Source organism: Kitasatospora sp. NPDC089913, assembly GCF_044748625.1.
GTDB lineage: Bacteria > Actinomycetota > Actinomycetes > Streptomycetales > Streptomycetaceae > Kitasatospora.
This window is the reverse complement of the sequence record NZ_JBIVGI010000012.1, coordinates 112,864-228,206: the sequence shown is the minus strand read 5'-3', so window position 1 is coordinate 228,206 and position 115,343 is coordinate 112,864. Positions and strand designations below refer to the sequence as shown.

Sequence of the window (115,343 nt, the reverse complement as noted above, 5' to 3'; positions counted from 1 at the left end):
AGGCCGCCGACGTGGTCGGCGACCTGTGGACGGTGCCCGCCTACCTGCGGCTGTGCGCTCCCTGGCTCGCCCCCGAGGAGGTCCGCCGGCTGCAGCGCGCCGAGCCGCAGGCCTGGACGCTGTCGGACCTGCCGATCCTGGACGCGGCCCGGCAGCGGCTCGGCGACCCGGCGGACGCCCGCCGCAGGCGCCGGGAGCAGGTCGCCCTGGCCGCCGAACGCGACCGGATGGCCGAGGTCATCAGCGACATCCTCGAGGCCGACCACGACGGCGAGGGTGCCGTCGCCATGCTGCGCGGCCAGGACCTCAAGGACACCCTGGTCGACGGCAGCTCCCTGCCCGCCGCCGACCCGGACCGGCTGGCCGGACCGTTCGCGCACATCGTGGTGGACGAGGCGCAGGAACTGACCGACGCCGAGTGGCAGATGCTGCTGCTGCGCTGCCCGTCCCGGAGCTTCACCATCGTCGGCGACCGGGCCCAGGCCCGGGAGGGCTTCACCGAGTCCTGGCCGGAGCGGCTGGCCCGGATCGGTCTCGACCGCGCCCGGGTGGCCTCGCTGAGCGTCAACTACCGCACGCCGGAGGAGGTCATGGCGGAGGCCGAGCCGGTGATCCGGGCCGCTCTGCCGGACGCCAACGTCCCCACCTCGGTGCGCCGCAGCGGGGTGCCGGTCACCCACGGCCCGGTCTCCGGTCTCGACGGTGTGCTGGCCGACTGGCTGGCGACGCACGCCGAGGGCACCGCCTGCGTCATCGGCGACGCGGCCTTCGCCGCGGAGTTCGGTGCCACCTGCCGCGAGGAGTTCCGGGCGAGCGGCCGGATCCGGGCGCTCACGCCGCGGCTGGCCAAGGGGCTGGAGTTCGACCTGGTCGTCCTGGTCGACCCGGCGGGCTTCGGCGAGGGCGTCGGCGGCGCCGTGGACCGCTATGTCGCGATGACCCGGGCGACCCGGCAGCTGGTCGTGCTCACGGGAGCCTGACCGGGGCGCGCCCCGGCGGCGGGGCGACGGCCGTCCGTCGTGCCACCGCCGCCGGGGTGTCCGGGGCCGCCGCGTCGCCGCCGGACGTCCGGGGCCGCCGCGGCCGCGCTCAGGCCACCCAGCCGGCCGTGATCCCCTGGACGGCGGACCCGTCCAGGTCCGCGAGCTTGGCCCCGACGAAGGCCCGGGCCCGGTCCGAGGTCTGGACGCGGAACGGCGGCCGCTCGGCGGTGAGCGCGGTGACGATGCTCGCCGCGGCCGCCTCCACGCTCTGCGCCTGGTCGAAGGCGGTCCGGGTACGGGCCACGTAGGCGTCCAGGGCGGGCGCGTAGGGTCCGGCGGCGGCGAGCAGGGCGGGCAGGTCGATGCCCTGACTGGCGACGAACTCGCTCGCCACGGCGCCCGGTTCGACGACCGTGACGGTGACGCCGACGGTCGCGGCGACCGGGGCGAGCGACTCCATGAAGCCCTCGACCGCGAACTTGGCCGCGCAGTAGGCCTCGTTGAAGGGCTGGCCGACCACGCCGCCGACGCTGGTGACGGTGACGACCCGGCCGCCGCTCGCGCGCAGGTGCGGCAGCGCGGCGCGGGTCACCTCGACCACACCGAAGAAGTTGACCTCCATCACCTCGCGGACGGGGGCGAGACCGTCCTGCTCGACGGTGCCGACCCGGCCGGACCCCGCGTTGTTGACCACGGCGTCCAGCCGGCCGTGCCGGGCGGCGACGTCCGCCAGGCACGCGGCCACGGAGGCGGCGTCGGTGACGTCGAGCCTGGCGATCTCGATCCGGTCCGCGACGCCGGCCGCCTCCGCGGCCTCGGTCAGCGGGCCGGAGCGGCCGGTGTCGCGCATGGTGGCGACGACCCGGAAGCCGGCGCCGGCCGCGGCGATCGCGGCGGCCAGGCCGATGCCGCTGGAGGTGCCGGTGATGAGAACGATCCGGTCGGTGGTGGTCACGGGGACTCCTTGCCTTGCCGGAGCCGCGGCCGTCGGGCGGCCGTGCCCCGGAGCGGGGACTGGCGTGCGGTGGTCCGCACGCGGTGATTCGCGTGTCGTCGTTCGCGTGTCGTGGCTCGTGTGCCGTCGTTCGCGTGCCGTGGTTCGCACCCGGCAATTTGTGTGCGTGCACACACACCCTAGAGGATGTGTGCACGCACACGCAAACAGGTAGGCTTCCGGTATGTCGCAGCGCACCGACCTCACCCTGGGCGACCTCACCGCCCGCGACCACGCCTTCTACGGCCTGGTCTGGGCGGGCACGACCCTGAGCGCCCGGGTCGACCAGGCCCTCGCCCGGGCCCACGACCTGCCGCTCTCCTGGTTCGAGGTGATGCTCTGGCTGCGGGGCCAGGCGGAACCGGTCGCCGCCTCCGACCTGGGCGCCAAGACCCTGCTCAGCCGCAGCCAGGTCTCCCGGGTCACCGACGCGCTGCAGGCCCGCGGCCTGGTCGAGCGCGCACCCTCCCCCACCGACGCCCGCTCCGTGCGGATCGCACTCACCGAGGAGGGACGACGGCTGTTCACCGAGGCCGACGCCACCCGCCGGGCGGCACTCGCCGAGGTCTTCGACGACCGCCTCGACGACGGCGACATCGCCGCTCTGGAGGCCGTCTGGGCCAAGCTCAAGCGCCCCGCCGGGGCCTGACCCGCCGGGGCCTGACCCGCCGACCCGCGCGCGCCAGCGGGCCAACCGCCCCCGCGGCCCGCCGCCCCGATACCGGAATCCCACCGGGCGGTCAAGAATGCGCGACTCCCTGGGCGAGCCGCGCCGCGGAGCGTGATCATGGACCTATGCGGTTCCGGCACGACGACGGAGGAGACGGCGGCACCCCCACGAACGCGGACACCCCCGCGCTCGCGGCGGCGGCCGCGGCGCTCTCCGGGAGCGCGCCGGACACTACCGACAGCGACGACCCCGACCTCCTGCGTCAGCTGCTCGACGTCCTGCCGACCGGGGTCGCCCTGCTCGACCCCGAACTGCGCTGGTCGTACCTGAACGCCGCCTTCACCACCGTCACCGGTCTGCCCCGGGCCGACCTGCTGGGCCGGCCGGCCCCGGACACCGCCTTCGCCGACGCCGTCGGCACCGTGCGCCGGGTCCTGGACGACGGCCGCGACCGCGAGCGCGTCGCCGGCGGCCCGGACGGCCCGGGCCTCCCCGTCCCGGCGGGCCTGCGGATCCGCTACCGGCCGCTCACCGCCGGAGGCCGCGTCATCGGCGTGATCGTGGCCGTCCTGGACGATCCCGACCCGGTCCAGGAACTGCGCCGCGAGCTCACCCGGGCCCGGACCAGGCTCGCCCTCCTGGAAGCCGCCGCCGAGCTGATCGGCACCACCCTCGACATCGACACCACCGGCGCCGAACTCGCCGCGTTCGCCGTGCCCCGGCTGGCCGAGCTCGCCACCGTCGACGTCCTGCCGCCGGCCACCGCCGCCAGGCCCGGCGGGACACCGGGCCTGCGGTTCCACCGGGCCGGGCTGGCCGCCGCGCCCGCGCTGCGCGCGGACCTCGGCCCACTGGCCCGCCCGGGCGAGTCGCTGCGCCACCGGGAGGGGTCGGTGGCGGCCCGCGCCCTGGCCTCCGGCGTCGCCGTGCTGCTCGCCCCGCGCGGCGCCGAGGAACTCGCCGCGGCCGCGCCCGATCCGCACGCCGAGGCCGTCTTCCGCACCCTCGGGGTGACCTCGCTGCTGGTGCTGCCGCTCACCGCGCGCGGTCAGCTGGTCGGCCTGCTGACCCTGGCCCGCACCGACGCCTCCCCCGGCTTCGGCCCGGACGACGCGGTGCTGGTCGGCGACCTCGCCGCCCGGGCGGCGACCGGCATCGACAACGCCCGCCGCTACAGCCGTTCCCAGGGCATCGCCCTCGACCTCCAGCGCGCCCTGCTCAGCGAACCGGGCAACCCGCACCAGAACCTCGAACTCGCCTCCCGCTACCTGCCGTCCGGCAGCAGCTCGGTGGTCGGCGGCGACTGGTACGAGACCGTCCGGCTGCCGTTCGGGCGGACCCTGCTGGTCATGGGCGACGTGATGGGCCACGGCGTCGAGGCGGCCGTCGACATGAGCAACTACCGCTCCACCCTGCGCGACGTCGCGGGCATGGACCTTCCTCCGCACCGGATCCTGCGGCAGCTGGACACCGTCATCGCCGCCAACGAGTCCGCCCGCCCCGCGACCTGCCTGCTCGCGCTCGCCGACCCCGGCCGGGGCCGGTGGACCTTCTCCGGCGCCGGACACCTCCCGCCCGCGCTGATCGCGCCCGGGCGGCCCACCGAACTGCTGCGGATCCCGACCGGCCCGCCGCTCGGCACCGGGGTCGGCGGCTACGAACTCTCCACCCGGCCCCTCCTGCCCGGCGAGACCCTGTTGCTGTACACGGACGGTCTGGTCGAACGGCGCGGCGAGGACATCGACGTCTCGCTGGCCCGGCTGGCCGCCCTGCGCCTGCCCGTCACCGGTCCGCTGGACGACCTGCTCGACGCCGCCCTGCACGCCCTCGGCCCGGCCCCCGGGCACCCGGCGGAGGACGACGTCGCCGTGCTGGCTGCCCGGCCCCGGCTCCGGCCGCCGCCCCGGGCATAGCGGGCCCGGGGCCGCGGGGACGAGTCGGCGGGGAGGCGGCGGGGAGGGGGCGGCGGGGAGGGGGCGGCGTCCGCTCAGAGCTTGCCCAGGGCCTGCTCCAGGTCGGCCCAGAGGTCCTCGGGGTGCTCGATGCCGACGGCGAGCCGCACGGTGCCGGGGCCGATCCCGGCGGCGGCCAGCTCCTCGTCCGAGAGCTGGCGGTGCGAAGTGCTGGCCGGGTGCATCACCAGGGTGTGCACCCCGCCGAGCGAGGGCGCGAGCGAGGCGAGGCGGAGCGCACCGACGAACGCGGCCGCGGCCTCCCGCCCGCCGGCCAGGTCGACGGCGAACACCCCGCCCTGGCCCTCCGGCAGCAGCCGGCGGGCCAGCTCGTGGTCCGGGTGGCCCGGCAGACCCGGGTGGTGCACGGTGGTGACCGCCGGGTGGGCGGCCAGCCGTCCGGCGAGGTCGAGCGCGGACTCGCTGTGCCGGCGCATCCGCAGCCCGAGGGTCTGCATCCCCCGCAGGGTCAGCCAGGCGGCGAACGGGTCCAGGGAGGCGCCGAGTTCGACGCCGTGCTCCCAGACCCGGTGGTGCAGCGCGGCGTCGGCGAAGACGGCGACCCCGGCCAGCACGTCGGAGTGACCGCCCAGGTACTTGGTGGCCGAGTGGACCACGATGTCCGCCCCGTGCTCGATCGGGCGGCAGAGCAGCGGGGTGGTGAAGGTGTTGTCCACCACGCTCAGCACTCCGGCCTCGCGGGCGACGCCGATCAGGGCGGGCAGGTCGGTGACCCGTGCGGTCGGGTTGGAGACCGTCTCCAGGTACAGCAGCCGGGTGGCGGGCCGCAGCGCGGCGCGGACCTCCTCCGGATCGTCGCCCCGGACATGGGTGACCGTCACACCCCAGCGCGCGGCCAGGTCGGCCAGGGCCGCGAAGGTGCCGCCGTAGAGGCTCTCCTGGGCGATCACGTGGTCCCCGGAGCGGAGCAGGGCGAGCAGCACCGTGTTGATCGCGCCCATCCCGGAGGAGGCGGCCAGCGCACCGCTGCCGCCCTCCAGCCCGGCCACCGCCTGCTCCAGCGAACGGACCGTCGGATTGCCCATCCGGTTGTAGAGGAAGGCGCGGCCCGGCCCTCCGAAGGCCTCCGCCAGCGCGTCGCCGTCGGGGAACGCGAAGACGTGGCCCTGGTGGATCGGCACGCCCAGCGGCCGGCTTCCGACCACCTCCTGCACGGGCGGGTGGACGATCCGGCTCTCGGGCCGCAGCCCGTCGTGGAAGTCGCTCATCCCCCCATCCTGTCCGCGTCCACCGCGACCGGACCAGGGCCAATCCCGTCCCGGTGGCCCCGGATTCCCGGTCGCCGGGTGCCCGTCGGGTGCCCACTGCGTGCCCGTCGCGTTCCTGTCGGCCGTCCGTCCTTCCGCACCCCTGTCGCGGAAGGACGGACGGGTCCCGGGGTGGCCGGGGGCGGGGGCCGGGGTGACCGGGGCCGGGGTGACCGGGGCCGGGGTGACCGGGGCCGGGGTGACCGGGGGCCGGGCCGCCGCCCGGCCCCCGGGGTCAGAGGTGACGGCCGAGGAAGTCCCGGACCAGTGCGGCGATCTCCGGGCCGTGCGTCTCCAGGGCGAAGTGCCCGGCGTCGAGCAGGTGGATCTCGGCGTCCGGGAGGTCGCGGGCGAAGGCCCTGGCCCCCGCGGGGCCGAAGATCTCGTCGTTGCGGCCCCAGGCGACCAGGGTCGGCGGCCGGTGCGTCCGGAAGTACTCCTGGAAGTCCGGGTAGCCCTCCAGGTTGAACTGGTAGTCCCAGAACAGCTGGAGCTGGATCTCCCGGTTGCCCGGGCGGTCCAGTCCGGCCTGGTCGAGCGTCCAGCTGTCCGGGGAGAGCCGGTCCAGCCGGTCGGCGGGCACCCCGTGGGTGTACTGCCAGCGGGTGGCGGACGCGGTGAGCAGCTCGCGCACGGCGGGCTCGTGGGCGGGGCGGTCCACGGCGTGGGCGAACAGCACGTCCCAGAACGGGGTGAACCCCTCCGGGTAGGCGTTGCCGCTCTGGCTGATCAGGGCGGTGACCCGTTCCGGGTGCCGGGAGGCGATCCGCAGTCCGATCGGGGCGCCGTAGTCCTGGATGTAGAGGGCGAACCGGTCGAGGCCGAGCGTGTCCAGCAGGGCGAGGGTGTACTCGGTGAGCTTCTCGAAGCTGTACTCGAACTCACCGACGGGCGGGGTGGCGGACTGCCCGAAGCCCACGTGGTCGGGGGCGACGAGGTGGTAGGAGTCGGCGAGGTCCCGCAGCAGACCGCGGAACATCGCCGAGCTGGTGGGGAAGCCGTGCAGCAGGACCAGGGTCGGCCGGGCCGGGTCCCCCGCCTCGCGGTAGAAGACCGGCAGGCCGTCGATCTCGACCGTGCGGTGGCGCACCTCGGTGTGCGGGGCGGAACCGCCCGCGGTGGAGTCCTGGTCGGTGGTGGCGTGGTCTGCGTCGGTGGTCGTGCGGCCTGCGCCGGTGGCGGTGTGGATCGCGCCGGTGGTGGTGCGGCCTGCGGCTTCGGTACGGGCGGCGGCGGACACGGGAGTGCTCCTCGGCTGGGTCCGGTGCTGGCGTTCGGTCGGGCGGGAGTCGGCGGTCGCGGCCCCCGGGCGTTCGGGGCCGCTCACAGCGACTCGGGAACGCCGGGGGTCAGCAGCCGCAGCCGGCCGGTCAGGTCGGGGGCCGAGAAGGCCCCGGTGATGGCGTCCGGGTCCTCGCCGAGGTGCTCCCAGGACTCGTAGTGGACCGGGACCACCGTGCGGGCGCCCAGGAGCCGGGCGAGTTCGGCCCCCTCGCGGGCGCTCATCGAGAACGCCCGGTCGCCGGTGGACGGGAAGTGGGCGTCACCCAGGTGCAGGAAGGCGGTGTCCACGGTGAAGCGTTCGGCGATGCCCGCCAGTTCGTCGTGGCGGACGGTGTCCCCGGAGAGGTAGAGGGTGCCGCCGTCGTACTCGACGACGAAGCCGGTGACCGGGCCGGTGGCCTCCTCGGTGCCGGGCGGTCCGTGCCGGGCGGGGGTGGCCGTCACGGTGACGGTCGTGGCGCCGGCCGTGATCCGGCGGCTCTCCCAGGTCGCCAGCCCCTCGGCCGCTCCGCCGAGCCGTTCGGCGGCCTCGGGCGTGGTGAGCACGGTGGTGGCGCCGGCCAGCACGGTCCGGCCGGTCGGGTCGAGGTTGTCGGCATGCTGGTCGTGGGAGAGCAGGACGAGGTCGATCGGCGGCAGGCGGTCGGCGGTGAGCGCCGGGCCGGCGGTACGGCGCAGCGGGCGGGCCGCCGGGTAGTCGGCCGGGCCGGGGTCGAGGGCCGGGTCGGTGAGGACGGTCAGGTCGCCGATCCGCAGCAGGACGGTGGCGGTGCCCAGGTGGGCGGCGGTGACGGTGACCGGGGTGGTGGGCGTCGGCGTGGTGGTGGGCGTGTTCCGTGCTGCTGTCGGTGCTGGTGTGCGGTGGTCGGACATCTCTCTGTTCCCCCCGTCGTACGGTGTGCGGTGCGCGGGCGGGGCGTCAGCCGCGGGCGGCGCGCTCCGCCTTGGCGTCGATCTTCTCCTGGAGCGCGGACAGCAGTCCCTGGAGCAGACCGATGGTGGTCTCGTCGGTGAGGTTGCCCTCCTCGTCGAAGCGCTCGTGCGCCCGGAAGACGATGACCTCGGGCTTCACCACCACGTCGGTCTCGGTCCAGACGAAGACCTGGCGGAGCGCCAGCTGGGCGCGGACGCTGCCGAAGTTGGTCGGCGCGGCGCCGAGGATGGCGGCGGGCTTGCGGTGCAGCGGCAGTCCCTCGGTGCGGGTCCAGTCGGTGCTCAGCCAGTCGATGGCGTTCTTGAGCACGCCGGGTATGGAGTAGTTGAACTCGGGGGTGGCGATCAGCAGGCCGTCGGCCTCGGCGACCCGGCGGCGCAGGTCCTCGACGACGGCCGGGCGCAGCTCGGGGGTGTCGAGGTCCAGGTCGTACGGCGGGATCTCGCGCAGGCCCTCGTAGATCTCGATCTCCTGGCCGCCCGGGTTGAACTTCTGGGCGGCCTTCAGCAGCCGGGTGTTGTGCGAGTCGGCGCGCAGCGAACCGGAGATGGCGAAGATCCTGGACGCGGTCATGAGGTGCTCCTCGGTGGTGGGGTGACTGCTGGTGTTGTGGTGACTGTCGGGGTCGACACCGAGAAAACTAGACGGATCAGTTCACCTTGTCAACTGAACTGTTCAGTCTTGACACTGAACTGAGTGGTGTAGTTCAGTCGAGCCATGACCACGACACCCGTGCGCACCACACCGGCGACCGGCCGCTCCGTCGCCCGCGTCGTCCCCCCGTTCCACACCTTCGAGGGCGCGGGCTTCCCCGTCCGCCGCCCCTTCCCCACCGCCGAACTGCCCCTCCTGGACCCCTTCCTGATGGTCGACCAGGTCGGGCCGGTGGACCTCGCCCCCGGCGAGGCCAAGGGTGCTCCCCCGCACCCGCACCGGGGCTTCGAGACGATCCAGTACGTCATCGACGGCGACATCGCGAACGCCGACTCCCGGGGCCACCGCGCCGTGGTCCGCGGCGGCGGCGTCCAGTGGCTCACCGCCGGCTCGGGCATCGTCCACGAGGCCCTGCCCACCCCGGAGTTCCTCGCCGCCGGCGGCCGCCAGCACATGCTGCAGATCTGGGTGAACCTGCCCGCGCGGCTCAAGGGGGTGCCGCCGCGCAGCCAGAACGCCGAGGCCGCCGACCTGCCCGTGGTCCGCACCGCCGAGGGCGCCGAACTGATCGTCCTCGCCGGAACCACCCACGGCGCGACCGCGCCCTTCGAGACCCGCACCCCGCTGCTGGTGGTGCACGCCCGGCTCGCGGCCGGCGGCTCGGCGACGTTCACCGCGCCGGCCCACCACACCGCCGCGTTCCACACCCTGACCGGCCGGGCCGTGACCGCCGGCGTCCCGCTGCCCGACGGCCACCTCGCCGTCCTCGACCACGACGGCGAGAGCTTCACCGTGCGGGCCGTCGACGGGCCGGCCGAGGTGCTCGTCCTGGCCGGCGAGCCGATCGGCGAACCGGTCGCCCGCAGCGGGCCGTTCGTGATGAACACGGTGGCCGAGCTGCACCGGGCCCAGCAGGACCACTCGCGCGGCCTGATGGGCCGGATGCCGGTATGAGCGCCGCCCCGTTCCCCGTCCCGGCCGTCCCGCACCCGCCCGCCGCCTCCGGGGCCCCCGCCGTCCCGCGCACCCGCGCCGCCTCGCGGGCCCCCGCCGCCGGCCACCGCCCCGCCACCACCGCCCCGGGCGGGCGGGCACCGGGGACGACGGCCGCGGCGCTGCTGATCGCCGCCGCCGCGAGCGGGATCTCCGGGCCGAGCCTGGCCCTGCCCACCGCCGCCCACGCCCTGCACGTCCCGACCGCCTCGGCGGCCTGGCTGATGACCGCGTACGGCCTCGGCCTGCTGGCCGGCACCCCGCTGCTGGCGGGCACCGCCGGGCGGCGCGGCCCCGCAGCCCTGGTCCGGGCCGGCGCGGCGCTGGTCGCCCTCGGCGCCGCGATCGTGCTGACCGCGCCCTCCGCCCTGCCGCCGCTCGTGGCAGGGCGGGCGGTGGAGGCCGCCGGGGCCGCGGGACTGACCGTCGCGGCCTTCCGGATCGCCGGCCGCGACCGCTCCGGCCGCTCCACCGGCCTGGTCGCGATCGGCAACGCCGCCGGTGGCACGCTCGGCCTGTTCGTCGGCGCGGGCGCCGCGCAACTGCTCGGCTGGCGGGCCGCGCTGGTCATGCCGCTGCTCGCCCTCGCGGTGCTCCCCGCCCTACTGCGCCCGGCCGGGCGGGCGGGACGCGGCGAGCGGGAGGGGCAGGCGGCACGGGAAGGGCGGCAACGGCCGCAGGGGCACGGAGGCCACGGAGCACGAGCGGCGCGGGCCCGGCGCGCCCGGCCGGGGGCACCGGACGGGCGGTTCCGCGACGCCCTGCCGCTGGGCCTGCTGCGGCGGCCCGGCTTCCGCCGCCCGGCGCTGCTCATGCTCGCGCTCGCCACCGTCAACTTCGCCCTGGTGTACGGCGCCCCGCGCCGGGTGGCCGCCCTCACCGGCTGGGGCCCGCTGCCCACCGGCGCCGCGGTCGCGTCCGTGTCGCTCGCCGGCGCACTGCTCTCCTGGCAGCTGGTCCGGCTCGCCCCGGCACTGGGGACGGGACGGGTCCGGGTCCTGCTGGCGGCGGGTTCGGCGGCGGCCGCGACCGCGGCGGCCTTCGCGCCGTGGCCCCCGGTCGTCCTGCTCGGCTCGGGGCTCGGTTCACTGGTGACCGCCGGCGGGCAGGGGGTGCTCACGGGTTCGGCGGTCGGCGGGCTCGCACCGGAGCGGCAGGGCGGCGCGATCGGCCTCTTCAATCTGGCCTTCCCGGCCGGCGTCGCAGTGGGTCCGGTGCTCGCGGGCTTTGCGGACCAAACGGTTCAGTTCCTATACTGAACGGTCCAATCACCCGGACCGGTCACTACCGTCCCAAACGGTCGGTACCATCCCGTCGCAGAAGCCCGCCACGCCTGGGAAGCCCCCTTCCCACCCCGACGAAGGACGAAGGACGGACGCATGGGAGCCGAGCGCCAGGACGCCACCGACGAGTACGGGATGCCGATCATCCCGGCACCGGGCGACACCGCGGCCCGCAAGCGTCAGGCGATCATCGACGCCGCCCTCGCGGAGTTCCTCGCCGAGGGCTACTCGGCCGCTTCCATGGACGTCATCACCACCCGGTCCGGCGTCTCCAAGGCCACCATCTACAAGCACTTCGGCAGCAAGGAGCGCCTGTTCCTGGCCGTCGTCAGCGGAGTGCTGCCGAAGACCTACGCCGACCTGACGCCGCCCGCCCGGGCCCTCGCCGACGCCCCGGACCTGCGCACCGCCCTGGTCCGGCACGCCACCGAGCTCACCCGCATCCTGCTGCGCCCCGAGATCATGCTGCTGCGCCGTCTGGTGATCGGCGAGATCGACCGCTTCCCGCAGCTCGGCCAGCTCTGGTACCTGGTCACCTACGACATGAACAACGGCCCGCTGGTCGAGATGCTCACCGACCTCACCGCCAAGGGCGAACTGCACGTGCCGGACCCGAAGCTCGCCGTCCAGCAGCTGGTGGCCTGTACCGTCGGCATCCCGCAGCTGGTGCACACCTTCGCCCCCACCACTCCGGTGGACGACGACGAACTCGCCCGCACCATCGGGTCCGGTGTCGACCTCTTCCTCGCCCGCTACGGCCGTCCCCCCGGCTGGCACGGCCCGGCCGCCTGACCGGCCCCCGACCTTCCCCTCGGCCGTCGCCCCGACCGTCCCGACCGCCCTGACCGTCCCGACCGCTCTCGCGAAGCGGTCCGCCGCCGGGCCCGGCCCCGGAGGACCGGGGCGAGCACGGCGGCGGACAGGTACGGCGGCGGACAGGTACGGCGGGCCCGACGGGCACCCGGGCTCCCGCCTCGCTCCTCAGCGGTCGGCGTCCCCCGCCCGCTCGGTCCGCTCCGCCCGCCGGGTCCGCTTCCCCGTCTCCGCCCGCTCCACCCGGCGTCGCCGCAGCAGCACGAACGGGACGGCCGCAGCCACCAGGGCGGCCTCCGGCGCCGAAGGCTCGGCCGGACCCTCCCCGCCACGCCCGCCGAGGCCGTCCGGGGCCCCTGCCGCAAGACCCTTCTGGTCGAAGGTGTCCGGCACCGGCAGGGTGTCCCAGCGCGACAGCGGCCAGGCGATCACGAAGGCCCGGCCGATGACGTTCTTCACCGGGACGAACCCACCACCGGGCTCGTTGACGTGGAAGCGCGAGTCGCGCGAGTCGTTGCGGTGGTCCCCCATCACCCACAGCTGGTCCTTGGGCACCGTCACCGTGCCCACCGGCGCGTCACCGCACGGCGTCGCCCCCGGGTACAGGTAGGGCTCGTCCAGCGCCACCCCGTTGACCTTGACCGGGCTGCCCTCCCGGCACTCGACGGTGTCGCCGCCGACCGCGATCACCCGCTTGATGAGGTCCTTCTCGTTGTCGGAGGGCAGCAGACCGACCGTGCCGAGCGCGGTCCGGATCCCCTCGACGAACGCGTTGCCCTTGACCCGCGGCACCGAGTCCAGCCAGCCGCCCGGGTCCTTGAAGACCACCACCTCACCGCGCTCCGGCTCGGCGCCGAACCACGGGGTGAACTTGTCCACCAGGACCCGGTCGTCCTTCTCCAGCGTGTGCTGCATCGAGCCCGAGGGGATGGAGAAGGCCTGGACGAAGAAGGTCTTGATGCCCAGTGAGAGCAGCAGGGCGATGACGATCAGGATCGGCAGCTCCTGCCAGAACGGCCGTTTCTTCTTCGCCTTCCCGCGCCCGCCCCTGCCGTTCGCGTCCGCGTCCGCGCCGCCGTCGGCCCCTTCTGCGGTCCTCGCCTCCGCGCCTGCGTCGGCGGCGCGGCCCCCGGTGGCCGTGGCCGTGGCCGCCACCTCGGGGGTCTCCCCGTCGCCCTGACCGGTGCCCGCCGCACCGGCGGTCTCCTCCACGCTCATCCCTGGCCCCCTCCGGACGGCCCGGCGGGCCCCCGTGCGGGACCCCCCGTTGTCAGCTAACGATCGACGGTTCCCGCAACCGGGCGGGGCCGTACCCCGACCGTTCCCGCCGCCGTCGCCCCGTCAGAACGTACACCCAGGGCCCCGGCGCTACGACACCCCACCGCCCAGCATGATCCGCGCGACCAGCTCCCTCCGGCTGGCCACTCCGGCCTTGGCGAACACCGACTTCAGATGGTCCTGCACCGTGTACGGCTTCATCGCGAGCAGCCGCGACACGTCCCGGGTGTCGCACCCCCGCACCAGCAGCAGCGCCACCTCCTGCTCCCGCGCCGTCAGTCCGTACGCCGAGAGGTACAGCGGCACCGCGTCGGCGGGCCCCGCCGGCGCCGCCACCACCGTCACCAGGTCCTCGGCGGCGCCCTGCATCGCCGAACCGTGCAGCACGTACCAGCGGCCCTCGCCGTCCTGCACCCGGATCTTCGACTGCGGCACGGGCAGGCCGTGCGCCACCCGGCGGGCCTGCTCGGCGGCGATCGCGACGGCCGTGGGCACCCGCAGCGAGGTCCGGCTCGGGTCGGAGAGCCGGCCGAGCAGTTCCTCCGCCGGACCGGAGACCGCGATCGGCCGGTTCCCCCGGCCGAGCACCACCACCGCCGGCCCGGCGTCCGCCGCCCGGCCCGGCGCCACCGCCGCCGAGGGCACATGACAGGCCCTCAGCGCATGGCCGAGGTGCCGCGCGGCGAGGTCCGCGAAGTCCCGGTGCCGCGCCAGGTACGGCCCCCGGCCGGGCACCCGGAGGAAGACCGCGCACCCCCACATCCCGCCGTTCGCGTCGAACACGGCCCGCAGCTCGTCGCCGAACCCCGCCGGCCGGATCTGCTCCCGGAACCGCACGCTCTCCGCCGGCCGCCCCCGGGTCGCCCGGCTCAGCGTCTCCGCCCGCACCCCGCTGCGCCGGATCCCCGAGAACGTCGCCACGTCGTCCGCCCACACCTCCAGGCGCACCGCGTGCTCGAACCCCTCCAGACTGAGGTCGTCGCTCAGCACCGAGTTCACCAGCCCGGTCGCCGGATCCGCCGAGTGCCAGCAGACCGCGTCGTACTCCAGGACACCCCGCAACAGCTCGTCCGCCCTGCGGAACACCCCCTCGGCCCCCAGCCCCGCCCCGGCCAGCTCCCGCAGCTCCTCGATCGCCTGCCGCGCCGCCGCCCCACGTGCCCCGCGTGATCCCATGCGCCGGAAGCTAACACGCACACCGAGCGCCCACCCATGCCCCGCCGGGCGGATCCGCCCTCCCCCTCCGGACGGTCCCCGGCCCCCTTCTCCTCATCCTCCGGTCGGTCCCCGACCCCGACGCCCGGTCCGGTCGGCCGGCGCGGCGGGGGAACCCGATGTCCGGTTCTCCCGCCGCTCGACGGTCGCGACTCCCCGGCCGCTACAGCCAGTTGCGGCGCTTGAAGACGAGGTAGAGGCTCGTGCAGACGACGGCCATCAGGGCGATCGCGAAGGGGTAGCCGAAGGCCCACTTGAGTTCGGGCATGTCGGTGAAGTTCATGCCGTAGATGGTTCCGACCAGGGTGGGGGCGAAGAGGATGGCCGCCCAGGAGGAGATCTTCTTGATCTCGTCGTTCTGGACGTGGCTGGCCTCGGCGAGCTGCTTCATCTCCTCGTTCTGGCGCTGGGAGACCAGGGTGGCGTTGAGGGTGAGGATGTTCTGGAGCATCTGGCGGAAGCCGTCGACGCGTTCGGCCGCGTAGGTGGCGTGGTCGGCGACGTCGCGCAGGTAGCGGCGGAGTTCCTCGTCGGTGCCGTACTTCTCGAAACCGGCCTCCAGGCTCTGCATGATCTCCAGCAGTGGCCGGGTGGCCCGCTGGAACTCGATGACCTCGCGGGAGAGTTCGTAGATGCGCCGGGAGACCTGCGGGTCGCCGCCGAAGACCTCGGTCTCGATCTCGTCGATGTCGTGCTGGAGGCCGGCGATCACCGGGGCGTAGCCGTCCACCACGGCGTCCAGGACGGCGTAGAGCACCGCTTCGGGGCCGAGGGCCAGGAGCTCCGGGTCCGCCTCCAGGCGGCGGCGGACCGTGGAGAGGTCGGGGGCCTGGGAGTGGCGGACGGTGAGGACGAAGTCGGGGCCGACGAAGAGGTGGATCTCGCCGAAGTCGACCTCCTCCACGTCGTCCAGGTAGCGGGCGGCGCGCAGCACCACGAAGAGGGTGTCGCCGTAGCGCTCCAGCTTGGGGCGCTGGTGGGCCACGATGGCGTCCTCGACGGCCAGTTCGTGCAGGTTGAACCGCTCGGCGGCCTCCAGCAGCTGGGCCTCGGCCGGGCGGTAGAGCCCGATCCAGGCCATCGTGCCGGGCTTGCCGGGCAGTTCGCGGTAGACGCCGGCGAGGTCGGTGGCGGAGGCCAGCCGGTGGCCGTCGCGGTAGACGCCGGCATCGACGACGGAGCGCTCCAGGCTCACGTGCTCGACCGGCTGGTCCGGGCGCGGGTCCATCGAGTGCTCGGGGGCGGGCTGGGCGGGCGTGGTGCCGCCGGCCGGGTTGGTGGGACGGCTGAAGGGGAGCTTGCTCGCACGCACTGCGCGTACACGCCAGTCGGACATGACGGGGTACCTCCGCGGTTCGGGGGCCACCGCACCGGACACAGCGGGTCGGGGGTGCGGGGCGGGCGGGAGGCGCCCGGCCGTCCTCCACCGCGCACGGCGCCCGGGCCGCGCGGCCGCGCCGGATCAGCGGCGGGCGGTGCGACGGCGGGGGTCGGGAGCGGTACGGGAGGAGGGTCGCCGGGTGCCAGGAGACATGGGGGACGTCCTGGGGAGGGGCCTACTTCGACCCGGACTACTACCGCACTCCATCGCTCTCACCTCCTCGCCGTCGGGGCGCCCGCGCGGGGTCGCCGTAACCGGGCCACCAGGAGGCTCCACACCGCCGAGCGGGCGCGCACGGGCACCGCAGCGTCGGGTGGGCACCCCTGATCTCGTCAGAGCTTTGGCACGCCACGGCGTAGCACCCGGGATGGTCCCGAGGGGTGCAGCCACTTGGGGTCACCCCTTAGGCCGGGGAGACCTGTCCTGACCCTGGGCGTCTCTCGACGTCGTGGGGTCAGTGGCCTGTGTCCATGGCGACGCCTCACCGAACGAGGTGCCTTCACAACCTCCCCGAGTCTAGTACCCGGGAAAGGCGTACTTCGACCAGGGGTCCGGCCAGGAGTCGGCGCGGAGCGTGCGACGGTCGGTGCGCGGGGCCCGTCGAGGGCTCGCACGGGCGGTGCACGCCCCGGCCACCCGGCGTGCGCCGGTCGGGTCGCCGGCCTCGGGTCGCCTGCCTCGGGCCGCCGGTCAAGCCGCCGACCCCGGGCCGCAGGTCAGGCCGCCGGTCCGAGGTGGGCGGCCACGTACGGCACCGCCACCGCTTCCAGCGCCCCGGGCGAGCCGAACGCCGGGTGGACGTTGACCTCGAAGACCGCCCCGCCGCTCTCCCCCGCGAGGTCGACCGCCGCGAACGGCAGGCCCACCGAGCGGGTCGCCGCGACCGCCAGCTCCGCCAGCCCGGCGGGCAGCGCTTCGACCGGCAGCGGGGTGGAGACGGCGCCCCGGGCGAGGTTGCACGGCTGGTCCGGGTCGTCCTGCACGTGTTCGACCGCACGGAGCGCCCGGCTGGCGAGCACGGTCACCCGGTACTGGTGGCGCCGGCCGTCCGCGGTGAAGTTGCGGGCGTCGGCGGCGAGCAGCCAGGCGGCACCGGCCTCGGCGTAGCGCTCGGCCGCCTCGGCGAGCTGGGCGCGGGTGGTGACGTGGAAGACGTCCTCCCCGCTCATCCCGAGGGCCGGGCGGGCCCAGACGTCGCCGCCGAGCCGTTCGAACACCTCGGCAGCCTCGGCCCGGGTGGGCCGGGAGAGCGCGACCGTCGGCATCTGGCGGACGCCGTCCCGGGTGAAGCACTCGACGGTGAGGCGCTTGTCGGTGGCCGCCCGCCAGCCGTCGGCGGCGGTGCCGAGGGAGCGGACCCGGTTCTCGCGCAGCAGCCGCTGGCAGTCGACGAGTTCGTGACGGCGGTGCGGCGGTATCTCGTACAGGAGCACCGTCCCGGCGGTCACCGCGAGGCCCTCGGCGGGGACTTCGAGGGCGACCCCGTCACCGGTGCCCCGCACCCGTCCGCCACCGGCGGGGCCCGTCGCACCGCCGGTCATGAAGTACCGCGCGTCGAGCAGGAACGGCGCCTGCCCGGTCAGCCTCCGCACCGCGGCGGCCAGCGCCTCCCGGCTGCCCTCGGTCGAGCCGTGATCGGTCATCAGAACGAGCTCACTGCGCCCCATGACCCCATAGAACATGTCGCGAACATGCCCAGGCAAGCGGATCCAGGCACCCGCCCGGGGAAGGTGCCCCGGGCAAATTCGCGTGTACCCGAACGGTGCCACGCGTTCACCGCGCCGCCATGTCGCGGCGCCCCGCGTCCGCCGGGCCGGCGGATCCACCGCCACGCCACCCCGGGAAAACCGGTTGGCGGGCAGCGGCGGCCACTGCTACATTCCCGTTGGCCGTGCGAGAGAACAAGGAGGTGGTACCCGTGAACGCTGTATCGACATGGGTGCTCCCCTCCGGAGTCATGGTCGGGCGATAGGTCGTCCGGGAGCGCCTTCACGTAGCACTCCCGAAAGGCACGACCATGCGATTCACCTCCGAGCAGCGCCTCGACGACGGCGTCCTCGAGCGCGAATTCACCCTCGACGGCATCCCCGGCATCCTGTGGACGCCCGCGTCCGTCTCCCCCTCCGCGCCGGTGCCGCTGATCCTGATCGGCCACCCCGGCGGCCTGGAGCGGATGTACCCCCGGTTGCTGGACCGGGCACGGCAGTCCGTCGCGGACGGCTTCGCCGCGGCCACCCTCGAACTCCCCGGCAGCGGCGAACGGCCGCGTTCCGCCGTCACCGAGCAGGCCCGCGCCGATCTGCGCCGGGCCATGGCGGCCGGCGAACCCGTCGGCCCCGAGATCGTGGACCGGCTGGTCCTGCCCCTGGTCGAGCAGGCCGTCCCGGAGTGGCAGGCCGCTCTGGACGCCCTGCTCGCACTGCCCGGGATCGGCGGCCCGGTCGGGTACTCGGGCGGCGTGATCGCCATCGGCACCCGGCTGGCGCTCGTCGAGCCGCGGATCGCGGCCGCCGTCCTGTTCGCGGGCAGTTTCGTGCCCGCCGCCACGTTCGAGGAGGCCCGCCGGGTCACCGTCCCGCTGCACGTCCTGCTGCAGTGGGACGACGAGGGGAACGACCGGCAGGCGTCCCTGGACCTCTTCGACGCGTTCGGCTCCGCCGAGAAGACGCTGAACGCCAATCTCGGCGGGCACACCGGTGTCCCGCGGTTCGCCGGGGACGCCGCGGCGCAGTTCTTCGCCCGGCACCTGAGGTGAGGCCGGACCGCCGGGCCGCCCGCGGGCGCTGAGCACCGCGGGCGGGACTCGCGGGCCTGAGGGCCTGAGTGCCTGAGGGTCCCAGGGCCCGCGGGCCCCCGGCCTGCGGGGGCCCGCAAGGTCTGCGGGCCTCAGGGCTTGCGGGCCTCGACCAGGAACCGGGCGGAGTGGGCGACGAACGGCCCCTCCGCCCGGATCCGGGCGTCCAGTTCGCGCAGCCGTTCCCGGTGGGCGTCGACGGTGAACCCCGGCACCATCCAGATCACCTTGCGCAGGAACCACACCACCGCGCCGATGTCCCGGAACTCGATCCGCAGCCGCTCCGAGCGCAGGTCGACCACCTCGAGACCGGCGGCCCGGGCGGCGTCCGCGTCGTCCTCCGGCCGCCTGGCCCGGCGCGCCTCCGGCTGCGGACCGAGAAAGTACTCGACCAGTTCGAACACCGAGGCCGGCCCGACGTGCTGCGCCAGGTAACTGCCGCCGGGGCGCAGCACCCGGGCGATCTCGGACCACCACACGGTCACCGGATGACGGCTGCTCACCAGGTCGAAGGACCCGTCGGCGAAGGGCAGCGGCGGCTCGTCGGGGTCGGCCACCACGACCGCGCCGAGCGGGTGCAGCAGGGCCGACGCCCTGGCGATGTTCGGCGGCCACGCCTCGGTGGCCACCACGGTCCGCGGGAAGCTCCCGGCCACACCCGCCAGTACCTCGCCGCCGCCGGTCTGCACGTCCAGCGCCGCCGACGCGTGCGCCAGCCGCTCGCCGAGCAGCCGCTGGTACCCCCAGGACGGGCGCTCCTCGCTCGCCCGGCCGTCCAGCCAGGAGAAGTCCCAGCCGTCCACCGACGCACCGGCCGCCTCGGCCACCAGTTCCTCGAACGTTCGCTCCATGCCGCTCATCCTCTCCCACCGCTCACCGGTACGCCGTCGCAGCAGGCCCGCCCCCGAAAAGGTGCTGGGCAACCAGGTGGTCATCGGGACCGAAGCAGCCCGCTGCCTCGCCGGCGGGCCCGTTCCGGACCGCGCACGAGCGGCTGCTGCGCCGGGCGGTCGACCGGCACGCGGGAGAAGGTCTTCGCCACCGTCACGGCCACGGCGGACGCCGACGACGGCATCGGCAGATCCCGAGGTGGGTCGAGCACCAGGACATCCGGCCGGTGACGCCCGGGCACGGTCACCGGCCATCGTCCTGACGGCCGGGCAGGCCGGCGCGCGCCCGCCTTCGGCACGGTCGTGGCCGCGATCCGCTCCCGTCCGCGGGACCGCAACACCCGATCACCCGGCACCTTCCGAGGGCGGGCGGGTCAGTCGCCGGTCGTGCCGTCGAGCAGTTCGCGCAGGATGTCGAGGTGGCCGTTGTGGCGGGCAGTCTCCTCGGTGAGGTGGAGGAGGATCCAGCGCAGGTCCACGTGCAGGCCGCCGCGGACCGGCCGCTTCGCCCGGTCGGCCAGGTCGCTCGCGGCGACCAGGTCGCGGTAGCGCGCGCTCTGTCCGGCGTACTCGTCGAGCAGCTGCTCGAGCGGGAAGTCGACGGCGATCCGCATCTCGCGGTCGGGGTCCTCCACCGTCCAGGGGCCCTGGTCCTCCTCGCCGAGGAAGACCACCTGGAACCAGTAGTACTCGACCCAGCGGAGGTGGTTCACCAGCCCGCTCAGGGTCATCAGCGGCGAACCCGGCAGGAGCGCCCTGCGCGCGTTCTCCGGCGAGACGCCCTCGCACTTGGCGCGGGCCGTGTCACGGGCGTAGTCGAGGAAGGTGGTCAGCTGTGTGCGCTCGTCCCAGGCGGGAGGCGTGTCGTCGATCCTGGTCATCGCGGGACAGCATTCCCAATCGCGCGACCGCTGTCGACATGTTTACGGACGGGTCGCTTCCGGACCGTGCCCGGCGGCGGCGCGGCGGCCCCCGGCGGCGCGGGCCGCCGCGTGCCGGCTGGCGGCCGTCCAGGCGGCGGTGACGGCGTGGTGGGCGCGGGCGGTCGCCTCCGCGGTGTCGGCGGGCAGGTGGAGCGGGGCGCCGAGGTGGACGTGCAGGCCGGGGCGGCGGAGCGGGGCCGTGGCGAGACCGGCGAGCTGCTTGGCCGTCCCGCCCGAGGTGAGCCGGCGGGAGCCCGCCTGGCCGAGCGGGACCACGGGTGCGCCGGTGGCGTGCGCGAGGCGGGCCAGACCGCTGCGGAAGGGGCCGGGCGGCAGTTCGCCGGAGTCCCGGCGGCGCGGCAGCCCGCCCTCGCCGTAGATCAGCACGACCCGCCCTGCGGCCAGCGCCTCGGCGGCCGCGTCGAGCGACTCCGCGGCCCGCGCGGTACCCCGGTGGACGGCGATGTGCCCCTCGCGGCGCAGCAGTGTCCCGAGCAGGGGGATCCGCCACAGGCCGGCGGTGGCCAGCACGACCGGCCGCGCGCCGAGCCGGTGCAGGGCGGCGAGCACCACGACGGGGTCGGCGAGCGAGGTGTGGTTGGCCGCGACGATGCTTCCCGGTGCGACGGTGGGGACGGTGTCGGGCGCGTCGGGCACGGTGTCGGGGGCGTCGGGCACGGTGTCGGGGGCGTCGGGCGCGGTGTCGGCGGCGGAGGAGAGCGGGTCGGCGGTGATGCGGAGGTGGCCGAGAGCGGGCAGCAGGAGGGCGGCGGTACGGCTCAGCATGGCGTGGGGTGCGTCCTCGGTGACGGTGGAGCGGGGTGCTGTCCGCGCCAGTCTGCTCGGGTGCGCCGGCCGGCGCCTGAGTACCCGTACTCAAGCAGGACCGGGAGGGCTGGGCGGAGCCGGGGGCCGAACCTGCGTCAACGCCGCACCGGCCCGGCGCCGATGCCGCGCCGACCGCTCGCCGCGCGCCGGAGGCCGCCAGCGTCTAGGCTCGGTCGGATGAGGCGACTGGACGACATCGACCAGGCACTGTTCCATCGGATCGCCGTGTCCGAGCACCCCTTCGGGGCCGGATCACGGGTCGGCGAACTGCTGCGCCGGGCAAGCCATGCCGCCGACCACGGGAAGCTGTGGTTCGGCACGGCCGCCGTGCTCGGGGCCGTCGGCGGGCGGAGCGGAAGGCGGGCGGCACTGCGCGGGGTCAGCGCGCTGGCGCTCGCCTCGTTCACGGCCAATGTGGCCGCCAAGCAGCTCACCCGGCGCCCGCGGCCCGCGCTCGACCACATTCCGGCCGCCCGGCTGCTGCTGCGGCAGCCGATCACCACCTCCTTCCCGTCGGGGCATTCGGCCTCGGCGGCGGCCTTCGCGACGGCGGTGGCGATCGAGGCTCCGGCGGCGGCAGCCCTCGTGGCACCGGTGGCCCTGGCCGTGGGCGCCTCCCGGGTGTACACGGGCGCGCACCACCCGAGCGATGTGCTGGCCGGCTTCGCGCTGGGCTCGGCCGTCGCCGCGCTGACGCTGCGCTGGTGGCCCCGTTCGTCCGACCTGCGGCCGGCCGCCGGGCCCGCGCGCCGCCCGGCCCCGGCGCTGCCCGAGGGCGAGGGCCTGTCGGTGGTGGTCAACTCGGGTTCCGGCAGCGGCGCGTTGGCGTCCTACGGCCCCGAGGAAACGGTCACCGTGCTGCGCGACCTGCTGCCCCGGGCGGACGTCCGCCTCTGCGGGCCGGAGGACGATCTGCCCGCCCTTCTCGCCGAGGCCGCCGACCGGGCCTCGGCCGCGGGCGGGGCGCTCGGGGTCTGCGGCGGCGACGGCAGCGTCAATCTGGCCGCCGGGCTCGCGGTGGAGCGGAACCTGCCGCTGGCGGTGTTCCCCGGTGGCACGCTCAACCACTTCGCCGTGGATCTCGGCATCGAGGACTTCGAGGCGGCGGCGACGGCCGTGACCACCGGCAGTGCGTGCGGGGTGGACCTCGGGCTGGCCACCGACGGTACCGGGCAGCGCTACTTCCTCAACACCTTCAGCCTCGGCGTCTACCCCGAACTGGTCAAGCTGCGTGAGTCGTTGGAGGGCCGGATGGGCAAGTGGCCGGCCCTCGCGGTGGCCACCGCGAAGGTGCTGGTGAACGGTGAACCGGTCACCGTCCGGGCCGGCGGGCGGGACCGGCAGCTGTGGCTGCTGTTCGCGGGGAACGGCGCCTACGACCCGCCGGGCTTCGCCCCGACCCACCGGACCGGACTCGCCGACGGCCTGCTGGACGTCCGGGTGGTCGACGGCGGGCGACCGTTCGCCAGGACCAGGCTCGCCGCCGCCTTCCTCTCCGGCACGCTCGCCCGCTCCCGGGTGTACCACGCGGCCCGGCTCCGGGCGCTCGACCTGGAGAGGCTGGGCGACGCCCACCGGATGGCCGTCGACGGCGAGTCGGTACCCGCGGAGGGCCCGCTCCGGCTGGCCAAGTCCGCGCGGGCGCTGACGGTCTACCGGCCCGCCGCGGGCTGAGCGCCGGGGGGGGGGGGCCGGCCGGGGGGGGGGGGGGGGGGGCGGGGCGGGGGGGGGGGGGCCCCCGGCCGGGGGGGGGGGCGGGGCGGGGGGGGGGGCCCGCCCCGGCGGGCCCCGTCGCCGGGGGCGCGGCCGCGCGCGCGCCCCGCCCCGGGCTGCCCCCGGGCCGGCGGGCCCTCCGGCGCGCCCGGCCCGCGCGGGCGGCCTGCGCGATCGGCCTGTCCGACCGGTGTACTCAGGCGGTGTACTCAGGCGGTGTGCAGGACCCGGAAGCGGCCGGGTTGCGCCGGGTCGCGGTCGGCCACCTGGACCGGGGCCCAGGCCCACTGCCACACACCGATGCCCGGCGTCCTGGAGAACCGGACCGGCCCCCGGGTGCCCTCGACCTCGACCGACGGCCATGCCCCGGCGCTCCCGGCCGGCTCGGCGCCGTGCGGGCGCAGCGCCTCGGCGAGGACGGTGACGGTGTCGTAGCCCTCGAAGGCGACGAAGGAGGGGTCCTCTCCGAGCCGCTCGCGCAACGCCGCCCCGACGCGGGCGCCGCGCGGGCCGAGCTGGTCGGGCAGGTAGCGCAGGAACGGGACGCCGACACCGTCCTCGCCCAGCATCGTCGCCCAGTCGGCGAGTTCCGGCTGCCCGGCCGGAGCGCCGATCAGGACCCCGGCGAGGCGGTCGTCCCGGCGGACGGCCCGGACGACCGGGACCACCGGGTCGGGGTGGCCGGCCAGGAGCAGGAGCACGGTCGCGCCATCGGCGGCGAGTTCCTCGCAGAGGCCCTCGGGGGTGAAGGCGGGCAGGTCGAACTCGACCAGGGTGCCGCCGCGCGCCGTGACCCGCTCCCGGAGGATGCCGGTCCCCGAGGCCCAGTAGATGCTCGGGTCGGCCGCCACGGCGATCCGGCGGTGGCCCGCGCCGAGGAGGAAGTCGGCGTAGACGCGCCACCCGTGCGACTGGGCCGGGGCAATGCGGGCGACCAGTTCCGACGGCTCCTCGGTGAGCGCGTCGAGCACCGCCGAGGAGCACAGGAAGGGCAGGCCGAGGGCCTCGGCCCGGGCGGCTGCGGCGCGGGCGACCACGCTGTGGTACTCGCCGGCCAGCGCGGCCACCCCCAGACCGGCCAGTTCGTCGACGGCCGCGACGGCCCGGGCGGGATCGGCGGCGGTGTCGCGGACCACGAGCTCGACGGGCCGTCCGGCGATCCCCCCGGCCTCGTTGACCTCGCGCGCGGCCAGATCGAGACCGGCGAGCAGGTGCCGGCCCGCCGCGACCCAGCCGGGGCGGGTCAGCGGCACGAGGGCGCCGATCAGGACCGGCGGTCCGTCGGCGGGCGACGCCCCGTGCGGCCGGCGCGGGTCGTGCGGCCCGTGCGGGTCCGGTGGTGTGTTCATGCGCCGGTCTCTCCCCGTGATCGTCTCGGCGGTTCGTGATCAGAGATCAGGGCGCGAAGCCTACCCAGGCACGAACCGGCGAAGGCCGCCGCGCCCCACGACGAAACCGCCCCGGCGACACGAAAGTCCCCCCGTTCAGGTGACATTCCCCCCTTTCGCACCGGACCGCTCCCTAGGGTTCGAAGCACTGTTTGCCCACGAAGGGATTTTCATCATGTACCGGACCGTCCGTACCTTCGCCGTCCTCATCGCCGCCATCGGCGCCATTTCCGTCCCCACCCAGGCCTTCGCCGACGACGAGGTGACCGTGCACACCACCACCATCACGGTGATCGGCACCGGCAACCAGCTCGCCGGCGGCGAGATCACCAACGTCGGCGGTGACGCCGTCATCGGCTCCTTCGACGGCATCGACGTCCACTGACCCCGACTCTTCTGTCCCCCGGTTCCACAACGGAACCGCACCGCCCGCGCCAGTCCCCGGCGCGGGCGGTGCCGTGTCTCCCCGCTGCGGTGACGCCTCTCCCCGCCGGTGAGGCGCCCGGCGCCCGGCTCCTGTACTCGGTCCTCGCACTCGGCTCCCGTGCTCAGGTCTCCCGCTGCGGGTGGTACTCCGCCTCGGTCGTGCCGAAGGTCCAGGCCACGCCGGCCCGGGCGGTACGGGTGTCCGGCGGCACCCGCAGCCAGTAGGTGCGGAAGGTGCCGTCCGGCTCGGCGGTCGAGTTGACCACCTCGACCATCACCACCGGCTCGTCGTCCGGCAGTTGGATTCGCCAGAGCACACCGGTCGCGTCCCGGTGCACCGGCTCGGCGCCGGAGTCCGCGAGATAGCGCTCGTAGCCGTAGTGCTCCAGCAGCACTCGGCGCAGCTCGGCGTTCTCCTCGGTGCGGATCCGCTCGGCGGTGACGGTGCCGAGCCCGGCCAGGAACTCGGCGGGCACGGGCATGCCCCGCCAGGCGTGCAGGGCGAAGCCGTCGGAGTACTCGAGGGCCGGTCCGTCGGCGCGGTCCAGACGGCCGGCCTCGTCGCGGTGCAGGGCGGTCGGGCGCTCGCTGATCAGCACCGTGTCCGCGTAGGGCCACCACCAGCCGGTGGTCCGCGCCACCTCGGCCAGCGCGGCGATCCCCTCGCCGGCGGCACCCACCGCGCCCGGCGCGCCGTCCGGCACCGCACCCAGCACCCCGGCGGCCTCGAAGGCGGCGAACCAGGGCGCGTCGTGCTGCCCCCGGACGGCGTCGAGCAGCGCGAGCCTGGCGACGGTGCGGCGCTCGCGGGCCACCCCGGCATCGCCCGGCGGAACGTCCCCGACCGCCGGGTCGGGCGCGAGCCGGTCGAGCAGGGCGGCGCGGATCCGGTCCGCGAGCGCATTGGTCACCGGGCCGAGCTCGCCGCCGGTCAGCGCCCAGAGCGGGGGCCAGCCGACCGCGCCGGTCCGCTCGACCGCCTGTCGGCGTACCGCGTCCCACGGCAGGGTCCGGACCGCCTCCCGGACGGTCGAGGCTCCGGCAGCGCGCAGCTCCAGGGCCGCCTCCGCCGCCGCCAGCGGCGAGCCGAACCACCTGATGTCGGCCGGTTCGGCCAGGCCCGCGGCCCGGTAGGCGGCCCGCACCGCCCGCTCGACGCCGGCCCGGTCGGCCGGGCCGGTGGCTGCGGCGACCGCCCGCCAACGGGCCGTCACCTCGGCCGTCACCTCGACTGTCACCACGGTCGCCGTCGCCTCCGGTGCCGCCTGTCCGGTCCCCATCCCCATCCCCATCACCCTCTCCGTTCCCGTCCGGACACCCCGCCCGGCCGTAGCGCGGACGCCGTGCGCCCGCCCCGCCTCGTCGTGCTTCCCCACCTCGTGCGCCGCCCGGCGCACGGCCGCCGTCAGTCGGCGACGATCCGCACCGCACCCGGCGCGTACTCGCGCTGACGCACCACCCGGAACCAGCCCTTGGGCAGCGGTATCGCCGCGTGCTCCTCGTGCACCACCCGGCCGCCCTCCGGCAGGTGCAGCCAGGCCGCCCCGAACGGACCGGCCTCGCGACGCAGCTCCCCCGGCCCCACCACAGCGTGCGCGTGCCCGGTCACCTCGCCCAGCGCCAGCACCAGCCGGCCCCGCGCGTCCCTGGGCTGCCCGGCCAGCGAGGCCACCCGGGCCGGGACGGCCTCCTTCTCCACCGGCACCAGCAGCACGTCACCCTGACGGAACATCAGCTCTCCCTCACCGAATCGACGACGCATCGGATTCCCACACCACGGACCATAGGACAGGGGTACGACAACGGCGCCGACGCCCGGGCGACCCCGGTGAACACCGGGCTGCGGGGACGGGTGTTCCACAAGGCCCGCCGGGCCGGCCGGCACAGGCACCGACACGGGGTGTCCGTCACCCTGCCGGCCGGTCGTGGACCTCGGCCGGCCCTCCCACCGAGTGGTCACCTCACTGGATCAACGTCATGCCGCCGGCCCCGCCCGGCGCGGCAGCGCTCCGGCGGCCTCAGGTGCACCAGAAGAGGAACGGTGTGCAGGTGGCCGTCGGCCGCGGGGAGGGCGTGCCGGACGGTGCGGGGGTACCGGTGCCGGTCGCGGTAGCCGTACCCGCGCCCGAGGGCGAGCCGCCGGCCGACGGGGGCGGGCCCGAAGCCGGGGGCGGTGCCGTCGGCGGGGCGCTGCTCGGCGCGGCCGGAACGGGCGGCGCAGGATCGGGCGCTCCCTGGTCCGGCGCGGCCCCGGCGGCGGACGTGCCGGCCCCACCGCCCTTGCCCACCGAGGGCGACGCGGCGGCGGAGCCGGACGCCGACGGCGAGCCGGAGGCGGGCGCGGACGCCGTCCTGCTCGCGGCGGGCCGGGGGGCCGACGGGTCCGCGGCCGGAGCCGGCACCGGCGGCGCCGTGGACAGCGTCGGCGCCGGGGCCGAACCGCCGCCCGGCGTCCCGGTGCCGGCCGGGGCCGCCGCCTCGGCCGGTACGCCTTCGGAGCCGTTCGCCACCAGCGTCGCCGCCCCGAGCCCCAGCACCGCCGCACCGAGCACGGACACCACGATCCGCCCCGGTCGCCGTCGTACCCGTCGCGTCCGCCGCGCCGTCCGCCGCTCGCCCGGCCGGGCGGCGACCGGGCCGTCGGCGGGCACCGCCGGGCCCGCCGCGCCCGCGGGCTCCGGCAGCGGACCCGCGGCCGCCCCGGCCCGGGGGCCGGGCGGTGACGGGTGGTCCGGGCCGGTCGCGGGCGCCCCGCAGCCGGGGCAGGCCAGAGCGCCGTTCAGATGACGGCGGCAGGGCGCGCAGTAGTTCATAGGATCTTCCCCGTGCCGCCGGACGGCAGGCTCACACCGGGCGCCGTCCTTCGCCGCCGGCCGCGCACGTTCGTCGTGCACATGCGGAGCCTAGGCAGCCCGACCACGGGGGTGCCATGCCTGCCTGTGAGGCTTCTGGAGAGATGCGGTGACAGTCGATCGCGCACCGCCCACCGGCCGCCCCCGGTCCGACGGAGGTCCGGGAAGGACCCGACGGCGGTCGGACGTCCGCCCGGAGACGCCCCGGGCGGGGGACTGTCGGTCCCGGCTGGTAGACAGTTGTTCGGCCCGCACCGACGCACCAGGAGCAGCGCATGACGGTCAACAACCACATCGAGGACTTCCACGGCCTGCCGGTCTTCGACTTCGTCCCGGCCGTCGACGCGGGCAGCGAGCTGCCGGAGCCGGGAGCGGTCGCCTGGAAGATCGGCATCGACTTCGACTCCGAGCAGGACTGGCCCACCCGGTGGGGACAGTTCCTCGACCGGGTGGACACCGCCTCGGTCACGGCCGTGGTGGTCGGCGAGTGGTCGCACGACGGACCGCTGAGCTTCGCCGGACCGATGGCCGCCCTCCTGGAGGCGGCCGACCGGCTGCCCGCGCTGCGCGGCCTGTTCATCGGCGACATCACGTACGAGGAGAACGAGATCTCCTGGATCCAGATGGTCGACGTGACACCGGTGCTGACGACCTTCCCGCTGCTCACGGAGCTGGTGGTGCGCGGCGCCTCCGGCGAGTACGCGGAGGGCGAGGGAATGGCGCTCCAGCCGCTGCGGCACGAGCACCTGCGGGCGTTGCGCTTCGAGTCCGGGGGCCTCACCGGGGAGGTGCCGCGGGCGGTCGCGGCGAGCGAGCTGCCCGCGCTGGAGCGGCTGGAGTTCTGGCTCGGTGTGGACGCCTACGGCGGCACCACCCGAACGGCCGACCTGGAGCCGTTCCTGGACGGCGGCCGGTTCCCCGCGCTGCGCCACCTCGGCCTGCAGAACAGCGTGTTCCAGGACGAGATCGCCGCCGCCGTCGCCCACGCCCCCGTGGTGGCCCGGTTGGAGTCGCTGAACCTGTCGATGGGCGCGTTCACCGACGAGGGTGCGGCGGCGCTGCTGGACGGCCAGCCACTCACCCACCTCAAGCGCCTCGACCTGCACCACCACTACCTCAGCCAGGGCATGCAGCAGCGGCTGCGCGAGGCCCTGGCCGGGGTCGAGCTCGACCTCTCCGAGGCCGGCAAGCCCGACGACCGGTGGCAGTACGTGGCGGTGGCCGAGTAGTCCGCCCGCCCGGGGCACGCCGTCCGGCGGCGGCCCCGCCCACCGTCCGCCCGCCGTCCGACCGTTCCCGCACTCGCCGCACTCGCCGAAGTCGCCGACATCGCCGCCCAGGGGGCACCTGTGATCATCACCAGCACCACCGACCGCTTCCTCCACCTGCCGGTCGTCGACTTCTCGGTCGACAGGCCCCGCCGACCCGGCCGGGGTGACCGGATCGAGCTCCCGGAGCCGGGCACCGTCGCCTGGCGGCTCGCGGTGGCGTACGGCTCGGAGGGCGGTTTCGACGCCCTGTGGTCCGCCTTCCTGGAGACGGTGGACCCGGCCACCGTCCGCGGACTGCTGCTCGGCCCGTGGTGGATCCAGGACTACACCCCGGTGTCCGAGGCGCTCGGCAGGATCGTCGCGGACGCCGGCCGGTTCCCCGCCCTGGAGGGCCTGTTCGTCGGCGACGTCTCGTCCGAGGACTGCGAGATCTCCTGGCTGGAGATGTCCGACGTCACCCCGGTCCTGCGGGCCTTCCCCCGGCTGACCGACCTCGTGGTGCGCGGCGGCAACGGCCTGCGGCTCGAACCCTTCCGGCACGAGCGGCTGACCCATCTGCGGCTGGAGAGCGGCGGCCTGCCGGCCCGGGTGGTCCGGGCGGTCGCCTCGAGCGAGCTGCCGGCCCTGGAGAGCCTGGAGCTGTGGCTCGGCGTCGACGAGTACGGCGGGGACGCGACGGCCGACGACGTCGCACCGCTGCTGACCGGCACCCGGCTGCCGGCGCTGCGCCACCTCGGCCTGCAGAACAGCGAGTTCCAGGACGAGATCGCCGCCGCCGTCGCGCACGCCCCCTTGGTGGCGCAGCTCAGCACGCTGAGCCTGTCGATGGGCGTGCTGAGCGACGAGGGCGCCGCCGCGCTGCTGGACGGCCAGCCGCTCACCCACCTCAAGAGCCTCGACCTGCACCACCACTACCTCACCGAGGCCATGCAGGAGCGGGTCCGGGCGGCCCTGCCGGGCGTGGACGTCGACCTCTCCGACGCCGAGGAGGAGGACGAGGACGAGTGGCGCTACGTCGAGGTCTCCGAGTAGGCGCGGGCCGATGCTGACGACCCCGCGGGCCACCGGCCCGACTCCGGCCCGGGCGGACCACCGGCTCCCGCCGGACGGGCGGCTGACGGTGCTCGGCAACCCCGGTCACCGCCGGGTGACGCTGTTCGCCGCGGCCGCCCGGGCCGCCGGGCTGCCCGAGCCCGCCGTCCTGCCCTGGATCGATCTGCTCCGCGGCACCCATCGGCTGCCCCCGGGCGCCGTGCTGCGGATCGAGTCCCCGGGCGAGGACGAAGCGGTGGACGCGCTGCTGCGCGGCCCGGTGCTGGGCGCGGACTACGCGGCGACCCGGGTCGAGGGCGGCGCCGCCTGGTACGCCGGGGTGACGGCCGCACTGCGCACGCTGGCCGCGGCCCCGGGGGTCACGCTGCTCGGTGATCCGGAGGAGATCGCCGTGATGTTCGACAAGCGGCGGACGCACGCCCTGCTGTCCGCGGCCGGCGTCCCGGTGCCGCGCGCCCTGGCGGGCGGCGCCGTCGCCGGCTGGGAGGACCTCAAGGCGCGGTTGGACGCGGCCGGGCTGCGCCGGGTCTTCGTCAAACCGTCGCACGGCTCCTCGGCCTCGGGCGTGGTGGCGCTGGAGTTCGGGCCGCGCGGCCAGCTGCGGGCCACCACCTCGGTGGAGCTGGCGGACGGCCGGATGCACAACTCTCTTCGGGTCCGCCGCTACCAGGAGGAACGGCAGGTGGCGGAGCTGGTCGACCGGCTCGCCCCGGACGGCCTGCACGTCGAGCAGTGGGTGCCGAAGGCCTCCCAGTCGGGCCGCTCGGCGGACCTCCGGGTCGTGGTCGTCGCCGGACGGGCGACCCATGCGGTGGTCCGCACCAGCGACCGGCCGATGACCAACCTCCATCTCGGTGGTTCCCGGGGCAGTCTGGAGCTGGCCCGGGAGGCCGCCGGACCGGCCTGGCCGGACCTCCTGGCGACGGCCGAGCGGGCGGCCGCCTGCTTCCCGGGCTCGCTGACGGTCGGCGTCGACGTCCTGCCGACCGCCGCCTGGCGACGCACCGTCGTCGGCGAGGTCAACGCCTTCGGGGACCTGCTGCCCCGGCTCACCGGCCTGCCGGGCGGGCCGGCCGAGGGTCTCGACACCTACGCCGCGCAGCTCGCCGCGCTCGGCGCCGCCCCGACCGCCCCGACCGCGACGGCAGCACCGGCCGCGGCGTCCGCGGCGTCCGCCCCGGCCGGTGCGCCGGGCCCGGCCCGGCGCTCGACGCTCCCGACCCACCCGGAACCCCCGACGCACCCGACGCACCCGACCGACCCACGTACGGAACAGCCCTGATGAACCACCGCACCACCGCCGACCCGACCACGCTCACGGACGCCTCCCCGGTGTCCGCCGATCCCGACATGAACGCCGTGGTCGGCAGCCACGACCTGTTGCTGGTCACCCTGGACACCCTGCGCTTCGACGTCGCCGAGGAGCTGGCCGCCGCCGGGCGGATCCCCAACCTGGCCGCCCGCCTCCCCGGCGGGCGCTGGGAGCGGCGGCACTCCCCCGGCAGCTTCACCTACGCCGCCCACCAGGCGATCCTGGCCGGCTTCCTGCCGACCCCGGCCGCGCCCGGCGGGCCGCACCCGCGGCTGTTCGCCGCCCGGTTCGCCGGTTCGGAGAGCACCGCGCCCCGCACCTGGGTGTTCGACGCCCCCGACCTGCCGGGCGCGCTCGCCGCCACCGGCTACCGCACGGTCTGCATCGGCGGTGTCGGCTTCTTCAACAAGCAGGGCCCGCTGGGCTCGGTACTGCCGGGCCTGTTCCAGGAGAGCCACTGGGCGCCGGAGATGGGCGTCCCCTCGCCGACGTCCTTCGAGGCACAGGTGGACCGGGCCGAGCAGGTGGTGGCCGAGCAGCCCGACGGGCAGCCGCTGTTCCTGTTCGTCAATGTCCCGGCCCTGCACCAGCCGAACTGGTTCCACCTGCCCGGCGCGACCCGCGAGCACGGCGACAGCAGGGAGAGCCACGCCGCGGCGCTGGAGTACGTGGACGCCCACATCGGCCGGCTGTTCGCGGCGATGAGCGCACGGCGGCCGTGCTTCGCGATCGTCTGCTCGGACCACGGCACGGCCTACGGGGAGGACGGCTACACCGGCCACCGGATCGGCCACGAGGTGGTCTGGACGGTGCCGTACGCGCACTTCACCCTGCCCGCCTCGACCGCGCCGGCCACCCCGTCCACGGCCACCCCGATCGCACCGGCCGTACCGGCCGTACCCGCCCCGACCGCCGAGGAGCCCGCATGACCACCGCCCCCGCCGCGCCGGCCGTCCTCCCCGACGGGTCCGCGGGCTCCTCCCCGTACCAGTCGTACGTGTACGCCTACCCGCACAAGACGGCGTACCGCGAGCTGCCCGACCGGCCGCCGCTGCGCGAGCTGTGGACGGGCGAGCCGCAGCACGCGCTCTCGCTCTACCTGCACATCCCGTTCTGCGAGGTGCGCTGCGGCTTCTGCAACCTGTTCACCCGGATCGGCGGCCCGGACGGACTCACCACCGCCTACCTGGACGCGCTCGAGCGGCAGGCGGGCGCCGTCCGCGCGGCACTGGACGAGGGGGCCGGGTTCGCGCTGGCCGCGTTCGGCGGCGGCACCCCGACGTATCTGAGCGCCGCCGAGCTGGAGCGGCTCTGCGACATCGCCGAGCACCGGATGGGGGCCGACCTGCGAGCGATCCCGCTCTCGGTCGAGGCCTCGCCCGCCACGGCCACCGCCGACCGCCTCGCCGTCCTGGCCGGGCGCGGCACCACACGGCTGAGCCTGGGGGTGCAGTCCTTCGTCGACGCCGAGGCCCGCTCGGCCGTCCGGCCGCAGAAGCGCGCCGAGGTCGAGGCCGCGCTGGGCCGGATCCGCGACGCCGGGTTCCCGGTGCTCAACATCGACCTCATCTACGGCATCGACGGCCAGACGGAGGCGAGCTGGCTCCGGTCGCTGGACGCCGCGCTCGCCTGGCGGCCCGAGGAGCTGTACCTGTACCCGCTGTACGTCCGACCGTTGACCGGGCTGGCCCGGCGCGGGGAGGCGGAGTCCCCCGCCCAGTGGGACACCCGGCGGCTCGCGCTGTACCGGGCCGGCCGCGACCACCTGCTCGCCCACGGCTACGAGCAGGTGTCGATGCGGATGTTCCGCCGGGCGGCCGCGCCGCAGGCCGGGGTGAGCGAGTACGCCTGCCAGACGGACGGCATGGTCGGCCTGGGGTGCGGCGCCCGCTCCTACACCTCCCGTCTGCACTACTCCTTCGACTACGCGGTGGACGCGACGGAGGTGCGCCGCATCATCGACGACTACGTGGCGACCCCGGCGTTCGACCGCGCGGTGGTCGGCCGGGCGATGACGCCGCCGGAAGCGCGGCGCCGGCATCTCGTGCAGTCGCTGCTCCAGGCGGAGGGCCTGGTGCTCGCCGACTACCGGGACCGCTTCGGCAGTACCCCGGCCGAGGACTTCCCGGCCGAGTTCGCGGCCGTCGCCGCGCGCGGCTGGCTGGCTGAGGACACCCCCACCGCTGGCGGCACAGCCGGTCCCGCCGCGCGGCTCCGGCTCTCCCCGGAAGGTCTGGCGCACTCGGACGCGGTCGGCCCGATGCTGTTCTCCCCCGAGGTCCGCGCGCTGATGGCGGAGTACGAGGCGAAATGACCTTCCTCGGCATGCCCGCCCCCGGACCCACGCCCGGGCCCGCCCCGGCGGGACCGGCGCCCACCCCGTCCACGCCGTCCGGCCCGCTCGACCTCAGTCTGCTCTACCGGGGTCCGCTGGCCTCCTGCGACTACGACTGCCCCTACTGCCCGTTCGCCAAGCGCCGCGACACACCCGAACAACTCCGCTCCGACCGGGCCGCGTTGGAGCGGTTCACCGGCTGGGTGGCCGGACGCGGCGGGTCCGGGGACACCCTCTCGGTGCTGTTCACCCCCTGGGGCGAGGGGCTGGTGCGCTCCTGGTACCGGCGGGCCATGGTCGAGCTGAGCCGACTGCCGCACGTGCGGCGGGTCGCGATCCAGAGCAACCTCAGCTGCCGCACCGCGTGGCTGGCCGAGGCGGACCTCGACACCCTCGCGCTCTGGGTCACCTACCATCCCGGGCAGGTCGAGCACGGGCGCTTCCTCGCCAAGTGCCGCGAGCTGGACGCCCTCGGCGTGCGGTACAGCGTCGGCGTGGTGGGGCAGCCGGAGCACCTCGCGGCGGCCCGGAGGCTGCGCGCCGAGCTGTCCCCGGCGGTCTACCTGTGGATCAACGCCGCCGAGGGCCGGAGCTACACCGACGCCGAGGCGGCCGACTGGACCGCCCTCGATCCGCACTTCGGGTACAGCCGGCACGCCCACCCCAGCGCCGGCCGGGCCTGCCGCACCGGCGAGTCCGTGGTCTCGGTGGACGGCGACGGCACCGTCCGCCGCTGTCACTTCGTGCCCGAGGAACTGGGCAACCTCTACGACGGCTCGTACCGGGCCCGGCTCGGCCCGCGGGCCTGCCCGCTGCCGGTCTGCGACTGCCACATCGGCTATGTGCACCTGGAGACGCTGCCGCTGTACGACGTCTTCGCGGGCGGTGTGCTGGAGCGGATCCCCCACTCCCGGTGACGCCGCCGGCACGCTGCGGGGTACCTCCTCCCCGACCGCGCTCCGGCCTGGCCGGGGCCCGGTACACGTACCTACGCTGGAGGGAGGAGGAGGCGATCAGCATGCTTGGAGACGCACCCTTGGTGGCGATGATTCCCGCCGCCGACGTGGCCCGGGCGAAGGCTTACTACACCGACACCCTCGGCCTCGAGCTCAAGGACGCCGGTCCGCACGGCGAGCTGACTTTCGTGTGCGGCGGCACCGAGTTCGGCATCTACGAGACACCCAGCGGCGGCCAGGCCGCCCACACCCTGGCCAGTTTCGAGGTGTCCGACCTGGACGCGGAGATGGCCGGGCTGCGCGGCAAGGGCGTCGTGTTCGAGGACTACGACATGCCCGGCCTGAAGACGGTCGACGGTGTCGTCGAGGACGAGGGCATGCGTGCTGCCTGGTTCAAGGACTGCGAGGGAAACATCCTCTGCCTGCACCAGCGCACCGCCGGCTGACCCGGTTCGAAGGGCCCGCCCGCACCTGACCGAGCCGGGCCCGACACGACCCGCCACGACCGAACCGGCACGACCCGACCGAACCGGTCCGAACCGGTCCGAACCGGTCCGGCCCCGGTGAGCACATGCCTCCGGCCGGGCACCGCGCTGCGCGGTGCCCGGCCGGGGAGCGGGGAAGGGAGTGCCGCGGCGGGCGTCAGCCCTCGGCGGCGAGGCCCGGAACGGCGGTGTCGAGGGCCTCCGTCACCTGGTCCAGCAGCACCCGCAGGGTGGCCAGCTGTTCGACCGGGAGCCCGGTCGCGACCAGCAGTCGGCGCGGCACCTGTCCGGCCCGCTCGCGCATCGCGGAACCCTCTCCGGTGAGGCTGACGGTGACCGAGCGCTCGTCCTCCGGGCTGCGCTTCCGATGCACCAGTCCGGCCGCCTCCAGCCGCTTGAGCAACGGGGACAAGGTCCCCGAGTCGAGTCGGAGGTGTTCGCCGATCCGTTTCACCGGCAGTTCGCCGTGTTCCCAGAGCACGAGCATCACCAGGTACTGCGGATAAGTCAGGCCAAGATCCTTGAGCAACACCCGGTAGACACCGCCGAAGGCGCGGGAGGCCGCGTTCAGCGAGAAGCAGATCTGTCGGTCCAGGAGGAGCAGGTCGGCATCGTCGGGAAGGTCGGGCAGCACGGTCATGGGTCCATGGTAGCGACGACATGCACACCATTTAGTTGTGCACAATTGAATGGTGTGCTCTACTTGCTCTCGGGAGGCGGTCCGAACGGGCCGCCGGACCACCACTTCGTACGCAGGACGGAAGGGAACGGACCATGGACGCGCTCTACACCGCAGTCGCCACCGCCAACGGCCGGGAGGGCCGCACCGTCAGCTCCGACGGTCAGCTGGACCTCGCGCTGGCGATGCCGCCCGGCCTCGGCGGCAGCGGTCAGGGCACGAACCCCGAGCAGCTGTTCGCCGCCGGCTACGCCGCCTGCTTCGCCAGCGCCCTGGGCCTCGTCGGCCGACAGGCGAAGGTGGACACCGGCGAGATCTCGGTGACCGCCGAGGTGTCCATCGGCAAGGACGCCGAGGGCTTCGGCCTCGCGGTGGTGCTGCGGGTCGAGCTGCCCGAGGCGCTCGCGGGCGAGACCGGCCAGCTGCTGGTGAAGAAGGCCCACGAGGTGTGCCCGTACTCCCGCGCCACCCGCGGCAACATCCCGGTCGAGCTCGTCGTCGAGTAGTCACCGGCGGAGCCGGCACCGGCCCCGACCACCGACGGATCCCCGTCGCGCGACCGCGCGGCGGGGATCCGTCGCGTCAGCCGGATCCGGCGGGCGGCGGCGGGGGCGGATCCGGCGGACCGGACTGCGGCACCGCCGGACCGGTCGACCGGCCGGACGGCGGCGGGAACGGGGGCGGGGCCGGGGGCGGTGGACCGGACGGCGGCGGGGCCGGTGGACCGGCCTCCGGCGGCCCAGCCGCACCCCGCAGGACGTCCAGGCGGTGCCGGTACTCCTCCGCGTCGATCTCGCCGCGCGCGAATCGCTCCGCCAGAACCTGCTCGGCCGCCGGCCAGGCCGGCGGAACTCCGCCCGCCGGGCCACCCGGGCCGTTCGGAGCCCCGCCCCACACACCCTTCGGCGGTGGTGGACCGGCGACCCTCGACCTCCGGGCCAGCAGCACCGCGACGACCACCAACGCCACCACGACCAGCAGCAGTCCCAGCGCGAACAGGCCCAGACCCCAGGGCCCGACACCATGGCCGTAGTCGTGGCCGTTCCAGTGCCTCATCACGACCTCCTCACCACCCCGGTCCATGAGCGGCCGCCACGACCGACGACCCGCCCCGGGGCGCTCGGCGCCTCACCACCATCGTGCGCTCCCGTCCGTCGGAGCGGCGTGAGGAGAGCGTGGAGAGGGCCCTCGCCGGGCGGGCCGCAAGCCGGAGGGCGCCGGAGGGCCGCCGAGCATACGCCCCCGGGAGGCCACCGGACCGGGAATGCCCTCGGCCCCGGACCGCCGCCCACCCGGCCGGGTAGCGTTCGCCCCATGAACCACCACCCGCCGGCCGACGACCGCGAGCGCCTCGTCGCGGCCGGGGTGCTGCTCCGCTACGCGGACCACCGCCCGCACCCGGCACTGGGCCACTCCACCATCGGCTACGTCTCGACGGCGCTCTGGTACGAGCTCACCGCACTGGCCATCTCCCCCGACGCCGCGGCGGCCACGGCGCAGGCCCTGCTCCGCGCCATCGCCACCGACGCGGTGGACGCGGCCCTCGCACCCGGGAACGAGACCGCGCCGCGCGACGACCTCTACGTGACCCACCCCGCGTACATCGGCCCGCACCGCCGCACGGTCTGGTTCCAGCGCTCCGGACCGCGCGGCCTGGTGACGGCGATGTTCCCGCCGTAGCCGGCCGGGACCCGCGCCCCGGCCCGGCCCGGCCCGGCCCGGCCTGGCCTGGCCTGGCCGCGGTCACCGTCGCCTCAACGCCGTTCCGGGGCCCGATGCCCGCGCACGATCCGCGACGCGCCGCCCACGGGGCGGCCCCGACCCGCTCCGGCCGCCCGACCGGTCACCCACCGCCCTTCGCGACCGGCCCGCCCCGTTCGATCCGCAGACTGTGGCAGATCCAGCTGAGCAGGTCGGTCCCGAAGACCGGCGGCCGGTCGTGGTAGGCACCGTCCGCGACGGACAGGTTGACGATCAGGTAGGCGTGCCAGTCGGCGCCCACACCGCGCCGGTCGGCGTGGATCAGGGTGCCGTCGACGAACCAGTCCACCGAGTGGGCCCCGAAGACCGTCCGCAGGTCGAAGGTCGCGCCGGGGGCTATGCCAGCCTCGGCCCCGTGCCAGTAGCGGTAGCCGCCCCCGACGTGGTTGGAGATCTCCAGCAGGTCCGGGTTGTCGGGGTGGTACTCGAAGACGTCGATCTCGTTGCCACCGTCCCGCCAGGTCCAGATGGCTGGCCAGGCGCCGAGCTGGCTGGGCAGGGTGACGCGCGCGCTCAGCACGTCCCCGGTGCGGACCTGGAAGCCCTCGGGACTGCCCTCGGTGGTCAGCAGATTGCACGTCCAGAGGTCGCCGCCGTGGCGCCGGACGGCGGTGAAGACCCCGCCGGGGCAGTAGGCACGGCTGAGGAAGTCGAGTTTGTGGTCACCCCGGTTGGTCGGCCCCATCCGGGGATAGGCGCTGCTGCGCCCCGCGATCCACTGGCTGGTCGATGTGAAGTCCGCGTCGAACACGACGGCCACGGCTGCCTCCCCAGGTCACCGGCGGCGCGGCGGCCCGCTACCGCCGCACACGCAGGGTGATATGCCCAGTACGCAGCGCAATATTCGAAGCGGACGCTCCGGATCCAGCCGACCGCCGATCGAACGGGGTGGCGATGGGCGGCGGGCGCGGGCGTACTGGGTCAGCGGACCGGCGCAGGCGCGTCGCTCCCGCGCGCACTGCCGCCACGCGCGCCCCCGGCCCGGCCGTCCGCCCCGCGTCCTCCGGTGCCCGCCCCCGGGCCCTCGCCGCCCGCCCCGGAGCCTCCGGCTGCCCCGCCCGAGCCCGAGCCCCCGTCCGCACCGCCCGGGGAGTCGTCCTCCGGGCCCAGGCCGCCGAAGCTGTCGGCGCTCAGCCGGTCGGTCACCGACACCACGCCGTCCACCGAGCGGCAGAGGTTCAGCACGATCGGCACCAGGTGCGGCTCCGGCACCGTGCCACTGAGCACCACCCGGCCCTGCTCGACCTCCACCCCGACCAGGGCCGGGCTCACGCCCTCGACCCGGCCGAGCACCTCCTCGACGATCTCCCGGCGGATCACCCGGTCCTCGCGGAGGAACACCCGGAGCAGGTCGCCCCGGCTGACCATGGCGAAGACCCGGCCGTCCTCGTCCAGCACCGGCAGCCGCTTCACACCGTGCCGGCCCATCAACCGGGCCGCCGCGACAACACTGGTCGACGGGGTGATGCAGACCACCGGTCCGCTCATCAGATCGGCGGCGGTGACACTGCCGTCCGGACCGGGCCTGGCGGCGCCGGGCGGTGGCATCAGACTGCCCTGGTCCTCCTGGGCCGCCAGGGTGAGCAGCAGGTCCGCCTCCGAGACGATCCCGAGCGGCCGGCCGTCGTCGTCCACCACCGGCACACCGGTGATGTCGTACTCGGCCAGTAGCGCGACGATCTCCCGGAATCCGGTCTCGGGCATCACCCGGACCACGGGGCTGGTCATCACTGATTCGACGCTGGCATGCCGCACGCCGGTTCACCTCGTCCGCGAGCACCGTCCGGCCGGACCTTCTGTCGTCCGGTCGGCTGTACGAGGAGCATCTCCCCCGACCGGCCGATCCGCCAGGGGCCAAGGGGCTGAATCGCGGGGACCAACGGCCTCTGGCCCCGAACACCGCGTTTACCGGCCCCGGCACCGCACTGCCCGGTGCCCGGCCCGGCGCCCGCGACCGTCCCGGTGGGCCGAACGGGCCGGACCGGCCGAACGGGGGTGCTCGGGACCCCGGCGGCGCGGGTACGCCTTCCGGCCGGACCGCCGACGGGCGACCGCCCACCACCGCCCCCGGGGAGGCACCGTGACCGAACCCTCCAGCTCCGACGACCGGCACGACGCCCGGAACGGAGACCGTCCCCCCGGCGGACCGCTGCGCTGCCTGGTCACCGGCGCCACCGGCTACATCGGCGGACGACTGGTACCGGTCCTGCTCGACGCCGGCCACAGCGTGCGCTGCCTGGTCCGCGCGCCCGACCGGCTGCGGGACCACCCCTGGCGGAGCCGGGTCGAGGTGGTCACCGGGGACGTCACCCGCCCCGAGAGCCTCCCCGACGCCTTCACCGACGTCGACGTCGCCTACTACCTGGTGCACTCGCTCGGCACCGGCCCCGGCTTCGAGGCCACCGACCGGGCCGCCGCCGAGGCCTTCGGGCGGGCGGCGGCCTCGGCCGGGGTGCGCCGGATCGTCTACCTCGGTGGCCTCGTCCCCGCCGGAGTCCCGGCCGGGCGGCTCTCGCCGCACCTGCGCTCGCGGGTCGAGGTCGGCCGGGTGCTGCGGGCGAGCGGCGTGCCGACCGCGGAGCTGCGGGCCGCGGTGATCATCGGCTCCGGCTCGGCCTCCTTCGAGATGCTGCGCCACCTCACCGAACGGCTCCCGGTGATGGTGACCCCGCGCTGGGTGGACACCCGGATCCAGCCGATCGCCGTCCGCGACGTCCTGCGGCTGCTGGTCGGGGCCGCGACGCTGCCGCCGGAGCTCGACCGCGCCTTCGACATCGGCGGCCCCGAGGTGCTGACCTACCGCCGGATGATGGAGCGGTACGCGGCGGTGGCCGGACTGCCGCGCCGGGTGATCCTCGCCGTACCGGTCCTCACCCCCCGGCTCTCCAGCCTCTGGGTCGGCCTGGTCACGCCGGTGCCCGGGTCGATCGCCCGGCCGCTGGTGGAGTCGTTGCGGTACGAGGTGGTCCGCACCGAGCACGACCTCGACCGCCTGCTGCCCGAGCCGCCGGGCGGCGCCGTCGGCTTCGACGAGGCCGTCCGGCTGGCGCTGCGGCGGATCAGGGACGCGGAGGTCGCCACCCGGTGGTCCTCCGCCTCGCTGCCCGGCACCCCCAGCGACCCGCTGCCCACCGACCCGGACTGGGCCGGCGGCAGCCTCTACCAGGACGTCAGGGAGCTCCGGGTGGACGTCGACCCGGCCGCGCTGTGGCGGGTGGTGGAGGCGATCGGCGGCGACAACGGCTGGTACTCCTTCCCGCTCGGCTGGGCGGTGCGCGGGTGGGTGGACCGGCTGCTCGGCGGGGTCGGCCTGCGGCGCGGGCGGCGGGACCCGGCGCGGCTGCGGGTCGGCGACTCGCTCGACTTCTGGCGGGTGGAGGAACTCGTACCCGGTCGGCTGCTGCGGCTGCGCGCCGAGATGCGGTTGCCCGGTCCGGCCTGGCTGGAGCTGACCGTCGCACCGGACGGCGCCGGTGGCGCCCGGTACCGGCAGCGGGCGCTGTTCCACCCGCGCGGGCTGGCCGGGCACGCCTACTGGTGGTCGGTGGCGCCCTTCCACGCCGCGGTGTTCGGCGGGATGGCCCGCCGGATCACCGAGGAGGCCGCGCGCGACGACGGGGCGGGTGCCGGAGCAGGTCCCGGGCGCGGCGCCCCCTGAGCGACCGGCGGCCGACCGTCAGCGGTCCCGGCGCAGATCGGCCAGTTCCCCGGTGATCCGGCCGAGGAAGCGCGCCACCGCGGCGAGTTCCGCCGGGGTGAACTCGGCACGCACCGTCTCGGTCCGCCGGGCCACCGGCGCGAACCACTCCGCCGCCATCCGGCCGGCGCCCGGCAGGTACTGCACCAGGACCAGGCGCCGGTCGGCGGCGTCCCGGCCGCGACGGATGTGCCCGGCCCGCTCCAGCCGGTCCAGCACCGCGGTGACGGCTCCCGAGGAGAGGCCCAGTTCCTCGCCCAGCCGCCCGGGAGTGATCCCGCCGCCGTCGGACCGGCCCGGCTCCGGGCCGGTGCGCATGATCGCGAGCAGCGCCTGGACGTCCGTCGTGTGCAGGCCGCTGGCGCCGGCGAAGCCGTGGCCGAGCAGGTGCATCTCGGAGGCGAGGTCCTGGAGCAGCCGGCCGAGCGCGGGCCCGTCGGGCGGGACCTGCGCCGGGCCGTGCTCCTGCTGCTCCTGCTGCTCCCCCTGCTCGGACAAGGCGTGTTCTCCGGTCGCGTACGGCGTCGATCCAACCCGTTCAGCCTAACGGCGCCACGCCGCCGCGCCGCCGCCCCGCGGATCACCCCCCGGAGCCCGGCCCGGCCTCCGCCGGTGCCGAGGCGGACGCCGGCACCGCCCGCCGGGCACCGCGGCCGGCCCGCGCGGGCCACCAGACCCGGTCACCGAGGTCCCGCACCAGCGCGGGCACCAGCAGCGAACGGACCAGCAGGGTGTCCAGCAGCACCCCGAACGCCACGATGAAGGCGATCTGGGCGAGGAACGCGAGCGGGATCACCCCGAGCGCGGCGAAGGTCGCGGCCAGCACCACACCCGCCGAAGTGATCACCCCGCCGGTGGCGGTGAGCCCGCGCAGCACCCCCTCACGGGTCCCGACGCGCAACGACTCCTCCCGGACCCTGGTCATCAGGAAGATGTTGTAGTCCACCCCGAGCGCCACCAGGAACACGTACCCGTACAGCGGCACCGAGGGGTCCACCGCGGAGAACCCGAACACGTGCGGGAACACCACCGCGCTGACCCCGAGCGTCGCGAGGTAGGAGAGCGCGACGGTGGCGGCCAGCAGTACCGGTGCCACCAGGGAGCGCAGCAGCAGGACGAGCACGGCCAGCACGCAGAGCAGCACCACCGGGGTGATCAGGCGCCGGTCGTGGGCGGCCGTGGTCCGGGTGTCCTCCTGCTGGGCGGTGTAGCCGCCGACCAGTGCCCGCGCGTCGGGCACGGCGTGCACCGCGTCCCGCAGCCGGTGGACGGTGGCGATGGCCGCGTCGCTGTCGGCCGGGTCGGTGAGCGTGGCCTCCAGCCGGACCCGGCCGTCCACGACCAGCGGTGCGGCACCCGGCGCGGCGGCCGACGCGGCACCCGGCGCTCCGGCGGTGGTGGCCCGGACGGCGGCGACCCCCGGCACGGCGGCGGCCGCCTCGGTGACGGGCGCGGCGCGGTCCGCGGCGGCGATGATCACGGCGGGGTTGCCGCTGCCGCCGGGGAAGTGCGCGGAGAGCAGTCGCTGCCCGGCCGCCGACGGCTGGGCCTTCACGAAGAGTTCGCTCTGCGGGACACCGCCGGCGTCCAGGGTCGGGGCGAGGGCGGCGAGCGCCGCCAGGACCACCAGGCTGCCCGCCCACAGGGCACGCGGGCGGCGGGCGACGAGCTCCGCCACCCGGGCCCAGACGGCGTGCACCGGGGCCCGCCCGTCGGCCGGGGGCCGGGCCGGCCAGTAGGCGGCCCGGCCGGCCAGCACCAGTGCGGCGGGCAGGAAGGTGAGCGCGGAGAGCACGGCGCAGCCGATCCCGATCGCGCCGACCGGGCCGAGGGCGCGGTTGTTGGTGAGGTCGGAGAGCAGCAGGACGAGCAGACCGAGGGCGACGGTGGCTCCGGAGGCGGCGATCGGTTCGAGGGACTGCCGCCAGGCGGTGCGCATCGCGGCGAACCGGTCGCCGTGCAGGTGGAGCTCCTCGCGGAAGCGGGCGGAGAGCAGCAGGCCGTAGTCGGTGGCGGCGCCGATGACGAGGATCGACAGCAGTCCCTGGACCTGGCCGTCCACGGTGACCAGGCCGTGGTCGGCGAGCAGGTAGACCAGGGCGCAGGCGACGCCGAGGGCGAAGACCGCGCCGAGGATCACCAGCAGTGGCAGCAGGACGGCGCGGTAGACGGCGAGCAGGATGAGCAGGACGACGCCTAGGGCGACGCCGAGCAGCAGGCCGTCGATGCCGGCGAACGCGCCGCCGAGGTCGGCGGCGATCGCGGCGGGTCCGGCCAGGCCGACGGTGGTGCCGGGGACCCGCTCGGCGAGTTCGCGGACGGCGCGCACGGTGTCGCCGGTCTCCCGGCCGAGGTCGGCGCGCAGCTGGACGACGCCCTGGAGTGCCTGCCCGTCGGCCGCGGGCAGTACGGGCGAGACCCGTCCGGTGGCGCCGGGCAGGGCGGCGGCGGCCCGCAGGGCCTGTTCGGCGGCGGCGCGCCCGGTCCCGTCGACGGGGCCGCCGCGGCTCTCCCAGACGACGATCACGGGCACGGCGTTGTCGGTCCGGAAGTCGGCGCCGAGCCGGGCGGCCTCGGTGGACTCGGCACTGCGGGGCAGGAAGGCGGCCCGGTCGTTGGTCGCGACCTCGCCGAGCCGGCCGGCGTAGGAGCCGAAGGCCCCGCCGAGGCCGAGCCAGACGATCAGCAGGGCCAGCGGGACGAGCAGCCGGGCGCGGCGGCGACGGGCGGACGCGCCGGGCGGGGGTACCGGGACGGGCGGGACCGGGGCGGGCGGTGCGGCGGCGTTCGGACGGTCAGCGGGCATGGCGGGGCGCCCTCCGGGCAGGGGCAGGTGGCGGACAGCCCGGATCCTATCTCTCGATGCTCAAGAGACTTGACGGGTGGAGAGGTTTCGCGGTCGCGCCAGGAGTCGGGCCACCTGGAGGGCGCGCCGGCCGGCCTGGACCAACGGGCCCCGCCTGGACCAACGGGCCCCGCCTGGACGAACGGGCCCGACCTGGACGAACCCGACCGGCAGAACCGGCCCGCCCGGCCCCGGGCGCGCCGACGGCCCACCGGTACACGACCAGTGGGCCGTCGACGGGACGCCCGCAGGGAGCCGGCAGGGGCGGGTCAGGAAACGCGCTTGATCTGCCAGGCGTTGTTGTTGAGGCTCGGCACGGCGGAGTAGCGGCAGTTGCTGTTGTAGAACGCGGAGAGCTGCACCCAGCCGGTCGGCTGGTAGGTGGAGGCGCAGACCGTGAGCGTGGTGCCGATCGGCAGGCCGGTGAGCTGCTTGATCTGCTTCTTGTTGGGGTTGAAGGTCGAGCTGCAGCTCAGGTCGTTCCACCACTGGACGTCGACCCAGCCGGTCGGGGTGAGCTGGCTGCTGCAGACGTTCAGGGTGTCGCCGGGGGCGGCGTGCGCACTGGTGGTGGTCATGGTGAGCGCGGCGGCGGCACAGCCGGCGGCCACGGCGAAGGCGCGAAAACGGGACACGGTGCGGCTCCTCTCCACGGCGCGGGCACTCCGCGCCGAGGAATCATTCCTATCGGTGGGACCATTGGCACGGACAGTGACTTTCCGGTCCGGGAGGCCGGGGCCCACGACGGGTTCGCGACGGTTGACAGTGCGCCGACGCACGTGTTCGCGGCATATGCGCCCGCGCGGGCGTCAGGCGACGCGCTTGATCTGCCAGGAGTTGTTGTTGAAGCTCGGCGAGACCGAGTAGCGGCAACTGCTGTTGTAGAACTCCGAGAGCTGCACCCAGCCGGACGGCGGGAGCGTCGAGGCGCAGACCGTCAGGGTGGTGCCGATCGGAAGGCCGTCCGCCTGCTGGATCTTCTTCGCGTTCGGGTTGAAGCCGGATCCGCAGGCGTACTCGTTCCACCACTGGATGTCGACCCAGCCGCTCGGGGTGAGCTGGCTGCCGCAGACGTTCTGGGTGTCGCCGGGGGCGGCGTGCGCGGTGGTGGCGGTCAGGGTGAGCGCGGCGGCGGCACAGCCGAGACCCAGGGCGGCGGCACGGAAGCGGGACACGGGTGACTCCTCTCCACGGCGCGGGCGTTCCGCGTCGGACACCCATTCGTACCGGCGGAACGACGTTGCGGACAGCGCCTTTCCGGCCGGTCCGGCCGGGCGCGCGGAGCCCACCCGCATCCCGCCGAAGCGGTAGGACGGGTGGGCCGGAGAGGTCTTGACGGTACGTCAGGAGACGCGGGTGATCCGCCAGGAGTTGTGGTTCAGACTCGGCACCGCCGAGTAGCGGCAGCTCTGGCTGTAGAACTCGGAGACCTGCGTCCAACCGGCCGGCGGCCACGCCGAGGCGCAGACGTTGAGGCTGGTGCCGATGGGCAGACCGGCGACCTGCTCCATCGTCTTGCGGTTCGGGGTGAAGGTGCCGCCGCCGCAGCTGTAGTCGTTGGCCCAGGCGATGTCGACCCAGCCGCTGGGGGTGTACTGGTTGGCGCAGATGGACACGATGTCGCCCGGGGCGGCGACGGCGGTGCCGGCGGTGGTCGCGGCCAGGGTCAGGGCGGCGGCGGTACAGCCGACGGCCATGGCGGCGGTGCGGAGACGGGACACGGAGCGGCTCCTCTCACGGCACGGACGTTCCGCGCCGGGCCCCATTCCTACCGGCGCGCCGGGGCGCGCGAACAGGCGCTTTCCGGTCCGGTGCGCCGGGGTGCGCGTCGCGTTCGCGCCTGTTGACAGTCCGTCGGCGCACTTCCCTGCAGCGCGAACGGCCCGTCCCGACCCCGTGGTTCGGGGCCGGGACGGGCTACGACGGGCCAGGTTGCGCCGAGCTGCGACGGGCCGGGCTGCGACGCGCCGGGCGGGCCGCCGGCAAGGCAGCGGCGGGGCCGCGCGGACGTCAGCCGGTGATCGGCTTCACGTCCAGCCGGATGTGGTCGACGGCCCAGAACCAGTTGTTCCCGGCGTCGAACATCCGGAACTTCAGCGTCACGCTCCGCGCACCCGCCGGAACGGCGAACTGCTTGGTGACGAAGGCGTTCTGGACGTCGGCGCCGCGGTTGTCGTTGCCGGTGGCGTCCGAGCTGTAGTACACCAGCCGGGTCTCGGTGCCGTTGTCGAAGACCGCGGTGACCGAGGCCTTCTGCGGGGCCTCCTGGCGGTAGTGCGAGTCGAAGCCGAGGTACAGGGTGGTGGCCCCGGCCGGGACGGGCACGACGGGCGAGACCAGGGTCGAGTCGAACACGCCCTTCTTGGACGGCGCGCCGGTGTCGTCCCAGTCGTCCGGGTCGGCGACCGCCAGGATGCCCAGGCCCCGGGTGAAGTTGCCCCGGTCCTGGCCGGCCGGGCTGGACCACTCGCGCTTGGTGTGGAAGGTCCAGCCCTGGAGCCGGACGGTGCCCTGCGGCATGGCCGGCGCGTTGACCACGGACCAGCCCTGCGGGGCCTGCGGCGTCCAGCCGACCACCCCGGCGACCGGCTGGAGCGCCCCGGCCAGCGACTCGAAGTCCTCGCCGAGCAGGTGGCCGGCCATCACCGGCGCCGTGCGGGCGGCGAGTTCGCCGTCGGCGACGGCGAAGCGGTTGCCGGCCAGCGCGCGGGCGGTGACCAGCAGACGGTGGGTGGCGCCGTCCGGCAGCTGGGCCGGCGGGGTGACGTCCCACTCGGCGACGGCGCTCGCCCCGGCGGCCAACGTGGCGGGCGGCGCGGTCACGGCGGCGACCGTCCAGCCGGCCGGCACGACCGGCTGGGCCTCGATCACGGTCAGCGCGTCGGTGGTGCTGAAGCGGGCGGTGACCCGGGCCGGGCGGCCGGGCAGCAGGATCGCCTCGTCGATGGTGGTGGAGGCCGCCTTGAGCGCGACGTCCACGGTCAGCGGGTCGGCCTGGCCCATCGCCGGGTCGGTGAGCAGGTGCTCGCCGTCCCAGGGGAAGCGGCCGGCGATCCGGCGGCGGAAGCCGAGTTCGCCGCGCACGCCCACCGCGACGTCGTACCAGCCCTCGGGGCCGACATTGAGGTTGACCGTCTTGTCGTCGCCGGCGGCGACCCGGACCTCGCGCAGCCCGTCGCCGTAGGCGAGGTCGCCGACCAGGAAGGTCTGGGCGGTGCGCGAGCGGTTGATCACGTCCACCTCCAGCACCTTGCCGTTGCGCTCCTCGGAGAGCGAGATCTCGTACGCGGCGTCGACGGTGCCGCGCAGGTGCCAGAGCGCGCCGTTGGGGCCGTGCACCCGCAGGTCGTAGCCGTCCTGGCCGACCGTCCAGACGTCGGAGGTCCGGGACTTGGCGCCCACCGTGTAGTGGCGGGGCAGGGCGCCGGGGGCCGGGTAGACCGCGAAGACCGCGCCCTGCTTGCCCTGGTTGATGAAGTCGATCGTCAGCTGGTCGCCCTTGAGGCGCGGCTTGACGGTGAGGTCGTAGGGCGCCGGGCGGGCGGCCCGGGTGCCGCGCTCCTGCCGCGGGAAGGACTGCGGGTTGGGCACGGTGGGCGCGGGCAGCTTGCCGGTGTCGACGACCTTCTGCCGGTTGCCACTGGTGTCGGGCAGCTCGGGCCAGCGCGGGTCGCGGCCGGAGAAGTCGAAGACGTTGGTGAGGTCGCCGCAGACCGCGCGCCGCCAGGGGCTGATGTTGGGTTCCTGGACGCCGAAGCGCTGCTCCAGGAAGCGCAGCACCGAGGTGTGGTCGTAGACGCTGGAGTCGACGACGCCGCCGCGGGTCCAGGGGGAGACGACGATCATCGGCACCCGCACGCCGAGGCCCATCGGGTAGGGGCCGGAGACGACGCTCTCGCCGGCGGGCAGGGTGTCGGACCAGCCGAGGGAACCGTCGGCGGCCCGGACCCGGTACTTGCCGTCCTGGCTCACCACGCGGTGGTAGGTGGAGCCGCCCTTGCTCACCCGGACGACGACCTCGCCGTCCACGGGGACGGTGGACTTGCCGCGTCCGGCGGCCAGCGGCGGGACGGGCGGCAGCTGGTGGTCGAAGAAGCCGCCGTGCTCGTCGTAGTTGAGGATGAAGACGGTCTTCTCCCACACCTCGGGCTTGGCCGCGAGGGCGGCCAGCAGCCGGGCCGTGAGGTGCTCGCCGTTCGGCGGCGCGTAGTTCGCGTGCTCGGAGAGCGCGGCGGGGGCGACGATCCAGGACACCTGCGGGAGGGTGTCGGCCTGGACGTCGGCGGCGAAGGCCTCGACCAGCGCGTCACCCATCGCGAACGGGTCGCCCTTCTTGGCCGGGTCGCCGACCGCGCGCATGCCGCGCTCGTACAGCGGCTCGCCGGGCTTGGCCTTGACGAACGGGGCGAACCAGGCGAGCGCGTTGTCGTCGAAGTTGTCCAGCGCCTGGTAGGTCCGCCAGCTGACGCCCGCCTTCTCCAGGCGCTCGGCGTAGGTGGTCCACTCGTAGCCACCGGGGATCTCGGTGTTGTCGGTGACCGGGGTGTCCCGGACGGTGCCGCCGCTGGTGCCCGTCATCAGGTGCTCGCGGTTGGTGTTGGTGTTGCACTGCACCGACGCGTAGTAGGCGTCGCAGGTGGTGAACACCGAGGCGAGCGCGTGGTAGAACGGCATGTCGGCGCTCTCGTAGTAGCCCTGGCCGAGCCAGCCGCTGGAGCGGCGGGTGACCGAGCCGTCGGCGAGGCCGTCGTTCCAGGCCTTCATAGAGTCGACGAAGCCGAACGCGGGGGCGCCCTGCTGGTACGCGTTGGTGTGCGCCGCGTTCATCGGGAACGGCAGGAGGTGACCCTCCTTGCGGCTCGGGTCGGGCTGGTGGAAGACCGAGCGGCCGTTGACGCCCCGCACCGCCGTCCGGTCGCCGAAGCCGCGGACACCGGCCTGGGTACCGAAGTAGTGGTCGAAGGCGCGATTCTCCTGCATGAACACCACAACGTGCTGGATGTCCGCCAGGCGGCCGGGGCGGGCCGGGGCGGCGAGCGCCTCGCGCACGCTGAGGGGGAGGGCGGACAGCACGGCGGCGGCGGCCGCGCCGCCGAGCAGGGTGCGGCGCGACAGTTCGGGCTGCGGACTCATCGGGGGTGACTCCTTGTACAAAGCGGGGGTGCCTGGCGCTGTGGTCCAGACCCGTTATGTCTACGTGCCCCAGATGGACGGGAACGGGGAGTTCGATGGCGCGTCGATGACGGACAGTGAACCCATAGCTGTACAGACAACTTGCCGCCGATGGCGGTCCGCGGCCGCCCGCCCGCCGCGACCGCCGCCGGCCGCCGTCCCAGCAGTCCCGCCGGTCACGCCAGACGCCCCACGACGGAAGGTGGTTGACGAACCGTCGGCAGCCTCCGGCCAGGTCGTGGACAACCCTTGACGAGGCATGTGGTGTGTGGAAACCTCGCGGCAGGTCCAGGCCAATGATCTTCGTACGGGGGTAGGGGATCGCTTCGCCTGACGCATCAGGGGGGACACCTGGGAGTCGGGTCCGGCCGTGCCTCGGCGCCTGCCGACCGGTCCGCGGGGCGGGCCGGCCACCCTTCGGCAGCCGCGCCGTCCGACCGCGCCGTGCCGCGCCCGCGCGCCGCCACGGCCGCCGCTCGGACGGGTGCCCCGCTGCTCCGTCTCCGACTCCCGAATCGAGCACAGCATGTCCGACTCCCCCAACCGGTCCGGCCTCTCCTCCGCCGCCGGGGACCTCGCGAGAGCGACGGACGCCGCACGGCCCGCCTCCCCCGCCCAGCACGGAATCTGGCTGACCGGAAGGCTCACCCACGTACCCGAGGTGTTCCACCTCGCGCTGCGGATCGGCTTCGACCGGATCGACACCGACGCACTGGCCCGCGCCGTGGACGCGACCGTCGCCCGGCACCCCGCGCTCTCCTCCGCCCTGGTGGAACGGAACGGCGTGCTCCACCCCGTTCCGGCCGGACGGGCGCCCGCGCTCACCGTCCTGGACCCGACCGGCGAGCCGCTCGACGAGTGTGCCGACGCCCGCGCCAAGCGGCTCGCCGAGGAACTCGCCCTGCCGTTCGACCTGGCCCGGGGGCCGCTCGCCCGGTTCACCCTGGACCGGCGGGCGGACGGCGGCGCCGAGCTGCTGGTGGTGGCGCACCACGTGGTGTTCGACGGGAACTCCAAGGACGTCCTGGTCGCGGACCTCGCCGCCGGGTACGCCGCCGCGCTCGCGTCCTCGGCGGCGGACGAGGCACGGTCCGAGGCGGACGGCGCGAACACGAACGGGGACGGAGGCGCGGACACGGACACCGACGGGGGTGCCGTACCGCTGCCGGACGCCGGCCTCCTGGCCCGGGCCGCCGCCTTCCACGGCCCCCGCTGGGCGGCCGCCACCGCCCCGGTGCTCCCGGGCCGCCCCCGCGCCGTCACCGACGCCGGCCCCGGCGAGTCCGTCGCCTGGCGGCTCGACGGCACGGCCTCGGCGGCCCTCGCGGAGGCCGCACGGAGCGCCGGGGTCACCCGCTTCGAGTTCCTGCTCGCCGCCCTGCACGGCCTGCTGCACCGCTACGGCGGCGAGGCCGTCCCGGTCGCCGTCCCCTTCTCCACCCGCGCCCCTCGACAGCGCGGCGCGATCGGCCTGTACGTCAACGAGCTGCCCGTGTACGCCCCGGCCGGCCAGGACGGGGACACGCCGTTCGCGCACTACGCCGCCGCCGTGCGCGCCGAGGCCCGGCTGGTCTCCGCGCACCGCGCCGTCCCGTTCGGCAGCGCCGTCCCCGGCCTCACCCCCCGGGCCGGGCTGGCGCCGGTCTCCTTCGGCTACCGCCGCCGCACCACCGCGGACCCCGTCTTCCCGGGCAGCACCGCGCTGGTCGACTGGACCGTCTTCCCGCACGCGGCCCGCAACACCCTGCACCTCCAGGCCGTCGACGGCGCCGACGGGATCGACCTCTCGCTCCAGTACGACCCGGCCGTGCTCGCCTCCGCCGCCGCGCGGCGGATCGCCGGGCACCTCGCCACCCTGCTCGCCGCCGCCGTGGCCGACCCGACCACCCCGCTCGGCGACCTGCCCCTGCTCGACGGGGCCGAGCGGCACCTCGTCACCACCGCCTGGAACGACACCGCCCACCCCTACCCCGCCGGGCGGACGGTGCTCGACCTGGTCCGGGAGCACGCCTCCGCCACGCCCGACGCGCTCGCCGTGGTGGCCGGGGAGGAACGGCTGACCTACCGGGAGCTGCTGCGCCGCGCCGACCGGCTGGCCGGGGCGCTCACCGCGGCCGGGATCGGCCGGGACGACCTGGTCGGCCTGCACCTCGCCCGCACCGCCGACCTGCCGGCCGCGCTGCTCGCCGTGCACGCGGTCGGCGCCGGCTACCTCCCGCTCGACCCCGGCTACCCGGCCGAGCGGCTCGCCTTCGTGCTCGCCGACTCCGGCGCCGCGCTGCTGCTGGCCGACCGCGAACCGGCACCCGAGGTGGCGGCCGCCGCACCGGCGGTGCTCCGGCCGGGCGCCACCTCGGCCCCGGCGGACACCGACACCGCGTCCCGGACCGGGGCCGACCCCGGCCGGCTGGCGTACGTGCTGTACACCTCCGGCTCCACCGGCCGTCCCAAGGGCGTCGAGATCGGCCACCGGGCGCTGGTCAACCTGCTCACGGCCTTCGCCGCGCAGCTCGGCTCCGGCCCCCGGGACGTCTGGCTCGGCCTCACCTCGCTCTCCTTCGACATCTCCGCCCTGGAACTGCTGCTGCCGCTGACCACCGGCGGCCGGCTGGTGCTCGCCCCGGACGGTCTGGCCGTGGACGGCCCCGGGCTGCGCGCGCTGGTCCGACGCGAGGGTGTCACCCACGTCCAGGCGACCCCCTCGGGCTGGCGGGTCCTGCTCGGCGCCGGGCCGCTGCCCTCCGGTCTGACCGGCCTGGTCGGCGGGGAGGCCCTGCCGCTGCCGCTGGCCCGGCAGCTGCGGGCCGGCACCGACCGTCTGTTCAACGTCTACGGGCCCACCGAGACCACCGTCTGGTCCACCTGCGCCGAGTTGCCGGACGCCCCGGAGGCGGTCCGGATCGGGCGGCCGATCGCCAACACCCGCGCCCTGGTGCTCGACCGGCGCCGCCGGCCGCTGCCGATCGGCGTGCCCGGCGAACTCCACCTGGGCGGCGACGGGCTCGCCGAGGGCTACCTGGACCGGCCGGAGCTCACCGCCGAGCGCTTCGTCGACGACCCCTTCGGCGCCCCCGGCGACCGGCTCTACCGCACCGGCGACCTGGTGGCCTGGAGCCCGGACGGCGAACTGGAGTTCCTCGGCCGGATCGACGACCAGGTCAAGATCCGCGGCCACCGGATCGAGCTGGGCGAGGTCGAGGCGGCACTGCTGACCCATCCGGCGGTCGCGGAGGCCGCCGCCGCCGTGCACCGGGAGGAGGCCGGTGCGCCCGGCACCGAGGACGAGGCGAACGGCGGTGACGACGAGCCGTTCGTCGCGGGCTACCTCGTCCCGGCCGCCGGGCAGACCGCTCCCGAGCAGGCCGAACTCCGGGCCTTCCTGAAGCGGTCGCTGCCCGGCGCGGCCGTCCCGCAGCGCTTCCTGGTGCTCGACCGGCTGCCGCTCACGCCCAACGGCAAGCTGGACCGCCGCGCGCTGCCCGTGCCGCCGGTGCCGGTCGAGGCCCCGGCCGGCCCCGCCGCCGGTCCGGAGGCGGAGGCGGAAGCGCAGGACGAGGTGCTCGCCGCCGTGCTCGGGATCTGGTCCGAGGTGCTGCGACTGCCCGGCCTCGGCCCCGAGGACGACCTCTTCGACCTCGGCGGGCACTCCCTGACGATCATTCAGATCACCGCCAGGATCCGTGACCTGCTGGGGGTCGAACTCGACTTCGACGTGTTCTTCGCCACGCCGACCCCGCTCGGCATCGCCGCCGCCGTCCGCGAACTGCGGTGACCCCCGGGGCGGGGCGGCCCGGTCCGCGCCGCCCCGCATTCCTCCCCGCACCCGCTCCCCGCGCCCTCCCTGCCCCGCGCCCCCTGCCCCGCGCCCCCTCCCCCGCGGCGGCCCGCCCCGTGGCGATCCCGCCCGACGGCACCGCAGCCGCCGCCCGACGTGCGCCGAATGGAACGACCCATGACCGACCTCCAGGACCCCGCGACCGGGCTGTCCGCGACCAAACGCGCCCTGCTCGCCCAGCGCCTGCGTGCGGCCGCCGGCACCACCACGGCGGCGGACACCACCGCGCCCGCCTCCGGCGGCGGCACTCCTCCCGGGGCGGCCCCCGCCACCACCGTCCCCGTCCGGCCCCCGGGCAGCGCGGTCCCGCTCTCCAGCGGGCAGGAACGCCTCTGGTTCATGGACCAGTTCGCGCCCGGCTCCACCGCCTGGACGCTGGCCCCGGCCCGCCGGCTGCGCGGCCCGCTGGACCGCACCGCGCTCGACGCCGCCCTCACCGGGCTGCTCGCCCGGCACGAGGCGCTGCGGATGAGCTTCCCCGCTGCTCTTGAGGGCACCGCCGAGGTCCGGATCGCCGAACCCGCCCCGCTCAGCGCCGAGTTCGTCGACGCGAGCGGCGACCCGGACCCGGCCGGGCGGGCCGCCCGTGAGCTCGGCGAGCGGGTGGCGCGACCGTTCGACCTGGCCGAGGGCCCGCTGCTGCGCGCCCTGCTGGTGCGCACCGCGCCGGACGAGCACGTGCTCGCGCTGGTCATGCACCACATCGTCAGCGACGGCTGGTCGCTCGACATCCTGCACCGCGAACTCGACGCGCTGTACGCCCGCCACGCGCACGGCACCGAGGACCGGCTGCCCGGACTGCCGGTGCAGTTCGGCGACTACGCCGCCTGGCAGCGGGAGCGGCTGGCCGGCGAGGCCCTGGCCGGCTCGCGGGCGTACTGGCGCGAGGAACTGCGCGACGTCCCGGCCCTGGAGCTGCCGACCGACCGGCCCAGGCCGCCGGTACTGACCTTCGAGGGGGCCGCCACCGAGTTCCACTGGAGCAGCGAACTCGGCCGGGGTGTCAGTGACTTGGCCCGCTCCTCGGGCGCCTCCGGGTACATGGTGCTGATGGCGGCGCTGCAGACCCTGCTCGGCCGGCACGCCGGGCGGCGGGACTTCGCGATAGGTTCCGCGGTGGCCGGCCGGCTGCACCGCGAACTCGAGGGCGTGGTCGGCCTGTTCGTCAACATGCTGCCGATCCGGGCCCGACTGGACGGCGATCCGACCTTCGCCGAGCTGCTCGGCCGGGTCCGCGGCACCACCCTCGACGCGTACACCCACCAGGAGGTGCCGTTCGAGCAGATGGTGGCCGATCTGGACATCGAGCGCGATGTCAGCCGGTCCGCCGTGTTCCAGGTCAGCTTCGCCTACCAGAACTACGGCGAGCGCGGCGCCGGAGCGGGCCCGCAGGCGCCCGGCGCGCCCACCGCCGAGGGCTTCGGGCACGAGGCCGCCACCACCCGCACCGACCTGGCGTTCTACCTGCGGGAGAAGTCCGACGGCGGCCTCTACGGGCTGCTCACCTACCGCACCGACCTGTTCGACGCCGGGACCGTCCGCCGGCTGGTCGAGCGCTTCGAACTCCTCCTCACGGCGGCCGTCGCCGACCCGGACCGGCCGATCTCCCGGCTGCCCCTGGCCACCCCCGCCGAACGCCGGGACGTCCTGGAGCGCTGGGCCGCCGGGCCCGCGCTGCCCGACCCGGACGGCGCCCCGGCCACCCTGACCGCCCTGATGGCCGCCACCGCCCGCGCCCACCCCGACCGGCCCGCCCTGGAGTCCGAGGGCCGCACCGTCACCTACCGCGAGCTGGACGAGCGCGCCACCGGCCTCGCCCGCCGGCTGCGCGCGCTCGGCGTCGGCCCGGACGACCGGGTCGCGGTCTGCCTGGAGCAGTCGCCCGAGCTGGCGGTGGCCCTGCTCGGCGTGCTGAAGGCCGGCGGCGCCTATCTGCCGCTGGACCCGGAGCAGCCGCCCGCCCGGCTCGCCCACCTGGTCGCCGACGCCGGGGCCCGGGCGCTGCTCACCGATTCCGCCCTGCGCGAGCTCTTCCCCGGTCACCTCCCCGGCCAGGACACCGCGGTGCTGCTGCTGGACACCGAGCCGCCGGCGCGGGACGCCGAGCCGCTGCCGGAGCTCTCCGGGCCGGACCACCTGGCCTACGTCATCTACACCTCCGGCTCCACCGGCACCCCCAAGGGCGTCGCCGTCCAGCACCGGCAGATCCTCAACTACCTGGCCGGGGTGCGGGAACGGCTGCGGATCGAGCCCGGGGCGAGCTACGGGCTGCTGCAGTCGCTGGCCTTCGACTTCAGCATGACGATGCTCTACCTCGCGCTGAGCACCGGCGGCCGGGTCCACCTGCTGCCGCGCCGGATCGCCGGAGCCGAACTCGCCGAGCGGATCGAGGCGTTGGAGCTCGACCACCTCAAGATGACCCCCTCCCACCTGGCCGCGCTGAGCGCCGACGCCCCGATGGAACGGCTGCTGCCGCGCCGGTCGCTGGTGCTCGGCGGCGAGGCCTCGGCCTGGCCGTGGGCCGCCGGACTGGCCGCCCTCGGCCGGTGCGCGGTGTTCAACCACTACGGCCCCACCGAGGCCACCGTCGGCGTGACCGTGCACGAGGTCACCGCCGACGCCGCCGGACCGGGCAGCACCCCGATCGGCACCCCGCTCGCCGGGGCCCGCTGCCACGTCCTGGACGAGGCCGGGCAGCCGGTGCCGCCGGGCGTCACCGGTGAGCTGTACCTCGGCGGCGACCGGCTCGCCCGCGGCTACCTGGGCCGCCCGGAACTGACCGCCGAACGCTTCGTCGACGACCCCTTCGGCGCCCCCGGCGACCGGCTCTACCGCACCGGCGACCTGGCCCGCTGGCGCACCGACGGCACGCTCGACTACCTCGGCCGGGCCGACGACCAGATCAAGGTGCGCGGCTACCGGGTGGAACCCGGCGAGATCGAGGCGGCCCTCACCGCCCTGCCCGGGATCGGCCAGGCCGTCGTGCTGGCCCGCGGCGAGGGACTGCGGCAGACGCTGGTCGCCTACCTGGAGCACCCCGGCGACGGACCCGTGCCCACCCCGGCCGAACTGCGCGACACCCTGGGCGAGTCGCTGCCCGACTACATGGTCCCGGCCCGGTTCGTGGTGCTGGACCGGCTGCCCCTGCTCGCCCATGGCAAGGTCGACCGGCGCAACCTGCCCGAACCCGAGGAGCCCGCGACGAGCGGCGAGTTCGTCGAACCGGAGGGCGAGGCCGAGGAGTTCCTCGCCGCGCTCTGGGCGGAGCTGCTCGGGGTGCCCCGGGTCGGCGCCCTGGACGACTTCTTCGAGCTCGGCGGGCACTCGCTGCTGGCCACCCAGGTGGTCGCCAAGCTGCGCCGCGCCTTCCCCGAACTCCCCACCCCGGTCGGGGTGATGGACCTCTTCAAGTACCCCACGGTGCGCCGGCTGGCCGCCCTGGTCAGCGACCCGCACGCCGACCGGGGCCCGCGCAGCCTGCTGCACCTGCTCACGCCGGCCGGCCGCCGGACCACCGCCAGCCTGGTCTGCACCCCGTACGGCGGCGGCAGCGCGCTCATCTACAAGCCGCTCGCCGACGCCCTGCCCGCCGACTGGGCCCTGCACTCGCTCGCCGTCCCCGGGCACGAACTGGGCGAGGAGGCCATGGACATCGACGAGGTCGCGGCCGGCTGCGCCCAGGAGATCCTGGACACCGTCGAGGGCCGGATCGTGCTGTACGGCCACTGCGGCGTCGGCGTGCGGCTGGCCGTGGAGATCGCCCGGCGGGTGGAGGCGGCCGGCCGCGAGGTCGAGGCCGTCCACCTCGGCGGGATCTTCCCGTTCGCCCGCCCGCGCGGGCGCGGCGCCGCCGTCGGCGAGTGGTGGTCCCGCACCGCGGACCGGCTGCGCAGCGACCAGGGCATGATCAACGCCCTGGCGGCGGCCGGGCTGGACACCGACGAGGTCGGCGTCGAGCAGCTGCGGCTGATGGTCGCCAACCGGCGGATCGGCACCCGGGAGGCCGAGCAGTACTTCACCCGGCTGTTCGAGAGCGAGGACGGCCGGATCGCCGCCCCGGTGTACGCGGTCTGCGGCGACCGGGACCCGGCCACCGAGTTCTACGAGGAGCGGTACCGGGAGTGGCACCGGCTCAGCGACACGACCGGCGTCGTGGTGCTCGACGAGGCGGGCCACTTCTACCTCAAGTACCGGGCCGCCGAGCTCGCCGAGATCCTCACCACCGTGCACCATTCGGTGGTCGACGGCGAGGAGGAGCGGCACCGGCGCACCGAGGGCGCGACCTGGTGGCTGGCCGGGCTGTCCCGGGACGCCGCCGAGCCCGTGCCGACGGCCGCGACCCCCGCGGTACGGCCCACCATGCGCCGCTTCCTCGGTGTCGCCGCCGGGCAGCAGATCTCGATGATCGGCTCGGCGCTGACCGAGTTCGCCCTGCCGGTCTGGATCTACCTCACCACCGGCTCGCTCGCGCAGTTCGGCCTGCTGGCCGCCTGCGGGCTCGTCCCCGGCATCCTCAGCGCCCCGCTGGCCGGCGCACTGGTGGACCGCGGCGACCGGCGCCGGATCATGCTGTACGGCGATGTCGCGGCGGGCCTCACCCAGGCGGTGATGCTGCTGCTGTACCTGACCGACTCGCTCGCGGTGTGGCACGCCTACGTCCTGATCGCGGTGCTGTCGACGGCGCTGACCTTCCAACGGCTGGCCTGGAACTCGGCCGTGCCGCAGCTCGTGCCCAAGCGCTTCCTCGGCCGCGCCAACGGCGTCGTCCAGATGGCCTTCGGCCTCGCCCAGTTCCTGGTCCCGCTGTTCGCGGTCGGCCTGCTGTCGGCGCTCGGGCTCGGCGGCATCCTCGCGATGGACGTGGCCAGCTACGTCGTCGCCACCGGTGTGACCCTGGCCGTGCGCTTCCCCGACGTGATGGCCGCGCGGCGCCGCGAGAGCGTCGGCGCGGAGATCCGGGCCGGCTTCCGGCGGGCGCTCGGCAGCCGCAACTTCCGGGCGATGCTGCTCTTCTTCGCCGTGCTCAACATCTTCCTGTCGCCGCTGTTCCTGCTCACCACCCCGCTGGTGCTGTCCTTCGCCCCGCTGGCCGCCGCCGGCTGGGTCTCGGTCGCGGCCGGGCTCGGCGCCGTCCTCGGCGGCCTGACCCTGCTGGTGTGGGGCGGGCCGCGCCGGCTGCGGCTGCGCGGGGTCCTGCTCGCCACCCTCGGCCTGGCCGCCGCCTGCCTGGTGACCGGCCTGCGGCCGAGCACCCTGCCGGTCGCGCTCGGCGCCTTCGGCATGGCGTACGGGCTGGCCCTGGTCAACGGCGTCTACGCGACGATCGTGCAGACCAAGGTGCCGCTGCGCTTCCACGGCCGGGTGATCGCCGTCAACACCATGGTCGCCTGGTCCACCCTTCCGGTCGGTTTCGCCCTGGTCGCCCCGCTCGGACCGCGCCTGGTCCAGCCCTGGGTGGACGCGGACGGCCCGCTGGCCGGCAGCGTCGGCCGGCTGATCGGCACCGGCGAGGGCCGCGGCATCGGACTGCTGTACCTGCTGTTCGGGCTCGCCATGGCCCTGCTGGTACTGGTCTGCCTCGCCGTCCCCGCCCTGCGGCACTTCGACCGCGACGTCCCGGACGCCGAGCCCGACGACCTGGTCGGCCTGGCCACCCTCGCGGCCCGCGCCGGGACCGCCACCCCCGTCTCGACCGACCCCCCCTCCGCACCCGCATCCCGTACCGGAACCGAGGCCGCCGCCCGATGACCACCACCGACCGGACCGCCGGCCCCGCCCGGCCCGTCGAGGCCGTCCACCCGCTCACCGAGGAGCAGCGCCGGCTCTGGTTCCTCCAGCAGCTCCACCCCGCCGACGCGGGCTTCAACATGTACCTGTGCCGCCGCTGGAGCGGCCCGCTCGACGTGACCGCGCTGCGCACCGCGCTCGACCGGCTGACCGCCCGGCACGAGCCGCTGCGCACCCGCTTCGCCCTGGACGGCGAGGCGCCCGTGCAACTCGTCGAGCCCGCCGCGCCCGTCCCGCTCGACCTCGTCGCGCTGGCCGCGGGCGCCGGCGAGGCGGACTTCACCGAGGCCTGCCGCCCCACCGTCAACGCGCCGTTCGACCTCGGCGGGCGCCCGCCGCTGCGCGCCGTCCTGGTCTCGGCCGGGCCGCACGAGCACGCGCTCGCGCTGGTCGTCCACCACATCGTCTCGGACGGCTGGTCGTTCCGGATCCTCTGGCGCGAACTGCTCGCGCTCTACCGGGAGGCCCTCGGCGAGGCGCCGGCCGGGCTGGCGCCGCTCGCCCTGCGCTACGGCGACGTCGCCCGCGCCGAGCAGCAGCGCGCGGAGGCGGGCGGCACCGAGGCCGCGTTCCGCTACTGGGCGGAGAAGCTGGCCGGCACCGGCCGACTGCGGCTTCCGCTGGACCGCCCGCGCCCGGCGGACGCCCGGCACCCGGCCGGCTTCGCCACCACCGCCCTCGGCCCGGAACTCACCTCGGCCCTGGACGCCCTGGCCCGCCGGGAGCGCTGCACCCCGTTCATGGTGCTGCTCGCCGCCTACCAGTGCGTGCTGGCCCGCTGGACCGGCAGCACCGACTTCGTGGTCGGCACCCCGCTCGCGGGCCGCACCGAGGCCGCCCAGGAGGAACTGGTCGGCTACTTCGCCCGCACCGGGGTGCTCCGTGCCGACCTCACCGGCGAGCCCGACTTCCGTACCGTCCTGCACCGCGTGCGCACCGCCACCCTGGGCGCGCTGAGCCACCAGGACGTGCCGCTGGAGCGGCTCGCCACCCATCTGGGCCTGCCCGCCGAGGCCGGCGCGGCGCCGCTCTACCAGGCGGTGTTCGTGCACCAGAGCCAGTACGACCTGGCCGGCGAGGACGGCGGCACCCCGCTGCCCGCCGGGGTCCGCACCGCTTCCATGGACTCCGGCTTCGAACGTGCCAAGACCGATCTGCTGCTGGACAGTTGGCGCACACCGGACGGAGGGCTGACGCTCTCCTTCTGCTTCGACCGGGAGGTGCTCCACAGCGAGACGGTGGCCGCGCTCGGCACCCGCTGCCACGCCCTGCTCACGGCCGCCGTGGCCGACGTGACGGTGCCGCTGCACGGGGACTGGCTGATCGGGCCGGACGAGCGGGCCGAACTGCTCGCCCTCGGCACCGGTCCGGATCCGCGCCCCGGCGTCCTCCCGGTCCTCGACCGCTTCGCCGCGCGGGTCGCGGCGGCCCCGGAGGCACCCGCCCTGGAATGCGCGGGTCGCACCCTCTCCTACGCCGAACTCGACCGCCTTTCGGACGAGTTGGCCGGTCGTCTGGGTGCCGTGGCCGGGCGGCCGGTCGCCGTCCGGCTGAGCCCGTCCTTCGAGCTGGTGACGGCGCTGCTGGCGATCTGGAAGGCCGGTGCGGGCTACCTGCCGCTCGACCCGGCCCATCCGGAGGAGCGCCGGCGGCTGATGCTGCGCGAGTCCGGCGCCGTCGCGCTCCTGACGGACGAGGACGGTACCGGGCTGCGCGTGGTGCCCACCCCGGCCGGCCCGGGTACGGCCGAGGACCTCTCCGGCCTCGCCTACGTGCTCTACACCTCCGGCTCCACCGGCACCCCCAAGGCCGTGGCCGTCGACCACGCCGCCCTCGCCGCCCGGGTGGACTGGATGGCCGGGCCCGACGGCTACCGATTGACGCCCGGGGACCGGATCGTCCAGTTCGCCTCGATCGGCTTCGACACCCACGCCGAGGAGCTGTGGCCCGCGCTCGCCTCCGGCGCGTGCGTGGTGCTGCTCCCCGGCGGCGGTCGCACCCTGCCCGAGCTGCTGCGCGGCCCGGACGGCCCGTCCGTCACCGTGCTCGACCTGCCCACCGCCTACTGGGAGGAGCTGGTCTCGCACGACGACCGCACCCCGTGGCCGGCCGCCCTGCGACTGGTGGTGCTCGGCGGCTCCGAGGTCCGCGCCGAGGCCGTCGCCCGCTGGCGGGAGCGGCACGGCGACACCGTCCGGCTGGTCAACACCTACGGCCCGACCGAGGCCACCGTGATCGTCACCGCCACCGACCTCGGTGCCCCGGACGCCGCCCGCCGGCCGTCCCTGGGCCGCCCACTGCCCGGGGTGCGGCTGTACGTGCTGGACGAGCGCGGCGCACTGCTGCCGCGCGGCTCCGAGGGCGAGCTGTACATCGGCGGCACCGGCCTCGCCCGGGGTTACCTGGGGCGCCCCGACCTGACGGCCCCGGCCTTCCCGCAGGATCCGTTCGGCGGCGGGCGGATGTACCGCACCGGCGACCGCGCCCGCTGGCGCAGCGACGGCAGGCTCGACTACCTCGGCCGCGGCGACGAGCAGGTCAAGCTGCGCGGCTACCGGATCGAACCGGCCGAGATCGAGGCCGCCCTGACCGCGCTCCCGGAGGTGGCCCGCGCGGCCGCCGTGGTACGCGGCGGTCGCCGCCTGGTCGCGTACGCCGTCCCGGCCCCGTCTGCGACGCCCGACGCCGCCGCCCTGCGCGAGCACCTGACCGGGCTGCTGCCCGCCTACCTGGTGCCCGACACCGTCGTCCTCCTCGACACCCTGCCGCTGACCCTCAACGGCAAGCTCGACACGGCCGCCCTCCCGGAACCGGCCGCGGCCGCCGGGCGCCCGTACCTGGCGCCCCGGACCGATGCCGAGCAGCTGGTCGCCCAGCTGTGGCAGGAGGTCCTGGGGGTGTCCCGGGTGGGAGCGCTGGACGACTTCTTCGAGCTCGGCGGCGACTCCCTGCTGGTGACCCGGGTCGTCGCCCGGATCCGCGCGGGCGTCGGCCTGGACGTCCCGATCCGCGACGCCTTCGAGCTGTCCACGGCGGCGGCCCTGGCGGCCCGGGTCGAGGAACTGCTGATCGCCGAGATCGAGGCGCTGAGCGAGGACGAGGCGGCCGACCGCCTCGACGGCTGACCGTCGGAGCGGACGACCGGACGGCTGACCACCGCCGGGGTGCGGGTGCCTACCTGGGCGCCCGCGCCTCGGCGGCCGCCTTCAGGTCGGTCAGCCACCCGTCCAGCCCCGCCCGCAGGATCCCGGTCGCCAGCGGCACGTTCGCGTCGACCTGCGGCCCGGTGTGGGTCTCCTCGGTGCTCACCCGCACCCCGCCGCGCACCTTGGTGAAGTTCCAGACGTGCACGCCGTCGATGTGCAGCCCCTCGCCGTCGGCCGGGCCGGTCCAGCGGATGCAGGAGCGGTCCTTGACCTGTCGCACGGTCGAGGTGATGTCCAGCGCGCTGGCCGGGATCCCGACCTCGGGCGGGATCGGCGTCGTCCAGTGGAACGCCGACCCGGCGCGGAAGCGCCCGTGGTCCAGCCGCTCGGCACTGCTGACCGCCCGCTGCCAGGACGGCCAGCGGTCGACGTCCGTCTGCAGCTTCCAGATCACGTCCAGCGGCGCGTCGATCACGGCCTCGGTCCGGTAGCGGACCTGCGCGGCGGGGTCGACCCCGGCGCCCCGGCAGGTGAGGCCCTTGGCGCTGTGCGCGCCGGCGGGCGCCGCGGCACCGCCGAGCAGTGCGGCCACCAGCGGGACCGTGATCGCGGCGGCCCGGATTCCGGCCTTGCGCATACCGAACATGATGTTTCCTTCCCTAGCCCTCGTTCTGCTTGTTAGAAGTTCTAACTCCTCATCGCCTCAAGAGTCAATAGCTTCCGTGATACCCTCTAACCAACACATTCCGAGAGGCGACCCCCACGATGGCGAAGAGCGACCCCACCACCCCCCGCGAGCGCTACCGCACCCAGGTCCGCGCCGAGGTCATGGAACGCGCCTGGGAACAGATCGCCACCGCCGGCGCCTCCGCCCTCTCGCTGAACGCGATCGCCAAGCAGATGGGCATGAGCGGCCCCGCCCTCTACCGCTACTTCGCCAACCGGGACGAGCTGATCACCGAACTCGTCCGCGAGGCGTACCGCAGCCTCGCCGACACCCTCCGCACGGCCGCCGACGACGGCGCCGACCTGGCCGGCCTCGCCCGCACCCTGCGCACCTGGGCCCTCGCCGACCCCCAGCGCTACCTGCTGGTCTACGGCACACCCGTGCCCGGCTACCAGGCCCCCGAGGACACGAGGGCGATCTCCCAGGAGATCGCGGTCACCCTGCTGGACGCCTGCGCCACGACCCTCCCCGGGGACGCCCCGGGGTCACCCCTCGCCACCCACCTCGCCGACCACCGCACCTGGGCCGCCGCCCACCCCGCCCCGCCCGAGGCCCTCGCGCTCTTCCTGAGGTTCTGGACCCGCCTCCACGGCGTACTGTCGCTGGAACTCGCCGGCCACTTCACCGGCATGCAGTTCGACCCCGAGATCCTCTTCGACTCCGAACTCACCACCCTGCTCGGCTGATTCAGCCCACCCGCCCGGCCGCCACGGTCCTGGCCCGTGCCATCGGCTCATGAACACCGCCGTCATCGGCCACGCGGTCCGCCCGCCGGACCGATCGTCGCTCTCACTGATCCGCCCGGTCATGGCGATCACGGACTATGCCTCGCCCGCCCCGATCCCGGCGTGCGGAGCGGACCCGAGCCCACGCCTGGGTGCAAACTGAGGACGGCGCAGTTGTCGGCGAACCCCTCTCGCGATCATCTGGATCCGTGACTCTGTCTGCGGCCTCGGGCCCTACCGCGCCGACCTTGTCGAAACGTACTGGCGCTGGGAGCAGGATCCGGCGCTGCTCGTGGGGTACGGGCGGCAGCAACCCGAGTCACTGGAAGCTCGCGCGGAGGGGATGGCGGCGCAACTTCGGGGGGACAACATCCGGTTCACCATTTACGACCTGGTGGGCGACGCCGCCGTGCCGGTCGGCGTCGCCACGCTGCTACCGGATGCCGCCGTTCGCACGGCCGAGTACGTGGTGATGCTGGCGCCCGAGGCGCGAGGGCGAGGATTGGGGACGGCGGCGACGCGTCTCGCGCTGGACTACGCGTTCCACATCACCAATCTGCGGATGATCTGGCTCAAGGTACTCGCACCCAACCGGCCTGCTGTCCGCGCTTATGAGAAGGCAGGATTCCGGACCGTCGGCGCCTTGCGAGAGGCGGGGTACTGGCTGGGAGAGGTCTGTGACGAGGTGGTCATGGATGCCCTCGCCGCAGAGTTCGCCGGGCCTTCGGCAGTGACTCCCCTGTTTCGGATTTGACCTACCGACACCGATAGTTCGTATCGGTCTTGACGGGATTCGGCCGGGCCCACCAGAGCGTGGCCCACTTCCTCGAACTGGTTGGCCACTTCACCGGCATGCGGTCAGGTGCCGAGATCCTCTTCGACTCCGAACTCGCCACCCTGCTCGGCTGACTCGACCCACTCCTCCGGCGGCGGCCGGCCCGGACCGCTCCTGGCCCGGAAGCCGCTCCACGCCCGCAGTCGGGCATGGAGCGGTGTGGATCGCGGACGGTGCCCCCGGCCGCGCCCGGCCGGGGAACATCCCGGCGGACGGACCGTCAGGTGATCGAGCCCTGTCGGGTGTACATCCCCCAGACGTTGTCGTCGAAGTACGGAGTGTCGATCTCCACCCCGTCGTGCGCCCGGGTGACCCCGTTGACCGCCGTCTGCAGGGTGTTCGGATCCACCCACAGCCACGGCCCGCCGCTGGAACCCTCCCCCAGGGTCCGGCAGGGCAGGTCCAACAGGATGGGGTAGAGGATCAGCCGCTCCAGCGTTCCCGCGCAGCTCACCTGGTGGGCGGCGTCGTCGATGTTCGCCGGGTACCCGACGGCGGTGACGAAGGTCTCCTCACGCCGGTTCACCACCAGGCCGTTCCCGCCGGTGGCCTCGACCACCTTCTGCCCGTTGGCGTTGGGGTTGAGGGTGACCATCGCGACGTCCCACTCGGGCGGGTCCGACTCGTCCAGCCAGTTGTTGAACACCCGGGCCTGCTTCCAGGTGAACATCCCGTACGGGTACGGCGCGGTGCCGTCGTACGCGGGCACGTAGATCCAGTCGACCTTGAACCACTTCGCCTCATTGCCGTTCATCCGGCTGCCCTTGCCCGCGACGCAGTGCGCCGCCGTGATCACCATCATCTTCGAGGGGCTGTTGAGGGCGCTGGCCGTGCAGCTCTTGTTCACCTGCTCGACCGTGTTGAAGTAGAAGACCCGCCCCACCGTCCGGTCCACCGACCGGTTGACCGCGAAACGGGCGGCCGCGGCGTCGACCTCGGCCCGGTCCGCCGCGTCGTCACCGGCGGCCTTCGCCTCCTCGGCGACGGTGGCCGCCATCCGCTCGGGCGTCCAGTACGCGCGGGCCGCCGCGTCGTCCGCCGCGCTCGTCTCCGAGGTCGACGTGCCGGCGGTCCGGTCGGGCCGGGGCGCAGCCGCGTCGGCGGCCCCGACCGTCCCCAGTCCCAGAGCGAGCGCCAGCGCGGCGCCGCCAAGAGTCCTCAGCAACTTCACTTCGTTCCCTCTTCCGTGTCCGTCGGGCGGCCGGGTGACCGCCGTTCTGGCAGCGTGGCACCGGACCCGGGCGCGCCGCCTGAGTACGGATACTCAAAGAAAGCGCACGAACAGGCTTGGCGGGAAGAGGAATTCACATCTCTCAAGCCGACGCCGCGGCAGCTTCCCGCCGCCGGGGCGACCGCTCGGCGGGACGGTCAGCGGGCGGTCAGTGAGTAGGCCGGCAGCGGCGTGTTGCCTTGGTGCTTCGCCAGGGACCGGAGCACGTCCCCCTGGCTCAGCACCAACTCCTGCACGGCACGGGGAAGTCGGTCCAGCCGGTGCGCGTCGTCGAGCAGCGTCGTGCAGGCGTCCACCTCCCAGTCGCCGTCCTGGAGGCCGGCCGTGTCGACGGCCCGCGGCCGGGCGGGGTTCCAGCCTGTCGCCGGGAGGGTCCGCAGCAGGCTCTCGCGCGAGAACGGCGTGCGCACGTTGCCCTCGCCCCGTGAGCCGCCCGCCTCGATCTGTCCCTGAATCAGAACGGCGAGCAGATGCGGCAGTTGTTCGTCGGATCGGGGTTCGAGGTCCCACTCGACGAAGCACAGGTTCCGCGCCCAGCGGCGGACCCGGACGAGGGTGGCCGCGAGCTGGTCCAGCGAGCCGAAGTACCAGGAGCAGTGCGCCAGGACCACGTGGTCGAACCCGTCGTCGGGGAAGGTCACCGCCTCGTCGAGGACATCCAGGCCGAAGCGGAAGTCGATGCGGGAGCCCAGCGGCGTCGCCTTGAGGTGTTCCGCCGACTGTCCCAGGGTGACCGGGGCACCGTACGAGGGATCGGCGATGTCGACGGCGACCACCCGGCCCCGCGGGCCGACGGCCTCGGCGAGGACGGCCGTGGTGTCGCCCTGTCCGCAGCCGACCTCCAGGACCGACGCTCCGGCCGGGATGTCCCAGCCGGAGACCAGTGCGGCCCGGTAGCGGGTCTGGGCCGGCTGGATTCCGGGAGACACGTCGGAGGTGGCCATGGCGGCCGCGATCGAGGGTGCCTTCGCCGTCAGTTCGGTCGCGCTCACGGGATCCTTCCGGTGCCGGGCCGTCCGCGGAGCGGCACCGGCCCGAGGTCTTCGGGTACGGGGAGCGAGGGCCCCGTCCGTGACGACGAGCCCCAGAGCCATCGCGGGCACCCTACGTCGGGATCGACGACTCTCCGGCGGAATTTCGGGGCGGGCCGTCCGCCCGCCGAGGCCCGCCTGCCGTGAACACGGCTCGCGTAAACCTTGACGGGAGTCGGCCGGGTCCAGCAGGGTGTGGCCCACTCCCTCGCACCGCTGCCCCCATCGGCACTCCCCCACCCGGAGACGGCATGCGTGCACTCGTTCAGAACAGACTCCGGCGGCGGGGCGGGCTTTTCGTCGGGCTCGTCGTGGGTGCGCTCACGGCGGCGGCCGCGGCGGTCGGGCTGGCCTCCGGTGCCGGCTTCGCGGCCGGGGCGGCGGATCCGCTGCCCAACGTCGATCTGGTCCTCAACGGGGGTTTCGACTCCTACCCGTGGATCTGGAAGTGCGACGGGGACGTCCGGGGCAGCAGCATCCCGCACGACCACTACGTGACGGGCTACCCGAGCGCCGACAACAACGCACGGTGCTCGCAACGGGTGCGGGTGCTGCCGAACTCCGGCTATCTGCTGAACGCCACGGTGCGCGGGCCGTTCGCCTTCGTCGGCGCCACGGGGGCGGGCGGCGAGAACGCCTCGACCTGGTCGAGCGGGAGCGGCTGGAACAACCTGTCGGTGCAGGTGCGGACCGGGCCGGACACCACCGAGCTGACGGTGTACTTCCACGGCTGGTACGAGCAGGCGGCCTACGACGTGCGACGGGTGTCCTTCTCCGGCCCCGGGTACCCACCGCACCCGTGCGGCGAGCCGGGCGGCCCGTCGCCGACCTGCTGGCGGACGTACATCCCCTGACCGGGTCCGAGGAGGTCACGGAGCGAGGCGGCGACGGCGGGCGCGCTGGCGGCAGGCGGCGCCGCAGTAGCGGGCCGGACGGCCGGTGGGGCGGACGGTGAGGGCGGCTCCGCAGTCCTCGCAGACCGGGAGGACCGCGGCGCGCAGGCCCCGGCTGTCACGGAACGAGCGGCCTTCCGTGACAGCCGTGCCGGACGGGCGGAGGCCGTCCAGGGTCAGCCGGACCAGAGCGAGGCCGGCCGCGCGGTCGTGCCGGGCCGCCAGCATCGCGGCGCACCCGATGGTGATCGCCACCACGTCGTCCGGGTCGAGGTCCGGCCGGACACCACCGGCCCGCTGGGCGGCGCCGAGCAGCGCCGCCAGCAGCTGGTGCAGCCGCGCCACCGTGGCGGTCAGGAGCGGGCGCGGCCAGCTCGCGTCGGCCGACATGACGTCGCAGACGGTCACCCTGCTGTTGGAGGTGCCGATGACGTCCAGCAGGAAGCCGAAGAAGGCTTCGGTGGGAGCGGACCGGGCCGTCCGCCGCTCGCCGGAGGCGACGAGTTCGGCCAGCTGTCGGGTCATCACCGCCTCGACGAGGGCGTTCTTGCTCGGGAAGTGCCGGTACACGGTGCCGGCGCCGACACCCGCCCGGCGGGCGATGTCCCCGAGCGGGACGTCCAGCCCCCGCTCGGCGAACGCCTCGGCCGCCGCCGCCAGCACCCGGGCCCGATTGCGGCGGGCGTCGCTCCGGTCGCCCGCGCCGATCACCGTCGTCATGTCACGAAACCCCTTGTGCCCCCGAAGTCAAACGGGTTGGAGTATCCCAGATCCCCGGGGTGAAGCACAGGCCGGGGCGAGGGAGGACGAGATGACCACCGAACACGCCGAACGCAAGGACACCGCCTGGAGCGTCGTCGCCGTGACCGGCGCGACCGGGAAGCAGGGCGGCGCGACGGCCCGGCGGCTGCTGGCCGCCGGGCGGCCGGTGCGCGCCCTGGTCCGGGACCCGGCCGCGCCCGCCGCCGTGGCGCTCGCGGAGGCCGGGGCCGAGCTGGCCGTCGCGGACATCGACCATCCGGCGAGCCTGGGCCCGGCCCTGGCCGGGGCCGGCGCGCTGTTCGTCGTCCCGCCGGTGGCCTACGGGTCGACCGGCCTCGACGAGGAGCTGGAGTTCGGCCGCGGCCGTTCCCTGGCCGACGCGGCCGCCCACGCCGGGATCCGCCAGGTGGTGTTCACCGGCGTCGCCCCGACCACGGGCACGGCGTTCGCGGCCCCGGGGAAGCGGCGGACCGAGGAGTACCTGCGCGAGCGGATCGAACGGGTCACGGTGCTGAGGCCGGTGCGGTTCATGACCAACTACCTGGGCGTGGCCGGGATCGGCTTCGACGGGTTCACCGACGGCGTCCACCGGCACCTCTTCGCACCGGACCAGCCGCTCCAGATGATCGCCCTGGAGGACATCGCCGAGTTCGCCGCCCTGGCCTTCGAGCGGCCGGAGCGGTTCGCCGGGCTCACTCTGGACCTGGCCGGTGACGCCCCGACACCGGTCGAGGCCGTCGCCGTGATCGGCGCCGCGACCGGGCGGACGCTGCGCTACGAGCGGATCGGCCACGACCAGGCCGCCGCCCTGCACCCCGGGTTCGCCGAGGTCCGCCGGCAGTGGGCCGAGGGCCACCGCTGGCGGGTCGACATCGAGGCACTGCGGGCGCTCCACCCCGGGCTGCGCAGCCTCGGCGACTGGCTCGCCGAGGGCGGCGCCGCCGCGCTGCGGGCCCGGTTCGACGCCGCCGACGCAGCGGCCGCCGCGCGGGCGGCCTGACAGATCGTCAGAACAGCTCGAGCAGCGCCCCGGGCCCCCGGAGCCGGTCAGGACGCCGGTCCTGACGCCGGCGCGAGAACCTCACGAAGCTCCCGCACGGCACGGCGCCAGACGGGTCCGTCCTCGGTCTCGTCCCAGAGCTCGGCGAGTTCGGACTCCTCGGCGAGCACCCGCTCCAGCGCCTGCGCCGCGAGGGGGCGCAGGTCGACCGGGAAGACCGGGAGGGACTCGTCGGGACCGTAGGCGGTGGTGACCGGCTCGCCGCCGGGGCACTGGGCCGCGACGAGGGCCGCGGCGGCCACCGCTTCGGCCGCCTCGTCGAAATCGAGGTACTCCTCGGCCCCCGTCCCGGCGGCCGCCGCCAGCGCACGGCGGACCAGGCCCTCCCGTTCGCCCGCCGCCGCCCCGTCCAGTCCTGCGCAGAAGTCGGCCGCGGTGTCGTTGTCGAAGTGTCCGATGTCCCAGGTGCCCACAGTGTTCTCCTTCTCGGATCGTTCGTGGGGATCATGGCACCGGCCACCGACAATCACGCGGGCTCAGCCCCCGGCGGCCTCCGTGATGCGGGCCGCCAGGGCGGTGCCGAGGGCCTCGACGGCGGCCGGGGTGAAGGCGTGCTCGTTGTAGCGGAGCCAGCAGACCAGCGAGCCGTCGGGCTGTTCGGTGGCCGCGAGTTCGGGGACGTGCCGGTCGCCGCCGGGGAGGGGGTAGGGGACGGTGGCGGCGCGCGGGACCTCCCAGGCGGTGCAGGCGAGGCCGGGGAGTTGGGCGGGGGCGTTCCAGCTCTCGTAGCGGAGCCAGGCGGCGAACGGCGCCAGCGGGCTGAACTCCGCGAAGGGGTAGAGCTGGTGGTCCAGGGCCGCGGTGGCGGTGTCGCGGACCCGGGCGAGGAGTTCGGCGAAGCCGGGTGCCCCGGAGGCGTCGACCCGCAGCAGCAGGGACTGCACGAAACAGCCGACGGCCTGTTCGGCCTCGGGTGTGGTGCGGCCGGGAACGGGGGTCATCAGCACCAGGTCGTCCTGGCCGCTGCGCTCCGCGAGCAGGCCGAGCCAGACGGTGGCGAGCGCCTGGAAGGGGGTCGCCCCGGCCTCGGCTGCCCGGTCGCGGAGTGCGGCGGCCCGGTCGGCGGGGACGGTGAGCCGGTGCGCGGCGCTGAGCACCGTCTCGGTGTCGGCACGGCCCGGGAAGGGGTGCACCGCCTCCGGCGCTCCGGCCAGGGTGCGGGCGAAGTGGGCCCGGGAGACGGGCCAGTTGGCGTTGGCGCGGGCGACCAGCTCGCCGAGCGTCGGCATCGGCCGGGGCGGGGGCGCCGGGCGGCCGCGGCGCAGCGCGGAGTAGACGACGCCGAGGTCGCGCAGCAGCACGCCGACCGACCAGCCGTCGCCGACGATGTGGTGGACGGCGAGCAGCACCGCGTGGTCGTCGGCACCCCGGCTGACCACGGCGAGGCCGGTCATCGGGCCTTCGCCGACGTCGGTGAGCCGGTCCCGGACGGCGATCAGCCGGGCGGACACCTCGTCGTCGCTCTCGCCCGGGGCGTCGACCAGGATGGCCTCCACCTCGGGGTCGGGATCGACGACCGCGCGCCGGACGCCGGGCAGGGCGCCGGGCACGGGCACGAACCGGGTGCGCAGCGCGGGGTGGCGGCGCACCGCCTCGTACAGGGCCTCGGTCAGCAGACCGGGGTCCAGTGCCTCGGTGACGCGGAACATCACGGCGACCGAGCCGACGTTGCGACCCTCGGCCTCGGCCATCCAGCGCAGGAAGTTCTCCTGCTGGGAGGTGAGCGGGATGTCGTGGGGCTGGGCGCGCAGTTCGCGCAGGAACGGGGAGAGCTCCGCGTCGTCCGCCGGGGGCGGGGCCTCGGCGGTCCTGGGCGCGGTGGCGATCCAGGCGGCCTGGGCCCGCAGCGAGGGGCGTTCGAAGACCAGGGCGGTGCTCGCGGTGACGCCGAACTCGGCGGAGACGGCGGCGGCGAGCTGGACGGCGCGGAAGGAGTCGCCGCCGAGCGCGAAGAACTCGTCCTCGACGGCCGCGACCGGTCGGCCGAGCACCTTGCGCCAGACGGCGGCGAGGGCGAGTTCGGTGTCACCGGTGGGCGGGGTGCCGGCGGGCGCCTCGGCGGGGGTGTCGAAGCGGGCCCGCAGTTCGTGCTTGACGACCTTGCCGCTGGGGTTGCGGGGCAGCCGGTCGGTGAGCAGGATCCGGACCGGCAGTTCGGCCCGGCCGAGCCGGGCGGCGAGGAACAGCCGCAGTTCGTCGAGGTCCAGACCGTCGGCGGCGGGCACGACGACGGCCACCGGCACGGCGCCCATGACGGGGTGCGGGAGGCCGAGCGCGGCCGCGTCGGCGACCCGCGGGTGGCCGTGCAGGACGTCCTCGATGCGCAGGGTGGAGACCTTGAGGGCGCCGGACTTGATGATGTCGCTCTCGCGGTCGACCAGGTGGAGGTAGCCCTCGGCGTCGAGCCGGCCGAGGTCCCCCATCCGCACCCAGCCGTCGCGGAAGACGGCGGCCGTGGCCTGCGCGCCGGCCGTGTAGCCGCGCGGGGGTCCCGGCTGGCGCAGCCACACCTCGCCGACGGCGCCCGTCGCGACCGGCTGCCCGTCCTCGTCGAGCAGTCGCAGGTCGGCCGGGTTGGCGGGGCGGCCGACCGAGCCGGGCCGGCGGGCGTCGACGACGGCGGATATCTGGGCGGGGGACGCCTCGGCGGAGGTGTAGGTGTTGACCAGGGTCGCGGTCGGCAGGGCGGCGCGCAGCGCGGTGGCAACGGGGGCGGGCAGGGCGGCGGCAGAGCAGCTGATCAGCAGGACGCTGCTCAGGTCGTGCCGTCCGACCGCACCGGAGTTGAGCAGTTCGACGGCCATCGAGGGCACCAGGAAGACGGTGCCGGCGCGGTGTTCGGCGACGGTCCGCCCGAACTCCTCGGCGTCGAACCGCGGCAGGCAGATCGTGGCGGGCGCGGCGACCAGCGCGTTGACCAGGACCACCTGGGCCGCGTTGGTGCCGATCGGGAAGGCGTGCACGGCGTGCGCGGAGTGGGCGTACGGGCGCGGGCGCGGGTCGAGCCGCTGGCCGGCGGTCAGGCTGGCGTGCGCGGCGTGCACGCCCTTGGGGGCGCCGGTGGTGCCGGAGGTGCCGATGACCTGGGCGAGGTCGCCGGGGGCGGGGCGGTGCGGCGGTTCCTCCGTGACGGCACCGGTGCTGTCACCGGCGCCGTCGGCCTCCAGTCCGGCCAGCGGCAGGCAGCGGACGGCGGCCGCGGCGGCCCGCCCGTCCTCGGCGGAGTCCGCGACCGCGAGGACCGCCCCGCTGTCGCCCGCCAGCCGCGCGGTGTCCTCGGCGCTCAGATCCTCGCGGACGACGACGGCCGCCGCACCCGCGTAGTGCGCGGCCAGGAAGGCCACCGCGTAGGCGTCCCAGGAGCGGTTGGGGAAGAGCAGTAGCACCCGCTCTCCCGGCCGCACACCTGCCCGGGCGAGCCCGTGGGCGGCTCGCACCGCCCGCTCCCGCCACGTCCGGTAGTCGAGCACCGGGCGGCCGGGGACGATCAGCGCGGGCCGGTCGGGGTGCCGGGCGGCCCGGTCGTCGAGCAGGTCGGTCAGGGTGAGCGCGTCGGGCGCCGTCGGTGCCGAAGCGGCGGTGGCGGGAACGGCGCTGACGGTGGATCGGGTGCTGATGACGACTCCCGGAAGTGGCCAGGACGGGGCGCGGCCGATCGGCCGGACGGGTGGCTGGTCCAGACCGTAGCGGCTGGGTACCGTCCCCCGCCAGAGTCGTCCGCCCGCGGACCTCGGGGTCCGGCCGGCGCCCCGTCCGGGGCCACCTCCGCCCGGCGACCGCATCGCCCGGCCAGGCGCCGGCCGCACCCTCCGGCCGCACCCTCCGGTCGCGGTCGCGGAGCGTAACCGCCGGGCGGACCCCCGGGGAGCGACCCGGGGAACGGCCCGCGAAACGGCCCGGGGAATGCCACGGCCCGGACGGGGCAGGCGGGGGCGCACGGCCCGCACCTCGGCGGCCGGCTCCGGACGTGCCGTGACGCGCGGTTCGGGCGATCATGAGGGAACGTGCCTCGAAAGGTGGAATGCGATGTTCCAGCTCCTGTGGATTCTGCTCATCGGCTTCGTGCTCGGTGTGATCGCCAAGCTGATCCTGCGCGGCCCGCAGGCCATCCCGTGGTGGCTGACCATGCTGCTCGGCGCGGCCGGGGCCTGGCTGGGCAATGCGGTCGCCGGGTGGATCGGCGTGCGGCACACGTCCGGCATCGACTGGATCCGCCATCTGCTCCAGCTCGCCTTCGCGGTCGGCCTGATCGGCATCGTCGCTCCCGCCTGGAGTTCGCGCCGGTCCAGGTGACCGGCCGCGACCGTGCCCGGCCCCGGACCCAACCCCCGGCCCCGGCCCCGGCCCGGGCGGGCGAAGGGTCCTCCGGGTCCGGAGGGTGGTCCGGCGCGACCCTGTTCGAAGCGGCGCGGCTAGACTCGCACGGCCGTCGCAGCCCGACGGCCGTGCCGCCGAACTCGCGAGGGAACACAACATGGTCGAGGCCGCCCCGAAGGTCGTTGTGGTCGTGCCCACCTACAACGAGCGGGAGAACCTTCCGGTCCTCGCCGGCCTGTTGGCCGGGCTCGACCTGCCGAACCTGCACCTGCTGGTCGTCGACGACAACTCCCCCGACGGGACCGGCGAGGTCGCCGACAAGCTGGCCGCCGAGTCCGGGGGCCGGGTCTCGGTGCTGCACCGCACCGAGAAGGACGGCCTCGGCCGCGCCTACGTCGCCGGCATGGCCAAGGCCCTGGAGAACGACGCGGACGTGGTCGTCCAGATGGACGCCGACCTGTCCCACCCGGCCGCCGTCCTGCCGCTCATGGTGAAGACCCTGCTGGCCGACGACACGGCCGTGGTGCTCGGCTCCCGGTACGTGCCCGGCGGATCGACCGCCGAGGAGTGGCCGTGGCACCGCAAGGCGCTCTCGGCCTGGGCCAACCTCTACGTGAACACCATCCTCGGCCTGGGCGTGCGCGACGCCACCGCCGGCTTCAAGGCCTGGAAGGCGCAGACCCTGCGGGCCATCGACCTGCCGTCGGTGCACAGCAACGGGTACTCGTTCCAGGTCGAGCTGAACCACCGGGTGGTGCGCCGGGGGCTCACCATCAAGGAGGTGCCGATCCGCTTCGAGGAGCGGGTCGAGGGCGCGTCCAAGATGAGCCTCGGGGTGCAGGTGGAGTCGGCGCTCGCGCCGTGGAAGCTGCTGCGCGAGGGGCGCGGCAGGCAGTAGCCCCCGCGCCGGACCGGACGGAAGTGGACCGGTGGGAAGCGGGGGACGGGGAAGGAGGCGCGCATGGCCCTGCTACCGGAACCCGTGGTCGGCCTGCTGCGCCGCGCCGCCCGTGAACCCTTCGCCGTCCAGACCGCGCGGGCGACCGTCGCCGCCACCCTCTCCTACGTGGTGGCGACCTGGCTCAGCAGCGAACCGGCCCCCCTGACGGCCCCGCTCACCGCGCTGCTGGTGGTCCAGGTCACCGTCTACTCGACCCTCACCACCAGCATCCGCCGGGTGAACTCGGTGGTCGTCGGCGTACTGATCGCGATCGGCTTCAGCGCGGTGGTCGGCCTCTCCTGGTGGAGCCTCGGGCTGATCATCCTGGCCTCGCTGGTGATCGGCCGGTTCGTCCGGGTGGACGAGTTCGTCCAGGAGGTCGCGATCAGCGCGATGCTGATCCTGGGGGTCACCAAACTCGCCTCCCAGGCCTGGGACCGGGTGCTGGAGACCCTGATCGGCGCGAGTGTCGGCCTGCTCTTCAACCTGGTGTTCGCCCCACCGGTCTGGGTGGACACCGCCGGTGAGTCGATCGAGGACCTGGCCCGCCGGGCCCGGCACCTGCTGCTCGACCTCGCCGAGCAGCTGGGCCGGCCCACCGCCGTCGCGGACGCCGCCGAACGGCTGCACGAGGCCCGCCGGCTCGACCAGGCGATCGCCGACGTCGACGCCGCGCTGCGCCAGGCCGAGGACAGCCTCCGGTTCAACCCCCGGATCAGTGAGGGGCTGCTGTCCCGGCTGGTGCTGCGCACCGGTCTGGACACCCTGGAGATCTGCGTGGTGGTGATCCGTGTCATCTCGCGCTCGCTCACCGACCTCGCCAAACGGCGCGGGCCCGGCGAGCCACTGGTGGCGCCGGGCCTCGCGGTGGCGATGGAGGAACTGCTCGCCCATGTCGGCGGCGCGCTGGTGAGCTTCGCCGTGCTGGTCACCACCCAGGTCAGCCGGAACGCCGAGGAGGCCGAGGAACGGCTCACCGCCGAGCTGACCGCCGCCTGGGCGAGCCGGGAGAACGTGGCCCGACTGCTGCTGGAGCAGGTCCGCGCGGACCCGGAGTCCTGGCACCTGCTCGGATCGCTGCTGACCGAGGTCGACCGGATCCTCGACGAACTGGACCTGGAGCACCGCTCGCGGCGGCTGATGGAGGAGCTGGACCGGGCTTCGGTGGCGGGCCGGGAGCGGTTCTCCCGGCTGGGCCGGCTGCGCCGCTGGCTCCGCGGCGAGCGCCCCGTCCTCGCCCGGGTCCGCCGACGGCGCGCGAAGCCCCCGGCGGGTGCCCGGGGCTGAGCCCGCAGGCTGCCCGGACCTGCGCCTCACCCCTCGGCGGCGTCCAGCAGCTGCTGGATGTCGATCCGGCGCATCTGCAGCATCGCCGTGGTGACCCGGGCGGCCTTGGCCCGGTCCGGGTCGGAGACCAGGTCGATCAGCACCTGCGGGGTGATCTGCCAGGACAGGCCCCAGCGGTCCTTGAGCCAGCCGCAGGGCCCCTCCTGGCCGCCGCCCTCCAGCAGGGCCGCCCAGAGCCGGTCCACCTCCGCCTGGTCGTCGCAGTGCACCTGGAGCGAGACCGCCTCGGTGAACGGGAAGAGCGGCCCGCCGTTGAGGGCCACGTACGGGCGGCCGCCGAGTTCGAAGGCGACCGTCAGCACGGTGCCGGGGGTGCCCGGACCGGCCTCGGTGTAGTGGGTGACGGCGGTGATCCGGGAGTCGGGGACGACCGAGGTGTAGTACCGGACGGCTTCCTCGGCCTGGTCGTCGAACCAGAGACAGGGTGTGATCTGCTGCATGGGCCGACGGTAGCCGCGGGCCCGGCCGTCCCCGGGCGCGCCACGCCACGGCCGGGGGGACCGGCCGCGGCGTGGCGCGCGAGGATCCGGACTCAGTGCACCCAGCCCGCGTACCGCCGGGTGAAGCGCTGGCCGGTGGCGGCGGTGACCACCACGTCGTAGCGGCCCTGCTTGTCCAGCGGCCAGACCAGGTTGCTCTGCTTGCCCGGCCGGACCCAGACGGTCTGCGCGGTGCCGGCGAAGTCGTTCGGCACGGCGGTGAAGCAGACGTCGGTCATGCCGTCGTTGACGAGCTGGAGCGTCAGCCGCTTGGAGCCGGACAGGTCGGCGGTGACGATCGGCACCGCGATGTCGTTCTGGCCGGACGGCTGCTCGGCGGTGCCCTGGCCGTCGCGGACCACGGTGCCGGCGAAGCGGCGGACGAAGCCGTCCGGGCCGTGCACGGTGAAGTCGTAGCGGCCGTTGGTCTTCGCGGCCTCCCAGACGTAGGTGGCCGAGGCGCCCGGGGCCACGGTGAACGGCGTCCCGGCGAAGGGCTGCACGATGTTCGGGTAGACCGTGTACGGGAAGGCCACCGAGCCGTCGTTGCTCATCGTGCAGGTGACCCGGCCGGTGAGTCGGTCCACCTCCGCCTCGGCCCAGGGCTGGTAGGGCAGGTGGCGGTGCGGGCGGTCGCCCCGCTCGGGCACCGGCATGGACTGGGCGCCGACGGCGGGCAGCTGCACGCCGGGGAGCTTGGTGCCCGCGTCGGCCTTCGCCATCAGGGCGTTGGTGTCCGGCAGTTGCGGGATCGACTGGTCCGGGGCGGCGAAGTCGAAGCAGCTGGTGAGGTCGCCGCAGACGGCGCGGCGCCAGGCCGAGATGTTGGGCTCGGCCACACCGGTGACCTGCTCCATGAAGCGCAGCACGGAGGTGTGGTCGAAGACCTGGGAGTTGACCCAGCCGCCGCGCGACCAGGGCGAGGCGACCCAGAGCGGGACGCGGTTGCCGAGACCGATGGCGCGGCCCTGGGTGAACTCCTCCGGGGTGCCCGGCTCGGGGGTGGGCGGCACCATGTGGTCGAAGTAGCCGTCGTTCTCGTCGTACATGACCAGGAAGACGGTGTGCCGCCACACGTCCGGGTTGGACATCAGCGACTGCAGGGCCTGGTTCACCCAGTGCGCGCCGTACGCCGGTCCGGCCTCCGGGTGCTCGGAGAAGAGGTACGGCGCGACCAGCCAGGAGATGGTCGGCAGGGTGCCGTCCTTGCAGTGCGCGTCGAAGGCCGCCGGGTCGAACTTGGTCATCGCGTTGATGTAACGCGGGTCGTCCTTCGGGAAGTTGTGGAACTGCTTGAAGTACGAGAGCGCGTTGTCGTCGTAGTCGCCGGTGCGGTCGTCCTTGCTGGGGTTGTGGTAGACCCGCCAGGTGACGCCCGCCGACTGGAGGCGCTCGGCGTAGGTGGTCCAGTCGGCGACCGGGTTGTCGGTGACCGGGGTGTTGTCGATCCACGGGCCGGTGGTGCCGTCCCGGCCGGGGCCGGAGGTGCCGGTCCACAGGTAGAGCCGGTTGGGATCGGTCGGCCCGGCCAGCGAGGTGAAGTAGGCGTCGCACAGGGTGAAGGCGTCGGCCAGCGCGTACTGGTAGGGGATGTCCTCACGGGTGAAGTACCCCATGGTGCGCTCGCCCTTGGCGGCGATCCACTTGTTCATCGCGCCGTTGTTGATGGCCTGGTGACCGGTGGCCCAGTCGTGCGGCAGGCCGCCGGCGTTCTGCGCGTTGTACTTCGAGGTGTCCATCCGGTACGGCAGCATCACATTGCCGTCGCTGCGGCGCGGGTCCGGCTGGCGGAACACGTCGGTGCCGTCGGGGAACTGCAGCCCCTGCTTGTCACCGAAGCCGCGCACGCCGTTGAGAGCGCCGAAGTAGTGGTCGAAGCTGCGGTTCTCCTGCATCAGCACCACGACGTGCTTGACGTCCTTGATGGTGCCGGTGAGGCGGGCCGGCGCGGCGGCGGGCTGGGTGGGCGCGGCCTGGGCCGGGGTGCCCTGGAGGCCGGTCAGGGCGGCGGCGCCGGCGGCCGCGGTGGCGCCGACGAAGGTGCGGCGGGAGAGCTCGGACATCGCGAACTGGCCTTTCAGAGCTGGAAGGTGGCGACCGCGGCGGCGGTGTCGGACGGCCACTGGTTGGCGGCGAGGGCGGCCGGGTCGGCGGCGGTGGCCGGCCAGTCGGCGACCAGCGTGTGCGCCTCGACGAGCCGCAGCCTGCCCCGGTACAGCACGTAGTCGATCCGGTCCTGCGGCTCGGCCTTGCCGGCGGCGCGCTGCTTGCGGACCGGCGACCAGGTGGTGCCGGGGGCCTTCACCGGGTCCCGGTTCTCCTCACGGAAGGTGTCGGTGAGTCCGGCCGCCTGGAGCGCGGTGGTGACCGGCCAGGCGAGCGCCCCGGCTCCGCCGTGCGCGGCGGCGGTGGCGGCCGTCCAGTCGAGGTGCGAGGGCGAGGACAGCGCGCCGGCGAGCACCACCGGGGCGCCCGCGGCGGCGTCGGCGGTGACGGCGGCGGCCAGCGCCCGCGCCTGCCGGAGCCGGGCCGAGGCGTTCTCGGTGTCGAGGACCTGCGCGCCGGTGCGGCCGTCCTGGACGGCGTACGGGCCGTAGTCGGACTCATCGAGGTGCGCGGTCCAGACCCGGACGGCGCGGCCGCCGGGCAGCTGCACGGTCGCCCCGGCGGCGGGCAGTTCGGCGGTGGCCGGGGTGACGGCGGTCAGCGGGTAGCGGCTGAGCAGGCCGACGCTGCCGGCGCTCTGGTGGGCGTACCAGCCGAGGGCGTCGGCCAGCGCCTGGGCGGCCTTGCCGGCCGTCTCCTGGAGCGCGAGCACGTCCAGGCCCTGGGCCAGCACGACCCGCAGCTGCTTCTCGAGGGCGTCGGTGAAGGCGGCACCGGCGTTGGCGAGGTTCCAGCTCGCGACCTTGAGCCGGGGCGCGGTGGCCGGGTCCACGACCGGGAGCAGCACGGTGACGGTGTCGGTGGCTCCGGCGCTGTCCTTGACGCCGACGACCAGGACCTCGGGGGTGCGCGGCGCGGCGCCGCCCGGCGCGGTGCCGGTGACGGTGCCGTCGGCGGCGACCGCGAGCCAGGCCGGTCCGGAGACCTTGCGGAAGGCCGCGCTGCCGGCCGGGTTGCCGGCGGGGCGGGCCCAGAGGCCGCCGAGCTTGACGGTGACGGCGGCGCCGGGGGCGACGGGGGTGGCGGTGAGGGAGTCCACCACGGCGTGCGGGCGGACCACGGCCGGCTTGGGCCGGAAGGTGAACGGCTGGGTCTTGGCGAGGACGCCGTAGCCGTCCTTGGCGAGCAGGTAGGCCGTGTACGGGCCGCCGGTGAGGGCGGAGGTGTCGAGCTGGACGTCGCCCTCGCCGGCCGGGGTGTACTTCCAGAGCAGGGAGCTGCCCGTGCCGGGCTGACGGTCCCCGTCGTAGATGCCGACCCAGTTCTTGGGGTCGGGGGCGTCGGTGGTCCAGTGGAAGGTGAGGCGGTCGCCCTCGACGGGGCTGCTCGACGACGTGCTGGTCAGGGTGCTGCCGGTGGCCACGGATGTCCTGTCCGCCGCTCGGGCACCGGGCCGTCGGGGGGTGCCGGGCCGGGGCCGTCCGCGGCTGGTGACGGAGGCTTGGGAGGGTCGGCCCGTCAACAGTTGGCTGTACAACTGCGGGGCCGCGCCCATTCATCCGAAGACCGGCGACCAGGACATGAACGAGACGTGACGGATTGTCGGGCGGAACGGGAACTGTGGGGCCGTCCGGCGGACGGGGTGCCGGAACGCGGGTGTCCGGAAGGGCGGAACGCGGGTGTCCGGAACGGCGGAACGCGGGTGTCCGGAACGGCGGAACGGCGGAGGACCCGGCCCTGGGGCCGGGTCCTCGGAACGGCGGACCGCCGGAACGGCGGGCACGGGCAACAGCGGACGTTCGGCACACGAACCGCCGGACGTGCGGGCCGTCAGGCGAGGGTGAGGAAGAGCTTCTCCAACTCGGCCTCCGTCATCGGCGCCGCGCCCTCCTCGGCACCCGCCATGCACTGCCGCATACCGCTCGCCACGATCTTGAACCCGGCCCGGTCGAGCGCCCGCGACACGGCGGCCAGCTGGGTCACCACGTCCTTGCAGTCCCGGCCGGCCTCGATCATCGCGATCACGCCCGCCAGCTGCCCCTGGGCGCGCCGCAGCCGGTTCAGGACCGCTCCGACGGCCTCCTCGTCCACCTGCATGTCCGGACCGCCCTCCACTGTCGACCACCGGCCCTCCAGTGTACCCCGTGGGGTATACGGACCCGGGTGGCCGACCTTCGGCCCGTGCCGTCGGCCAACGGCTCCGGCCGTTGCGGGACCGCCGTCGCGACGGCCGCCGTCAGCGCCGCGCCAGCCGCCGTTCCCCGCCCGCCCCGGTGACGTACTCCAGCTTGTAGTGCGCGAACACCTCGGGCTCGTCCTCGGCCGGCAGCACGTCGTCCACCCCGATCGAGGGCGCCTGCTTCACCAGCGCCTTCGGGAACGCCACCCGCAGGTACCCCGGCCCCAGCACCGCGCCGTCGAGCGGTACGAACACCAGCCGCCGCTTCATCGCCAGTCCGATCGTGACCGTCACGAAGTACGGCTGGTCGCTGGCGGTCTCGACGTAGACGGACTCCAGGGTGCCGATCCGGTGGTCCTTCTCGTCCACGACGGACTGCCCCCGCCACTCCCTGATGTCGGCCGGAACGATCTCGGCGACGGCCATGGTTGCCTCCCACTCCCGCTCCACGGCGGCACGCCGCGCTTGCGGGCGGCGCCCCGGACCCTCCCATCCTGCGCCTGTCCGCCCCGTCCCGCCCGCCGGGACGGGGCCGTTCCGGCCCATCCCGCCGCAACGCGGCCATTGCGCACAAGCGGGTGTGAACCGACCTCGCCGCACCACGGGTGTACTCGAACACCTACGCTGTCCGCCGACGGATCATCAGTTCGGCCAGGTGCGGAGGCGTGCAGACAGTGGTGGGTTACAACGAGATGTGGGAGCCGGGCGAGCCCGGTGTCCCCGCCGACCTCCGGCCGGAGATCCCGCACCCCGCGCGGATGTACGACTACTACCTGGGCGGCAAGGACAACTTCCCGTCCGACCGCGAGGCGGCCGAGCGGGCGCTGGCGGCCAACCCGGAGTTCAGATCCACCGCGCGCGCCAACCGGGGCTTCCTGACCCGGGCGGTGCGCCATGTGGCCGGGCTCGGCATCGGCCAGTTCCTCGACATCGGCACCGGCATCCCGACCGCGGGCAACACCCACGAGATCGCCCAGGCCGTCGATCCGGGCGCCCGGATCGTCTACGTCGACAACGACCCGATCGTGCTCGCCCACGCCCGCGCCCTGATGGGCGGCACCGCCGTCGGCCGGACCACCGTCATCCAGGCCGACCTGCGCGAGCCGCTCGACCTGCTCGCCGCCGCCGAGGCCGAGAAGCTGCTCGACTTCGAGAAGCCGATGGCCCTCGTGCTGGCCGCCGTGCTGCACTTCGTGCCGGACGAGAACGGACCGTACGAGATCGTCCGCACACTGCTGGACACCCTCGCGCCCGGCAGCCACCTGATCCTGTCCCACGGCACCGCCGACTTCATCCCCGCCGAGGTCCGCGACCGGGTCACCGGCGTCTACAGCAAGGCCACGGCACCGCTGGTCGGCCGCAGCCGGGAGCAGGTGGGCGCCTTCCTGGACGGCCTGGACGTGCTCGAGCCCGGGGTGGTCACCGTCCCGCTGTGGCGTCCGGAGGGCGACCCCGTCCCCGGCGCGGACCGGGTCAGCATGTACGGCGCGGTCGCCCGCAAGTCCTGACGGCGCGGCGTCGGTGGCGGCCCGGATCCGTCCGGCCGCCGCCGCGGGCCTCATCCGGTGGCCTCATCCGGTGGCCGCGCCGGTCAGCGGCCGGGACGCGGGTTCCGCCGGGGCGCAGGGCAGTTCGCGCATCCGGCGCAGCGGTGAGCAGAGCACCGGCAGGACGGCGAGCAGCTCGCCCAGGGCGCCCGCCCAGAGCGCCTGCCGGACGCCGAGGCCCTGCCCCAGCACACCGCCGGCCAGCGCTCCGATCGGCATCACGCCCCAGACCAGGAAACGGACCGTTGCCGTCGTCCGGCCCAGCAGCGGCTTCGGGCAGAGCCGCTGGCGGAAGGCGACCGAGGTGATCCTGAAGGTCATGAAGAGGACCCAGCCCGCGGCCTGCAGCAGGACGGCCAGGACGAAGCGGCCGTCGGCCCGGAAGAACGGCACCGCCAGCAGCCAGAGCACGGCGCTGCCCGCCACCGCTGCGCACATCGCCGGTCCCTGACCGAGCCGGGCGGTGAACCGCGCCGTGAGCAGGCTGCCGATCAGGCCGCCGACCGCCTCCGCGGTGAACACGAGTCCGCACAGGAACGGCGACAGACGCAGCTCGCCGACCAGCAGCACCATCAGCATCGAGGCGCCGATCGTGCCGCACAGGTTGGAGGCGGCGGCGGTGAGGGTGACCGCCCGCAGCAGCCGGTCGCCGAGGACGAAGCGCAGCCCCTCGGCGATCTCCGTCCGCAGCGCTCCCCCCGACCGGGTGCCCGAGGAACCCTCCGGCCGGGCCTCGGGCCGCCGGATCCGGCCCAGCAGCAGCGCGGAGAGGCCGAAGCTCAGTACGTCCACCACCAACGCGACCGGCGCGGTCAGCGCACCCACCAGCGCCCCGCCCACGCCCGGGCCGCCGACCTGGACGGTGCTCCGGCCCGCCTCGATCCGGATGTTCGCCGCCACCAGCTGCTCGTCCGGCACCAGGTGCGGCAGGTAGCTGCCGTACGCCACGTCGAAGAACGCGGTGCAGACGGACATCCCGAACGCCACCGCGTACAGCTGGGGCAGGGTCAGCGCGCCCAGCCAGGAGGCGGCCGGGACGGAGAACAGCAGCACGGCCCGGACGACGTCCGCGGCGACCATCACCGGCCGCCGCCGCACCTGGTCCACCCAGGCGCCCGCGGGCAGTCCGATCAGCAGGAAGGCCGCGTACTCGAAGGCGACCAGCAGGCCCGCCTCGAACGGTGTGGCGCCCAGCGTGCCGACGGCCACCAGCGGAAGCGCGACCAGGGTGACGGCCGCACCCGCCTGACTGACGGTGTCGGCGGCCCAGAACCGTCGGAAGTCGGCATGCCGGAGCAGGCCCGGAAGTGGAGGAGTCATGCCGGCCAGCATCCTGAGCGTGATCACCGCGCGGCCAGTGTTTTAGTCTGGGCGAAAACGTCGACCGGGGGTGGGGATGGGCGAGCTGCGGTTCGGGGCGCGCGACCTGGGCAATCTCAGGTTCGCGATCTCCCCGCTCTGGGAGACCGCGGCGGCCGCACGCGCCGTCACCGATCCCGGTCGGCACGTGGTGCACCTGCCCTGGATCCGCCGGGCCGCGTCCCTGGGCCGGGGCGGCGGCCTCGGTGGGCGGACCTCGCCGCCCGCGGCGCTCACCGCCCGGTCCGGCCTGCTGGCGGGGCGACTGCTGCCGGCTCCGCGCTGCCCGCTGGCCGAGATCGAGGAGGAGTTGTCCGCCCTGCTGGCCACCCCGCCCGAACAGGTCCGGGACGCTCTCGCCGCTGTGCCGCGTCCGGCGCCGACCGGCGCCGGACGGCAGCCTGCCGAGGACCCGGAACGCGTCCTGCCCGAGCTCGCCGAGGCCCTGCACTCCTGGTGGGAGGCGGCGGTCCGGCCGTACTGGCCGCGGATCCGCGCCGCCCTGGAGGCGGACATCGCCCACCGGACGCGCCTGCTCGCCGAGGACGGCATCCACGAGGTGCTGTCCTCGCTCCACCCCACCCTGCGCCGGGACGGGGACCGGCTGCGCTCACCCGACCTGCCGGCGGACGGCGACGGCCTCGGCGGCACCGGACTCACCCTCACCCCGAGCGCGTTCGCCGACCGCTGCCGGGTGCTGGGCGGCCGCCGGGGAACACCGCCCGCCCTGGTCTACCCGGCCCGCGCCCTCGGCCTGCTCTGGGAGCGCCGGGAGAACACCGACGACGCGCTCGCCCGGCTGCTCGGGCGCAGCCGCGCCCGCCTGCTCGCCTGCACCGGATCCCCGTCCACCACCACCCAGCTCGCCGCCCGGACCGGCCTCAGCCTGGGCGCGGTCTCCCAGCACCTCGCCGTCCTGCGCGACGCCGGGCTGGTCACCGGCCACCGCTACCGCCGCGAGGTCCACTACACCGCCACCGACCTGGGCACGGCCCTGCTCACCCGGGCGTAGGCCGCGGCGGGGCGGAGGGCCGCACCGGACGGCCGGCGCCTCGGAGCGGGCGTCAGGCGGGCTTGCTCGCGCGGAGCGAGTACATCAGCGGGACGCGGGGCTGCCCGGCCGGGAAACGGAAGCCCCGGTCGCGCTCCAGCACCGGGAAGCGCGGGAACAGCGTGAAGTCGTGCTCGTGCAGGAACTCCACCCGCAGGCCCTCAGTCACCAGGGCGCTGAGGACGTCGCCGATCCCGTGCTGCCACTCGACCGTCTTGGAGGCCAGGGACGTCACCTCGCCGTCGGTGTAGGTGCTGGGGTCGTCCCAGACCGTGGCGTCGCGGTCGAAGTAGTCGTACTCCACCGTCCGGCCGTCGTCGCCCAGGGTGTCGCCGAAGGGGTGGAACTCCGCCAGGTAGAGGAAGCCGCCCGGGGCGACCAGGGAGGCCGCGGTGCGGGCCCAGCGCGCGATGTCCGGGAGCCAGCACAGGGCGCCGAGGCCGGTGTAGACGATGTCGAAGGTCTGCCCGTCGAGCGCCGCCACCGCCTCGTACACGTCGGAGACGACGAATCGGGCCGTGTCCGCGCCGATCTTCCCGGCCAGTTCGGTGGCGGTCTCCACCGCCGGCGCGGAGAAGTCCAGGCCGGTCACGGTGGCGCCGTGGCGGGCCCAGGACAGGGTGTCCAGGCCGATGTGGCACTGGAGGTGGAGCAGGGACTTGCCGCTGACGTCACCGACCTCGGCCAGCTCGAAACCGCGCAGTGCCTCGTCGCCGGACACGAAGCCGGGGAGGTCGTAGAAATCGCTGGCCTTGTGCACCGGGACACGGCCGTCCCAGTTGGCGCGGTTGGTCGCCAGCCAGTCGTCGGGGGCAGGGGTCTTCTCCATACCGACCACGCTGCCAGAGCCGGGAGCACCGCTCAAACGCTTTTCACGGCCGCCGCGGGCCGTCGGCGGCGGGGAGGTCGAGGACGGCGAGCAGGGGCGGGTCCAGCGGCCAGGGGAAGTCCGGTGCGGCGGTGCCGACGGTGGCGCTGCTGATGGTGGCGGTGCTGACAGTGGCGCTGCCGAGCGCGGATGCCGGGGCAGCGGGGGTGGTGGTGGCGGTCGCGGCGGCCCGGGCCAGCCGGAGGGCTCCGAGCAGCGGCGGGCCGTCCGGAGGGCGGGGGCGGGCGGCGGGGAGGCGGACCGCGAGCGCGTCCAGGGTCGCCCGGCGCAGTGGGTCGAAGCGGAACAGACCCCCGGTCAGGGCGAGCCGGGGCTCGGTCCGACCGGCGGCCGCGGCGGCGGCGCTCGCGCTGTCGGCGATCTCCTCGCCCGCACGGCGGAGCAGGTCCGCGGCGACCGGACAGCCGCCCCCGGCGGCCGCGACCACCGCCGGGGCGAACTCCGCGAGCAGCGCCGCCCGGTCCGGACGCGGCTGGAGCGCGGCCGGGAGGCCGGCCACCGGGCCGTAGTGCCGCTCGGCCGCCGCCAGCAGCGCGGGCGAACCCCCGTTGCGGCCGTCCTGCGCCCGCAGCGCCGCTTCCAGCCCGGCCCGGCCGAGCCAGGCGCCGCCGCCGCAGTCCCCGAGCAACTGGCCCCAGCCGTCGGCACGGCACCAGTTCCCGCCCGGGCGGAGGCCGATCGCGACCAGCCCCGTCCCGCCGGCCACCACCACCCCGGCGGCGGTGCCCAGCGCGCCCACGTAGGCCGTGACCGCGTCCCCCGCGAGCACCAGCCGCCGGGCGCCGGTGGCTCGGGCGAGCGGGCCGGGCAGCCGGGCCGCCAGGTCGCGGCCGAGCAGGGCCATCCCGGTGGCGCCCACGGCGACCGCGCCGATCCCGGCCCCGTCGGGCAGGCCGGCGACCAGGGCGCCGAGTGCGGGCAGCAGCCGGTCGAGCAGCGCCCGCCCGTCCTGTCCTCCGGCCGAGGCGGACACCCGCGCGGCGGCGGCCGACCCGACCGTCCGCACCCCCGCCGGATCCACCGGCCGGCCCGCGGGCGCCGCCCCGACCCGGATGCCGGAGCCGCCGACGTCCACCCCGACCACCCAGGACTCCCCCGCCGCCCGCTCCATGCCGCCTCCGCCCGCCTCGTCCGCACCCCGTCCTGCCCATCGTGCCCATCGTGCCCGGCGGACGGCGGGGCGGCGCCGTGGCACGGCGGACGCAGGGCCTCCAGAACGTTCTGCGCCGCCTCTGACCGGGTGCCTCCACGGCATCGGCCGGAGCGTCAACGGCGGCGAATCCGGCACATCGCGTTCACCCGCGAGCGACGGCGGAGGGGGGGGGGGGGGGGGGCCCCCCCCGGGGGGGGGCGGCCCCCCCCCCCCCCCCCCCCCCCCCCCCCCCCCCCCCCCCCCGGGGGGGGGGGGCGCCCCCCCCCCCCCCGCGGGGGGGGGGCGGGGGCGCCCCCCCCCCCGCGGGGGGGGGCCGCCCCCCCCCCCCCCCCCACGCCCGCTCCCGGACCGGCGGGCCGGCAGGTCGGAACAGCACCCCGACCCGCCCGCCCCCGGAGCACGGCAACAGGTTTCAGGCGGGCAGCCCCACGAGTTCGGCGGACCCACTGCGGTTGTGGCGCTCCTGCCACTGGTCCAGGGCGCTGCGGCAGGCGTGGTCGAGGTGACGCACGCCGGCGAGGTCGAGGCGGACCGGGCGGTCCGCCGGCAGGCCCTCCAGGGATTCGAGGGTCTCCAGGAGGCGGGGCAGCCGGAGGAAGGTGGCGCTGCCGTGGAGGGTCACCCGGACCGCGCCGTCGGGCAGTTCGGTGACGGCGACCTGGAGGTGGGAGGTGTCCCAGGCGCTCTTGAGCACGGCGAGCAGGAGGCCGAGCAGGACGCCTTCGAGCAGGTTGGTCAGCACGATGGCGATCGCGGTGACGGCGAGGATCGCGGCCTCGCCCCGGTCGGCCCGCCAGAGCGGCCGCAGGGCGCGCAGCGGAACGAGCTTGGCCCCGGCGTGGACCAGGACGCCGGCCAGGGCGGCGAGCGGGATGACACCGAGGGCGGCGGGGAGCAGCGCGGCGAAGAGCAGCAGCCACACCCCGTGGAGCACCCGGGACGCCTTGGTCCTGGCGCCGGCCTGGACGTTGGCCGCGCTGCGGACGATCACGGCGGTCATGGGCAGGGCGCCCAGCAGGCCGCAGACGGTGTTGCCGACGCCCTGGGCGAGCAGTTCGCGGTCGTAGTCGGTGCGCGGGCCGTGGTGCAGGCGGTCGACGGCGGCGGCGCTGAACAGGCTCTCGGCGGAGGCGATCAGCGCGAAGGCGAAGGCCGTGCCGAGCACGCCGAGGCTGCCGAGCGCCGCGAAGTCGGACAGGCCGGGCACATCGACGACGCCCGCGAGCCCGGCCACGTCGACCCGGGCGACGGGCAGGTCGAACAGGGCGGTGACGGCCGTCGCACCGGCCACGGCGGCCAGCGGCGCGGGCACGATCCGGACCTTGGCGGGCAGGCGCGGCCAGAGCAGCAGGACCGCGATCGTCCCTGCGCCGATCGCGACGGCGGCGAGCGCGCGCCCGTCCCCGGCGATGTCGGCGGCGAGGCCGGGGAGTCCGGCGAGCTTGGCGGGGCCGCCGGTGGGGCCCTTGATGTCGGCCAGCGCGTAGAGCTGACCGGCGATCAGGATCAGGCCGATGCCCGCCAGCATGCCCTGGACGACCGAGACGGAGATCGCCCGGAAGAGCCGGCCGAGGCGGGCGGCGCCCATGGCGAGCTGGAGCAGGCCGGCCGCGGCGGTGATCACGCCGAGGGTGGCGAGGCCGTGCTCCTGGACGGCGGCGAGGACGAGGACGGTCAGCCCGGCGGCGGGGCCGGACACCTGGAGGCTGCTGCCGGGCATCAGGCCGGTCACCAGGCCACCGACGATGCCGGTGACCAGGCCGAGTTCGGCCGGTACGCCGGAGGCGACGGCGACGCCCACGCAGAGCGGCAGCGCCACCAGGAAGACGACGAGGGAGGCGGGGAGGTCGGAGCGCAGAGTGCTCAGCCGAAGGGCGGGACGACGAGTCATCGGGTCCTCGGGAGAGTGGCGGTTCGGACGGTGGTCGGGGGATATCGGGCCGGAGGGCGGCGGGGCGTGCGGCCGCTGGTCGTGCGGCGGCCCGTGCGGCGCGGGGCTCACAGCGGCAGGAACAGACCGCTGTCGGCCCGGTGTTCGAGCACCAGGCCGGTGTGGATCTCGTAGAACCAGCCGCGCAGCCGGACCCGCCCGTCGGCCAGCCGCCGGGCGACGGCCGGGTAGCCGCGCAGCCGGTCGAGCTGGGCCAGGACGTGCCGCTGCACGGGGCCGGCGACCGTCGGGTCGAAGACCTCGGCCTCGTCCGCGCGGAGCACTGCCCGGTCCGCGTGGCGAAGCCAGGAGCGGACGGCGGGCACCACGCTGAGGTCCTCGCCGCGGACCACGGCGCCGACGGCGCCGCAGTGCGAGTGGCCGCAGACCACGATGTCGCGCACGCCCAGCACCTCGACGGCGTACTCGACGGTGGCGGTCTCGCCGGAGGCGTCGTCGGCCCGGTAGACGGGGACGATGTTGCCCGCGGTGCGGAGCTCGAAGAGGTCGCCGGGGTCGGCGTTGGTGATCAGGGCCGGGACCACGCGGGAGTCGGAACAGGTGATGAACAGCGCCTGCGGGCTCTGGCCGGCGGCGAGGCCGGTGAGTTCGCGGCCGGTGTCCCCGGCCCGCTGCGGGAAGGCCCGGGCCCGGTCGATGAGCGGTTCCATGAGGGTGACTGCCTCCTTCGGTGACGTCAGGTGCGCCTCTGGTCACCTGACGTTGCGTCAAGAAGGAGTAAAACATGGGTATGGGGCAAGCAAAAGCGAGTTCTGGGCGCAGAGTGTGCCGATCCGGTTAACATCCTGTTGCCTCGAACGAAATGACGCCTTCCACTACGGAAAGCGCAGGTCAAGCGGTACGGCCCGGACCGGCCGGCGATGGGCGCACAAAATTTTCCGCGCGCCCCTCCTGCTTCTCTGCGCCGTCTTCACACCTCGCGCACCCCGTCTTCCGCACCCCGTCTTCCGCACCCCGCCTTCCGCGCACCGCAGCCCGTGGTCCCGCCGCCCCGGCCGCGGGTCCGGACGGCCCCCGCGGAACATTCCGGCCGTTCGGCGAATCAGAGTCCGGGAGGCCGACGCGCGGGCGCCGGCGCCGGGGCGAGGGGAGCCGGGCGGGCATGACGGGGATCGACACGGGCGCGGTCGCGGCCGACACCACGGCCGCCCTGGAACGGCTCGGTGCGGCGGCGCGGGCGCGCGGGCTGGCCGGGACCGCCGAACGGCTGGACGAGGCGGTGCGGCGGCTCGCGGACGGACGGATCGTGGTCGTGGTCTGCGGCGAGTTCAACCGGGGCAAGTCCAGCCTGGTCAACGCGCTGGTGCGGCGACCGGGGCTGCTGCCGGTGGACGTGCTCCAGACCACCAGCGTGGTCACCACGCTGGCCTGGGGCCCCCGGGACACGGCGACCGTGCACCTTCGCGAGCAGAACGGCGGCACGCGGCAGCGGGAGGTCCCGCTCACCGAACTGGCCGACTACGTGGCGGAGAGCGCCAACCCCGGCAACCGGCTGCGGGCCGAACTGCTCGACCTGCGACTGCCGTCCGAGGCGCTGACGGGGGGCACCGTCCTGGTCGACACCCCGGGCATCGGCGGGGTGTTCCCCGAGCACACGGCGGTGACCGCCGGCTTCCTCGCCTCCGCCGACGCGGTGGTCTTCGTCGCCGACACGACCTCGCCGCTCTCCGCCGCCGAACTGCGCTTCCTCCGCCACGCCCTGACCGCCGCGGCCGCCGGCAGCACGGGACCGGACGCACCGGACGCCGACAGCGCGGGGCCGGACCGGCCGGCCGCCGGCAGCACCGGTCCGGACAAGACGGCCGCCGATCCGGGCGGCCTGCTGGTCGTCCTCACCCGCGCCGACCAGGCGGACGCCGAGGACCGGCGGGCCATGCTCGACAACACCCGCGCCAAGCTCGCCGCACTGACCGGCGACAGGGACGGCGGCCCCGCCGTGCTGGCGGTGTCGACCCGCGCCCGGCTGCGCCACCTGGCCGCCGCCGGGGCCCGGCCGGACGCGCCCGCCTCCGCGGACGGGGCCGCCGACCCCGACAGCGGCTACCCCGAATTCGAGTCCGCACTCCGGGGCCTGCTGCGCCGCCGCCGGGCGAGCCTGCTGCTGGCCCGGCCGCTGGCCGAGGCGGACGCCGCCGTCACGGCCCTGCTGCGGCCGCTGGAGGCGGAACGGGAGGCACTCGCCCGGGAGACCGACGAGACGCTGGCCCGGCTGCGGGCCTCGGCCGAGGCCGGGCAGCGCGAGGCCGCCGGAGCCCGCCGGTCCGGCGCCGAGTGGCGCACCGAACTCCGCGCCGAGCTGCGGAAGCTGCGCAACGCGCTGACCGGCTCCCTGCACGACGACCTGGACGCGGTGTGGGAGCGGATCTGCAACGACCTGCTGCACGACGAGTCCCTCCAGGACGACGCGGACCGGCTGGCCGCCGAGGTGGCCTCCGCCTACGCGGCGGTGGCGGGCGCGACCGCGCACCGGGCCGAGACCGAACTCCGCGCCGTGGTGGCCGCCTTCGCCCGGCAGCACCGGCTCGGGATCGGGCCGGTCGGGGCGGGACGGATCGCCGCGCCCGGAGCGGTGCGGCTGGACCCGGACCTGGGCTCCGGCCGAGCGCCCGGGCCGATGATGCCGGTGAGCCGGGACGGCTCGTTCGGGGCCTCGATGGGCGCCGCCGTCGGCGGGATGCTGTTCGGACCGGCGGGCGCTGCCGTCGGCGGCGCGATCGGCCTGGTCGCGGGCCTGCTGCGCGGGCTCGGAGCCGTCCGCGACCAGGAGGTCCAGGCCCGCCGGCGCAATCTGCGCGACCAGCTCGCCCTGGTGCGCTCGCGCCAGCAGCGGGTGATCACCGAGGGCCTGCGGAGCCTGCTCGACACCGCGGCGGAGCAGGCCGAGCGGGAGCTGGACAGTCTGCTGCGCCAGCAGGACGAGAGCGCGCAGGAGACCGTGTCGCGGCTCCGGGCGGCGGCGGAGACCACCCGCGCCGAGGCCGGGGCCCGGCACAAGGTGCTGACCGAGGAGCACGGCGCACTGATCGCGGCCGGACGCGAGGTGGCTCGGCTGGCGGCCCTGGTCGCGGCGGTCGTCGACGAGCCCCCGGCCGGGACGGGCCCCGCGGGCGCGCCCCGGTCCGGCCCCGCGGGCGCGCCCGACGAAGGTCCCGGGGCCGCGCCCCGCCCCGCGCCCGAGGACGGTCCCGGGGCCGCACCCGGCCCCGGGGCGGTGGGGCGGTGACCGCCGCCGACCTCCGGCGGGCCGCGCTGGCCGTCCTCACCGACGCGGCCGGGGCCGAGCACCTGCCCGGGGAGTTCCGGCGGACGCTGGCCGAGCAGGCCGGACGGCTCGCCGCGCCGTTCGCCGTCGCCCTGGTCGGCCGGGTCAGCAGCGGCAAGTCCACCCTTGTCAACGCCCTGCTCGGGACCAGGCTCGCCCCGACGGGGGTGACCGAGCTGACCATGACGGTCAACCGGTTCCGCCACGGCGACCCGGCCGCGCTGACGGTGCACTTCGAGGACGGCACCGTGGTCCACCACCCGGACCTGTCCGCCCTGGAGGCGCTCACCGTCCGCACCGCCGACGCCCCCCGGCGGCACGGACCGCCGCACCGGATCGACCACCTGGAGACCGCCTTCCCGCACCCCGCGCTGGCCGGCACGGAGATCGTCGACACCCCGGGGCTGGACTCCGCCACCGGCCCCGAGTCGGCCGCCACCCTGCGACTGCTGGGCCGCACCGCGAGCGGCGTCACCGGATCGACGGTGACCGAGGGCGCTAGGGCCGACGCGCTGGTGCTGACCTTCACCGCCCGAGGGGTCCACCGGGAGGAACTGCGCCTCACCGCCGACTTCCTGGCCCATGTGCCCGGGCTCGGTCCGCTCAACACCGTCGGCGCGCTGACCAAGACCGAACTGTTCTGGGACCCGGTCGACACCCCGGACCCGTTCCTGCCCGCCCGGCGGGTCGCGGACCAACTGCTGCGCGCCGCCGGGGCATCCCGGCTGCTGTACACGGCGGTGCCGGTGGCGGGCCTGCTCGCCTCGGGCGCAGCCGACCTGGACGCCGCCGACCTCGCCGACCTGACCGCGCTCGCCACCGGTTGCGAGCCGCACCGGCTGGCCGAACTCGCCGCGGAGGCCGACCGGTTCACCGCGGCGGACGGCGTACTGCCGCTGCCGGCCGCCGCCCGGTCCCGCCTCTACCGGCGCTTCGGCGGCTGGGGCGTGGCGACCGCGCAGCGGCTGGTCCGCGACGGCGCCACCGAGGCCGGGCCGCTGCGCGCCGAACTGCTCCGGATCTCCGGCATCGACACGCTGCGCGCCCTGCTCCGCGACCATTTCGGCGGACGCGCCGACCTCATCAAGGCCGCCCGGGCGTTCCGCACCGTGCCCCGGCTCGCCGGGCTGACGGCGGCCGGGCTGACCGGCGAGCCGGCCCGCGCCGTGGCCGCCGTGGCCGGCGCGTTCACCGCCGTCGAACTCCGGCACGCCCAGGCGTACGCCGAACTGCGCTCGCTGCGCGACCACTTCGAGGGCCGGCTCGACCTGCCCGCCGACCAGGTGGCCGAGTTGCTGCGGGTCACCGGTGAGCACGGCAGCACCGCGGCGGACCGGCTGGGCCTGCCGCCGGGCACGGACCGCGCGGTGCTGCTGGCCGCCGCCCGCGCCCGGCTCGACCACTGGCACCGGCTGCTCGCCGCTCCCACCGTCGGCGGTCCGGCCCGGCAGGCCCAACTGACCGTCCGGGACGCCTACGAGGCGATCCACCACGACCTCTCGCGATCGGAGCCGTCCAGGTGAGCAAGAAGTCCAAGCGGACCGCGGCGGTGGAACCGGCAGCACCCGCAGAACCGGCGGCAACGGCGGCAACGGCGGAACCGGCGGAGGAGCCCGCACCGGTCGGGCCGGTACTGGTCGTCGACTTCGGCACGAGCACCACCCAGGCCGCCGTCGTCGAGGGCGGCACCGTCCGGATGCTGCACGAGCCGGCCACCGGCGCCGCGTCCTGGCCCTCGGCCGTGCTCGCCGACGGCTCCGGCGGCGTCCTCGTCGGCGCCCCGGCCGAGCGCGGCAAGCGGCTCCACCCGCTGCGCTACCGGGCGGAGATCAAGCGCGATCTGGGCAGCCGGGTGCCGCTGCTGCTCGACGGCGCCAGCCACTCCGCCACCGAGCTGGTGGCGGCCGTGCTGCGCGCCGTCGCCGCCGAGGCGCACCGGGTGCTGGGCCGCGCACCGGAGCGGACCGTGCTCACCGTCCCGGCCGGGGGCGGGCCGGACGACGCCCGACGGCAGGCGATGCTGGCGGCCGCCGAGGCGGCCGGGCTGAGCCGGGTCGGCCTGCTCGCCGAACCACTGGCGGCGGCCTGGGCGCCACCGGTCGGCGCGCCCTTCCCCGTGGGCTCGACCGTGCTGGTGCACGACCTGGGCGGCGGCACCTTCGACGCGGCCCTGGTCCGGATCGGCGACGCCGGACCGGAGTTGCTCGGGCACGGCTCCCTCGACGACTGCGGCGGGCGGGATCTCGACGTCGCGCTGCTGGCCCACCTGGGAGGGAGCGGCCCCGAGCGGCGTGCGGCTCCGCCGGACACCGACGAGGCCGCCGCCCGGCGGGCGGCGCTCGACCTGGACACCTTCGTGCGCGAGCTGAAGCACGGGCTGGCGATGGCCGAGCGGGTCGAGGACCTCGCTCCCGACGGCACCGTCGTCGCCCTCGACCGGGACACCCTGCGCGCCGTGGCGGCGGAGCTACTGGAACCCACTGTCGAGAGCTGCCGCGCCCTGCTGCGCGTCGCGGCCGCCTCCGAGAACACCGACCCGGGTGGGGGTACCGCACGGGTGGACGCCGTCCTGGTGACCGGCGGGACCAGTCGCAGCCCCGTGGTCCGCGAGCTGATCGGGGAGGCGTTCGGAGCCCCGGTCCGCCAGCCCGAGGACCCGCAACTGGCCGTGGTGCGCGGCGCCGCCGCCTGGGCCGCGCTCACCGCCGCCCGCGACCTGCGCCCGGTGGTCCGCGAGCCGGGCACCGAACCGCTGGCCTGGGACGTGCCGGGCGGCTCGGCCGTCTTCCTCGGACCGCTCGTCGCCGAGGGCACCCGGTACGCGGCGGGCGCGGTGCTGGCCGACGTGCGGTCGTCGACGGGCACCGTGCACCGGCTGCGGGCCCGGTACCCCGGCGAACTGGTGCGCTGGCACACCGATCCGGGCGGACGGTTCCGCTCGGGCGACTGGCTGGCCACGACGGTCGAGACCCTCCCGAATGCCTTCCTGCCCGTGTGGCGGCACACAGTGGGCACAGTGCACACCCTCGGGTGGACACCTGGCGGAGCGCTGAGGATCGTCACCACGCACCACGTCCACGAGTGGACCGGCGGGACCGACGTTCGCCGACTCGCGACGGTCAAGCCGGCCATCGAGGGCCGGTGGCTCTCCCCCGATGCCGACACTCTGACCACGACGGTCGGCAACCGGCGGACGGCCGAGGTCCATCGGCTGGACCGCGAGGAGCCCGCCGCGACCACGCCCGCGTTCGGACTGCTACCGGGGAACACCACGTCGCACGACCGGCTCTGGCGATCCCTCCCGGTCGGACCGGACCGCCTGTTGGTGGTGGTGGTACGCGACCCCTCCGGCTATCCGCAGTACGAGCTCTGGACGGTCGGCGACGGCCACACTCCGAACCTGCTGGTCGACCTCGGCTACCAGAAGTTCGGGCCCGACCTCGGCCGCTGCGCCGGCTCCGACGAGCTGGTGTGGGTCGTCACTCAGTCGAACACCCGGATCCTGTCCTGGCGTCCGGGCGGTACCACCGACCGGACGGTCGCCTGGGCCGCGTCCCGTCGGCCGCAGCGCAGTGCGGTCCACCCCGACCGTCCCCCGGTGGAGCTGTCCGCCGACCTCTGCACGGTACTGGTCGGCGAGAAGGTCCTCACGACACCTCCCGTTCGCGTCCTCGATCTCGCCCCCGACGGCCGCCACGTGGCACTCGGTCTCGACGCCGGCTGGGCGCTCGTGGTCGACTGCGACGCCCTCACCCCGATCGCCGAACTCCCCCACTCCAGCGGCGGCGTGAGCACCCTGGCCTGGTCCCACGACGGCTCCGCACTGGCACTCGCGGGTGACGGAAAAGTCACGGTGTGGCGGCGGGAACTTTCCGCTCCGCACCGGGGTCTATGAACCGTCAGGCGCCCGCCACCCGTCGCACCCGGCCGTCGGGGGCGCGCCTGTGGGGGGTCGGTGTTGCGGTACACGAGGTCGCCGGACCTGACGGGTCTGGGCGACGAGGAACTCGTCCCGCGCGCGGTCGCCGGCGACCGGTGCGCACTCGAAGAACTCCTGCGCCGGCACCGGACCACGGTGCTGACCGTCTGCGCGGGCATCACCGGCAACCGCGAGGACGCGCTGGACGCCTGCCAGAACGCGCTGATCCGGGTGGCCGGCGCGATCGGCTCGTTCCGGGCCGAGGCCCGGTTCACCACCTGGCTGCGGACGATCGCGGTCAACGCCGCCAGGGCCGAACTGGCCCAGCGCAAGCGACGGCCGTACCCGGTGCTGGACGAGGCGCTGCCGGTCGAGGCGGTGCGGCCGGTGGACGGCAGTGTCACCGACGTGGTGCGGGTCCAACAGGCCCTGGCCGCACTGGAGGTGGACTTCCGGGCGGTGGTGGTGCTGCGGCACCTGTGCGGGTGCAGCTACGAGGAGATGGCGGAGGTGCTGGCGATCCCCGTCGGCACCGTCAAGAGCCGTCTGGCGCGGGCCCGTCAGGAGCTGGTGCGCGTACTCGGACCGGACTGAGGGGGACCCGGACAACAGGCCCCAGTGGGAGGAGTCCCCGGTGGAGGCGTCCCCGTTCAGCCAGGAGGGCCCGTTGAACCACGAGCACCCCCGCCACGAGCACCCGCGCCGGGAGCACCCTCACCGGGAGCTCCCCGGCAGGGAGCGGTCGGCACCGGACCCGGTGCTCGCGCCCGGCACGGTGGCCCGACTGCACGCCCTGCTCACCGCCGTACCGCTGCCGGAGGTCGACGACGGGACGTGGCGACGGCTGGTCGCCACCGCCCTCGGCCGGCTCGGCTCCGACAACCGGACCGAGCCGCCCGACCGGACCGGCCCGCCCGACCCGCGTGACCCGCGCGACCCGCCCCGCCGTCCCGAACCGAAGGACCCCCGGTGACCCGTGAACCCGTCCTCGCCGTCGACTTCGGCACCTCCACCTCCGCCGCCGCACTGGTCGCCGACGGCCGGGTGCGCCTGATCAAGGAACCGTCCGGCGACTCCTGGGCCTGGCCCTCCACCGTCTCCTGGGACGGCGCCCGGCTGCTCGTCGGCACCCCCGCCGAGCACCGGCGGGCCGTCCACCCCGCCTCCTTCCGCAGCGAGTTCAAACGCGACCTCGGCGAGCGCGCCCCGCTGCTGCTCGGCGACGCCTCCTACCGGGCCGAGGAGCTGGTGGCCGCGCTGCTGGCGGCCGTGCGCGGCGAGGCCGAACGGCTGCACGGCCAGGCCGTCACCCGGGCCGTGCTGACCTACCCCGCCTCCTACGGGCCCGGCGACCCGCGCCGACGGCTGCTGGTCGGGGCGGGCGAGGCGGCCGGTCTCACCGTCGTCGACCTGCTCGCCGAACCGGTGGCCGCCGCGCTCGCCCCGATCGCCGGGCCCGCCCTGCAACCCGGCGACCTGGTCCTGGTCCACGACTTCGGCGGCGGCACCTTCGACGCCGCACTGGTCCGGATGCCGCCGCCGGACGCCTCGGCGGAGGCGGTGGAGGTCCTGGGACACACGGCGCTGGACGACTGCGGCGGCCACGACATCGACGTGCTGGTCGCCGAGGAACTGGTCCGGCTCGGCGGCGACCGGCTGACGGCGTGGCTGCGCCCGGGCGGCGCGCCGAAGGAGTCCGACGGCGCCACCGACCGGCTCCGCCGCGAGGTCGAACTCGCCGACCTCGCCCACCGGTTCAAGCACCGGCTGAGCGTCGAGGCCGAGGTCGACGACTACCTGCGCTCCGCCGGGCTGCCCACCGCCCTCGGCCGGGACCGGCTGGCCGAACTCGCCGCGCCGCTGGTCGCCCGGACCGTCACCCGCTGCCGGGAACTGCTCGAACGCTGCGGCCAGGCCCCGGACCGGCTCGCGGCCGTGCTGCTGGTCGGCGGCAGCACCCGGATGCCCGCCGTCCGCGACGCGCTGGCCGAGGCCTTCCCCGGACTGCTGCGCCACGTCGAGGACCCGGAACTGGCCGTCGCCCAGGGCGCGGCCGCCTGGGCCGGGCTCGCCACCCGGCGCTACTCGGCCGCCGAGCGGCCCACCTCCTCCGGCGTCCCGTTCGGCTGGCAGCTGCCCGGCGACTCCGGGCGACTGCTGCGCTGGTACGTCGCGCCGGGAGAGGAGTTCGCCGCGGACGCCGTGCTCGCGCTGGTCCGGCTGGCCGACGGCGGCCTGTGGGAGCTGCGCGCCGACGGGCGCCCCGGGACCGTTGCCCGGCTGCACGTCGCCGAGGGCGCACCGGTGTCGTCCGGGGACTGGCTGCTGACCACCGGGCGGGCGGGCGGGCGCCGGACCGCCCGCTCGGGGAAGTACGGCGGCGCGAACGTCCGGCCGCGGTGGGCGGAGGCCGCACCGCTCCGGGCCCGGGTACGGGCGCTGCCCGAGCCGCGGCCGGTCGGCCCGGTACTGCCGGTCCCAGGCGACGTGCCACGGCTGCTCACCGTGCACGGCGAGCAACTGGTCTGTTCCGAACTGCTGCCGGCCGAGACGGTCCGGCAGTGGGAACGTCCGGGGATCGGCTGGGCGACGGCGACCGCGCCCGGTGCCGGGGCGCCGCTGGCGGCCGCCATCCACAAGTCCGGCCGCCAGGTCGACGTCCTCGACCTGACCACCGGAGCGCTCGAGTGCTCCGTCCCGCTCCCCACCAACGCTGCCGCGGTGGCCTTCTCCGCCGACGGGGCCCTGCTCGCGGTCACGGACATCCAGCGCCGCTTGCGCCTGGTCCGGACCGTCGACGGTGAGGTGACCGCCGAGATCGACCTGTCACGCTTCAGCCCGACCGGCGGGCAGGCGTTCTCCCCCGATCTGGAGTTCACCGCGGTCCCGGTCGGCCAGACCGTGGTCCTCTGCCACACCTCGGGACGCCGCGCCGAGAGCGTGCCCCAGCTCACCCTGTCCGATCTCCGTCTGGTGCGCCCGCTGCCGGTGTCGGCCGGGTTCGCCAGTGGTGCCTCCGACCTGACCGCGGTGGACGTCTGGAGCCTCGGCGGCTACACCGCCCGGCTGCGGGACCCGGCGCTGGCCAAGGCCTTCGTGCTGGCGGTCGGCCCCGACGAACGGCTGCTCGCCGCCGCCGACCAGGCCGGCTGCGTCTCGGTCTGGGAACTGCCGCAGCCCGACCCGGAGCAGCCGCACCGGCTGCTGGAGGTGTCCGGCCCGCTGCACCGGATGACGCTGCCCACCCCGCCACGGAACCTGGTGTTCGGCACCGACTCCAGCACCCTGTTCGCCGCCACCGACCGTGAACTCCACAGCTGGGACCTGGAGAAGGAGTGAGACCCGTGCCCGACTACGCGTCCCTGCGCGACGAGATCCTCGACCTGCTGGAGCCGCTCACCGCGACCGCCCGCACCCGCCGGGCCGAGCAGACCGCCGACCGGCTCTGCGGCGCCCACGAACGGCTGCTGTCAGGCGAGTTGACGGTGGTGGTGTGCGGGGAGTTCAACCGGGGCAAGTCCAGCCTGCTGAACGCGCTGCTGGAGCGCCCGAACATCCTCCCCGTGGACCCGTACTTCGCCACCAGCGTCGCCGCCGTGATCCGCCACGGAGCCCCGGAACGCGCCGAGGTCACCCTCCGCCTCCCGGACGGCAGGCTGGAAGCGCGGCGGATCCCGCTCGACCGGATCGGCGACTACGCCGCCGAGGGCGGCGAGCACAGCGGCGAGGCCGTGCTGCTCGACCTGCGGCTCGACGTGCCGCGCCTCGAATCGGGGCTGGTCCTCGTGGACACACCGGGCGTGGGCGGCGTCTACCACCAGCACACGGCCGTGACCATGGGCCAGCTCCCCAGCGCCGACGCGGTCGTGTTCGTGCTCTCCGCCGAGGAGCCGCTGACCGACAGCGAGACGGCCTTCCTCCGCGAGGCCGCGCACGCCGTCAGGGCCGCCGACCACCCGGACGCCCTGTTCTACGTGCTCACCAAGGCGGACCTGCCCGAGGACATCGGGGCCGACCTCGCCGCCGGGCGGCGCAAGATCGCCGCCGTGACCGGGCGCGAGCCGGAGGACGTGCTGATCGTCCCGGTGTCGAGCCGGCTCAAGCAGCGCCACCTGGCCGGGGCCGCCGACGACGACCCCGAGCGGCGGGCCAGGCTGCTGGCCGCCTCGGGCTTCCCCCGGCTGGAGGAGGCCCTCTGGTCCCGGCTCGCCGCCCACCGCGCGCGGCTGCTGCTCGGCGGCGCCCTGGTCGAGGCGCAGGCCGCCGTGCGCACCCTGCTGGAGCCGCTGCTGACCGAGGAGAGCGCGCTCCGCGACGGCAGCCGGACCCGGCTGGCGGAACTACGCGCCGAGACCGAGCGGGAGTCGGAGCGGCTGGCCGAGCTGTCCTCGGGCGCGGCGCCGTGGCGGGCCCGGCTGGAGCGCGAACTCGACAGCCTGCGGGCCGGGACGGCCGAACGCACCCGGGAGGAGTTCGAACGGGTGTGGCGGCGCGCGGAGACCGAGCACCTGGAGGTGCGGGCGCACCTCACCAAGCCCGACCGGCTGGCCGACCGGATCAACGCGGACCTGACGCTGGCCCGGTCGACGGTCGGCGAGTGGGCCGCCCGGCGCGCCGCCGCGCTGCAGAGCGGGCTGGCCCGGGAGCTCGGCGTCGAGCTGGCGGGCGGCACGCTCGGGGAGCTGCCGCCCGCACCGGTGCTGGACCTCGGCGGTTTCGGCCGGCTGCACCGGCCGACCAAGGAGGTGCCGGTGGTCGAGCCGGCCACCTACCGCACCGTGACCAAGCAGCGGCAGGCGAGGCGGGCCTCCGGCCCGGCGCCGTCGGGGTTCGGCGACCGGGTCAGGCATCTGTACCGGCAGGCCCAGGACTTCTTCGCCCCCCGCTACGAGTCCTACCAGGAGCGGGTGCTCGACCGGCCGGAGCGGGTCCGCTACCGGACCGTGGAGCAGGAGATCCCCGAGCGCGTCCTCAAGGAGCGCCGCCGGGAGCTCGCCGAGGCCGTCGGCCGGGCCCGGCGGGACCAGGAGCCGATGGTGGCACGGGCCGTGGAGGACGCGGTCGCCGCCTTCGCCCGGGACATCGCGGCCGAGCTGGACAGCCGGATCGAGCGGGAGAAGGAGCGGACCGCGGACACCCTGGAGCGGCTGCGGCGCAGCGCCGAGCGCACGGCGGCGGAGGCGGCCCGGCGGCTCGGCGAACTGGCCCGGGAACAGGGGCCGTTGCGGGAACTCGGGGAGCGGGTCGAGGTGCTGGCCGGCGCCGTGCAGGGGCTCGCCGGTCCCGAGGCCCCCGCTCCCGCCCCGCCCGACGCGGCCGGCGGTCGGGCATGACGAGCGCCCCCGGGGATCTCGGCGACCTCGGCGACCTCGGGGCCCGGGCCGACGCCGCCCTCGCCGGGGCGCAGCGGCTGCTGTCCCGCGGCGGCGGCTCGGCCGAGGTCCTGCGCGCCGCCTTCGAGGCCGAACAGCATCGGCTGCGGCGGCAGATGAGCGTGGTCGTGGTGGGCCGGATCTCGGCCGGCAAGTCCACCCTGGTCAATGCGCTGATCGGCGAGGAGCGGGTGGCCACCGGCTCGCAGGAACTGACCTTCAACGTCAACCGGTTGCGGTACGCCGACACCCCGCGGCTGCTGGTCCGCTACCGGGAGGAGGGCCGTCCGTCCGTGGAGTACTCCCCGGACCGGCTGGCCGAGCTGACCGCGCGCCGCGAGGACCACCTGGAGCAACTGCGCGGCATCCGGGAGGTGCTGGTCGAGTTCCCCGCCCCCTATCTGCGGCTGTTCGAGCTGATCGACACCCCCGGGCTGGACTCGGTGTACGGCGAGGACTCGCTCAACACCCTGGCCTTCCTGCGGCTGCGGCCGGAGGAGGTGGCGAGCACCAGCCGCCGGCACGCCACCGCCGCCGACGCCCTGCTGCTGGTCCTGCCGGTCCGCGGGCCGTCGACCACGGACGCCGAGGTGGTGGCCCACTTCCTCGGCCGGGACTTCGAGAACTCCACCCCGCTCACCACCCTGGGTGCCCTCACCAAGTGCGAGGAGCTGTGGGAACCGGACGGACCGCACCCGCTGGTGCTCGGCCGCCGGCTCGCCGACCGGATCCTCCAGGACGCCCCCGGCATGCGCCGACGCCTGTTCGACCTCACTCCGGTGTGCGGGCTGCTCGGCCAGGCCGCCGCCACCCTGGACGAGTCCGATGTCGCCGCCCTGGAGGAACTCGCCTCCCTCCGGCCGGACTTCCTCTCCTACCTGCTGGGAGCGGCCGCCTTCTTCCTCGGCGAGGACGAGGGCGCACCGCTGGACGGTGCCCGCCGCCGCGCCCTGTGGCGCCGCTTCGGGCCGTACGGCCTGCACACCCTCTGCGGGCTGGTCCGCGACGGCGAGCGGCGGGTCCCCGAACTGCGCGCCTTCCTGGCGGCGGACAGCGGGCTGGACGGGCTGCGCACCCAACTCGCCGACCACTTCGGCCACCGGTCCGCGCTGCTGAAGCTGCACACGGCGCTGGAGCGGATCCGGCGGATGCCCCTGGACCTCGCGGCCGGGGTCGGCCCGCGCGAACGGGCCCTGCTGGAGGAGGCGATCGGCCTGGTCGAGGCGCTGGTCCTGGACGAACCCGGCTTCGCCGAACTGCGCACGCTGCGCGAGCTGTACGGCGGGCGGCTCCGGCTGGACGCCGGGGCCACCGAGGAACTGCGGCGACTGCTGGGCGAGTTCGGGCGCGGCCCGGCCGACCGGCTGGGGCTGCCCGCGGACAGCGGCGCGGACGAGCTGCGGGCGGAGGCCCGGCGACGGCACGGGGTGTGGCTGAACCGCTGGCAGTCCGGCGGCCTGTCCGGCCCGACCCGGGCGGCGGCCCGCGCCGCCGTCCGCGCATACGAGCACCTGCTGTACGGGCTCGACGGCGGCTGAGAACGCGACCCGGTCAGTCCTCGTGATGCTGTTCGACCGTCATCAGCCAGTCGCCGTCCCGCACCTGCTCCCCCGGGCGGGCGTGCTGGGCCCGTACCCGGCCCGGCGCGGGCGCCGAGAGGTGCAGCAGCGAGCCGTCGGCGGCCCGGGCCCGGCCCAGCACCGCCCCGGCCGGGTAGCGGCGACCGGGGCCGACCGACCACTCGAGCAGGACCGCGCCGCCGGGCGGCAGCGGCCAGCGCAGCGGCGTCCGCTCAGGGACCGGGCCGGACGCCTCGACGGTGCGCACGACCCGGGCGGCGGCCCAGGCGGCCGCGCCCTCGGCGACGGCGGTGCGCGGGTCCTCGGCCAGGACCACCGGCAGCCCCAGCGTCTGCGCGACGTGCTCCACCAGGCCCGGCAGCCGGCTGGAGCCGCCGATCACCACCACCGCGTCGGGCCTCGGCGGGCGGCCGGTGGTGTCGAGCAGCGCGGTCTCGGCAAGCAGCCGTGCGCAGCAGGCGGTGGTGCGCGCGTACAGCGGCTCGGCCTGCCGCAGGAACCGGTCCCGGTGCAGACCCAGCACCCGCCCGGCCGGGGCGAACACCTCGGCGGGGGCGCTCTCGTAGGCGAGCCGGTGCTTCAGCCGCCGGGCGAGGTCGAGCAGCTGGATCCGGTGACGCAGCGCGGTGTCGTCCTGCGCCGCGTCCCTGTTCTCCTCCCCGTGCTCCGGTGGGAGCAGGGCCGCCAGCTCCGGGCCGCCCCGGGCGAGGAGTTCGGCGTACACCAGGGCGTCGAAGTCCCGGCCGCCGTACTCCTCGCCGTCGTGGGCGAGCACGGCGGGGCCGGGGCGGCCGTCCTCTCCGGGCAGCCGCACCAGGGCGGTGTCGAAGGTGCCGCCGCCGAGGTCGTGCACCAGGACGGTGCTGCCCGGCGGCAGCGGTCCGCCGGCGAGCGGGGCGAGCGCCCCGGCGACGGGTTCCGGGCAGAGCTCGGGCCCGGGCAGCCCGGCGCGCCGGGCCGCATCCAGCAGTTCCTCCCCGCGCGGGTCGGCCGGCCCGTAGGCGGCGGGGACGGTGAGCACGCTCCGGTCGACCGGTCCGCCGTTGGCCCGCTCGGCCTCCGCCCGCACGGCCTGGAGCAGCAGCGACACCAGCAGCCCGGCCGGATGCCCGCGCCCGCCGAGGTCGACCGGCACACCCCGGCCGAGGGTCCGCTTGAGTTCGTCCCGGTAAGCGGCGGGGTCGAGCAGCCGCCGCTGCTCGGCCGCCGACCCGACGTGCGGCCGGTTCCCGGCCAGCAGCACCGCCGACGGCCAGGCCCACCCGTCCCCGATCGGCTCCCGCAGCCGCCGCACCGACCCGCCCCGCGCCAGCGCGGCACAGGTGGTGGTGGTCCCGAAGTCGACGGCCAGCACGGACTCGACGGCACTCGCACCCACGGGGGTCCCTCCTCGCTCCGGGTCTCCCTCTCGGATCCGCCCGACGGCGGTTTTGTTCCGCCCGGACCGCCGCCGGTGGCGTCATTCGCCCCGGCTCGGCTCCGCCCGGAGCGCGCCGACGAACCCAGCAGGGGTTTCACCGGCCCCTGAACCCGCTGGGGCGCCGGGCGGAGCGGCCTCCCGGGGAAGGCCGCTCCGGCTGTGGTCAGCCGGTGGTGGGGGCCGGGTCCGGGGCGCAGGTGAGGTCGCGGGGCGGCAGGGTGCCGGTGGTCAGGAAGCGGTCGGCGGCGGTGACCGCGCAGGACGGGACGGAGCGGTCGTAGGCGCCGTGGTTGCCGCCGTCGACGGTGACCATGCGGGCGCGCCCGCCCAGGGTCGCCCGCATGCCGAGGGCGCCGACCAGCGGGGTGGCCGGATCGCGCTCGGTCTGGAGGAGCAGGATGTTGGCGGGGCCCCGGCCGGTGATCCGGACGGCGGGCTCGACCGGGGCCGGCCAGAACGCGCAGGGCCAGATGTTGGCGCCCATGCCGGCCACGATCGGGTTGCGCTGCCGGCTCTCCGCGACCGCCCGCCGGTAGTGGCCGAGGTCGCGCGGCGCCGGGGTGTCGCCGCAGAGCACGGCGGTCAGCGCGGCCACGTCGTTGTCCTCCGGGATGCCCGGGGTGCCCTTCGCCAGCCACCAGTACGGGACCGGGCCGGCGCCGTCGTCGGCGAGGAAGCGCCACCAGTCGGCGATCTCCTGGAACAGCGCGGTGTGGTACGAGTCCAGCCGGTAGAGCGTGCGCCAGAGGTTGCCGTTGACCGGTCCGGCCACCGGGTGGGTCACCGGTGTCCGGTCCAGTTCCGCCGCCAGGGCGAGGTAGTTGGCGCGGACGGCCGCCGGGGTGGCGCCGAAGCGCAGGGTGGTGTCGCGCTCGGCCGCCCAGCGGGCGAAGTCCTCGAAGCGCAGCTCGCTCGCGCGGTCCCAGGTGGCGAGCCGGTCCTGCCAGGTGACGTTGGGGCTGACGTTGCCGTCCAGCACGAAGCGGTCGGTCCGCCCCGGGAACAGCTCGGCGTAGACGACGCCCAGGTAGGTGCCGTACGAGGCGGCGCGGTAGGAGATCCTCGGTTCGCCGAGCGCGGCCCGGATCCGGTCCAGGTCGCGGGCCGTGTTGGCGGTCGTGAGGTGGCGGATCGAGTCGCCGTTGCGGGCCAGGCAGTCGCGGGCCAGGTCGCGGGCGAAGCGCACGTTGGGGGCGATCGAGCCGTCCGGCGCGGGGAAGGGGAACACCAGCTCGTACGGCACCTCGGCGGCCGTCCGCCCGCAGCTGACCGGGGTGCTGCGGCCGACCCCGCGCGGGTCGAAGCCCACCAGGTCGTAGCGGTCCAGCACCTCCTGCGGGTAGCCGGACTCCTGGGCGCTCGGCAGGTGCAGGCTCGCCACGCCCGGGCCGCCGCCGTTGTGGACCAGGATCCCCCGGCGCAGCCCCGGCTTGGCGGTGGGGAGCCTGGAGACCGCGATCCCGATGGTCCGCCCGCGCGGCTCGCGGTAGTCCAGCGGCACGTTCAGGGTGGTGCAGCGCAGCCGGGGGTCCACCGGGGCCCCGGACGGGTCGGCGGGGCAGTCGGTCCAGACCAGGGGCACGGTCGGCCGCTCCGGTGCCGCTTCGGCGGCGCCGACGCCGGCGGTGGCCCCGGCGAGGGCCAGGGCGAGCGCGGCGCCGACGGTTCTCAAGGGGCCGGTGGGCCGTAATCTCCTCAACATAGGTCTGGACCATAGGGTCGATGCCCCCGGGTGTCATCCCCCCGGGGTGGTACTGATCGGCGCCCGGGGCCCAGCGCCTCGGGACCTGCGCCTCGGGACCGGCCGACGGGGATCAGTCGTTCGGGCCCGGGCCCGGGGCCGGGCGGGGCGTCCGGACCAGGCCGGTCTGGTAGGCGAGGGCGACGAGCTGGGCGCGGTCGCGGGCGTCGAGCTTGGCCATCGCCCGGTGGACGTGGGTGCGCACCGTGAACGGGCTGACGTACATCCGGGCGGCGATCTCCTCGTTGCTGAGGCCGGTGGCGGCCATCGCCATCACCTCGCGCTCCCGGGCGGTCAGCGCGGCCAGGCGCTCGGGGGCGGCGGCCGGAGCCCCGTCCGGGTCGGGCTGGGCGAGCAGCCGGTCGATGACGGCGCGGGTGGCGGCGGCCGACAGCAGCGGTTCGCCGGCGGCGACCCGGCGCAGGGCGGCGAGCAGTTCGGTGGGTTCGGCGTCCTTGCCGAGGAAGCCGCCGGCGCCGGCGCGCAGGGCCTGGGCCACGTACTCGTCGATCTCGAAGGTGGTGAGGATGAGCACCCGGGTGCCGGCGAGGTCGGGGTCGCCGCAGATGGCGGCGGTGGCGGAGAGGCCGTCGACGCCGGGCATCCGAATGTCCATCAGGACCACGTCGGGGCGGGTGGCCCGGGCCAGTTCGACCGCCTCCCGGCCGTCGGCGGCCTCGCCGACCACCTCCATGTCGTCCTCGGCGTCGATGAGCACGCGGAAGGCGCCGCGCAGCAGGGCCTGGTCGTCGGCGAGCAGTACTCGGATGGTCACGCGGGTTCCTCTCGGGCTGCTGTGCGCAGGGGCAGTTCGGCGGAGACCAGGAAGCCGCCGCCGGGCCGGCGGTCGGCGCTGAGGCGGCCGCCCACGGCGGCGGCCCGCTCGCGCATGCCGATCAGGCCGAAGCCGCCGCCGGCCGGGGCGGACGCGGGCGGGACCGGGCGCGGCGGGCGGTCGTTGGCGACGGTCAGCAGGAACCTGCCGCCGGAGTAGGTGAGGGTGACGTCGGCGGCACTGCCGGCGGCGTGCTTGGACACGTTGGTCAGGGATTCCTGGAGGATCCGGTAGGCGGTGAGGTCGACGCCCGGGGACAGTCGCTGCCGCTCCCCCTCGACGGTGAGCCGCACCGGCAGCCCGGCGCGTTCGAAGGCGTCGACGAGGTCGGGCAGCCGGTCCAGGCCGGGCGCCGGTTCGAGCGGCGCCTCCGGGTCGTCGGCGCGGCGCAGCAGGCCGACGGTGGCCTTGAGCTCGCGCAGCGCGGAGCCGGTGGCGTCGGTGAGGTGGCTGAGCATCTCGCGGGCCTGGGCCGGGTTGCGGTCGAGCAGGTGGACGGCGATCCCGGCCTGGGCGTTGGCGAGCGCGATGTGGTGCGCGACGACGTCGTGCAGGTCGCGGGCGATCCGGATGCGTTCGTCGGCGACCCGGCGACGGGCCTCTTCCTCCCGGGTTCGCTCGGCCCGTTCGGCGCGTTCCTCGATGGCGGCCAGGTGTGCGCGGCGGGTGCGGACGGAGTCGCCGATGGCTCCGGGCAGCAGGATCCAGGCGACGAAGCCGATCCGGGCGCCGATCGGGGCGCCGGGCTCGGCGACGAACGTGGCGCCGGTGACCAGGGCGGCCGAGACGGCGGTGGCGATCCGCGCGGTGGTGCGGTCGGTGTGGACCGCGAGGAAGTAGAGCGCGACGATCAGCGGGGTGACCAGCCCGACGTTGAGCTGGGTCGCGACGAGGCAGATGGCCAGGGCGCCGGCGAAGGCGATCCCGAACAGCGCGCGGGGGTGGCGCCGGTGGAGGAAGACGGCGGCACTGGTGACGACGGCCAGGACCAGTGCCCGCGGATTGGGCGCCAGGTGGTTGCCGAGGCGGTCGACGGTGGTGGTGCCCGCGGTGGCGGTGAACACGCCGAGCACGAGCAGCGTGTCGAGCAGGCGGGGGTGGCGGCGGCGGAAGCGGCGCGGCCAGGTGTCGGTCATGCTCGGCTCTCCACGGGCCCGGACCGGTCGGCAAGGGGTTCGGGCGGTTGGGCGTGTACTGCGGACGCAGTACACGGTCGTTCGGTCCGACTGCGGTCCGCCGGCGGCGTTCGTCTGCGGTTCGTACCATTTTGACCGGTCCGGCGGGGTGGCCGGAACACCGGCCGACGGGGTGGCCGGTACACGGGCCGGCGGGGTGGCCGGAACACCGGCCGACGGGGTGGCCGGTACACGGGCCGGCGGGGTGGCCGGAACACGGGCCGCCCCGCCGCGGTCCCGGGGAGAGGGATCGCGGCGGGGCGGGGTACTCAGACGCCGACCGAGTGGCGGGCCGGTTCGCTGCCGGTCCCGTCGGCGGGGGTGCCGGGGAGCGGCGGCTCGGTCCGGAGGTTGGCGCCCTCGACGTCGACGTCGGGGACGATCCGCTCCAGCGGGCGCGGCAGCCACCAGGCGCGGCGGCCGAGCAGGGCCAGGGCGGCCGGGACGATCGCCATCCGGACCACGAACGCGTCGAAGGCGACGGCCGCGGCCAGGCCGAAGCCCATCATCTTGATCATCGGCTCGTTCATGCCGATGAAGCCGGCGAACACGCTGATCATGATGAGCGCGGCGGCCGTGACCACCCGGGCGTTGTACCGGAAGCCGGTGACCACGGCCTCGCCGGGTTCCTCGCCGTGCACGTAGGCCTCGCGGATCCGGGTGACCAGGAACACCTCGTAGTCCATGGCCAGGCCGAACACCACGCCGATCATGAAGATCGGCATCATGCTCATCACCGGGCCGGTCTGCTCGATCCCGATCAGCTCGGCCAGCCAGCCCCACTGGAAGACCGCCACGACGGCGCCGAGCGCGGCGGCCACCGAGAGCAGGAATCCGGCGGCGGCCTTGATCGGGACGAGCACCGAGCGGAAGACCACCAGCAGCAGCACCACGGCGAGGCCGACCACCACCGCCAGGTAGGGCAGCAGCGCGTCGTTGAGCTTCTGCGAGACGTCGATGTTCATCGCCGTCGGACCGCTGACCAGCACGGTCGCGCCGGTGGCGGACTTGAGACCCGGCGCCTTGTCACGGATGGCGTGGACCAGGTCGGTGGTCGCGGCCTCGCTCGGCCCGGTGGCCGGCATGGCGGTGACGATGGCGGTGTCCCCGGCCTGGTTGAAGGCCGCCGGGGTGACCGCGACCACGCCGGGCAGGCCCTTCACGGCGTCGCCGACCTGCTGGGCGGCGGCCTTGGGGTCGGGCACGCCCTTGACGTCGACCAGCACGGTCAGCGGACCGTTGAAACCGGGGCCGAAGCCCTCGGAGAGGTGGTCGTAGGCGCGGCGCTGGGTGGTGGAGGTCGGCTTGGCCTCGTCGCCCGGCAGGCCGAGCCTCAGGTCGAGCGCGGGCAGCGCGAGCACGCCGAGCCCGATCACACCGCCGACCAGCACGGCGACCGGACGGCGCAGCACGAACCGGGCCCAGCGGGTACCGCCGTTGGGGCGACCGGTGTCGCCCGCCGCGGCCCGGCCCCGCTTGCGGAGCTTGCGCGGCAGCACCCGCTGACCGATGAAGCCGAGCAGCGCGGGGACGAGGGTGAGCGCGACCAGGACGGCGATCACCACGGTGCCGGCCGCCGCCAGGCCCATCTTGGCCAGCAGCGGGATGCCCACCACGGAGAGCCCGGCCAGCGCGATGATCACGGTGAGCCCCGCGAACACCACGGCCGATCCGGCCGTGCCGACGGCCCGCCCGGCGGCCTCCTTGGGGGCGTACCCGTCGAGCAGCTCGGCCCGGTAGCGGGACACGATGAAGACCGCGTAGTCGATGCCGACGGCGAGGCCGAGCATCATCGCCAGGGTGCTGGTGGTGCTGGACAGGCCGAGCACGCTGCCGAGACCGGTGATCAGCGCGATACCGAGCCCGACGCCGATCACCGCGGTGAGCAGCGGGAGTCCGGCGGCCAGCAGCGAGCCGAAGGTGATCACCAGGACGACGGCCGAGATCGCCATGCCGATCGCCTCGGCGGACCCGCCCGCCTCGGCGCCGGCCATCAGGGCCGTGCCGCCGATGTCCACGGTGAGGCCGGCGTCCCGGGCGTGCTGGGCGGCCTGCTCCAGGGCCTCGGTGGCCCCGGTGGAGACCTTGCCGGGCTTGGCGTCGTAGCTGACCGTCGCGTACGCGGTGGTGCCGTCCTGGGAGACGGCGCCGGCCTTGAACGGTCCGGTGGCCGAGAGGACCTGCTCGCCGTGGGCGAGCTCGGCGACCGCCTTGTCGACCGTCTGCTGGTTCTGGGCCGCGGTGATCTTCTGGCCGGACGGCGCGACGAAGACGATCCGGGCCGAGGCACCGTCGGACATGGCGCCGGGGAAGCGCTCGTCCATGAGGTCGAAGGCCTTCTGCGCCTCGGTGCCGGGCATGGCGAAGCCGTCGTCGGGGGCGGCGGGCGCCTTGGCGGCCAGCACCCCCACGGCGGCCAGCAGGGCGACCCAGAGCAGGGTCACCAGCCGGCGCCTGAGGAAGGACCATCGGCCCAGGCGGTACAGGAAAGTGGCCACGGGAGAGCGGACTCCTTCGGATGTCGGACGTCAGGCGTCGGATTTCGGACAGCGGGCCCGTCGGACGGCGGCCGTCCAGCGGGATCGGTGGCCGGGAGCGCTGCCCGGCCGTCGCGGCCAGGGGCTTCCGGAGCATGGCCATCCTGCTCGGGCGGGCGTCTCGTCGGCGTCGGCCCAGCGCAGGCATTCCGGACTACTGCGGACGCAGCAGGACGACCCGGGCGGCGTAGTGCCCGGAGCGCGGCCGCCGCGTTCCGGCTCCGACCTGCGGCCGAGGGCGGCGGGAGCCCGGGTCGGGGTTCCGGGGGCACGGGGGGGCACCGGGCCCGAGGTCGGCCGGGTCACCCGGGCGGGGGTACGGACGGGCCGCGTCCCGACCGGCGAAGTAGCGTGATGTGCCTGGACCGGACGTTTCGCACCGGTTCGTTCGCTTCTGTCCGTCCCCGGTGACCGGGAAGCCCGCAGGCCCCCGGAACACCGCCCGTCCGCAGCTCGACCCGCTGCCGGAGGTGGCCCATGGGCGTTCCCGCCGCCCGCATCGTGTTCGACGAGAACGACCGCGCGGCCGTCGCGGAGGCGGTGAGCGAGATGCTCGCCACCGGCGCACTCACCCTCGGCCCCTGGACCGAACGGTTCGAGCAGTCGTTCGCCTCCGAGCACGGCGCCACGCACGCGGTCGCCGTCGCCAGCGGCACCGCCGCACTGGAGATCGTCCTGCGCGGCCTCGACGTCCGCGGCCGCGACGTGGTCGTCCCCGCCGTCACCTTCTACGCGACCGCCGGTGCGGTCCTGCACGCAGGCGGCCGGCCGGTCCTCGCCGACGTCGACCCGGCCACCCTCGCGCTCGGCCCGGACACCCTGGAGGCCGCCCTCACCCCGGACACCGCCGCCGTGGTGCTGGTCCACATCGGCGGACTGATCACCCCCGAGGTCGACGCGCTGCGCGCGATCTGCGACGCCCGGGGCATCCCGCTGGTCGAGGACGCCGCGCACGCGCACGGCAGCAGCTACCTCGGGCGGGCCGCCGGCACCTTCGGCACGGCCGGAGCCTTCTCCTTCTACCCGACCAAGGTCACCACCAGCGGCGAGGGCGGCATGATCCTCACCGAGTCCGCCGAACTGCGCGACGAGGCCCGGATCCACCGCGACCAGGGCAAGGGCTCCTTCACCACCAACCACCACGTGCGGCTCGGCGCGTCGTGGCGGATGAGCGAGCCCAACGCCGCCATCGGCACCGTCCACCTGCGCCGGCTCAAGGAGTTCGTGGAGACCAGGCGCCGGGTCGCCCAGCGCTACGACGCCGCGCTCGGCGCGCTGGACGGCCTGACCCCCGTCCTCGAACCGGCCGGCTCCCGCGGCAACTACTACAAGTACGTCGCCCTGCTGCCGCCCGGCACCGACCGCGCGGCGTTCAAGCGGGCCGTCGCCGAGGAGTACGACGTCCGGCTGTCCGGCGAGGTCTACGACCTGCCGCTGCACCTGCAGCCGGTGCTCGCCCCTTACCGGCGGGCGGCGCTGCCGGTCGCCGAGGACGTCTGCGCCCGGCAGATCTGCCTGCCGGTGCACTCCGACATGACCGAGGACGAGACCGAGCTGGTGATCGAGGCGGTGTCCGCCGTCCATCGCCGCTTCACGGGCTGACGGACCTCACGGGCCGACGGACCGCGCCGGTCGCGGGAACCGTCGGGCGCAGTCGGCCGGGAGCACCCGGCCGGGAGCAGTCAGTCGGGAGCAGTCAGTCGACAGAGAGACAGGAGAGAACCGTGCGGATAGCGGTCACCGGAGGATGCGGCTTCATCGGCTCACACGTCGTCGACCGGCTGCTCGCCGCCGGGCACGAGGTGCTCGCGGTGGACTCCACCGACAAGTACCTCAACCCCGACGCCGACCACGCGCGGATCGACATCCTCGACCTGCCCGCCCTCACCGCCGCCCTGGACGGCTGCGAGGTGGTCTTCCACCTGGCCGCGCAGGCCGACGTCGAGCGGGTCGCCGCCGACCCGGTCGGCGCCGTGCGGGCCAACATCGACGGGACCGAGGCGGTGCTCGAGGCCGCCCGTCGCAACGACCTCAGCCGGACCGTCCTGGCCAGCACCGTCTGGGTGTACGGGGCCGCCCTCGGCGAGGCCGGCATGGAGGACGAGGAGCAGGAGCTCGACGAGCACGTGCCGATCGAGCTCGAGCACAGCGGGCACCTCTACGTCGCCACCAAACTGGCCGCCGAGATGCTCGTGCACAGCTACCGCGAGCTGTACGGGCGGCACTTCACCATCCTGCGGTACGGCATCCCGTACGGGCCGCGGATGCGCGACGAGCTGGTCGTCGCCCGGTTCGTGCAGGCCGCGCTCGACGGGCGGCCGATCACCATCGCCGGCGACGGGCGGCAGAGCCGCAACTTCGTCTACGTCGAGGACCTCGCCGACGCGCACGTCCGCGCCCTCTCCCCCGCCGCCGAGGACCAGACCTTCGCGCTGGAGGGCTCCACCGCCGTCTCGGTCCGCGACATCGCCGACACCGTGGACCGGCTGCTCGGACCGGTCAGCATCGAACACATCGAGGCCCGCACCGCCGACTACGCCGGGCGCCGGATCTCCGCCGCGCAGGCCAAGCGGCTGCTCGGCTGGTCCCCGCACACCAACTTCACCGACGGCGTGCGGCGATACGCCGACTGGTACCGCTCCGAGGCCGCGCCCGCGGCCGGCCCCCGCCAGGGCGCCTGAACCGGGGCCGGGCGGTGCCGCACGCGCTGCTGGTCTCCGGATCGCTCGGCCAGGGCCACGACGTGATGGCCCGGGCCTGCGCCGACTCCCTGGAGGCACGCGGCTGGACCACCGCCACGGTCGACGCGATGGCCCTGCTCGGGCAGCACGCGGGCAACGCCGGGGAGGCCGTTTTCCGGCGGCTGCTCGACCTGCCCGGCGTCTACGACGCGTTCCACTTCTCCGCCCTGCGCCCCGGCGCCCGGATCGCCCTGCTCGCCGACGCGGCGGCCCGGCGGCGGCTGGTACCCGCCGTCCGGGCGCTGCTCGCCGAGCAGCGCCCGGAACTGGTGGTCTCGGTCTTCGCGACCGCCACCTCCGCCGTCAACCGGCTGCGCGGCGACCCGCCGGCCTTCCGGCACCTGGTGCTCTGCACCGACGTCACCCCGCACCGGCTCTGGGTGCAGGACGGCACCGACCTGTTCCTGGTCACCTCCGAGGTCGCCGCCTGCGGCGTCCGCCGCTACCGCCCGGACGCGCCGGTGGCCGTCCTGCCCGCACCGCTGCGCGCGCCGTTCTACCGGCCGCCCTCCCGCGCCGAGGCGCGGGCGGAGCTGGGCGTGCCGCCGGACGCGCGCTGCGTGCTGCTGATGTCCGGCGCCTGGGGCCTCGGCCCGCTCGCCCGTACCGCTGCCGAACTCGCCGACGCCGGACCGCACGTGCTCGCGGTGGCGGGGAGCAACGCCGAACTCGAACGCCGCCTGCGCCACGCCGCCACCCACCGGCCCCGGCTGCACCCCTACGGCTGGACCGACCGGGTACCCGCCCTGATGTCCGCCGCCGACCTCGTCGTCACCAGCTCCGGCGACACCTGCAGCGAGGCCCGCGCCCTCGGCCGGCGCCTCCTGCTCCTGGACGTCGTCCAGGGCCACGGCCGGGACAACCTCCAGCACGAACTGGAGCTGGGCCACGCCGATGTCGTCTCCGCCCGCCCCGCCGAGGTCGTCCGCTCCGCCCTCGCCGCCCTCACCCGCCCCGAACCACCCCCCTCCCCCGGCGCCACCCCGGAGGGCTGGCGCACCGGCTTCGCGGCGGCCCTGGAACAAGTCGGCCTGGCCTGACAAGCCACCTGACAGGGCCCGGTTACAGCGGTTCCTGGTTGACCTCACCCAGAGGATCCCGATGGCGCACCGCGGGCCGTGTCATGTCTGGCGCTGTTGGAACTCCTCCCCCCAGGCGCCCGCATGACAGGTCGTCATCACTGAACGGGAGGCCCGGCTATGGCATTTCCTGCCCGAGAGACGCGGCCCCCGGACCCGCTTCGGGGAATTCCGTGGTCACGCAGCGGCCCGAGGGTGATCCCCCGGGCGCGGCAGTGGGCGGCGAGGAGGGGGAGGGCGGCGAGGGCGGCGCGCCAGGAGTCGGGGGCGGAGGTGCAGTCGGAGTCGTGCAGGAGGAGGGTGGCGCCGCCGGTGAGGTGGGGGCGGGCGGTGGCGAGTACGGAGGGGCCGGTGGCGCCCGGCTCCCAGTCCCGGCCCCAGGCCGTCCACAGCACCGTGCGCAGGCCGAGGCGGCGGGCGGCCAGCGCCTGGCCGGCGGTCAGGACGCCGTAGGGCGGGCGGTACCAGAGCGGGGGCGTGCCGGTGAGGGCGGTCACGGCCTCGGTGGCGCGGCGCAGTTCGCGCAGGTCGCGGGCGGGGGCGGGGTAGTACTGGCGGCCGTGGTGCCAGCCGTGCACGGCGACCTCGTGGCCCCGGGCGACGAGCTCGCGGCCGAGGTCCGGGGAGCGTTCGAGCATCGCGCCGAGGAGGAAGAAGGTGGCGCGGAGGCCGAGGGCGTCGAGGGCGTCCAGGATCGGCGGGGTGCCGCGCGGGTCGGGGCCGTCGTCGAAGGTGAGGGCGAGGTGCCCCGGGACGGTGCCCCAGCCGGCGGTGCGGCGGGCCAGCAGGCGCTTGACGGGCGGCAGTCGGACGGCGGCCGGGGCGAGGTGGAGCAGTTCGACGCCGGCGGCGGCGCCGAGCAGGAGGCCGGTGCCCATCCGGACCCTCACCCGAACCGGGCCGCCATCCGCCGGAAGAAGCCCGGGGCGGCGCCGTGGATCCGGGCCGGGAGGTCCAGCCAGTGCGGCAGGAAGGCGCGGTCGCGGTCGGTGGTGATCGCCGCGTGGACGAGGTCGGCGACCGCCTCGGCGGAGACGGGGCGGGGGCGTTCGCGCTGGTAGTCGGTGCCGCGGGTGGCGAAGAAGGGGGTCGCCACCGCTCCCGGGAGGATCAGCCGGACGCCGACGCCGGTGCCGCGCAGCTCGTACCAGAGGCTCTCGGCGAACATGGTCAGCCCGGCCTTGGTGGCGGCGTAGGCGGCCTCCTCGCGGACGCCGACCTGGCCGGCCATCGAGCCGAGCAGCACGATC

Annotated in this window: 92 protein-coding genes and 1 riboswitch (2 of these 93 only partly in view); of the genes, 44 read left to right on the top strand and 48 right to left on the bottom strand. The window is 75.4% G+C overall.

What is annotated here, in order from left to right; genetic code table 11:
• On the top strand, positions 1-980 hold the 3' end of the coding sequence (gene helR, locus ACIPYS_RS20510) for an RNA polymerase recycling motor ATPase HelR (RefSeq protein ID WP_400747779.1). 1,210 nt of this gene lie to the left of the window's left edge; the window shows 980 of its 2,190 coding nt (coding positions 1,211-2,190); the start codon falls outside the window, past its left edge; it ends in the stop codon at positions 978-980.
• A gap of 109 nt (positions 981-1,089) precedes the next feature.
• On the opposite strand, the gene ACIPYS_RS20505 is transcribed toward helR, so the two are convergent.
• Positions 1,090-1,938, bottom strand: a complete 849-nt coding sequence (locus tag ACIPYS_RS20505) for an SDR family NAD(P)-dependent oxidoreductase (protein WP_400747777.1) — start codon at positions 1,936-1,938, stop codon at positions 1,090-1,092.
• Between the two features lie 223 nt (positions 1,939-2,161).
• On the opposite strand from ACIPYS_RS20505, the gene ACIPYS_RS20500 reads away from it, so the two are divergent.
• Both ACIPYS_RS20500 and ACIPYS_RS20495 read left to right on the top strand, forming a co-directional pair.
• Complete coding sequence (locus ACIPYS_RS20500; protein ID WP_093858822.1) at positions 2,162-2,626, top strand: MarR family winged helix-turn-helix transcriptional regulator; 465 nt, start codon at positions 2,162-2,164, stop codon at positions 2,624-2,626.
• Positions 2,627-2,772: 146 nt separating this feature from the next.
• Positions 2,773-4,560: a SpoIIE family protein phosphatase gene (locus tag ACIPYS_RS20495; protein ID WP_093858823.1), complete on the top strand. Its 1,788-nt coding sequence runs from the start codon at positions 2,773-2,775 to the stop codon at positions 4,558-4,560.
• A gap of 74 nt (positions 4,561-4,634) precedes the next feature.
• Here ACIPYS_RS20495 and ACIPYS_RS20490 read toward each other — a convergent pair whose 3' ends face one another.
• The 4 genes from ACIPYS_RS20490 to ACIPYS_RS20475 form a co-directional block, all read right to left on the bottom strand.
• The gene (locus tag ACIPYS_RS20490) at positions 4,635-5,828 is read right to left on the bottom strand and encodes a trans-sulfuration enzyme family protein (protein WP_400747775.1); all 1,194 of its coding nucleotides are present in this window, start codon (positions 5,826-5,828) and stop codon (positions 4,635-4,637) included.
• A 274-nt stretch (positions 5,829-6,102) separates the two neighbouring features.
• Positions 6,103-6,957: an alpha/beta fold hydrolase gene (locus ACIPYS_RS20485; protein ID WP_093864637.1), complete on the bottom strand. Its 855-nt coding sequence runs from the start codon at positions 6,955-6,957 to the stop codon at positions 6,103-6,105.
• Between the two features lie 233 nt (positions 6,958-7,190).
• Entirely contained in the window at positions 7,191-8,024 is an 834-nt protein-coding gene (locus tag ACIPYS_RS20480) for an MBL fold metallo-hydrolase (RefSeq protein ID WP_400747773.1), read from the bottom strand.
• Positions 8,025-8,070: 46 nt separating this feature from the next.
• On the bottom strand, positions 8,071-8,658 hold the full coding sequence (locus ACIPYS_RS20475) for an NADPH-dependent FMN reductase (protein WP_400747771.1): 588 nt from the start codon (positions 8,656-8,658) through the stop codon (positions 8,071-8,073).
• 144 nt (positions 8,659-8,802) lie between these two features.
• Between ACIPYS_RS20475 and ACIPYS_RS20470 the strand changes: the two genes are divergently transcribed.
• The 3 genes from ACIPYS_RS20470 (at position 8,803) to ACIPYS_RS20460 (ending at position 11,807) form a co-directional block, all read left to right on the top strand.
• Positions 8,803-9,693, top strand: a complete 891-nt coding sequence (locus tag ACIPYS_RS20470) for a pirin family protein (protein WP_400747769.1) — start codon at positions 8,803-8,805, stop codon at positions 9,691-9,693.
• Entirely contained in the window at positions 9,690-10,991 is a 1,302-nt protein-coding gene (locus ACIPYS_RS20465) for an MFS transporter (protein ID WP_400747767.1), read from the top strand. Before ACIPYS_RS20470 ends, ACIPYS_RS20465 begins: the two co-directional genes overlap by 4 nt.
• Positions 10,992-11,111: 120 nt before the next feature.
• Complete coding sequence (locus tag ACIPYS_RS20460; protein ID WP_093858829.1) at positions 11,112-11,807, top strand: TetR/AcrR family transcriptional regulator; 696 nt, start codon at positions 11,112-11,114, stop codon at positions 11,805-11,807.
• Between the two features lie 189 nt (positions 11,808-11,996).
• Here ACIPYS_RS20460 and lepB read toward each other — a convergent pair whose 3' ends face one another.
• The 4 genes from lepB to ACIPYS_RS20440 all read right to left on the bottom strand — a co-directional run bounded on the left by lepB (position 11,997) and on the right by ACIPYS_RS20440 (position 17,369).
• Complete coding sequence (gene lepB / locus ACIPYS_RS20455) at positions 11,997-13,046, bottom strand: signal peptidase I (protein WP_400747765.1); 1,050 nt, start codon at positions 13,044-13,046, stop codon at positions 11,997-11,999.
• 150 nt (positions 13,047-13,196) lie between these two features.
• On the bottom strand, positions 13,197-14,282 hold the full coding sequence (locus ACIPYS_RS20450; RefSeq protein WP_093858831.1) for a helix-turn-helix transcriptional regulator: 1,086 nt from the start codon (positions 14,280-14,282) through the stop codon (positions 13,197-13,199).
• A 202-nt stretch (positions 14,283-14,484) separates the two neighbouring features.
• Positions 14,485-15,657 carry a magnesium and cobalt transport protein CorA gene (locus ACIPYS_RS20445; protein WP_093858832.1) on the bottom strand — a complete coding sequence of 391 codons (1,173 nt, stop codon included), beginning with the start codon at positions 15,655-15,657 and terminating at the stop codon, positions 14,485-14,487.
• A gap of 359 nt (positions 15,658-16,016) precedes the next feature.
• Positions 16,017-16,202, bottom strand: a riboswitch (M-box (ykoK) riboswitch).
• A 216-nt stretch (positions 16,203-16,418) separates the two neighbouring features.
• Positions 16,419-17,369 (bottom strand): RimK family alpha-L-glutamate ligase, encoded by a 951-nt coding sequence (locus ACIPYS_RS20440; protein WP_400747762.1) that lies wholly within the window; start codon positions 17,367-17,369, stop codon positions 16,419-16,421.
• A gap of 350 nt (positions 17,370-17,719) precedes the next feature.
• Between ACIPYS_RS20440 and ACIPYS_RS20435 the strand changes: the two genes are divergently transcribed.
• Positions 17,720-18,457, top strand: a complete 738-nt coding sequence (locus tag ACIPYS_RS20435) for an alpha/beta hydrolase (protein WP_093858835.1) — start codon at positions 17,720-17,722, stop codon at positions 18,455-18,457.
• Positions 18,458-18,588: 131 nt separating this feature from the next.
• Here ACIPYS_RS20435 and ACIPYS_RS20430 read toward each other — a convergent pair whose 3' ends face one another.
• The 3 genes from ACIPYS_RS20430 to ACIPYS_RS20420 form a co-directional block, all read right to left on the bottom strand.
• Complete coding sequence (locus ACIPYS_RS20430; protein ID WP_400747759.1) at positions 18,589-19,347, bottom strand: class I SAM-dependent methyltransferase; 759 nt, start codon at positions 19,345-19,347, stop codon at positions 18,589-18,591.
• 413 nt (positions 19,348-19,760) lie between these two features.
• The gene (locus tag ACIPYS_RS20425) at positions 19,761-20,267 is read right to left on the bottom strand and encodes a DinB family protein (protein ID WP_093858837.1); all 507 of its coding nucleotides are present in this window, start codon (positions 20,265-20,267) and stop codon (positions 19,761-19,763) included.
• Positions 20,268-20,309: 42 nt separating this feature from the next.
• Positions 20,310-21,095 (bottom strand): lysophospholipid acyltransferase family protein, encoded by a 786-nt coding sequence (locus tag ACIPYS_RS20420; protein ID WP_400747757.1) that lies wholly within the window; start codon positions 21,093-21,095, stop codon positions 20,310-20,312.
• Positions 21,096-21,314: 219 nt separating this feature from the next.
• Here ACIPYS_RS20420 and ACIPYS_RS20415 point away from each other — a divergent pair, with 219 nt between their 5' ends.
• Positions 21,315-22,811, top strand: a complete 1,497-nt coding sequence (locus ACIPYS_RS20415; protein WP_093858839.1) for a bifunctional phosphatase PAP2/diacylglycerol kinase family protein — start codon at positions 21,315-21,317, stop codon at positions 22,809-22,811.
• 248 nt (positions 22,812-23,059) lie between these two features.
• Here ACIPYS_RS20415 and ACIPYS_RS20410 read toward each other — a convergent pair whose 3' ends face one another.
• Positions 23,060-24,199 carry an ABC transporter substrate-binding protein gene (locus ACIPYS_RS20410; protein ID WP_400747754.1) on the bottom strand — a complete coding sequence of 380 codons (1,140 nt, stop codon included), beginning with the start codon at positions 24,197-24,199 and terminating at the stop codon, positions 23,060-23,062.
• Between the two features lie 214 nt (positions 24,200-24,413).
• On the opposite strand from ACIPYS_RS20410, the gene ACIPYS_RS20405 reads away from it, so the two are divergent.
• Entirely contained in the window at positions 24,414-24,623 is a 210-nt protein-coding gene (locus ACIPYS_RS20405; protein ID WP_093858841.1) for a hypothetical protein, read from the top strand.
• 163 nt (positions 24,624-24,786) lie between these two features.
• Here the strand turns inward: ACIPYS_RS20405 and ACIPYS_RS20400 are convergent, their stop codons facing one another.
• Complete coding sequence (locus tag ACIPYS_RS20400) at positions 24,787-25,944, bottom strand: DUF6745 domain-containing protein (RefSeq protein ID WP_400747752.1); 1,158 nt, start codon at positions 25,942-25,944, stop codon at positions 24,787-24,789.
• A gap of 125 nt (positions 25,945-26,069) precedes the next feature.
• Positions 26,070-26,396, bottom strand: coding sequence for a hypothetical protein (locus ACIPYS_RS20395; RefSeq protein ID WP_093858842.1), 327 nt, complete (start codon positions 26,394-26,396; stop codon positions 26,070-26,072).
• 317 nt (positions 26,397-26,713) lie between these two features.
• Between ACIPYS_RS20395 and ACIPYS_RS20390 the strand changes: the two genes are divergently transcribed.
• The 8 genes from ACIPYS_RS20390 to ACIPYS_RS20355 all read left to right on the top strand — a co-directional run bounded on the left by ACIPYS_RS20390 (position 26,714) and on the right by ACIPYS_RS20355 (position 34,889).
• Complete coding sequence (locus ACIPYS_RS20390) at positions 26,714-27,451, top strand: hypothetical protein (protein ID WP_400747750.1); 738 nt, start codon at positions 26,714-26,716, stop codon at positions 27,449-27,451.
• 340 nt (positions 27,452-27,791) lie between these two features.
• Positions 27,792-28,745 (top strand): STM4015 family protein, encoded by a 954-nt coding sequence (locus ACIPYS_RS20385; RefSeq protein ID WP_400747748.1) that lies wholly within the window; start codon positions 27,792-27,794, stop codon positions 28,743-28,745.
• 120 nt (positions 28,746-28,865) lie between these two features.
• Entirely contained in the window at positions 28,866-29,819 is a 954-nt protein-coding gene (locus ACIPYS_RS20380; protein ID WP_400747746.1) for an STM4015 family protein, read from the top strand.
• Positions 29,820-29,829: 10 nt separating this feature from the next.
• A complete protein-coding gene (locus ACIPYS_RS20375; protein ID WP_400747744.1) occupies positions 29,830-31,122 on the top strand; it encodes an STM4014 family protein in 1,293 nt (430 codons plus the stop codon).
• A gap of 68 nt (positions 31,123-31,190) precedes the next feature.
• Positions 31,191-32,081, top strand: coding sequence for an STM4013/SEN3800 family hydrolase (locus tag ACIPYS_RS20370; protein ID WP_093864639.1), 891 nt, complete (start codon positions 31,191-31,193; stop codon positions 32,079-32,081).
• On the top strand, positions 32,078-33,466 hold the full coding sequence (locus ACIPYS_RS20365) for an STM4012 family radical SAM protein (RefSeq protein WP_400747742.1): 1,389 nt from the start codon (positions 32,078-32,080) through the stop codon (positions 33,464-33,466). The genes ACIPYS_RS20370 and ACIPYS_RS20365 overlap by 4 nt, the downstream gene beginning before the upstream one ends.
• Positions 33,463-34,404: an STM4011 family radical SAM protein gene (locus tag ACIPYS_RS20360; RefSeq protein WP_231978285.1), complete on the top strand. Its 942-nt coding sequence runs from the start codon at positions 33,463-33,465 to the stop codon at positions 34,402-34,404. Before ACIPYS_RS20365 ends, ACIPYS_RS20360 begins: the two co-directional genes overlap by 4 nt.
• Before the next feature lie 101 nt (positions 34,405-34,505).
• Entirely contained in the window at positions 34,506-34,889 is a 384-nt protein-coding gene (locus ACIPYS_RS20355) for a VOC family protein (RefSeq protein ID WP_400747740.1), read from the top strand.
• 196 nt (positions 34,890-35,085) lie between these two features.
• Here ACIPYS_RS20355 and ACIPYS_RS20350 read toward each other — a convergent pair whose 3' ends face one another.
• Entirely contained in the window at positions 35,086-35,568 is a 483-nt protein-coding gene (locus ACIPYS_RS20350) for a MarR family winged helix-turn-helix transcriptional regulator (RefSeq protein ID WP_043475867.1), read from the bottom strand.
• A 134-nt stretch (positions 35,569-35,702) separates the two neighbouring features.
• Here ACIPYS_RS20350 and ACIPYS_RS20345 point away from each other — a divergent pair, with 134 nt between their 5' ends.
• The gene (locus ACIPYS_RS20345; RefSeq protein ID WP_030393124.1) at positions 35,703-36,113 is read left to right on the top strand and encodes an organic hydroperoxide resistance protein; all 411 of its coding nucleotides are present in this window, start codon (positions 35,703-35,705) and stop codon (positions 36,111-36,113) included.
• 76 nt (positions 36,114-36,189) lie between these two features.
• Here the strand turns inward: ACIPYS_RS20345 and ACIPYS_RS20340 are convergent, their stop codons facing one another.
• Complete coding sequence (locus ACIPYS_RS20340) at positions 36,190-36,663, bottom strand: SHOCT domain-containing protein (RefSeq protein WP_400747737.1); 474 nt, start codon at positions 36,661-36,663, stop codon at positions 36,190-36,192.
• Between the two features lie 258 nt (positions 36,664-36,921).
• Here ACIPYS_RS20340 and ACIPYS_RS20335 point away from each other — a divergent pair, with 258 nt between their 5' ends.
• Positions 36,922-37,287, top strand: a complete 366-nt coding sequence (locus tag ACIPYS_RS20335) for a hypothetical protein (RefSeq protein ID WP_093858848.1) — start codon at positions 36,922-36,924, stop codon at positions 37,285-37,287.
• Between the two features lie 163 nt (positions 37,288-37,450).
• Here ACIPYS_RS20335 and ACIPYS_RS20330 read toward each other — a convergent pair whose 3' ends face one another.
• Both ACIPYS_RS20330 and ACIPYS_RS20325 read right to left on the bottom strand, forming a co-directional pair.
• Positions 37,451-38,128 carry a beta-glucanase gene (locus ACIPYS_RS20330; protein WP_400747735.1) on the bottom strand — a complete coding sequence of 226 codons (678 nt, stop codon included), beginning with the start codon at positions 38,126-38,128 and terminating at the stop codon, positions 37,451-37,453.
• Between the two features lie 161 nt (positions 38,129-38,289).
• Entirely contained in the window at positions 38,290-39,096 is an 807-nt protein-coding gene (locus ACIPYS_RS20325) for a CBS domain-containing protein (protein WP_400747733.1), read from the bottom strand.
• 352 nt (positions 39,097-39,448) lie between these two features.
• On the opposite strand from ACIPYS_RS20325, the gene ACIPYS_RS20320 reads away from it, so the two are divergent.
• Positions 39,449-41,026, top strand: coding sequence for an SDR family oxidoreductase (locus ACIPYS_RS20320; RefSeq protein WP_400747731.1), 1,578 nt, complete (start codon positions 39,449-39,451; stop codon positions 41,024-41,026).
• 18 nt (positions 41,027-41,044) lie between these two features.
• Here ACIPYS_RS20320 and ACIPYS_RS20315 read toward each other — a convergent pair whose 3' ends face one another.
• The 6 genes from ACIPYS_RS20315 to ACIPYS_RS20290 all read right to left on the bottom strand — a co-directional run bounded on the left by ACIPYS_RS20315 (position 41,045) and on the right by ACIPYS_RS20290 (position 49,043).
• On the bottom strand, positions 41,045-41,563 hold the full coding sequence (locus ACIPYS_RS20315; RefSeq protein WP_231978286.1) for a MarR family winged helix-turn-helix transcriptional regulator: 519 nt from the start codon (positions 41,561-41,563) through the stop codon (positions 41,045-41,047).
• 82 nt (positions 41,564-41,645) lie between these two features.
• Complete coding sequence (locus ACIPYS_RS20310) at positions 41,646-43,871, bottom strand: MMPL family transporter (RefSeq protein WP_400747729.1); 2,226 nt, start codon at positions 43,869-43,871, stop codon at positions 41,646-41,648.
• 308 nt (positions 43,872-44,179) lie between these two features.
• Positions 44,180-44,545 carry a hypothetical protein gene (locus ACIPYS_RS20305; protein WP_400747727.1) on the bottom strand — a complete coding sequence of 122 codons (366 nt, stop codon included), beginning with the start codon at positions 44,543-44,545 and terminating at the stop codon, positions 44,180-44,182.
• Positions 44,546-44,719: 174 nt separating this feature from the next.
• The gene (locus ACIPYS_RS20300) at positions 44,720-45,085 is read right to left on the bottom strand and encodes a hypothetical protein (protein ID WP_093858853.1); all 366 of its coding nucleotides are present in this window, start codon (positions 45,083-45,085) and stop codon (positions 44,720-44,722) included.
• Between the two features lie 168 nt (positions 45,086-45,253).
• Positions 45,254-45,631, bottom strand: a complete 378-nt coding sequence (locus ACIPYS_RS20295) for a hypothetical protein (protein WP_093858854.1) — start codon at positions 45,629-45,631, stop codon at positions 45,254-45,256.
• A gap of 289 nt (positions 45,632-45,920) precedes the next feature.
• Complete coding sequence (locus tag ACIPYS_RS20290; protein WP_400747724.1) at positions 45,921-49,043, bottom strand: phosphocholine-specific phospholipase C; 3,123 nt, start codon at positions 49,041-49,043, stop codon at positions 45,921-45,923.
• A gap of 565 nt (positions 49,044-49,608) precedes the next feature.
• On the opposite strand from ACIPYS_RS20290, the gene ACIPYS_RS20285 reads away from it, so the two are divergent.
• The 3 genes from ACIPYS_RS20285 (at position 49,609) to ACIPYS_RS20275 (ending at position 61,829) form a co-directional block, all read left to right on the top strand.
• Entirely contained in the window at positions 49,609-52,854 is a 3,246-nt protein-coding gene (locus ACIPYS_RS20285) for an amino acid adenylation domain-containing protein (protein WP_400747722.1), read from the top strand.
• 180 nt (positions 52,855-53,034) lie between these two features.
• A complete protein-coding gene (locus ACIPYS_RS20280; protein WP_400747720.1) occupies positions 53,035-58,665 on the top strand; it encodes an amino acid adenylation domain-containing protein in 5,631 nt (1,876 codons plus the stop codon).
• Entirely contained in the window at positions 58,662-61,829 is a 3,168-nt protein-coding gene (locus ACIPYS_RS20275; RefSeq protein WP_400747718.1) for an amino acid adenylation domain-containing protein, read from the top strand. Before ACIPYS_RS20280 ends, ACIPYS_RS20275 begins: the two co-directional genes overlap by 4 nt.
• Before the next feature lie 49 nt (positions 61,830-61,878).
• Here ACIPYS_RS20275 and ACIPYS_RS20270 read toward each other — a convergent pair whose 3' ends face one another.
• A complete protein-coding gene (locus ACIPYS_RS20270; RefSeq protein WP_400747716.1) occupies positions 61,879-62,496 on the bottom strand; it encodes an SRPBCC family protein in 618 nt (205 codons plus the stop codon).
• Between the two features lie 119 nt (positions 62,497-62,615).
• On the opposite strand from ACIPYS_RS20270, the gene ACIPYS_RS20265 reads away from it, so the two are divergent.
• From ACIPYS_RS20265 to ACIPYS_RS20255, 3 genes are all read left to right on the top strand, one after another.
• Positions 62,616-63,263, top strand: coding sequence for a TetR/AcrR family transcriptional regulator (locus ACIPYS_RS20265; RefSeq protein WP_093858860.1), 648 nt, complete (start codon positions 62,616-62,618; stop codon positions 63,261-63,263).
• Between the two features lie 238 nt (positions 63,264-63,501).
• Complete coding sequence (locus ACIPYS_RS20260) at positions 63,502-64,056, top strand: GNAT family N-acetyltransferase (protein ID WP_400747810.1); 555 nt, start codon at positions 63,502-63,504, stop codon at positions 64,054-64,056.
• 29 nt (positions 64,057-64,085) lie between these two features.
• Positions 64,086-64,211, top strand: coding sequence for a hypothetical protein (locus ACIPYS_RS20255; RefSeq protein ID WP_400747713.1), 126 nt, complete (start codon positions 64,086-64,088; stop codon positions 64,209-64,211).
• Between the two features lie 146 nt (positions 64,212-64,357).
• On the opposite strand, the gene ACIPYS_RS20250 is transcribed toward ACIPYS_RS20255, so the two are convergent.
• A complete protein-coding gene (locus tag ACIPYS_RS20250; RefSeq protein WP_400747711.1) occupies positions 64,358-65,308 on the bottom strand; it encodes a trypsin-like serine peptidase in 951 nt (316 codons plus the stop codon).
• Between the two features lie 197 nt (positions 65,309-65,505).
• The gene (locus tag ACIPYS_RS20245) at positions 65,506-66,312 is read right to left on the bottom strand and encodes a class I SAM-dependent methyltransferase (protein WP_400747808.1); all 807 of its coding nucleotides are present in this window, start codon (positions 66,310-66,312) and stop codon (positions 65,506-65,508) included.
• Positions 66,313-66,650: 338 nt separating this feature from the next.
• On the opposite strand from ACIPYS_RS20245, the gene ACIPYS_RS20240 reads away from it, so the two are divergent.
• Positions 66,651-67,253 (top strand): hypothetical protein, encoded by a 603-nt coding sequence (locus tag ACIPYS_RS20240; RefSeq protein WP_400747709.1) that lies wholly within the window; start codon positions 66,651-66,653, stop codon positions 67,251-67,253.
• Positions 67,254-67,268: 15 nt separating this feature from the next.
• Here ACIPYS_RS20240 and ACIPYS_RS20235 read toward each other — a convergent pair whose 3' ends face one another.
• Positions 67,269-68,012: a TetR/AcrR family transcriptional regulator gene (locus ACIPYS_RS20235; RefSeq protein WP_400747707.1), complete on the bottom strand. Its 744-nt coding sequence runs from the start codon at positions 68,010-68,012 to the stop codon at positions 67,269-67,271.
• 91 nt (positions 68,013-68,103) lie between these two features.
• On the opposite strand from ACIPYS_RS20235, the gene ACIPYS_RS20230 reads away from it, so the two are divergent.
• A complete protein-coding gene (locus ACIPYS_RS20230) occupies positions 68,104-69,054 on the top strand; it encodes an NmrA family NAD(P)-binding protein (protein WP_400747705.1) in 951 nt (316 codons plus the stop codon).
• 47 nt (positions 69,055-69,101) lie between these two features.
• On the opposite strand, the gene ACIPYS_RS20225 is transcribed toward ACIPYS_RS20230, so the two are convergent.
• Positions 69,102-69,527, bottom strand: coding sequence for a DUF4259 domain-containing protein (locus ACIPYS_RS20225; protein ID WP_400747703.1), 426 nt, complete (start codon positions 69,525-69,527; stop codon positions 69,102-69,104).
• Positions 69,528-69,590: 63 nt separating this feature from the next.
• Positions 69,591-72,920, bottom strand: a complete 3,330-nt coding sequence (locus ACIPYS_RS20220) for an AMP-binding protein (RefSeq protein ID WP_400747701.1) — start codon at positions 72,918-72,920, stop codon at positions 69,591-69,593.
• A 220-nt stretch (positions 72,921-73,140) separates the two neighbouring features.
• Between ACIPYS_RS20220 and ACIPYS_RS20215 the strand changes: the two genes are divergently transcribed.
• The 3 genes from ACIPYS_RS20215 (at position 73,141) to ACIPYS_RS20205 (ending at position 75,658) form a co-directional block, all read left to right on the top strand.
• Positions 73,141-73,407 carry a GlsB/YeaQ/YmgE family stress response membrane protein gene (locus ACIPYS_RS20215; protein WP_030393150.1) on the top strand — a complete coding sequence of 89 codons (267 nt, stop codon included), beginning with the start codon at positions 73,141-73,143 and terminating at the stop codon, positions 73,405-73,407.
• A gap of 181 nt (positions 73,408-73,588) precedes the next feature.
• A complete protein-coding gene (locus ACIPYS_RS20210; protein ID WP_400747698.1) occupies positions 73,589-74,329 on the top strand; it encodes a polyprenol monophosphomannose synthase in 741 nt (246 codons plus the stop codon).
• A gap of 63 nt (positions 74,330-74,392) precedes the next feature.
• Positions 74,393-75,658: an aromatic acid exporter family protein gene (locus ACIPYS_RS20205; RefSeq protein WP_093858866.1), complete on the top strand. Its 1,266-nt coding sequence runs from the start codon at positions 74,393-74,395 to the stop codon at positions 75,656-75,658.
• Positions 75,659-75,684: 26 nt separating this feature from the next.
• On the opposite strand, the gene ACIPYS_RS20200 is transcribed toward ACIPYS_RS20205, so the two are convergent.
• The 5 genes from ACIPYS_RS20200 to ACIPYS_RS20180 all read right to left on the bottom strand — a co-directional run bounded on the left by ACIPYS_RS20200 (position 75,685) and on the right by ACIPYS_RS20180 (position 80,908).
• Positions 75,685-76,158: a VOC family protein gene (locus tag ACIPYS_RS20200; protein WP_093858867.1), complete on the bottom strand. Its 474-nt coding sequence runs from the start codon at positions 76,156-76,158 to the stop codon at positions 75,685-75,687.
• A 92-nt stretch (positions 76,159-76,250) separates the two neighbouring features.
• A complete protein-coding gene (locus tag ACIPYS_RS20195) occupies positions 76,251-78,260 on the bottom strand; it encodes a phosphocholine-specific phospholipase C (protein WP_093858868.1) in 2,010 nt (669 codons plus the stop codon).
• 14 nt (positions 78,261-78,274) lie between these two features.
• Positions 78,275-79,726 carry an endonuclease/exonuclease/phosphatase family protein gene (locus tag ACIPYS_RS20190; RefSeq protein WP_400747695.1) on the bottom strand — a complete coding sequence of 484 codons (1,452 nt, stop codon included), beginning with the start codon at positions 79,724-79,726 and terminating at the stop codon, positions 78,275-78,277.
• 407 nt (positions 79,727-80,133) lie between these two features.
• On the bottom strand, positions 80,134-80,400 hold the full coding sequence (locus ACIPYS_RS20185; RefSeq protein ID WP_093864646.1) for a metal-sensitive transcriptional regulator: 267 nt from the start codon (positions 80,398-80,400) through the stop codon (positions 80,134-80,136).
• 139 nt (positions 80,401-80,539) lie between these two features.
• Positions 80,540-80,908 (bottom strand): PRC-barrel domain-containing protein, encoded by a 369-nt coding sequence (locus tag ACIPYS_RS20180; protein WP_400747693.1) that lies wholly within the window; start codon positions 80,906-80,908, stop codon positions 80,540-80,542.
• A 239-nt stretch (positions 80,909-81,147) separates the two neighbouring features.
• Here ACIPYS_RS20180 and ACIPYS_RS20175 point away from each other — a divergent pair, with 239 nt between their 5' ends.
• Complete coding sequence (locus tag ACIPYS_RS20175) at positions 81,148-81,990, top strand: SAM-dependent methyltransferase (RefSeq protein ID WP_400747691.1); 843 nt, start codon at positions 81,148-81,150, stop codon at positions 81,988-81,990.
• Positions 81,991-82,053: 63 nt separating this feature from the next.
• On the opposite strand, the gene ACIPYS_RS20170 is transcribed toward ACIPYS_RS20175, so the two are convergent.
• Positions 82,054-83,349 carry an MFS transporter gene (locus tag ACIPYS_RS20170; RefSeq protein WP_093864648.1) on the bottom strand — a complete coding sequence of 432 codons (1,296 nt, stop codon included), beginning with the start codon at positions 83,347-83,349 and terminating at the stop codon, positions 82,054-82,056.
• Positions 83,350-83,425: 76 nt separating this feature from the next.
• On the opposite strand from ACIPYS_RS20170, the gene ACIPYS_RS20165 reads away from it, so the two are divergent.
• Positions 83,426-84,400, top strand: a complete 975-nt coding sequence (locus ACIPYS_RS20165) for a DUF5937 family protein (protein WP_400747688.1) — start codon at positions 83,426-83,428, stop codon at positions 84,398-84,400.
• A gap of 52 nt (positions 84,401-84,452) precedes the next feature.
• Here the strand turns inward: ACIPYS_RS20165 and ACIPYS_RS20160 are convergent, their stop codons facing one another.
• From ACIPYS_RS20160 to ACIPYS_RS20145, 4 genes are all read right to left on the bottom strand, one after another.
• Positions 84,453-85,268, bottom strand: coding sequence for a bifunctional 2-polyprenyl-6-hydroxyphenol methylase/3-demethylubiquinol 3-O-methyltransferase UbiG (locus ACIPYS_RS20160; RefSeq protein ID WP_093858872.1), 816 nt, complete (start codon positions 85,266-85,268; stop codon positions 84,453-84,455).
• 43 nt (positions 85,269-85,311) lie between these two features.
• Positions 85,312-86,439 (bottom strand): BadF/BadG/BcrA/BcrD ATPase family protein, encoded by a 1,128-nt coding sequence (locus ACIPYS_RS20155; protein ID WP_400747686.1) that lies wholly within the window; start codon positions 86,437-86,439, stop codon positions 85,312-85,314.
• A gap of 454 nt (positions 86,440-86,893) precedes the next feature.
• Positions 86,894-88,372 (bottom strand): SulP family inorganic anion transporter, encoded by a 1,479-nt coding sequence (locus ACIPYS_RS20150; RefSeq protein ID WP_400747684.1) that lies wholly within the window; start codon positions 88,370-88,372, stop codon positions 86,894-86,896.
• Between the two features lie 107 nt (positions 88,373-88,479).
• Positions 88,480-89,082, bottom strand: a complete 603-nt coding sequence (locus ACIPYS_RS20145) for a carbonic anhydrase (RefSeq protein ID WP_093858875.1) — start codon at positions 89,080-89,082, stop codon at positions 88,480-88,482.
• A gap of 452 nt (positions 89,083-89,534) precedes the next feature.
• Here ACIPYS_RS20145 and ACIPYS_RS20140 point away from each other — a divergent pair, with 452 nt between their 5' ends.
• From ACIPYS_RS20140 to ACIPYS_RS20105, 8 genes are all read left to right on the top strand, one after another.
• Positions 89,535-91,655, top strand: coding sequence for a dynamin family protein (locus ACIPYS_RS20140; protein ID WP_400747682.1), 2,121 nt, complete (start codon positions 89,535-89,537; stop codon positions 91,653-91,655).
• Positions 91,652-93,217 (top strand): dynamin family protein, encoded by a 1,566-nt coding sequence (locus tag ACIPYS_RS20135; protein ID WP_400747680.1) that lies wholly within the window; start codon positions 91,652-91,654, stop codon positions 93,215-93,217. Before ACIPYS_RS20140 ends, ACIPYS_RS20135 begins: the two co-directional genes overlap by 4 nt.
• The gene (locus tag ACIPYS_RS20130; protein WP_400747679.1) at positions 93,214-95,589 is read left to right on the top strand and encodes an Hsp70 family protein; all 2,376 of its coding nucleotides are present in this window, start codon (positions 93,214-93,216) and stop codon (positions 95,587-95,589) included. The genes ACIPYS_RS20135 and ACIPYS_RS20130 overlap by 4 nt, the downstream gene beginning before the upstream one ends.
• Positions 95,590-95,652: 63 nt before the next feature.
• On the top strand, positions 95,653-96,207 hold the full coding sequence (locus ACIPYS_RS20125) for an RNA polymerase sigma factor (RefSeq protein WP_159424776.1): 555 nt from the start codon (positions 95,653-95,655) through the stop codon (positions 96,205-96,207).
• Positions 96,208-96,247: 40 nt separating this feature from the next.
• Positions 96,248-96,586: a hypothetical protein gene (locus ACIPYS_RS20120; protein WP_400747677.1), complete on the top strand. Its 339-nt coding sequence runs from the start codon at positions 96,248-96,250 to the stop codon at positions 96,584-96,586.
• Positions 96,583-98,952, top strand: coding sequence for an Hsp70 family protein (locus ACIPYS_RS20115; RefSeq protein WP_400747675.1), 2,370 nt, complete (start codon positions 96,583-96,585; stop codon positions 98,950-98,952). Before ACIPYS_RS20120 ends, ACIPYS_RS20115 begins: the two co-directional genes overlap by 4 nt.
• Positions 98,953-98,957: 5 nt before the next feature.
• Positions 98,958-100,946 (top strand): dynamin family protein, encoded by a 1,989-nt coding sequence (locus ACIPYS_RS20110; RefSeq protein ID WP_400747673.1) that lies wholly within the window; start codon positions 98,958-98,960, stop codon positions 100,944-100,946.
• Entirely contained in the window at positions 100,943-102,523 is a 1,581-nt protein-coding gene (locus tag ACIPYS_RS20105) for a dynamin family protein (protein WP_093858882.1), read from the top strand. Before ACIPYS_RS20110 ends, ACIPYS_RS20105 begins: the two co-directional genes overlap by 4 nt.
• A 13-nt stretch (positions 102,524-102,536) precedes the next feature.
• Here the strand turns inward: ACIPYS_RS20105 and ACIPYS_RS20100 are convergent, their stop codons facing one another.
• From ACIPYS_RS20100 to ACIPYS_RS20080, 5 genes are all read right to left on the bottom strand, one after another.
• Positions 102,537-103,943, bottom strand: coding sequence for an Hsp70 family protein (locus tag ACIPYS_RS20100; RefSeq protein ID WP_400747671.1), 1,407 nt, complete (start codon positions 103,941-103,943; stop codon positions 102,537-102,539).
• 205 nt (positions 103,944-104,148) lie between these two features.
• Positions 104,149-105,687: an alpha/beta hydrolase gene (locus ACIPYS_RS20095; RefSeq protein ID WP_093858884.1), complete on the bottom strand. Its 1,539-nt coding sequence runs from the start codon at positions 105,685-105,687 to the stop codon at positions 104,149-104,151.
• 112 nt (positions 105,688-105,799) lie between these two features.
• The gene (locus ACIPYS_RS20090) at positions 105,800-106,501 is read right to left on the bottom strand and encodes a response regulator transcription factor (RefSeq protein ID WP_093858885.1); all 702 of its coding nucleotides are present in this window, start codon (positions 106,499-106,501) and stop codon (positions 105,800-105,802) included.
• On the bottom strand, positions 106,498-107,697 hold the full coding sequence (locus ACIPYS_RS20085; RefSeq protein ID WP_093858886.1) for a sensor histidine kinase: 1,200 nt from the start codon (positions 107,695-107,697) through the stop codon (positions 106,498-106,500). The genes ACIPYS_RS20090 and ACIPYS_RS20085 overlap by 4 nt, the downstream gene beginning before the upstream one ends.
• Positions 107,698-108,005: 308 nt before the next feature.
• Positions 108,006-110,234, bottom strand: coding sequence for an MMPL family transporter (locus ACIPYS_RS20080; protein ID WP_093858887.1), 2,229 nt, complete (start codon positions 110,232-110,234; stop codon positions 108,006-108,008).
• 516 nt (positions 110,235-110,750) lie between these two features.
• Here ACIPYS_RS20080 and ACIPYS_RS20075 point away from each other — a divergent pair.
• The 3 genes from ACIPYS_RS20075 (at position 110,751) to ACIPYS_RS20065 (ending at position 114,054) form a co-directional block, all read left to right on the top strand.
• Positions 110,751-111,875 (top strand): DegT/DnrJ/EryC1/StrS family aminotransferase, encoded by a 1,125-nt coding sequence (locus ACIPYS_RS20075; protein WP_400747668.1) that lies wholly within the window; start codon positions 110,751-110,753, stop codon positions 111,873-111,875.
• Between the two features lie 122 nt (positions 111,876-111,997).
• On the top strand, positions 111,998-112,954 hold the full coding sequence (locus ACIPYS_RS20070; protein ID WP_400747667.1) for an NAD-dependent epimerase/dehydratase family protein: 957 nt from the start codon (positions 111,998-112,000) through the stop codon (positions 112,952-112,954).
• 14 nt (positions 112,955-112,968) lie between these two features.
• A complete protein-coding gene (locus ACIPYS_RS20065; RefSeq protein WP_400747665.1) occupies positions 112,969-114,054 on the top strand; it encodes a hypothetical protein in 1,086 nt (361 codons plus the stop codon).
• Between the two features lie 137 nt (positions 114,055-114,191).
• Here the strand turns inward: ACIPYS_RS20065 and ACIPYS_RS20060 are convergent, their stop codons facing one another.
• Both ACIPYS_RS20060 and ACIPYS_RS20055 read right to left on the bottom strand, forming a co-directional pair.
• Entirely contained in the window at positions 114,192-114,971 is a 780-nt protein-coding gene (locus ACIPYS_RS20060; RefSeq protein WP_400747663.1) for a polysaccharide deacetylase family protein, read from the bottom strand.
• Positions 114,972-114,979: 8 nt separating this feature from the next.
• Positions 114,980-115,343, bottom strand: partial view of an SDR family oxidoreductase gene (locus ACIPYS_RS20055; RefSeq protein WP_173862005.1) — the 3' end only. 464 nt of this gene lie beyond the right edge of the window; only the last 364 of its 828 coding nucleotides appear in the window; the start codon falls outside the window, past its right edge; it ends in the stop codon at positions 114,980-114,982.

Bases quoted from the DNA above. Each gene is read 5' to 3' on its own strand.
- ACIPYS_RS20500 (WP_093858822.1), top strand. From the start codon at position 2,162: ATGTCGCAGCGCACCGACCTCACCCTGGGCGACCTCACCGCCCGCGAC.
- ACIPYS_RS20495 (WP_093858823.1), top strand. From the start codon at position 2,773: ATGCGGTTCCGGCACGACGACGGAGGAGACGGCGGCACCCCCACGAAC.
- ACIPYS_RS20490 (WP_400747775.1), bottom strand. From the start codon at position 5,828: ATGAGCGACTTCCACGACGGGCTGCGGCCCGAGAGCCGGATCGTCCAC.
- ACIPYS_RS20480 (WP_400747773.1), bottom strand. From the start codon at position 8,024: ATGTCCGACCACCGCACACCAGCACCGACAGCAGCACGGAACACGCCC.
- ACIPYS_RS20475 (WP_400747771.1), bottom strand. From the start codon at position 8,658: ATGACCGCGTCCAGGATCTTCGCCATCTCCGGTTCGCTGCGCGCCGAC.
- ACIPYS_RS20470 (WP_400747769.1), top strand. From the start codon at position 8,803: ATGACCACGACACCCGTGCGCACCACACCGGCGACCGGCCGCTCCGTC.
- ACIPYS_RS20465 (WP_400747767.1), top strand. From the start codon at position 9,690: ATGAGCGCCGCCCCGTTCCCCGTCCCGGCCGTCCCGCACCCGCCCGCC.
- ACIPYS_RS20460 (WP_093858829.1), top strand. From the start codon at position 11,112: ATGGGAGCCGAGCGCCAGGACGCCACCGACGAGTACGGGATGCCGATC.
- lepB (WP_400747765.1), bottom strand. From the start codon at position 13,046: ATGAGCGTGGAGGAGACCGCCGGTGCGGCGGGCACCGGTCAGGGCGAC.
- ACIPYS_RS20450 (WP_093858831.1), bottom strand. From the start codon at position 14,282: ATGGGATCACGCGGGGCACGTGGGGCGGCGGCGCGGCAGGCGATCGAG.
- ACIPYS_RS20445 (WP_093858832.1), bottom strand. From the start codon at position 15,657: ATGTCCGACTGGCGTGTACGCGCAGTGCGTGCGAGCAAGCTCCCCTTC.
- ACIPYS_RS20440 (WP_400747762.1), bottom strand. From the start codon at position 17,369: ATGGGGCGCAGTGAGCTCGTTCTGATGACCGATCACGGCTCGACCGAG.
- ACIPYS_RS20435 (WP_093858835.1), top strand. From the start codon at position 17,720: ATGCGATTCACCTCCGAGCAGCGCCTCGACGACGGCGTCCTCGAGCGC.
- ACIPYS_RS20430 (WP_400747759.1), bottom strand. From the start codon at position 19,347: ATGGAGCGAACGTTCGAGGAACTGGTGGCCGAGGCGGCCGGTGCGTCG.
- ACIPYS_RS20425 (WP_093858837.1), bottom strand. From the start codon at position 20,267: ATGACCAGGATCGACGACACGCCTCCCGCCTGGGACGAGCGCACACAG.
- ACIPYS_RS20420 (WP_400747757.1), bottom strand. From the start codon at position 21,095: ATGCTGAGCCGTACCGCCGCCCTCCTGCTGCCCGCTCTCGGCCACCTC.
- ACIPYS_RS20415 (WP_093858839.1), top strand. From the start codon at position 21,315: ATGAGGCGACTGGACGACATCGACCAGGCACTGTTCCATCGGATCGCC.
- ACIPYS_RS20410 (WP_400747754.1), bottom strand. From the start codon at position 24,199: ATGAACACACCACCGGACCCGCACGGGCCGCACGACCCGCGCCGGCCG.
- ACIPYS_RS20405 (WP_093858841.1), top strand. From the start codon at position 24,414: ATGTACCGGACCGTCCGTACCTTCGCCGTCCTCATCGCCGCCATCGGC.
- ACIPYS_RS20400 (WP_400747752.1), bottom strand. From the start codon at position 25,944: ATGGGGACCGGACAGGCGGCACCGGAGGCGACGGCGACCGTGGTGACA.
- ACIPYS_RS20395 (WP_093858842.1), bottom strand. From the start codon at position 26,396: ATGTTCCGTCAGGGTGACGTGCTGCTGGTGCCGGTGGAGAAGGAGGCC.
- ACIPYS_RS20385 (WP_400747748.1), top strand. From the start codon at position 27,792: ATGACGGTCAACAACCACATCGAGGACTTCCACGGCCTGCCGGTCTTC.
- ACIPYS_RS20375 (WP_400747744.1), top strand. From the start codon at position 29,830: ATGCTGACGACCCCGCGGGCCACCGGCCCGACTCCGGCCCGGGCGGAC.
- ACIPYS_RS20370 (WP_093864639.1), top strand. From the start codon at position 31,191: ATGAACGCCGTGGTCGGCAGCCACGACCTGTTGCTGGTCACCCTGGAC.
- ACIPYS_RS20365 (WP_400747742.1), top strand. From the start codon at position 32,078: ATGACCACCGCCCCCGCCGCGCCGGCCGTCCTCCCCGACGGGTCCGCG.
- ACIPYS_RS20360 (WP_231978285.1), top strand. From the start codon at position 33,463: ATGACCTTCCTCGGCATGCCCGCCCCCGGACCCACGCCCGGGCCCGCC.
- ACIPYS_RS20355 (WP_400747740.1), top strand. From the start codon at position 34,506: ATGCTTGGAGACGCACCCTTGGTGGCGATGATTCCCGCCGCCGACGTG.
- ACIPYS_RS20350 (WP_043475867.1), bottom strand. From the start codon at position 35,568: ATGACCGTGCTGCCCGACCTTCCCGACGATGCCGACCTGCTCCTCCTG.
- ACIPYS_RS20345 (WP_030393124.1), top strand. From the start codon at position 35,703: ATGGACGCGCTCTACACCGCAGTCGCCACCGCCAACGGCCGGGAGGGC.
- ACIPYS_RS20340 (WP_400747737.1), bottom strand. From the start codon at position 36,663: ATGAGGCACTGGAACGGCCACGACTACGGCCATGGTGTCGGGCCCTGG.
- ACIPYS_RS20335 (WP_093858848.1), top strand. From the start codon at position 36,922: ATGAACCACCACCCGCCGGCCGACGACCGCGAGCGCCTCGTCGCGGCC.
- ACIPYS_RS20325 (WP_400747733.1), bottom strand. From the start codon at position 39,096: ATGACCAGCCCCGTGGTCCGGGTGATGCCCGAGACCGGATTCCGGGAG.
- ACIPYS_RS20310 (WP_400747729.1), bottom strand. From the start codon at position 43,871: ATGCCCGCTGACCGTCCGAACGCCGCCGCACCGCCCGCCCCGGTCCCG.
- ACIPYS_RS20290 (WP_400747724.1), bottom strand. From the start codon at position 49,043: ATGAGTCCGCAGCCCGAACTGTCGCGCCGCACCCTGCTCGGCGGCGCG.
- ACIPYS_RS20285 (WP_400747722.1), top strand. From the start codon at position 49,609: ATGTCCGACTCCCCCAACCGGTCCGGCCTCTCCTCCGCCGCCGGGGAC.
- ACIPYS_RS20280 (WP_400747720.1), top strand. From the start codon at position 53,035: ATGACCGACCTCCAGGACCCCGCGACCGGGCTGTCCGCGACCAAACGC.
- ACIPYS_RS20275 (WP_400747718.1), top strand. From the start codon at position 58,662: ATGACCACCACCGACCGGACCGCCGGCCCCGCCCGGCCCGTCGAGGCC.
- ACIPYS_RS20270 (WP_400747716.1), bottom strand. From the start codon at position 62,496: ATGTTCGGTATGCGCAAGGCCGGAATCCGGGCCGCCGCGATCACGGTC.
- ACIPYS_RS20265 (WP_093858860.1), top strand. From the start codon at position 62,616: ATGGCGAAGAGCGACCCCACCACCCCCCGCGAGCGCTACCGCACCCAG.
- ACIPYS_RS20245 (WP_400747808.1), bottom strand. From the start codon at position 66,312: ATGGCCACCTCCGACGTGTCTCCCGGAATCCAGCCGGCCCAGACCCGC.
- ACIPYS_RS20240 (WP_400747709.1), top strand. From the start codon at position 66,651: ATGCGTGCACTCGTTCAGAACAGACTCCGGCGGCGGGGCGGGCTTTTC.
- ACIPYS_RS20235 (WP_400747707.1), bottom strand. From the start codon at position 68,012: ATGACGACGGTGATCGGCGCGGGCGACCGGAGCGACGCCCGCCGCAAT.
- ACIPYS_RS20230 (WP_400747705.1), top strand. From the start codon at position 68,104: ATGACCACCGAACACGCCGAACGCAAGGACACCGCCTGGAGCGTCGTC.
- ACIPYS_RS20215 (WP_030393150.1), top strand. From the start codon at position 73,141: ATGTTCCAGCTCCTGTGGATTCTGCTCATCGGCTTCGTGCTCGGTGTG.
- ACIPYS_RS20210 (WP_400747698.1), top strand. From the start codon at position 73,589: ATGGTCGAGGCCGCCCCGAAGGTCGTTGTGGTCGTGCCCACCTACAAC.
- ACIPYS_RS20205 (WP_093858866.1), top strand. From the start codon at position 74,393: ATGGCCCTGCTACCGGAACCCGTGGTCGGCCTGCTGCGCCGCGCCGCC.
- ACIPYS_RS20200 (WP_093858867.1), bottom strand. From the start codon at position 76,158: ATGCAGCAGATCACACCCTGTCTCTGGTTCGACGACCAGGCCGAGGAA.
- ACIPYS_RS20195 (WP_093858868.1), bottom strand. From the start codon at position 78,260: ATGTCCGAGCTCTCCCGCCGCACCTTCGTCGGCGCCACCGCGGCCGCC.
- ACIPYS_RS20185 (WP_093864646.1), bottom strand. From the start codon at position 80,400: ATGCAGGTGGACGAGGAGGCCGTCGGAGCGGTCCTGAACCGGCTGCGG.
- ACIPYS_RS20180 (WP_400747693.1), bottom strand. From the start codon at position 80,908: ATGGCCGTCGCCGAGATCGTTCCGGCCGACATCAGGGAGTGGCGGGGG.
- ACIPYS_RS20170 (WP_093864648.1), bottom strand. From the start codon at position 83,349: ATGACTCCTCCACTTCCGGGCCTGCTCCGGCATGCCGACTTCCGACGG.
- ACIPYS_RS20165 (WP_400747688.1), top strand. From the start codon at position 83,426: ATGGGCGAGCTGCGGTTCGGGGCGCGCGACCTGGGCAATCTCAGGTTC.
- ACIPYS_RS20160 (WP_093858872.1), bottom strand. From the start codon at position 85,268: ATGGAGAAGACCCCTGCCCCCGACGACTGGCTGGCGACCAACCGCGCC.
- ACIPYS_RS20155 (WP_400747686.1), bottom strand. From the start codon at position 86,439: ATGGAGCGGGCGGCGGGGGAGTCCTGGGTGGTCGGGGTGGACGTCGGC.
- ACIPYS_RS20150 (WP_400747684.1), bottom strand. From the start codon at position 88,372: ATGACTCGTCGTCCCGCCCTTCGGCTGAGCACTCTGCGCTCCGACCTC.
- ACIPYS_RS20145 (WP_093858875.1), bottom strand. From the start codon at position 89,082: ATGGAACCGCTCATCGACCGGGCCCGGGCCTTCCCGCAGCGGGCCGGG.
- ACIPYS_RS20140 (WP_400747682.1), top strand. From the start codon at position 89,535: ATGACGGGGATCGACACGGGCGCGGTCGCGGCCGACACCACGGCCGCC.
- ACIPYS_RS20105 (WP_093858882.1), top strand. From the start codon at position 100,943: ATGACGAGCGCCCCCGGGGATCTCGGCGACCTCGGCGACCTCGGGGCC.
- ACIPYS_RS20095 (WP_093858884.1), bottom strand. From the start codon at position 105,687: ATGTTGAGGAGATTACGGCCCACCGGCCCCTTGAGAACCGTCGGCGCC.
- ACIPYS_RS20085 (WP_093858886.1), bottom strand. From the start codon at position 107,697: ATGACCGACACCTGGCCGCGCCGCTTCCGCCGCCGCCACCCCCGCCTG.
- ACIPYS_RS20075 (WP_400747668.1), top strand. From the start codon at position 110,751: ATGGGCGTTCCCGCCGCCCGCATCGTGTTCGACGAGAACGACCGCGCG.
- ACIPYS_RS20060 (WP_400747663.1), bottom strand. From the start codon at position 114,971: ATGGGCACCGGCCTCCTGCTCGGCGCCGCCGCCGGCGTCGAACTGCTC.